The organism is Micromonospora sp. WMMD754, assembly GCF_049315235.1.
GTDB classification, from domain to species: domain Bacteria; phylum Actinomycetota; class Actinomycetes; order Mycobacteriales; family Micromonosporaceae; genus Micromonospora; species Micromonospora sediminicola.
Map to the genome: position 1 here is coordinate 5,439,142 of NZ_CP186058.1, position 110,963 is coordinate 5,550,104.

Here is a 110,963-nt window from a genome sequence, read left to right on the forward strand (position 1 = left end):
GCTGCGGTTCTGGCTCACCGACCGGCACGTGGTGTGCGAGGTCCACGACGACGGCCGGCTGTCCGACCCGCTGGCCGGTCGGCTCGCTCCCGGGCACGACGGCATCGGCGGGCGCGGCCTGGTCATCGTGCACGCCCTGTGCGACCTGGTGCGGGTGCACACCGGGGTCGCCGGCACCACCGTCCGGCTGCACCTGCGGAGAGGGGACACCGCGTGACGACGCCCGCACACCTGCTCCGCCCGGTCGGCCGGGTGGAGTCGTCGTTGACCGATCCGGCCACCGCGCCCTGTCAGGGCGACGAGGGCGCGCCGCAGGCGTGGCTGGTGTTCGACGAGGCGTACCTCCCGGCGCTGGCGGGCCTGCGCCCGGGGGCGGAGGTGCTGGTGCTGACCTGGCTGGACCGGGCCCGGCGGGACGTCCTCACGGTGCACCCGCGCGGTGACGTCACCCGCGCGGAGGCCGGGGTGTTCGCCACCCGCTCGCCGCACCGCCCCAACCCGGTCGGCGTGCACCGGGTACGCCTGCTCGAGGTGACCGGCGCCCGGGTGCGGGTGGACGCGTTGGAGGCGCTGGACGGCACGCCCGTCGTCGACCTCAAGCCGGTGCTCGACGGGGAACGCTGAGCCGCCCGGCTCAGTGGCCCCGGGCGATCCACTCCTGAAGGTGCGGCGCCTCGGCGCCGACGGTGGTGTCGTCGCCGTGCCCGGTGTGCACCACCGTCTCCGGCGGCAGGGTGAGCAGCCGGGTGCGGATGGACTCGACGATGGCGCCGAAATCGCTGTAGGAACGGCCGGTGGCGCCGGGACCGCCGGCGAACAGGGTGTCGCCGGTGAAGACCGCGCCCAGCTCCGGGGCGTACAGGCTGCACGCTCCCGGGCTGTGGCCGGGCGTGTGCAGGACCCGCAGCGTGGCCCCGCCGACGGTGACGGTCTGCCCGTCGGTGAGGTCGCCGTCCGGTGGCGTGTCCGGGTGTACCTGGTCCCACAGCACCCGGTCGGCCGGGTGCAGCAGGACCGGCGCGCCGGTGGCCCGGGCCAGCTCGGGAGCGACCCGGACGTGGTCGTCGTGGGCGTGGGTGGCCAGGATCGCCAGCACGCGGCGGTCGCCGACCAGCGCGCGGATCGCGGCCACGTCGTGCGGCGCGTCGACGACGACGCACTCGGTGTCGTCGCCGATCACCCAGACGTTGTTGTCCACGTCGAAGGTCTGCCCGTCCAGGGAGAACGTGCCGGACGTGACGGCGTGGTCGACGTGGGCGGTCACGGGAAGACCACCACCGAGCGCAGCACGTCGCCGTGGTGCATCCGGGTGAACGCCTCCTCGACCTGGTCCAGCGCGATCTCCTCGGTGACGAACGCGTCCAGGTCCAGCCGGCCCTGCCGGTACAGCTCGGTGAGCATCGGGAAGTCGCGGCTGGGCAGGCAGTCGCCGTACCAGCTGGACTTGAGCGCGCCGCCGCGCCCGAACACGTCGAGCAGCGGCAGGTCGACGGTCATCTCCGGGGTGGGCACACCGACCAGCACGACCGTGCCGGCGAGGTCGCGCGCGTAGAAGGCCTGCTTCCAGGTCTCCGGGCGGCCGACCGCGTCGATCACCACGTCGGCGCCGAATCCGCCGGTGGCGGCACGGATCGCCTCGACCGGGTCGTCCTCGGAGGCGTTGACGGTGTGGGTGGCGCCGAACCGGCGCGCCCAGTCGAGCTTGCGGGAGTCGGTGTCCACCGCGACGATCGTGGTCGCGCCGGCCAGGGCCGCGCCGGCCACCGCGGCGTCGCCGACGCCGCCGCAGCCGATCACCGCGACGGAGTCGCCCCGGGTCACCCCGCCGGTGTTCATGGCCGCGCCGAGGCCGGCCATCACGCCGCAGCCGAGCAGGCCGACGGCGGCGGGCCGGGCCGACGGGTCGACCTTGGTGCACTGGCCGGCGTGCACGAGCGTCTTCTCGGCGAACGCGCCGATGCCGAGCGCGGGCGACAGCTCGGTGCCGTCGGTCAGGGTCATCTTCTGCGCCGCGTTGTGGGTGGCGAAGCAGTACCAGGGCCGGCCGCGCCGGCAGGCCCGGCACTGCCCGCAGACCGCCCGCCAGTTGAGCACCACGAAGTCGCCGGGGGCCACGTCGGTGACGCCGTCGCCCACCTGCTCGACGATGCCGGCGGCCTCGTGGCCGAGCAGGAACGGGTAGTCGTCGTTGATGCCGCCCTCGCGGTAGTGCAGGTCGGTGTGGCACACGCCGCAGGACTGGACGCGGACCACCGCCTCGCCCGGCCCCGGGTCGGGCACCACGATCGTGGTGACCTCCACGGGCGCGCCCTTGCGCCGCGACACGACTCCCCGGACTTCCTGGCTCACGGTCGTCTCCTTCGTTCAGGTCCTGTGCCGAACCTACCGCCGATCATCGCCGGCGGCCCGGCGCCGACCGGCGGAATGCCCCGCCCGTCACCGGGTACCCGCAGGGCCCGGCACCTCGACAAGGAGTGATCATGAGGTTGACGCACGCCCCGCTGCGCATCGCCATCGGCGCGTACATCCTGAACTCCGGGCTCTCCAAGCGGACCCTGGAGGGCGAGGCCGCGGCGGGGATGCACGGCATGGCGGTCGGCGCGCTGCCGCAGCTGCGCCAGATTCCTCCGGACCGGTTCGCCATGTTGCTGTCCCGCGCCGAGACGGCGCTGGGCGTGGCCTTGCTCGCGCCGTTCGTGCCGTCGCTGCTGGCCGGCGCCGGGCTGACCGCGTTCGGCGCGGGGCTGGTGCAGCTCTACCTCAAGACGCCCGGGATGCGGGAGGGCACCAGCCTGCGGCCCAGCCAGGCGGGCATCGGGCTGGCCAAGGACGTGTGGCTGGTCGGTGCGGGCCTGACGCTGGTGCTGGACTCGCTCACCCGCCGTCGGCGCTGACCCCTCAGGCCGGCACGGGCACCGCGGCACGTTCGGCGGCCAGCCGGCGGCGGGCGGCGTTGCGGTAGCGCAGCACCTGCACCGCGCCGAGCGCCCAGAGCAGGTACTGCACGGCGAACGCCCAGCGGAAGGCGGACAGCGGCGGGGTGCCGGCGCCGGCCGGGGTGGCCAGGTCGAGCACCACGCCGACGGCGAGGATCAGCACGATCGACGCGACGAACCCGCCGACGTTGACGATCCCGGTGGCGCTGCCGATGCGGTGCACCGGGTTGAACGTGCGGGCGTAGTCGAACCCGATCACCGAGCCGGGGCCGTTGACCGCGAGGACCACCACCAGCGCCACCAGCAGCCCGTGCGGGGCGCGGCCGGGCCAGGCCAGCACCACCGCCCAGACGGCGGCGGTGGCGGCGGTGATGGTGAAGACGACCACCGAGCGGTGGAACGGGTGCCGGGCGCACAGGTGCGCCACCACCGGGCCGCACGCCAGGGTCACCAGCGTCATCAGGGTGAGCAGCCCGGCCGCCGCGGTGGGCGAGAAGCCCTGCCCCTGCACGAGGAACGGGTACCCCCACAGCAGCGCGAACACGGCGCCGGAGAACTGGGTGACGAAGTGCGTCCACAGGCCCAGGCGGGTGCCGGGCTGCGCCCAGGCGTCCGCGAGTTGCCGGCGTACGGTGGCCAGGTCGGGCGCGAGCGCGGTGGTGTGCTCGGCGTGCGGGGTGTCGCGGACCGCGACGAGGACGAGCAGCAGCACGGTGGCGCCGAGCGCCGCCGCGGTGAGGAACGCCGGGGTCCAGCCGGCGTGGTGCAGCAGCGCCACCAGGGGTACGGCCCCGAGCACCGCGCCGAGCTGCCCGATGGTGCCGGTGAGCTGCACCAGCAGCGGGTTGCGCCGGCCGGGGAACCAGAACGCCACGATCCGCAGCACGCTGATGAACGTCATCGCGTCGCCGAGGCCGACCAGCACCCGGGCCGCGACCGCGAGGCGCACGTCGGTGGCGACGGCGAACACGAGCTGCCCGGCCACCATCAGCGCGGCGCCGGCCAGCAGCAGCCGGCGCGAGCCGTAACGGTCCAGCAGCACCCCGACCGGGACCTGCATGGCCGCGTAGACGGCGAGCTGGGCGACGGAGAAGGTGGCCAGCGCGGCGGCGTTGATGTGGAAACGGTCCGCCGCGTCGACCCCGGTGACGCCGAGCGAGCTGCGGTGGAACACGGCGGCCACGTACGCGGTCACGGCCACCGCGTAGATCAGGGCGGCCGGCCGGCGGGCGACGCTCACCGCAACGCCCCGAGCATGGTCGCGGCGGTGTCGATGTGGCCGGCGACGGCGTCGCGCCACGCCTGCGGGTCGTCGCCGTCGAGCGCGGCGAGCTGGCCGGCGTGCTCGGCCAGGGCGACCTCGGCCCAGCCGGGCGAGAGCCGGAAGCTGGCCTCGCCCATCCGCAACTGCCGGTCGCGCAGCCGGTGGTAGAGCTCGGCCAGGATCTCGTTGCCGGCCGCCTCCACGACGGCCGCGTGGAAGGCCCGGTCGGCGGCCATCAGCGCGGTGAGGTCGCCGGCGGCGTGCGCCCGGCGCATCTCGTCGAGCCGGCGGGCCAGGTCGGCGCGGAGCGCGGCGCGACGCGGCCAGACCCGCTCGGCGGCGTGCAGCTCGACGAGGCGGCGGGCCTCGACGACGTCGGCGATCTCCCGGGCGGAGACCGGTCGGATCAACGCGCCCCGCTTCGGGTAGAGCCGGACCAGGCCCTCGGACTCCAGCCGCAGCAGCGCCTCCCGCACCGGGGTGCGGGAGACCCCGGTGGCCTCGGCGATCTCGCCCTCGCTGACCAGCTGGCCACCCGGGTAGACCTGTTCCAGGATCGCCTGCTTGAGGTGCCGGTAGGCCCGCTCGGCGGCGGACGGGACGGCGGGGCGCGCGCCGGCGACCGGGCTGGGATGCGTCATGTATCTATGATGCGCCGCCGCGAGCCGGCGGGTGCCGCCGGCACCGGGGAGCGTGGCGCGGGCCACGCGACGGGTCAGCCGGCCGGGTCGCCCGTCCAGAGATCCCGCAGCAGGCTCTCCACCTCGGCGGTGCGCTCGATCTGCGGCATGTGCCCGGTGTCGCGAAACAGGTGGCTGCGCGCCCGGGGCAGCCGGCTCCGCGCGTACCCGAGGTGCGCGGCGGGCAGGATCAGGTCACGGTCGCCCCAGACGAGCAGGGTGGGCAGGTCCAGCGCGGCGACCGCGTCGAGCAGTTCGGCGCGCCACTGCGGGCGCACCCCGCGCCAGGTGCCCAGGTCACGCACCAGCTCGCGCATCACCCGGGCGGCGTGCGGCTGCCGGGCCACCGCGAGCGCGGCGGCGATCCGCTCCTCGGTGACGTACGCCGGGTCGACGAAGATGGCCCGCTCGGTGCGGCGGGCGATCGCCGGGTGCGGGCGCAGCAGCAGCCGGGCCAGCGGGGGTACCGCGAGCAGTCGCAGCGCGACGGTCACCTCCTGGCCGAAGCCGGCGCTGTTGAGCAACGCCAGGCTGGCCGCCCGGTGCGGCGCGTCGACGGCCAGGCGCATGGCCACCGCCCCGCCGAGGGAGTTGCCGACCAGATGGGCCGGGCCGGTGACGCCGGCCGCGTCCAGGAACCCGGCCACCGCCGCCGCGAGCGCCGGCAGCGTGTGCGTCCCGTCCAGCGGGGCGGAGCCGCCGTGCCCGGGCAGGTCGACGGCGAGCACGCGGTGGTCCCGGGCCAGCGCCGTGTGCAGCGCGGTGAAGTCGTCGAGCGTGCGGCCGATGCCGTGCAGCAGCAGCACCGGCGGGCCGTCGCCGGTGATCCGGCAGCGCATCCGCCGCCCGTCGACGGCGCGTTCGTCGGCCGGCGGCAGCGCGACGGTCACGCCGGCCGTCCGGGCTCCGCAGCGGCCGTCCCGGCCGGGGTCGGGTCGGTGGCGGCCGTCCCGGCCGGGGTCGGGTCGCTGGCGGCCGTCCCGGCCGGGGTCGGGTCGCTGGCGGCCGTCCCGGCCGGGGTCGGGTCGCTGGCGGGCGGGCGCGGTGCCGGCACGCGGGCCGGACGCGGGCGCATGCCCAGGGCCAGCACCCTGCCGTACCCGGCGGGCGCGATCCGGGCGAGCAGGTCGGGCAGCTTCGCCGACCAGCCGATCAGCACCCGGCCGCGGCGCCGCCGCGCACCGCGCAGGATCAACTCGGCGGCGGTCGCCGGGTCGATGGTGAGCAGCTTCTCGAACTGCCGGCGGCCGACCTCGTACTCCTCGACGGAGACGCCGCTGCCGACCCGGGCGCTGGCGGCGATCCGGGTCCGGATGCCGCCCGGGTGCACCGAGGTGACGCCGATGCCGTCGTCGACCAGCTCGTGCCGCAGCGCCTCGGTGAAGCCGCGCACGGCGAACTTGCTCGCCGCGTACGCGGCCTGTCCGGCCGGGGCGATGAGGCCGAACAGGCTGGAGACGTTGACCAGGTGGGAACCCGGTTCGGCCTTGAGCGCGGGCAGCAGCGCGTGGGTCAACCGCACCACCGCCCGAAAGTTGATCTCGATGACCCAGAGGAACTCCTCCAGCGTCACCTGGTCGAACCGGCCGCCCAGCGCGACGCCGGCGTTGTTGACCAACAGCCGGATCCGGGGATGCGCGCGGTGGATCTCCGCGGCCACCCGGTCGGTGGCGTCGGCGTCGGCGAGGTCGACCATGTGGGTCTGGACCCGCCGGTCGGGGTGGGCGGCCCGGATCGCCGCGACGACCGTCGCCAGGCCGTCGGCGTCCCGGTCGAGCAGGACCAGGTCCGCGCCGCGCCGGGCCAGCCCGTGGGCCAGCGCCGCGCCGATGCCGCTCGCGGCGCCGGTGAGCACCGCCGTGCCGCCGGCGAACTCCAGGTCACGCATCGGTTCCTCCCGAGGTCGCCACCGCCGCGGCGGCCGGCGTGCCGGCCCGGGCGAACCGTACGCCGTCGGTCAGCGGACCGTGCCGCATCAGCCGTACGTCCCGGGGGTAGTTCTGGTGCAGCCGCCACGGCGCCTGCGGGCCCTGCTTGGGCAGCTGGTCGACGGCGCGCAGCACGTACCCGGACTTCAGGTCGATGATCGGCTCCAGGTCGTCGGTGTCCGGGGCGAGCGGGGTGACGATCTGCTGGCCGGTGTCGTCGAGGTGCCGCAGCAGCCGGCAGACGTAGGTGGCGACCAGGTCGGCCTTCAACGTCCAGGAGGCGTTGGTGTAGCCGATCGTCATGGCGAAGTTGGGCACCCCGGAGAGCATCATGCCCTTGTAGGCGATCGTCCGGGCCAGGTCGACCTCGGCGCCGTCGACCACCAGCGTCATGCCGCCGAGCGCGAGCAGGTTGAGGCCGGTGGCGGTGACCACGACGTCGGCCGGCAGCTCCGTGCCGGAGGCGAGCCGGATGCCGTGTTCGGTGAACGTGTCGATGGTGTCGGTCACCACGGACGCGCGGCCGGCGCTCAGCGCGGCGAACAGGTCCCCGTCGGGCACCACGCAGAGCCGCTGGTCCCAGGGGTCGTAGCGGGGTGAGAAGTGCCGGTCGACGTCGTAGCCGACCGGGAGGCGACCCTTGGCGGCCCGCCGCAGGAACCGCTTCACCACGGTGGGGGCGCGGCGGCTGAGCTGGAAGTTGGCCACCCCGAGCGTGACGTTCTTCCAGCGCGCCACCGCGTACGCGGCCTTCGGGGGGAGCCAGCGCCGGGCGGCGTCGGCGAACGGGTCGCGCGAGGGCAGCGCGATGACGTACGTGGGTGAGCGCTGGAGCATGGTGACGTGCGCGGCCCGCTCGGCCATCGCCGGGACCAGGGTGACCGCGGTGGCGCCGCTGCCGATCACGACCACCCGCCTGCCGGCGTAGTCCAGGTCGTCGGGCCAGTGCTGCGGGTGCACGAGTGTGCCGGCGTAGCGCTCGACGCCGGGGAACCGGGGCGTGTAGCCCTCGTCGTAGCGGTAGTAGCCGGAGTTGGTGAACAGGAACCCGCAGGTGAGCGTCACATCCTCGCCGGTGTCGTCGCGGTGCGCGTGCACGGTCCAGCGGGCGGTGGCGCTGTCCCACTCGGCGCGTACCACCCGGTGCCGGAAGCGGATGTGCCGCTCCACGTCGTACTCGCGGGCGGTCTGCCGGACGTACGCCCGGATCGAGTCGCCGTCGGCGATGGCCTTCGGGTCGGTCCACGGCTTGAACGAGTAGCCGAGGGTGTACATGTCGGAGTCGGAGCGGATGCCCGGGTAGCGGAACAGGTCCCACGTGCCGCCGATGGCGTCCCGGGCCTCCAGCACCGCGTAGGTCTTGCCGGGACACTCGCGTCCCAGGTGGACGGCGGCCCCGATGCCGGACAGGCCGGCACCGACGATGAGGACGTCGACGTGGTCGGAGGCCATGGCTTCTCCCGTTCTCCCCGCGGTTCTCCCGGCGGTGGACCGGACACTATCCACCGCCGTCGAGGCCAGTCAACACCATGTCGAGTCGATTCGACAGGGTGTCGAGCGGGTGTAGCATCGGCCGACATGACCAGTGCGCGCACGCCGACCGGGGCCGTACCGCGCGGGCGGCGGGCCGGCCGGTCCACCGGTGACGACCGGGAGACGGCGATCCTGGCCACCGCCGAGCGGCTGCTGCGCGAGCGCCCGTTCGGCGACATCTCCATCGACGACCTGGCCCGGGGCGCCGGCATCTCCCGCCCCACGTTCTACTTCTACTTCCCGTCCAAGGACGCGGTGCTGCTCACCCTGCTCGACCGGGTGACCGAGGAGGCGAACGCCGCCGCCGGCGACGTGCTCGACCGGCTCGCCGAGGACCCGCGGGCCCGCTGGCGGGAGCTGATCGCCCGGTTCCACGCCGCCTTCGGCGGCCACCGGGACGTGGTGCTTGCCTGCGCCCAGGTGCGCGGCACGAACGCGGAGGTGCGGCGGCTCTGGGCCGAGGTGCTGGAACGCTGGGTGCGCGCGGTGCAGGCCGCGATCGAGGTGGAACGCGCGCGCGGCGCGGCCCCGGACGGGTTGCCCGCCCGGGACCTCGCCATCGCGCTCAACTCGATGAACGAACGGGTCTGGTACGCGACCTTCGCCGGCGACGGCCCGGCCGTGGCCGAGCGGGACGTGGTCGACGTGCTGCTCGACGTCTGGCTGACCGCGATCTACCGGACCACCACGCCACCGGTCAGGCCGCCCGCCGAAACTCCATGATCCAGTTGGTCTCCCAGCTGCGCTCGCCGTCGGTGGAGAACGCCTGTTCCCAACGGCAGGACGTCGGCGTGATCGCCGACCAGAGGAACCGGCAGCGCACCGGCCGCCCCTCGTCGCTGTCGTCGGCGTAGAACGCGCCGACGCCGTCGGTGAACCGGCCGACCACCGGCGGCTGCTCCAGCACCCCGCGCCGGCTGTTCATCCACCAGATCGACCAGAGCCCGGTCGCCGGGTCGAGCAGCCGCACGGTGGAGCCCGAGAAGCCCCGGGTCGGGAAGCGGATCTCGTCGAAGCTGCCGGCGCCGTCGAAGAACGAGCGCGCCTCGCTGGTGCCGGGGAACTCGTCCCAGTCGTCGCCGCCGACGTGGCGCTCCCGCAACCGCCGGTTGGTCACGTCCCAGGTCCCGACGAAGAAGTCGAAGTCGCCCATCAGCGCCCCACCGGCCCCTCGGCGCGCGCGTCGGCCAGGTAGCCGGCCAGATCGGGTGTGTCCGGCGCGAGCACGTGCCGGATCCAGGCGGTCCGCTCGTGCTCCAGCACGCCCAGCTCCCAGACGCAGCCCACGCCGGGCCGGTCCAGGTCGACGAAGTGCGCCGGGTCGTCGTCCGGGCACTCCAGCGCGGGCTGCCCGGCGATCGCGATGCGGCACTGGACGACGTTGTCGAAGAACCAGCTGTACGCCAGCAGGTACGCCCCGGTGTCCGCGCCCCGGTGCAGCACCACCCAGCTCGCCGGCGGGGTGGTGGGGTCCGGCGCGGGCAACAGGGACGGCAGGTACGCGTGGGCGGCGTCGACCACCCGCGCCTCGAGCCGACGGTCCGGCTGGTCGATGTGGTAGCGCTTGACGTGCCGACCGGCGACCTCGACGGTTCCCGGCACGGTCAGTTCCTTGTCGTGGAAAGCCATGGCCGCACGCTAGGACCACTCCCCTGACAGCTACTGTCAGCGGATGCGGGCCAGTCGACTCCTGTCCATCCTGCTGCTCCTGCAGGCGCACGGCCGACTCACCGCCGCCGACCTGGCCGCCCGTCTGGAGGTGTCGGTCCGCACGATCTACCGGGACGTGGAGGCGCTGCACGCCGCCGGCATCCCGCTCTACGGCGAGGCGGGGCACGACGGCGGTTACCGGCTGGTGGAGGGCTGGCGGACCCGGCTGACCGGCCTGACCGCCGAGGAGGCCGACCGGCTGCTCTTCGCCGGGCTCCCCGGTCCGGCCGCCGAGTTGGGCTACCAGTCGGTTGTGGCCGCCGTGCAGCTCAAGGTGCGTGCCGCGCTCCCGACCCCGCTGGCCGACCGGGCCGCGCGCCTGGAGCAGCGGTTCCACCTGGACACGCCGGGCTGGTACTCCGACGGCGACCCCTCGCCGCACCTGGCCGAGGCCGCCGAGGCGGTGTGGCGGGAGCACCGGATCCGGGTGCGTTACCGCGGCTGGCGGGGCGAGGTGACGCGGGTGCTCGAACCGTACGGCCTGGTGCTCAAGGGCGGCCGCTGGTACGTGGTCGCCGCCCGGCCGGACCGTGCCGAGCCGGCCACCTACCGGGTCAACCAGATCCTCGACCTCACCCCGCTCGACGAACCGTTCGACCGGCCCGAGTTCGACCTGCCGGCCTGGTGGCGGGCGCACGTGGTCGCGTTCCGGGCCGGCCTGCACCGGGACGAGGCCGCCGTACGGCTCTCGCCACGCGGGTTCGCGCGGCTGCGTGAGGTCGGCAGCGACGTGGTGATCGCCGCCGCCGAGGCGAGCGCCGGCCCGCCCGACGAGGCGGGCTGGGTGCGGGCGGTGATTCCCATCGAGTCGCTGACCCACGCGCACGGCGACCTGCTCCGCCTCGGCGCCGAGGTGGAGGTCCTCTCCCCCGAGCCGCTGCGCCGCCGCCTGACCGAAACCGCAGCCGCCCTGACCGCCCTCTACCCCTCCCCCTGACCCACCCCAGCTCGTTGATCAAGGAGTTTGCGTCCTCTCGGGCGCCGGAACTCGACGCAAACTCCTTGATCGACGGGCGAGGGACGGGGGTGGGTGGGGTGGGTGCTCAGGGGAGGCAGTGGGCCAGGGTGGCCACGGCGCGGTCGATCTCCGAGGGGGCGGTGGCGGCGTAGCCGAGGACCAGGCCGGGCGGCTGCGGACGCTGGCCGTGCCAGGACAGCGGCTGCACCTTGACCCCCCGGCGCAACGCCTTGGCCGCCAGCGCGACGTCGTCCACCGGGCCGGGCAGCGTGACCAGCAGATGCAGGCCGGCGGCGGCGCCGTGCACCACCGCGCCGGGCAGGTGGGCCCGGACCGCCCGGATCATCGCGTCGCGGCGGCGTACGTGCCGGTGCCGCAGCATCCGCAGGTGCCGCTCCATCGCGCCCGACTCCATCAGCTCGGCCAGCACGAGCTGCGGCAGCGCGGCGTTGCCGAGATCCGCCATCCGCTTGGCCGCCACCACGTCGGCGTGCAGCCGGGGCGGCACCAGCATCCAACCGATCCGCAGCGCCGGCGCCAGCAGCTTGGAGACACTGCCGGTATAGCAGACCCGGTCCGGCAGCATGCCGCGCAACGCCGGCACCGGCGGTCGGTCGTAGCGGTGCTCGGCGTCGTAGTCGTCCTCCACCACCAGGCCGCCGTCGCGGGCCCAGGCCAGCAGCCGGCGACGCCGCTCGCCGTCGAGCACCACCCCGGTCGGGAACTGGTGCGCCGGGGTCAGCAGCACGGCCGGGGCCCCGGTGGCCGCCAGCAGGTCGACCCGCAGGCCCTGGTCGTCCACCGGCACCGGGGGGATCGCCAGCCCCCAGTTGGCCAGGTGCTGCCGGACGCCGAGCGACCCGGGATCCTCCACCGCGACCGTGTGCACGCCGTGGGCGTGCAGCACCTGGGCGAGCAGCCCGAGCGCCTGCGACACCCCGGCGACGACCACCACCTCGGCCGGGTCGACCCGGATGCCCCGGTTGCGGGCCAGCCAGTTGGCGACCGCGAGCCGCAGCGCCGGCGTGCCGGTCGGGTCACCGTAGCCGAGGGCGGCGGGCGTCAGCCGGTCCAGCACGGTCCGCTCGGCGCGCAGCCAGGCCGCGCGGGGAAAGGCCGCCAGATCCGGTACGCCGGGCGTCAGGTCCACCTCCGCCGGCGCCGCCCGCAGCGCGTCGAACACTTCGACGCCCGGCCGGCCGGTGAACACCTGCGGCGGGCGGCGCGGCGTGGGCGGCCGGCTCACCACGGCGGCCGGGGTGGCCACCACGACCGTCCCGGCCCGGCCCCGGCCGGCCACGTGGCCGTCCTCGCCCAACCGCTGGTAGGCCTCGGTGACCACGCCCCGGGAGACGCCCAGCTCACCGGCGAGCACCCGGGTGGCCGGCAGCCGTGTGCCCACCGGCACCCGGCCGTCGGCGATGGCGGCCCGCAGCCGGGCGGCCAGCCAGTCCGCTCGGCCGCCCGGCGGCGCCTGGCCGATGTCCAGCTGAAGGAAGTCGGCACCGGCCGTTATGGACCCCTCCGACGTGGTGTCTTTGGCCCTGCCCATGGGGCCATTATGGCCGCAGGCTGGACGGCATGAGTATCGCCTTTCTGCTGACCACGCTGGTCGTGGTGATCACCCCCGGAACCGGGGTGGTGCACATGATCGCCTCCGCGGTCGCCGCCGGACGCCGGGCCGGTCTCGTCGCCGCCGCCGGCTGCACGCTCAGCCTCGTCCCGCACCTGATCGCCGCGGTGACCGGTCTGGCCGCCCTGCTGCGCGCCGGCACCCCGGCGTTCCGGGTGGTGACCTGGCTGGGCGTGGCATACCTGCTCTGGATGGCCTGGTCGGCGCTGCGCGAACGCGGACCGCTGGTGGTGGACGGTGAACGGGCGCCCCGCAAGGCGGCGACCGTGTTCCGTGACGGGGTGCTGCTGAACCTGCTGAACCCGAAGGTCACGGTCTTCTTCGTGGCGTTCCTGCCCCAGTTCGTGCCCCCGGACGCCCCCGCCGCCCCCGCCCGCATGCTGCTCTGCGGCCTGGTGTTCATGCTGGTCACGCTGGTGGTCTTCGCCGGGTACGCGCTCCTGGCCGGCGCGCTGCGCCGGCGTGTGCTGTCCCGACCTCGGCTCACCGCGCTGCTGCGACACGGCTTCGCGGGCAGCTTCCTCGCGCTGGGTCTCGGCCTGGCCCTCACCGCACGGTAGGCGCCCGCGGGCGAGGCGGAATGACGGCGCGTGGCGGGGGTGCGCTGCCGGCGGGTCAGGCCGTAGGCCGGTCCGGGTCGTCGGCGCCCATGATCTCGTCGAACTCGGTCGGGCTGATCTCGCCGGTGCGCAGCCGGCGGGCGTTGGCGGCGAAGCGGGCCAGCGCGGCGCCGCGCGGATCGGGCGGGGTGAGCGGGCCGGCGACGGCCGACGCGGGCGGGTCGGTGTCGTCGACCGGCTCGGCGTGCAGCTCGCGCAGCGCGTCGGCCAGTCGCGCGTCGGCGGTGCCCCACCACCGTCGCGCCAGCTCGACGGTGCGACCGAGGGAGTCCTCCCCCACCCGCTCGGCCCGCAGCTCGGCGCGCATCATGCGCAGGAAGACCACGGTCACGGCATCGGAGTCGTCGGCGATCACGGGCGCAGCCTAACCGCCCGGTACGACGAAACCCCGGCCGCCTCCGCCCGGCGGCGCGATGATCGGGACATGGCGCACCGACCGGCCCGGGGACATCGCTGCGTGCCGCACACCGCCGACGTCCGGATCGAGGCGTGGGCGCCGGATCGGGAGGGCTGCGTGGCCGAGGCGGTGGCGGCGCTCGTCGACACGTTCGTGGACACCGCCTCGGCGACGGCGACCGGGTCCTCGGAGTTCCGGGTGCCGCCGGCCCACGACGGTGACCTGCTGGTCGGCGTCCTCGACGAGGTGATCTTCCGGATGGAGACCGAGGGCGAGCTGCCGCTCGGCACGGAGGTCCATCCGGCCGCCGACGGCGGCCTCGTGGTGCGGTGGCGCACCACCGGCACGGACGCGGTCGAGCTGGTCGGCGCCGTGCCGAAGGCGGTGTCGCTGCACGAGCTGCGGTTCGGCCCGGCGCCGGGCGGCTGGGAGTGCGCGGTGACGCTGGACGTGTGAGCCCGCTCAGCCCTTGACCACGCCGAGCGGGACCAGCCGGGCCACCTTCGCGCACAGGCCGGCTCCCTCGGCCACGGCCACCACGGCGGCCACGTCCTTGTACGCCTCCGGCATCTCCTCGGCCAGGCCGCGCCGGGACGCCCCACGCACCTCGACGTCCCGCGCCGCCAGCTCGCGCCGCGGGTCGTGCCCGCGTACCGCCCGACTCGCCTGGGTGCGGCTGCGGACGCGACCCGCGCCGTGGCAGGTCGAGGCCCAGGCCGGCGCGTCCGGCACGCCGGTGAGGACGTACGAGGCGGTGCCCATCGAGCCCGGGATGAGCACCGGCTGGCCCACCGGACGCAGATCCTCGGGCAGGTCGGGATGGCCGGGCGGCAGGGCCCGGGTGGCCCCCTTGCGGTGTACGCAGAGCCGGCGCGACGTCCCGTCCACCTTGTGCTCCTCGATCTTGGCGAGGTTGTGCGAGACGTCGTACACCAGGTCGAGGTCGCAGCCGACGACCCGGGCGAAGACCTGGCGCGCGGCGTGGGCCAGCAGCTGCCGGTTGGCCCGCGCGTAGTTGGCCGCCGCCGCCATCGCCCCCAGGTACGCCCGCCCCTCGGGTGAGGTGACCGGCGCGCAGGCCAGCTGCCGGTCCGGCACGTCGATGCCGTACCCGGGCATCACGCCCTCCATGGCCCGCACGTGGTCGGTGCAGATCTGGTGGCCCAGTCCGCGTGAACCACAGTGGATCATCACGCACACCTGCCCGGCGCGTAGCCCGAACGCGGCGGCGACCGGCTCGTCGTAGACCTCCTCGACGGCCTGCACCTCCAGGAAGTGGTTGCCCGAGCCGAGGCTGCCGACCTGGCCGGCGCCGCGCTCGACCGCCCGCGCGCTGACCTGGGCGGGATCGGCGTCGGCGACCGCGCCCCGGTCCTCGCAGCGGTCCAGGTCCCGGGGCACGCCGAAGCCGCGCGCGACCGCGTACCGGGAGCCGCCGCGCAGCACCGCGTCCAACTCGGCCCGGTCGCCCAGGTGCCACACCGCGCCGCGGCCCATGCCGCGCGGGGTGGACTCCCCGAGTCCGTCCATGAGCGCGGCCAGCCGGGGGCGCAGGGCCGCCCGGTCCAGGTCCGCGGTGAGCAGCCGCACCCCGCAGGAGATGTCGAAGCCGACGCCGCCGGGCGAGACCACACCACCGGCCGCCACGTCGGTGGCCGCCACCCCGCCGATCGGGAAACCGTAGCCCCAGTGCACGTCCGGCATGGCGTACGAGGCGCCGACGATGCCGGGCAGCGTGGCCACGTTCGCGACCTGCTCCAGGGACCGGTCCGACCCGGCGTCGGGCAGCAGCGCGGGCGAGGCGTACACCACGCCCGGGACCCGCATCTCCTCGCGCCGGTCGATCCGGAACCGGTACGGCGACTCCTCGACCAGGTCCATGGTCGGCCGGCTACCCGCCCCCCGGACCGCTACACGCAGGTTCGCGTCACCTCTTCCGGGTGACCGGCCCGAGCGGAATGCCGGTGGGTGGCCACCCGGGCTGCCTAAGGTGACGCCCATGGGGCATCACGCCGAGGCGAGCGGGAGCCGCTACCGGCGGTTGCGTGTCGTCAACGTGCTCGTCGGTTCGCTGCTGGCCGCCGAAGCGGTCTGGATGTGGGCGGCCAGCAACGACCTGTCCCTGCCGGTGACCGCGTCGTACCTGACGGCGGACCCGGTGACCCTGCGGGACGCCACCGTCCCGGACGTGGCCTTCCGGATCGCCGTCGGACCGGCGGTGGCGGTGTTCCTGCTGCTCGCCGCGGTCGACCACGTCGTGACCGCCGCCCCACGGGTGCACCGCTGGTACGAACGCAACCTGGATCGGCGGGCCAACTACGCGCGATGGATCGAGTACTCGGTCAGCGCGTCGATCATGATCGTGCTGATCGGTCTGTTCGTCGGGATCCGTGATCTCGCGGCGGTGATCGGGATCTTCGCCGCGAACACCGCGATGATCCTGTTCGGTCTCCTGATGGAGCGGCAGCAGACACCGGGCCGTGCCGACTGGAGCGCGTTCTGGTTCGGTTCGCTGGTCGGCGCGGCGCCCTGGCTCGCGATCGCCGTCTACGTCGCCCAGCCGCCGGAGATTCCCGGTTTCGTGTGGGCGATCATCATCGTGCAGTTCCTGCTCTTCGCGAGCTTCGCGGTCAACATGGTGCTGCAGTACACCCGGCGCGGCCGGTGGCGGGACTACCGCTACGGCGAGGTCTCGTACATCGTGCTCAGCCTGGCGGCCAAGTCCGCGCTGGCCTGGCTCATCTACGCCAACGTGCTCCGCAGCTGAGGTCGTCAGCGGTTGAGGTAGCCGGCGAGGCCGCCGAGTTCCTCGCTGGCGATGAACACCGACCGGACGTGGAGAATCGCCTCCTCGACGTGGATCGGGCAGCCCCACGCCGAGTCGCCCCACGAATCGGCGACCTTGATCTCGGCCGCGGCGGTGCATCCCGGGTCCCCGCCGAGCTGGCAACGCTCGGGGCGTGGCCGGGCGGCCTGCGCGGCGGCGGCGGCACGCATTCGGGCCGCGAGTTCCGCGGCAGTGGCGGCGCGCCGCTCGGCCTCGCCGCGCAGTTCCCGCTCCGCACGCACCGCCTCGGCCAGCTGGTCGTGGGCGGCTCTGGCGCGGGCCTCGGCGGCCACCTTCGCCTGTTCGATGTGGTGGCGTTCGATGGCCAGGGCCGCGGTGCCGGTGAAGACCTGGATCAGGGCGAGATCCGTGTCCTTCGGGATCCGCGGCGTGCGGTGGTAGATGGCGAAGGTGCCCAGCAGGCTGCCGTCGCGCGCCAGGATCGGTGTCGACCAGCAGGCGGCCAGCCCCGCCCGCTCGGCGAGCCCACGGAAGTCGTCCCAGAACGGATCGGCGGCGATGTCGGTGACGATGACCGGTTCGCGCCGGTGGGCGGCCGTGCCACAGGAGCCCACGCCCTCGCCGGCGGCGATCCCGTCGATGGCCTGGTTGTAGAAGTCGGGCAGGCTCGGCGCGGCGCCGTGGCGCAGGTGCCGGCCGTCGGGGTCGGCGAGCAGAACGGAGACGAGCACCTCCTGCGGCGCCAGGTTCTCGATGCAGCGGGCCATGCCGTCGAGCACCTCGGGCAGGGGCGCCTGGCGGGCGATCTGCTCCAGCAGGGCACGGTGCTCGGCCATCAGCCGCTGGGCGTGCTTGACCTGGGTGGTCTCCACGCCGATCACCCGGATCCCGGTCACGGCGCCGTCGGCGTCGTGACGCGGCTCGTAGGTGAAGTCGAAGAATGCCTCCCGCGCCTGTGCGCCGTCGCCGAGCACGACCCGGGCGTCCCGACCGGTGTAGGGCTCTCCCGTGCGGTAGACCTCGTCCAACAGCGCGAGGAAGCCCTGTTCCGCCAACTCGGGCATCAACTCGACGATGGCCACCCCGGTGCGCGCCCGCTCCTCACCGATGGTGGCGAAGAACGCCGGATTCGCTGCCTCCACCACGTGCGTGGGTCCGGCGAGCGCGGCGAAGACGGCGATGGACTGCCCGAACAGCTGCCGCAGATCGTCCTGCGCGGCATGGCCCGCGTTCGGTCGAGTCGCCGGAGCGGGTCGCTGGCCTGGTACCGCCGTCATGCTGTGGTTCCCTCTCAGTACGGCCGGGTCCAACCGGGGACGGCTCACTGCGGTGACGGTCGCCAGCGTACGGGGAAGGCGGGGAGGCCACCCGACCGCCGGTCCGCGCCCCGCCGTGAGCCCTCGCCCGACCGCGGTCGCCTCCCGACCCGGGTCAGGTGCGTCCGGCCTCCACCGCGTCGAGCGGTGGTCCGCTCTCCGGGTGGTGGCAGGCGGTGAGTTGGGTGCCGCCGTCGCGGGTGGTCAGGGCGGGTGTTTCGGTGGCGCAGCGGTCGGTGGCTTTCCAGCAGCGGGTGCGGAAGCGGCAGCCGCTGGGTGGGTCCAGGGGGGTGGGGACGTCGCCGGTGAGGCGGATGCGGCCGGCGGGGCCGAGGGTGGTGACGTCGGGGATGGCCGAGAGCAGGGCGCGGGTGTAGGGGTGTTGGGGGCGGGTGTAGATGGTGTCGCGGTCGCCGATCTCGACGATGGTGCCGAGGTACATGACGGCGACGCGGTGGCAGAAGTGGCGGACCACGGCGAGGTCGTGGGCGATGAACACGAACGCCAGGTCGAGGTCGCGTTGCAGGTCGCGCAGGAGGTTGATGACCTGGGCCTGGATGGACACGTCGAGGGCGCTCACGGGTTCGTCGGCGACGATGAGCTTGGGTTGCAGGGCCAGGGCGCGGGCGATGCCGATGCGTTGGCGTTGCCCGCCGGAGAACTCGTGCGGGTAGCGGTTGTAGTGCTCGGGGTTGAGGCCGACCAGTTCCAGCAGTTCCTGCACGCGTTTCTTGACGCCGCCGGGTGGGGTGATGTTGTTGACCTGCAGCGGCATGGCCACGATCCGCCCGACGGTGTGGCGGGGGTTCAACGACGCGTACGGGTCCTGGAAGATGATCTGCAGGTCCTGGCGCAGCGGCCGCAACGCGCCCCGGCGGGCGTGGGTGATGTCCCGCCCGGCGAACTCAATGCTGCCGGCGGTGGGTTCCAGCAGCCGCACCAGCATCCGCCCGGTCGTGGTCTTCCCACACCCCGACTCGCCCACCAGACCGAGGGTCTCGCCGGGGCGGACGTCGAAGTCCAGCCCGTCGACCGCCCGCACGGCGCCCCGGCTGCGGAAGCCCTCGCGCACCGGGAAGTGCTTGGTCAACCCCCGCACCGACAGCAACGGCTCAGCCGCGATCCGGGCGGCGCCGCCCGGATCGCGGCCCGCCTCCGACGTGCCGGCCACCGGCGTGTGTCCGTTCGGCACAACGTTCATCGGGCCACCCCCACCTGGGCTACCTCGTCGCGGTAGATCCGCTCCCGCGCGGCGACCGGCAGATGACACGCCACCAGATGCCCTGTCACCCCCGCCGAAACCAGCTCCGGTACCTCAGTGCGGGACCGGTCGCCGTTGACGTCGGCATAGCGGCAGCGGGGATGGAACGCGCAGCCCGACGGCAGGTTGATCAGACTCGGCGGGTTGCCCGGGATCGGCACCAGGTCCGCGTCCGCGTCACCGTGCAACGACGGCACGCTCGACAACAACCCCCACGTGTACGGATGCTGCGGCCGCCGCAACACCTGCTCCACACTGCCGTGCTCCACCGCCCGACCGCCGTACATGACGAGGACGTCATCGGCCACCTGACCGACCACACCCAAATCGTGGGTGATCAGGATGATCGCCGAACGGAACTCCTCCTGAAGATCATTGAGCAGGTCCAGGATCTGCGCCTGCACCGTCACGTCCAACGCCGTCGTCGGCTCGTCGGCGATCACCAGATCCGGATCGTTGACCAACGCCATCGCGATCATCGCCCGCTGCCGCATCCCACCGGAGAACTCGTGCGGATACTGCTCGAACCGCCGCGCCGGCTGCGGAATCCCCACCCGACCCAACATGTCCACCGCCCGGCTACGCGCCTCCCGCCTACCGGCCTTCGGGTGGTGCACCCGGAACGCCTCAGCGATCTGCTTCCCGACCGTGTAGTACGGATGCAACGCCGACAACGGATCCTGGAAGATCATCGCCATGTCCCGACCCCGCAGCCGCCGCACCTCCTCCTCCGGCAGACCCACCAACTGACGCCCACCCACCGAGATCTCCCCGGTGACGGACGCCCGCTTGGAGTTGTGCAGACCCAGGATCGCCAACGACGTCACGCTCTTCCCCGACCCGGACTCCCCCACGATCCCGAGCGTGCGACCCCGCTCGACGGCGAACGACACCCCGTCCACAGCCCGGACCACACCGTCCTCGGTGTCGAACCGCACCCGTAGATCCCGAACCCGCAGGTAGGGATCCTCGCCGCGTCGCGGCGCCGGAAGCTCCACCATGTCGAACCCTCCCGTCAGTTCAGCCGGACGCGCGGGTCGATGACCGCGTACAGCACGTCGACGACGATGTTGGCGACCACGATGAACACCGCCGCCAGCAGCACGGTCGCCATCACCACCGGCAGGTTGAGGAACTGCACCGCCTCCACGGTGGCCTTGCCGAGACCCTGGAGGCCGAAGATGGTCTCGGTGATGAACGTGCCGCCCAGACTGGTGCCGATGTCCAGCCCGGCGATGGTGACGATCGGGGTGATCGCCGCGCGCAACGCGTGCCGGGTGTGCACCTGCCGCGCGGAGAGCCCCTTGGCCCGGGCGGTCCGCACGAAGTCCTCGGACAGCGTCTCCAGCATCTGCGCCCGGGACAGCCGGGCATAGAGCGCCGAGTTGAGGAAGCCCAGCGTCATCCAGGGCAGCAGCAGGCCGGCCGCCCACCGCAGCGGGCTCTCGGTCAGCGGCGTGTAGCTGGGGAACGGCAACAGCCCGGTGGAGTAGACCAACAGGTAGAGCAGGATCAGCCCGAAGAAGTAGACCTGCATGGACGCCCCGGCGAGCGTGACGCCGATCGCGGCGCGGTCGAACGCCGTACCCCGGCGCAGCGCCGACACCATGCCCAGGGAGACGCCCAGGGCCAGCCAGAGCACGGCGCCGCCGAGGACGATGCTGAACGTCACCGGGGCGCGTTGGGCGACGATCTCGGTGACCGGTTGGTTGTTGCGGAACGAGAAACCGAGGCAGGGCGCCGGACAGTCCTGGCGGAAGTCGCCCTCGCCGTAGGTGCGACCGACGAACACGCCCCGGACGAAGTCCGTGTACTGCCGGGGCAGCGGACGGTCGATGCCGAGCCGCTGCTCGACCTGGGCGATGTCCGCGGCCGTGCAGTTCTTGCCGCACATCACCTTCGCCGGGCTGCTCGGCACCGCGAAGAAGAGACCGAAGGTGACCAGGCTGATGACGACCAGGGTCAGGACGGCGACGAGCAGCCGTCGGACGACGAAACGGAGCACGGGAAACACCTCCCCCGGATGGGGCGGGGACGGCCGGCGTGGCCGCCCCCGCCGACGACGGTCACTGCTTCACGTAGATGCCGTTGAGCGAGATGATGCCGAACGCGTCACTGAGGAAGGCGTTGCCGACCTTCGAGCCGTGCAACTCGTAGGTGGCGTCGTAGTAGCAGGGCACGACCGGGGCGTACTCCTCCATGATCTTGCGGTCGAGCGCCATCCAACCGGCGTCCTGCTCCGCGGCGGGCAGGTTGCGGACCCGGTCGATCTCCGCGCTGACCGACGGCTGGTTCAGGTACGACAGGTTCTGGTTGCCCTCGGCCACGATCTCGCGGCCGTCGTAGACCGGCGGGATGACGGTCGAGCCGGTCGGCCAGTCGGAACCCCAGCCGCTGAGGTAGATGTCGTACGGGTTGTCCTTGCGGCCGATCTCGTCGTAGTAGCTGCTGTTGTCGATCGGCTTCATCACGACGTCGAAGCCCATGTCGGTGAGGTTCTTGCGCAACGCCTCGGCCTGCTGGGTCCGCAGCTCCAGGTTGGAGTGCGCCAGCACCAGCTTGGGCCGCTTGCCGGCGAGCAGCTCGGTGACCTTGGCCTTGTCCCCGGTGACCGGGGCGTTGAACAGGTCGTACTTGGCGAAGCCGGCGGTGGTCGGTGACATCAGCGTGGTGGCCGGCGTGCCGGCGGCCTGACCGCCGAGCACCTTGAGCAGGGCGTCCTTGTCGACGGCGTAGTTCAACGCCCGGCGTACGCCCAGGTCGGTGACCCGCTGCGTGTTGATGCTCAGCACCCAGTTGTACTGCGTCGGGCCCTTCACCACCCGGTCGACGACGCCGGCCCCGGTGGTCCGGGGCAGCACGGACGGCGGCACGTCGGACCAGCTCAGCGCCGCCTGGTCGGCCGCGCCGTCGGCGACCAGGCGCTCGGCGATCTGGGCCTGCTCGAGCCCGAACGTCATCCGGATCGCGTCCGGGTAGGCGTTGCGGATCGGGTCGGTCGCCGGGTCCCAGTTCGGGTTGCGCTCCAACTCCAGGGCGACGTCACGCTGGTAGGACTTCACCTGGTACGGACCGGACGAGAAGGGCCGCAGGTCGTAGCCGGCCCGGGTGTCCTTCGCGGCGGGCACCGGCGCGCTGGTGGGCAGCGCGGCCGCGTACGGCAGGTCGCAGTGCGCCTGCGGGAAGGTGAACCGGACGGTCCGGTCGTCGGGCGTCTCCACGCCGTCGGGCACCGGCTTGCCCCCGTCGTACGGCCCCTTGTAGGTGGCGTTGTACACCCCGCCCGGGTAGAGCCACTGCTGGATGTAGTGCGGGCCCTCGTTGAGGTTCGACGCGAACGACCGGGCGATGCCGTGGGCGACGTCCTTGCTGGTCACCGCCGAACCGTCCTCGTACTTCACGCCGTCGCGGAGGGTGAACTCCCAGACCTTGCAGTCGCCGTTGACGTCCTTGCCGGGGTTGGTCGCCAGGTCGCCGACGAGCAGCAGCCTGCCGCTGCCGTCCTCCTTGTAGCCGTTGAGGGCGCGGTAGAGCAGGCCGCCGGCGACCTGCTGCACGTTGACGTAGTTGCGGGCCGGGTCGAGGTGTTCGAAGTCGGCCGGTTGCATGACGGTCAGCGTGCCGCCCCGGGTCGCCCCGTCCACAGCCTTCGCCGGGCCCTTGTTGTCGGCGGCCTCGTAGGAGATCGAGCCACTCTGGGTCTTCGTCTCCTGGTCGTCGCCGCCGCCGTCGTCGGTGGTGGGGCTGCAGCCGGCGGCGACCAGTGCCGCCGCGGCGAGGACACCGGTCAGTGTCCGGGTTCGTGTGCGCACGGTGTGCTCCCTTCCTCGCCCGGTCGGCCCCCGCCGGCCGGGCACGTGAATGGCCGTGGGGACTACCGGGTGGAGCGGGGGTCCAGCGAGTCGCGCAGGGCGTCACCGAGCAGGTTGAACGCCAGGACCAGCAGGAAGATCGTCAACCCGGGGAACAGGGTGTACCAGGGGTCGCTCGCGACGTAGCCGATGCTGTTGAAGATCATGCGGCCCAGGTCGGGCGTGGGTTCGGTGACGCCGATGTTGACGAACGCCAGGGCCGCCTCGATCGCGATGAACTGGGGCACCATCAGCGAGACGGTGACCAGGATCGGCGCCCAGATGTTCGGCAGCAGCTGACGCAGCAGGATGTGCCCGGTGCCGGCGCCGGCGGCCCGGGCGGCCTCGACGAACTCCCGCTCCCGCAGGGAGATCACCTGCCCGCGCACCAGGCGCGCCGTGTACGTCCAGCTGAACAACCCGAACGTGGCGACGATCAGGGCCACCCGGAACGCCGGCGACGGCGCCTCCCGGTCGGTGTAGAAGCGGTCCTGCAGGATCGGGATCACGGCGAGCGCGAAGATGAGGAACGGGAACGCCAGGGTGAGGTCGATCAGCCAGTTGACGACGCTGTCCAGCCACCCTCGGGCCCACCCGGCCAGGACGCCGACCGCGACCCCGATGCACGACGCCACGGCAGCCGACGCGAATGCGATGAACAGGGACGTGCGCAGGCCGTAGACCAATTGGAGCAGGATGTCGCGACCACTGCCCGGCTCCAGCCCGAGCCAATGGTCGGCGCTGATTCCACCGGCGTAACCGATCGGCATTCCGAAATCGTTGAGCCGGTCGACGAACTTGTCGGTCGGGTCGATTCCGGTGAGGCGGCTCAGCAGCGGCGCCCCGAGTGCGACCAGGGCGGCGACGGTCAGCGTGACGGCGCTGGCCCGGGCCGTGCGGTCCCGCTTGAGACGCAGCCAGGCGAGCTGGTTCGGCGACCGACCGACGAATTCGCGGCGGCCGGTGGGCGGTGTGTTCCCGGCCTCGACCGCCGGTTCCCCCGCGCCCGGACGGCCGGGTTCGGTCAAGGACGGCGGGTGGGAAAGGTCGCTCATGGGGAGTCCTCCCGACGGGGTCGAAAACGCCCTGCCACCCGACGGTAATGCGCACTCCGACACCGAAAGGAATCGTTACGGTAACGGCCGTTCCGGTTGTCGTGCATTGACAACGATCCGGCCTACGGAAAGCATCGGCGCAATAACGGCGCGATTCGGTTGTCAGCCGTTCAGGTATCCGTTCCCCGTTTTCGGAATGCGGTGCGCCGGAGCGCGGACACGGTTGTCAGCCGATCGGGCATTCCCGAGCGCCGATGTCACAGACACCGTCCGCTCGGGCCGGACGGTGTAACACTTCGTGACGCTTCGCGTTCACACCGTCCACCTAGGGTTCTCGGCGGCCCGGTTCACCCGACGTCCGGGCCGCCATCGGCCCACACCCGGGCCCCGACGGAAGGACCACCCATGCCCTTCGCCCGACGTACCGCCGCCCTGGCCCTGGCCGCCGCGCTCGGCGGCCTCGCCGCGGTGACCGCCGCCGGACCGGCAGGCGCGGCGCCGCGCCCCGGCCCCGAGACGCCCTCGGTGCTGCTGCTCACCGTCGACGCCGGTGACGCCGACGTCCGCGCCACCGTGCTCGTCTGCGGGCCCGCCGGCGGCCTGCACCCCGACCCGGTCGCCGCCTGCCGGCTGGTCGCCCGCGTCGACGGCCACCTCGACGCGCTCGACGTCGACGCCGACCCCTGCACCTCCCAGTACGCCCCGGTGGTCGCCCGGGCGGTGGGCTTCTGGCAGGACCGCCCGGTCACCTACACCCGCACCTTCGCCAACGCCTGCCTGCTGCGCCGCGCCACCGCCACCCTCTTCACCTTCTGACCCACCCGACTCCGTCGATCATGAAGTTGGCGGCATCCGGGGACCGATATGTCGCCGCCAACTTCATGATCGACGCCCGGGGCGGGGGTGGGTGGGGGTGTGGGATCGGCGGGCGGACAATGGGCGGGGGCTGGGCGGGCGTTGGTTCGGGAGGAGATGCGGTGGTGGCGAGCGGCGGGGTCGCGGGAACGCGCGAGCTGCGGGCGGACTGCGCGCGATGCGCGGGCGTCTGCTGCGTCGCGCCGGCGTTCGCCGCTTCGGCCGACTTCGCCGTCGACAAGCCGGCCGGGCAGCCGTGCCCGAACCTGCGCGCCGACTCGCGCTGCGGCATCCACGCCGAGCTGCGGCAACGGGGCTTCCCGGGGTGCACCGTCTTCGACTGCTTCGGCGCCGGCCAGCACCTCACCCAGGGCACCTTCGCCGGCCGCGACTGGCGGACCGACCCGGCCACCGCGCGGCGGATGTTCGACACGTTCGCGGTGCTGCGACCGCTGCACGAGCTGCTCTGGTACCTGACCGAGGCGGTCCGCCTCACCCCGCCCGGCCCGCTGCGCGACGACCTGACCGCCGCGCTGGACGAGACCGGCCGACTCACCGACGGGACCCCGGAGGAACTGCTCGCCCTCGACGTCGACGCCCACCGGAACACGGTCAACCGGCTGTTGTCGCGCGCCGGCGAGCAGGCCCGCGCCGGCCGGGCCGGGACCGACCGGCGGGGCGCGATGCTGATCGGCGTCGACCTGCGGGGCGCCGCGTTGACCGGGGCGAACCTGCGGGGCGCCTGTCTGATCGGGGCGGACCTGCGCGGCGTGCGGCTCGGCGCCGCCGACCTGACCGGCGCGGACCTGCGCGGGGCCGACCTGCGCGGCGCCGACCTGGGCGAGTGCCTGTTCACGCACCAGTCCCAGCTCGACGCCGCACGCGGCGACCACCGCACGGTCCTTCCGCCCGGCCTGCGCCGCCCCGCGCACTGGTCCCTGACCGTCACCCCGACGCGCCCGCCCCGCGCCCGTCGACGGTCCCGCTGACCCCACCCCTCCCCCACCCGCCCGTCGGCCCCGCCACCCCACCCACCGACACGGACACACGGCCTCGCGACAGCCTCGCACTCGCGTTGATCAAGGAGTTCGCGTCGGTTCGACGGCGATCCACCGCGCAAACGCCTTGATCAACGCGGACGCGACGGTCGTGCGCCCCGACGGCCTGGTCCGGGATCTTGGTACGGGGCGGCGCTCATGGGGGCGCCTGCGTACCAAGATCTCCAGCGCGTTCCGGAATTCGGGACGCTGGTCCCGTGCTGCGGGAAGGGGAGGCGGGGCGGGGGCGGCGGGTGGGGTGGGGTGGGGTTTTTCTGGGGTGGGGGCGGGTAGGCGGCGGGGACGGCGCTCGACCGACGGGAGGCGGACCGGTGGGATATCGGGCACGCGACGGTGAGGAACCGGTCGACCCGGCGCACGCCGAGGACGAGGCGGGGCAGGTCCCCCTGGTCCAGGTGGCGGCGGACACGGACGTGCCGGCCCCCGCACCGGACGCGCCGCCACCGGACGAGGTGACCGAGGACGACGGGTCCGGGATGGCCGGCGGAGCCTCCGGCAGCAGTTCCGGCGGCTCCTCGATGCCGACCCACCCCGACGCGGCCCGCTGAACGTTTGCCGCCACCCGCTTCGGGCAGGAGTGCGACATGACCAGTGAAGAGTCCTTCGGCCGCGCCACCACCGACGAACCGGACGGCGCCACCGCGTACGAGGCGTCCCTGCGGCCGCCGGGTGAATCCCTGCACAGCACCGACGACACCGGCGACGACTTCGCCGACCTGCCGGCCGAGGACCGGCGCTCGGCGCGGGACACCAGCCGGGCCGGCTACGACGTGGACGCGGTCTCCGGCACCGCCGACCCGGCCGACGGGCCGGAGGAGATCGAGGAGGGCCGCCCGCTGCGCTGAGCGGACGCCGCGCGCGGGGTGGCCGGTGCGCCGCCCCGCGCCTCGGTCATGCCCCGGTTGGCCAGCGCGTCGGCGCGTTCGTTCTCCGGGTGCCCGTTGTGCCCCTTGACCCACAGCCAGGTGACGTCGTGCCGGGCGCACGCGGCCTCCAGCTGCTGCCACAGGTCGGCGTTCTTCACCGGCTGCTTGGCCGCGGTCAGCCAGCCGTTGCGCTTCCACGCGTTCAGCCAGCCGGTGATGCCGTTTCGCACGTAGGTGCTGTCGGTGTGCAGGCGGACGGTGACCGGGCGGGTCAGGCTCTCCAGCGCCCGGATGGCGGCGGTCAGCTCCATCCGGTTGTTGGTGGTGGGGGTCGCCTCGCCGCCGCACAGCTCCCGCTCGTGCCCGCCCCAGCGCAGCACCGCGCCCCAGCCGCCGGGCCCGGGATTGCCGCTGCACGCGCCGTCGGTCCAGATCTCCACGACCCGGCCGGAATCCGCCTCCGCCATGCCCGGCAACCTACCGGGTACGCCGTCCGGCGGGACCACCCGACCCGCCGCCGGCGGCTAGCGTGCCGACATGCCCGTACCCCCGCCGTTCGACACCCTGTGCAACTTCCGTGACCTCGGTGGCCGGCGCACCGTCGACGGCCGTGCCGTCGCCCGGGGCCGGCTCTACCGCTCCGACTCCCTGGCCAAGCTCGCCGGTGAGGACCTGACCCGGTTCGCGGCGCTCGGTGTCCGCACCGTGATCGACCTGCGCTACCCGTGGGAGATCGCCGAGCGCGGCCGGGCCCCGGAGAGCCTCGGCGTGACCTGGCACAACCTCAGCATCGAGCACCGCCCCTACGTCCAGGCCGACATCGACCCCGACGTCGACCCGTGGCGCCACCTGGCCGACCGGTACGCCGAGGTGGCCGAGGACGGCGTGGTCGAGCTGCGCGCGGCGCTGGAGGTGATCGCCCACGGTGAGCACCCGCTGGTGTTCCACTGTGCCTCCGGCAAGGACCGCACCGGGCTGCTCGCCGCGCTGGTGCTCGCCCTGCTCGGGGTGGACGACGACCAGATCGCGGCCGACTTCGCGGCGACCGAGCAGGCGACCGGGCGGCTGGTCGCCGAGTGGCGGGACCGCAACGGGGGCGCGTCGCCGCGCTGGCCCGCGTACGGGCGGGCGCCGGCCGAGATCATCCGGTTGGTGCTGGCCGACCTGGTGGCGGCGCACGGCTCGGTGCGCGGCTACGTCACCGGGCGGCTGGGCGTCGGCGAGGAGACGATCGCGGCGCTGCGCGCCCGGCTGCTCACCGACGACGGAAAACCGGACGACGACGACACCGCGCTCTGGCAGGCTCCCTGATCATGGACAACCGGTGGGACGGCCTGCGGGCCGAGGTACGCGCCGCGCTCGACGACCTGGTCACCTCCGGACGGGAGGCCGGCGTCCAGGTGGCCGCCTACCTCGACGGCACGTCGATCGTCGAGGAGCAGGCCGGGCTCGCCGACACCGGCACCGGGCGGCCGATGACCGCCGACACCCCGGTGCACGCGGTCTCCACCGGCAAGGGCCTGACCGCCACCGTGGTGCACGTGCTGGCCGAGCAGGGCCGGCTCGACGAGGACCTGCCGCTGGCCCGGGTGTGGCCGGAGTTCGCCCGACACGGCAAGGACGGCATCACGCTGCGGCACGTGCTCACCCACACCGCCGGCCTGCCCGCCCTGCCCGCCGACGTCACCCCGGACGACTTCACCGACTGGTCCCGGATGTGCGCGCTGCTCGCCGACGCGGAGCCGCTGTGGGCGCCCGGCGAGCGACTGGCGTACCACGCCTGGACCTGGGGGTGGCTGGTCGGCGAGGTGGTCCGCCGGGTCACCGGCAGATCGGTGTCGCAGGTGCTCGCCGAGGAGGTCGCCGGGCCGCTCGGCGTGACCCGGGAGCTGTTCCTCGCCGTGCCGCAGGCGGAGCTGCCCCGGCTGGCGCGGCTGGAGGACGCCGGCCTGTCCGCGCTGATGACCTGGGCCGGGGCGAACCTGCCCCACTTCGACGCGGTGGCCCCGCCGGGGGTCCGCCCGGACACGGTCATCGGCAGCCGTCCCGACGTGCTGCGTGCCGAGGTGCCGTCGGTGGGCACGATGAGCGCCCGCGCGGCGGCCCGGATGTACGCGGCGCTGCTCGGCCCGGTCGACGGCGTCCGACTCGTCTCCCCCGACCGGCTGCGCGCGATGTCCGCCCCGGCGGTCCGCGCGCCGGAGTGGGTGTTCGGGCAGGAGAGCACGTTCGGGCTGGGCTACGCCGTCGACGACGACGGGTCGTTCGGCACCGCCGGCAGCGGCGGCAGCCTCGCGTTCGCGTACCCGGAACTGGGGTTGACCGTGGCGGCGGTGCGCAACCGGCTCGGCGCGGGCGACGGCGACCCGATGGAACGGCTGCGGGTGCTGGTACGCGACCGGGTGGCCGCCGAACCGGGTCGGGGCCCTGCCGGTCGTTGCGGACCACGTGCGGGATCTTGAGACCACGAGTAGCCCATGGCAGGCTCATGCCGCATGATCGATGATTTCGCGAAAGCCAACCTGCACGGGAGGCTGCGGCGGGACCGCAAGGCGCTGCTCTGGAAACTCGACGGCTTGTCTGAATACGACGCCCGCCGACCTTTGACAGCAACCGGGACCAACCTCCTCGGCCTGGTCAAGCACGTGGCCACCGTCGAGGCCAGGTACTTCGGCGAGGTCTTCGACCGCCCTTCCCCGGAACCGCTGCCCCGGTGGCAGGACTCCGACGGCAGCGATCTGTGGGCGACCGAGGACGAGACACGCGATCAGATCATCGCGTTCTACCGGCGCACGTGGGAAGACTCGGACGCGACGATCAACGCGCTTCCCCTCGACGCCCCCGGTCACGTGCCGTGGTGGCCGGAGCCTCATGCCGACACGAACCTGTTCGCCATCATGGTCCATGTCCTCGGCGAGTCCATCCGGCATGCCGGGCACGCCGACATCCTGCGCGAGGGCCTCGACGGCCGGACCGGGTTGCGCGCCGAACACGAGAACCCGATCGACGAGGAAACCCGTGCGGCCTACTGCGCGAAGATCGAGCAGGCCGCCAGGTCGGCTGACGAGGCGGCCTGACCATCACGATCATCACCGAGTGGATCTGACCGGCTCATGAGACACGCCTCGGTCGCGGCGCAGCCGGGCGCGCAGCCGCCCGGCGGCGTCGCCGAACACCGCGCCGGTCATCGGCAGCAGCGGGCTGGACCGCATCACCGCCAGGTCCTCCGCCGGGGTGGTGGCGCCGTCGAGGAAGCGCAACACCCGCTCCGGCGGGTTCCGGTCGAACAGCCGGTCGAAGAACCCCACCCCGTCCACGTACCCCCGGTCCAGCGCGCGCAGCGCCACCGCGTCCATCCAGCGGTGCCGTCCCGGGTACGCCGGCGCGGGCACCGGCGGCCGGCCGGCGGCCAACGCGCGGGCCACCTGGTCGGCCTGGCGGAGCATGGCGGAGAACGTGAAACCGGTGGACGGGCGGGTGGCCCCGCCGGCGGTGCCCAGCCGCACCACACGCGGACTCGGGCGGGCGACGAACGGGCCGTCGGTCATCGGGATGACCCCGTTCTCCACCTCCCGCACCCGCAGCGCGGTCAGGTCCAACCCGGTCAGCGCGGCGTAGCCGCGCAGCGCCGCGTCGTAGCCGGCGTCGTCGAGCAGCGCCGGCCCGAACTCGGTGTACTCGACGAGGGCGAACCGGTCGTCGACCGGCAGCACGTAGCCGAAGGAGACCCCGCGCCGCGGCTGCGGGGTCCGGAAGTCCATCAGCACCGCCCGGCCCGGGTCGAACGTCGGCCGGTCGGCCGCCAGCCACCAGCCCCGGAAGTGCTGCAACCAGCTCGTGCGTCCCGGCCGGGACGGTGGACGCGGGCGGGAGTCGAGCACCCAGCCTGCCCGCACCAGCGGGCGTCCCTCCGGATCGCACACGGTGACCCGGTGCCCGTCGTCGCGCAGCTCCCCCGCCGGCGCGCCGATGCGGACCGCGTCCAGCCGCCGCTCCGCCTCGGCAGCCCGGTCGTAGACCGGGGCGGAGCGGAGCATGGCGTACCGCAGCGGGTCCAGCGACAGGACGCGGCGGCCGGCCGGCGTGACCACGTCGACCTGCGACCAGCTCGCGCTCAGCAGCGGGTCGAGGTCGTCGCCGGGCAGGCCCCAGAACGCCCAGGTGCGGTCCTGACCACGCTTGCGCACCGGGTCGACCACGGCGACCCGCAGGCCGCTCACCCCGTGCCGGTCCAGGGCGGCCAGGACCAGGGAGGCGGCGCCACCGCCGCCGACCAGCGCGAGGTCGACGTCGGCCGGGGAGGATGCGTGCACCCGCCCACGCTGTCACACCGCCGGTGAGCACCGCCGGGGACCCCGCCGCCCGCCGCCGGCGCGCCGCGTAGATTCGGCCGCATGACACGGGCGCCGCTGCGGGTGGGGTTGCTGGGGTACGGCATCGCCGGACGGGTGTTCCACGCCCCGCTGATCGCCACCACCGACGGGCTGCGGCTGGACGCGGTGGTGACCCGCGACCCGCAGCGTCGCGCGCAGGCCCGCGCCGAGCACCCCGACGCCCGCGTGGTCGACGACGCCGAAACGCTGTGGCGGTCCGCCGCCACCCTCGACCTGGTGGTGGTGGCCACGCCGAACCGGCAGCACGTGCCGCTGGCCCGCGCCGCGGTCGCGGCCGGGCTGCCGGTGGTGGTGGACAAGCCGATCGCGCCCACCGCCGCGCAGGGCCGCTCGCTGGTGACCGAGGCCGCGGCCGCCGGGGTGCCGCTGACGGTGTTCCAGAACCGGCGCTGGGACGGCGACTTCCGCACCGTACGCCGCCTCGTCGAGGCCGGGGAGCTGGGCCGGGTCACCCGCTTCGAGTCGCGGTTCGAACGCTGGCGGCCGGAGATCAAGCCGGGCTGGCGGGAGAGCGCCGCGCCCGACGAGGCCGGTGGCGCGCTGTTCGACCTCGGCGCCCACCTGGTCGACCAGGCGGTGCAGCTGTTCGGCCCGGTGGACCGCGTCTACGCCGAGGTGGACCGGCGACGGCCGGGCGCCGAGGTCGACGACGACGCGTTCGTCGCGCTCACCCACCGCACCGGCGTGCGCTCGCACCTGTGGATGGGCGCGGTGACCGCGCAGCTCGGCCCGCGCTTCCGGGTGCTCGGCGACCGGGCCGCCTGGACCAGCTGGGGACTGGACCCGCAGGAGGCCGCGCTGCGCGACGGCCGGCGGCCCGGCGAGCCCGGGTGGGGCGAGGTCGACCCGGAGCGCTACGGCCGGCTCGGCGCCGACGGCGACCTGCGGGCCGTGCCCACCGAGGCCGGCCGCTACCAGGACTTCTACGCCGCCGTCGCGGCGGCGCTGCGCGACGGCGGGCCGCTGCCGGTGGACCCGGCGGACTCCGTCGCCGTGGTCGAGCTGATCGAGCTGGCCCACCGGGCCGCCGCGCAGGGCGTCACACTGCCGGTGCCACCGCTGCCCTGAGTGTCACCGGGCCGCCGGCAGCGACGGCTCCGGCGCCGGATCGGCGTACGCGGCAGCCACCACCGCCCGGTCGAACACCCGCCACGTCGCGGCCGTCACCGCGACCGCCACCACGAACCCCACCCAGTACGGCGCGGTGATGCCGTAGCGGGCGGCCACCACCCCGCCGAGCAGCGCGCCGACGCAGTTGCCGCCGGCCGCGATGAACAGGTTCGTGCTGCCCACCCGACCCATCAGAGCCGTCGGGGTGAGGCGCTGGCGCAACGAGTTCGCCACGATGTTCCACAGCGCACTGTGCACCCCGAACGCGAACAACGCCAGCCCGACCACCACCGCGCTGCGGGAGGCGGCCAGCGCCAGGTGCAGGACGGCCTCGATCAGCAGACCCACCCGGACCGTCCAGGTGGCGGTGATCGCGGCGACCAACCGGTCGCCGACCACCGAGCCGAGCAGACCGCCCACCGCCATGCACGTGAACAACGCGCCGTAGCCGACCGAGCCGAGACCCAGCCGTTCGGTGGCCAGCAGCACCAGCACCGCGAGCGCCGCGGTCAGCGTGACGTTGAGCAGCCCGATCAGCATCGTCATGGTGCGCAGCAGCCGCTGCGACAGCAACCACCGGAACCCCTCCGCGATCTCCGCCCGCGCCGAGCGCGGCCCGGTCGGCTTCCCCGCCCCCCGGTACGTGCCGGCGAGCAGACCGACGAGCACGGCGCTGAGCGCGTACGTGCCGGCGTTGAGCGCGAACGGCGCCGCCGCCGCGAGCACGAACAGGAAGCCGCCCAGCGGGCCGGCGACCATGTTCTGCGTGACCTGGGTGCCGCCGTTGAGCCAACCGTTGGCCCGCTCCAGCCGGGACCGCGGCACCACCGCCGGCAGGACCGCCTGGGCGGCGGTGCGGAACACCACCTCGCCGGTGTTGACCACGAACAGCACCACGTAGAGCAGCGCCACCCCGGCCCGGTCGGTGAGCATCGCGGCGGCCAGCACGACCAGCGCGACGACCCGCACCCAGTCGATGAGCACCATCAGCCGACGCCGGTCCACCCGGTCGGCCAGCACGCCACCGGGCAGCGCGAACAGCAGCCACGGCAGCCACGACACCGCCGCGCCGGCGGAGACCACCAGCGGGTCGTCGGTGCGCGACGCCACGTACAGCGGGGCGGCCACGGTGGCCGTGCCGCTGCCCAGCGCGGACAGCGTGCTCGCGGTCCACAGGCGGGCGAAGCGCCCGCCGAGCCGTTCCCCCGTCACGACGAGGCAAGCTACCAGCGGCGACGCGCCGAGCCGAGCGGATTACCGCCGCCAGGCCAGCACCGCCGGGGCCAGCGGATCGGTCAGGTCCAGCACCATGTCGGCCCGCTCCCCGGGGCGCTGCTCACGGACGGCTCCCGGTGTCCCAGCCGGGCGCGAGACGGACGGCGAGCCGCTCCCACTCCCGCGATCCCCCGCGCACCGGCCACGCGGTGGTCCGGCCCTCGGCGCGGACCGCCTCGGCCGCCCCCTCGGCGAGCCCTCGGGACTCGACGGCGAGTCGGGCCGCCGGGACGTCGGCCGCCTCCAGGTGGCGCATCCGCCGCACGTAGCCGTCGATCTCGTGACGCATCCGGTCGGCACCCTGGTCTGTCGGCGCGAGCACCAGGACGTCGGGCGGGCCGCCCTCGGCCAGTGCGGCGACCGTCCGGTCGTGGCCGTCGAGCAGCACCAGGGTCTGCAACCCGCTCACCCACCACAGCAGCACGGGCGGAAGCACACCGGCGCGGGCCTGCCGCCGCCAGGCGCGTACCCGACCGTGGCCGGCCGGCGCCAGCCGGCGCATCGGGAGCACGTCCCGCACGTCGTCGTCGGGGTCGCCGTAACCGAACCACGTGACGTGTCCGCGATCCGGGTCGACCCGGGTGAGCCGGTCCCAGTGGGTGGCGACGCTCCAGCCGGGCATGCCGGCGGCGAGCGTCCATCGGCCCCGGTGCAACGGCCCGTCCTGGTCGGCCGCGCCCAGCCAGTCGGCGAACCGATGCGTCCAGCGCATCGCCCGCGCGGCGGCGTCCGGGCTGGCCTCCTGGGCCCGTCTCGCGGCAGCGGCGGTGATCGGCGGCAGCGGCGAGCGGTAGTCACCGGTTCGGGCGTAGCGCACGCCGTGGTGGCGCGCGCCCTGGCGGGCGAGCAGGACGATCCGCTCCGCCTGCCGGATGAGGAGCCGACCGCCCCCGGCCGCCTCCACCCGCAGCCCCGGACTGGCCGGTGCGGCCGCCGTCAGCGACACGCCGAGCCCGATCGGCAGCGTCTCCCGCACGAGCCCGCCGCTCCCCCGCGACCCCGGTCCCATCCGCCCAGGGTGCCCGACCCACCCCGCTGCCCGCACCCCGGTTACCCCGGCCCGTCGGTCACGAGGGCGGGGTCGGGGGCGGGGTCGTGTTGAGGCGGGCGGCCTGGCGGGTCAGGTGGTCGCGTTCGGCCAGGTTGAGGGCCTTGCGGGCCGCCTCGGCGTAGAGCCGCGCGGCCGTGGACCGGTCGCCGTCGCGTTCGTGCAGGTACGCGGCGACCGCGGTGTGCCGGGGCACCGTGTCGTCGAGCGCGGCGAGCGCGGCCAGCCCGGCCCGCGGGCCGTCCGCCTCGCCGACCGCCACCGCCCGGTTCAGCCGGACGACCGGACTGTCGGTGAGGCGGACCAGTTCGTCGTACCACTCGACGATCTGCACCCAGTCGGTCTCCGCCGCGGTGGGCGCGTCGGCGTGCAGGGCCGCGACGGCGGCCTGGGCCTGGAACTCGCCCAGCCGGTCGCGGGACAGGGCGGTCTGCAGGATCGCCACCCCCTCGGTGATCAGGCCGGTGTCCCAGCGGCGGCGGTCCTGCTCGGCCAGCGGCACCAGGCTGCCGTCGGGCGCGGTCCGGCTGGCCCGGCGTGCGTGGTGCAGCAGCATCAGCGCGAGCAGCCCGGCCACCTCCGGGTGGTCGACGGCGGCGGCGAGCTGCCGGGTCAGCCGGATCGCCTCGGCGGCCAGGTCGACGTCGCCGGAGTAGCCCTCGTTGAAGACCAGGTAGAGCACGCGCAGCACGGTGGCGACGTCACCGGGCTGGTCGAACCGTACGCCGGCGACGGTGCGCTTGGCCCGGCTGATCCGCTGCGCCATGGTCGCCTCCGGCACCAGGTACGCCCGGGCGATCTGGCGGGTGGTGAGACCGCCGACGGCGCGCAACGTGAGCGCGACCGCCGCCGACGGCGTCAGCGACGGGTGGGCGCAGAGGAAGTAGAGCTGCAGTGTGTCGTCCACGCCGGACACCGGGCCCGGCGGCGGTTCCTCGTCCACCACGTCCTCCCGTCGACGCCGGGCGGCGTCGGCGCGGGCGGTGTCGAGGAACCGGCGCCAGGCCACGGTGACCAGCCACGCCCTCGGGTCGCGCGGCGGGTCGGCCGGCCAGACGCGCCACGCCTCGACCAGCGCGTCCTGCACGGCGTCCTCGGCCGCCGCGAAGTCGACCCCGCGGCGGACGAGGACCCCGAGGACGACCGGGGTGAGGTTCCGGAGCAGAACCTCGTCCATCGGAGCGGTCACTCCGTGATGGTGGGCGGCGCGGTCATGAACGGCCGGATCTCCAGCCACTCGTGGATGGGCCGGCCGCCCTGTCCCGGCGCGGCCGACAGCTCGGCGGCGAGTTCGAGGGCCCGCTCGTAGCTGTCCACGTCGATCACCATCCAGCCGGCGATCAGGTCCTTCGTCTCGGCGAACGGGCCGTCGGTGACCGGCGGGCGCCCCTCGCCGTCGTAGCGCACGAACGTGCCCTCCGGGGCGAGCGCCTCGGAGTCGACGAACTCGCCGGACTCCTCCAGCCGGGCCGCGAAGTCCTTCATGTACTGCACGTGCGCCGAGAACTCCTCCGGCGTCCACCGGTCGAACTGCGGCATGTCGACGACCGGGGTCGGACCGCCGCGGTAGTGCTTCAGCAGCAGGTACTTCGCCATGGTGACTCTCCTCGGATCGGGTGCGGCCATTCTGACCGCGTTCACCCGGGGGACGGAGCCGGCCACCCGTTCTCGACATCCGCGGCGTGGAAATCGTCGTCGGCCTCACTCCCCCTCAGGCATCCTAGGAGGCTAGCTTCGGGTGGACAGGCAGCCGCCGGGATGCATATGCTTCGGATGAGCAGCCCTGGGGTTGCCTTTTCCCGGTGAGTGGAGTGACGGGTGGACGACGTTTTCCGGGCGCTGGCCGACCCCAGCCGGCGACGCCTGCTCGACCGCCTGAACGCCCGCAACGGCCAGAGCCTGCGCGAGCTGTGCGCCGGGCTGGACATGAGCCGGCAGTCGGTGAGCAAGCACCTCGCGGTGCTGGAGGCCGCCGGCCTGGTCACCACCATCAGGCGGGGGCGGGAGAAGCTGCACCACCTCGACGCCGCCCCCATCAACGCGGTGGCCGACCGCTGGATCGGCCGCTACCACCGGGAGCGCGCCCGCGCCCTCGCCGACCTGCGGACAGCATTGGAGCGGCAGCCCATGGAGAGCCCCACGTTCGTCTACACCACCTACGTCCGGACCACGCCCGAGCGGCTCTGGCAGGCCCTGACCGAGCCCGCGTTCACCCGCCGCTACTGGGGCGGCGTCACGCTCGTCTCCGACTGGCGGGCCGGCTCGCCGCTGCTCTGGCAGGACACGCCGGACGCCGAGCCGCGCGACCTCGGTCAGCGGGTGCTCGTCGCCGAACCGTACCGACGGCTCGCGTACACCTGGCACGGCTTCCAGCCCGAGCACGCCGCGCACTTCGGGTGGTCCGACGAGGAACTGGCCGCCCGGCTCGGCGAGCGCCGGTCCACGGTCACGTTCGACCTCGTGCCGCAGGGCGGGACCGTCCGGCTGACCGTGATCCACGACGACTTCTCGCCGGACAGCGAGATGTACCGGGCGATCAGCGGACAACTCGACGGCAGCGGAGGCTGGCCGGAACTGCTGGCCAGCCTCAAGAGCCTGCTGGAGACCGGCGAGCCGCTGCCGGAGCCGGTCGCGGCCGGCTGACCCGCGCGGCCCGGGCCCGGAGCCGCCCGCCCCCGTCGCGGCGGTCCCGGGCCCGGCCGGTCAACGGCCGGCGGTACGCCGCAGCCCGGGCACCAGCACGGCGGCGGCCACCAGGTGCAGGGACACCAGCGTGACCGTCGCCGCCGACCCGACGCCCGCGCCCACCGGCCCGAGCAGCGACAGCGCCAGCACCAGCACGGCGACCACCGTCCAGACCGGCCGGGCCCGGGCGGTGAGCCGCTCCAGCAGGGCCAGCAACGCCCAACCGGCCAGCCCGGCGAGCAGCGTGCTGACGGCGACGGCCACCGGCGTGACCCGCTGCGCGGCGCCGCCACCACCACGCGCGGTCAGCTCCACCCCGGCGAGCGGCACCGCGACCGCCCAGCCGAGCAGCGTGGCGGCGGTGGCGGCGAGCACGGTGAGCAGCCGGTCGCGGCGGCGGGCCGGGCGGACGGCGGTGCTCGGAATCGTGGTCTCCATCGGCGCGTACCTCCGGTTCGGTGGGATCGACTGCGACGACGCTAGGGCCGGCGACGGGTCGGGCGGATCGCGCCGGCGACCGGTTCCGGTCTCCGTCCCGGGGACCACTGACGGCCGGGATCTCCGTCTCGCGGCCGATGAGGGCCGGCCGGCCGGCGGCCTAGCATCCGGGTCATGAGGTGTGCGTCTTCCCGGCCACGGTTCCTGCTGCTGCTCGACGGCGGCATCGCCGCCGCCTGCTTCGTCGTGTCCCTGCTCGTGCTGCTGACGTCCGACGCCGGCCCGACCACGGCGGGCGGGACCGCCGTCGCGGTCGGCCTCGCCGCGCTGCAGGCCAGCTGTCTGCTGTGGATCCGGCGCCGACCCGGGTACGCCCTTGCGGTCGCCGCGCTGGCCGGCGTCGGCCTGGAGGCGCTCTGCCCGCAGCTCGGCTGGCTCGGGTTGGTGGCGGCGCCGCTGTCCTACGTCGCCCGGCTGCGCCCGCCCCGGTTCTCCCTCGTGGCCCTCGCGCTGCTGGTGGCGCCCACGCCCTGGAAGCTGGTCACCGGTGGCTGGCGGGACATGCTGCTCGCCGTCACCGCGCTGGGGCTCAGCTGGGCGGTCGGCGAGCTGATGCGCGCCCGGGAGCAGCGCCGCTGCGCGTGGGAGCGGCAGGTACGCGCGGTCGAGCGGGAACGGATCTCCCGGGAGCTGCACGACGTGGTGGCCCACCACGTGGCGGTGATCGCGGTGCAGGCCGTCGCCGCCGAGGACGTCTTCGACCAGCAGCCGGAGCAGGCCCGCGCGGCGCTCGGGTCGATCCACGTGGCGGCCCGGTCGGCGCTGACCGAGCTGCGGGCCATGCTGCACGCGCTGACCGCCGACGAGGGGTCCGATCCGGACGCGCCGCAGCCGGGGCTGGCCCAGCTCGACGCGCTCGTCGACGCCGTGCGGGCGGTGGGCCTGCCGGTGACGTTGCGCCGCGAGGGAAACGGCGAGGCGCTGCCCGGCGGGGTGCAGCTGTCGGCGTACCGGATCGTGCAGGAGTCGCTGACCAACGCGCTGCGGCACGGGCACGCCACCCGCGCCAACGTCGACGTCCGGTACGACGGCGGCGTGCTCCGCCTGGAGGTGGTCAACGACGGCGCGGCGCCGGCCCGCCGGTCCGGGACGAGCGAGGGGCGCGGCATCGTCGGCATGCGGGAGCGGGCCCGGCTGCTCGGTGGCACGCTCGACGCCGGCCCGCTGCCCGCCGGCGGCTTCCGGGTACGGGCGCAGCTGCCGGTGGGGGCGGCCCGGTGAGCGCGAGGAGTGAGCCGGTGTTGCGAGCCCCGCAGTCGCGAACGGAAGGTGGCCGGTGAGCGCGAGGAGTGAGCCGGTGTTGCGAGCCCCGCAGTCGCGAACGGAAGGTGGCCGATGAGCGAGCCGGACGGAGGGCAGGCGCGCATCCGCGTGGTGGTGGCCGACGACCAGGAGCTGATCCGCGCCGGGTTACGGATGGTCCTCGACGCCCGGCCGGACCTGACCGTGGTCGGTGAGGCCGCGGACGGCGTCGAGGCGGTCACGGTGGCGACCCGTACCCGCCCGGACGTGGTGCTGATGGACGTGCGGATGCCCCGCCAGGACGGCATCGCCGCCACCCGGGAGCTGGTGGCCGCCGGCAGTCCCGCCCGGGTCGTCATGCTCACCACGTTCGACGTCGACGAACACGTCTACGCCGCGCTGCGCGCCGGGGCCAGCGCCTTCCTGCTCAAGGACACCCGACCGGCCGACCTGGCCGAGGCGGTACGGGTGGTGGCCCGGGGCGACGCCCTGCTGGCGCCGACCGTGACGCGGCGGCTGCTGGACCGGTTCGCCGGCCGGCTGCCCGGCCCGGCGCCCACCGCCGACCGCGCGCTCGCGGCGTTGACCGCCCGTGAGGTGGAGGTGCTCACGCTGACCGCCCGGGCGCTGTCCAACGCGGAGATCGCCGCCCGGCTGCACCTGAGCACCGCCACGGTGAAGACCCACGTCTCCGCGATCCTCACCAAGCTCGGCCTGCGGGACCGGATCCAGGCGGTGGTCCTCGCCTACGACACCGGACTGGTCCGGCCGGAACCGCCGGCCGGGTGAGCCGCACGCACACGACCACGGGGGACGACATGAGCGACATGACACTGCACCGCACCGGACGTCGACTCTGGACGCTGACCACGGCGGGCACACCGCGCGGCACGCTGCGCGCCGGCCGGGGCCTGGTCTGCGCCGACGCGACCACCGCCGAGGGCACCTGGTCGTTGCGGGCGCTGGGCCGGCGGCAGCTCCGGATCACCGCCGGGCCACCGGACGCGCCGGTACTCGTCCTGGAGCCGCCACTGGCCCGGTGGGCCGGCACGGACGCACCGGCCGGGTGGAGCACGCCGCGCGGCTTCCGGCGGTACGAGGGCGTCCTGACCCGTCCCGGCGGCCGGGTCGCCGCCCGCACCTCGACCCGTGCGGGCGCGCCGGTCGACGTCGACCTGATCGGGCGGCACCCCGATCTCGTCGTGCTCACGGTGTGCTTCGCGCTGCTGGCGAGGCGCCGGCGGGACCGGGCGAGGGCACTGCTGGTCGCCGCGATGACCTCGCACGGCCCGACCTGACCCCGCCCACGAACTCCGCCGAAGCCGGCGGGAACGGACGGACGGTGACGAACGGGCACGCCGTACGCAGGTGCGGGCCGTCCTCGTCGGAGAGGCGGGAGGGTGGACACCGGACGGCAACGAAGATTTCTCAATTACCCCCAGTGACCGCCGCAACCCTCCTAGTGTTGGCCACACCGGTGCTAGTCACGGAGTTGGCCACCCGAACGACGTCCCACGCAGACAGCGGACGAAAAGTGAGGGAAGACGCGGATGAAGGCACAGTCATTTCTCGGACCGGCGGCGGTCGGCGTGGGCCTCGGCGCACTGCTGCTCCCGGCCGCCGCGCTGGCGGACACCAGAGTCTCACCCGCCACCACCCCGGTCGGTGGCACCGTCGTGCTCACCACGACGTGCAACCCGAACGCCGGTGACGCGATCTTCCGGGTCACCGGGCCCGACCGGGACCAGAACGTCCGGTCCACCACGGCGGCCGCGGGTGGCGGGCTGAGCGCCGAGCTGTTCACCGCCGGCTTCACGCTCGGCACGTACACGGTCGCCTCGACCTGCGGCGACGGCAGCGACGGCGGCAGCGCCACGTTCACCGTCACCCCGATCGGTGGCGCGCAGGCCGGCGCCGGCGGCCGGGACGGCGACACCGGCGTCCTGGTCGCGGGCGGCGCGCTGGCCGCCGGCGCGCTCGCCGGCGGGGCGTACGTGGTGTTCCGTCGCCGGCGCCGGGCGGGCGCCACCGCCTGACGGCTCGCCGCGGCATCGTCGAACGGGGGCGCCCGCGCCGGCACGGCCGGCGCGGGCGCCCCGTCCACGTCGCACGGAGGTGGGATCTGTCCTCGTCAGAGCGCCGGACGGGCGGCCCGTCGCGGGTCCGCACCGTCGCCGTCGTCACCGCCGTCACCCTCGCCGGCGCCACCGGCGCCGGGCTGGTCTCGGCCGGTCTCGGCAGCACCTCGGCGTCACCGCCCCAACCCGGAGCCTCCGCCGCGCCGACCACCGAACGTCCGGGCGCGGCCGGCCCGGCGCTCCCCCGGTCGACACCGGTGCGGGTGGTCATCCCCCGCATCGGGGTGGACGCCGACATCGTCCCGGTCGCCACCGACGACGACGGCGCGCTGGAGGTGCCGCCGCTGGAGCGCCCGGAGGTCGCCGGCTGGTACCACCCCGGCCCCGCGCCCGGCGAGTCCGGCAACGCCGTGCTGGTCGGGCACGTCGACTCGCAGCACGGCCCGGCGGTCTTCTTCGACCTCGGCCGGCTGCGCCCCGGCGACACCGTCCGGGTGGTCCGCGCCGACGGTCGCACCGCCGTGTTCACGGTGGACGGTGTCGGGGCGTACCCGAAGCAGCGGTTCCCCACCGAGCGGGTGTACGGCGGCGGCGCGGCGTCCCGGCTGCGCCTGATCACCTGCGGCGGGCGCTTCGACCCGCGTACCGGCAACTATCCCGACAACATCGTCGTCTTCGCCACCGCCGTCCGCTGACGCGGGCCGGACACCGCCGCCGCGCCGCGGGCCGTACGGTAGGCCGTCGGTTTCCCGGGCGGCGGAGGTGTGGGGTGGACCGGATCCGGTGGCGGCCACGGCTGCCCGGCGTGGTCGGACGGCTGCTCGGGCGCGTCGACCCGACCAGCGCGCGCCGGCCTCGGCGGGCCAACCCGGACGCGGTGGTCGACTGCGCGGTCTACGTCGGCGGGCGGCGGGAACCGGGCCGGCCGCACTACGCCGACGCGTACGCCCGGGCCAGCCACGGCCGGCGTACCTTCGTCTGGCTCGGGCTGCACGAGCCGGGCGCGGCGGTGATGGCAGCGGTCGGGCGGACGTTCGGGCTGGACGAGCCGGCGGTGGAGCAGGCGCTCGCCGACGGGCACCGGCCGACCCTGCGGCGCTACGGCGACGTGACGCTGCTGGTGCTGCGCAGCGCCGGCTACGTCGAGCACACCGAGCTGACCGCCACCTCCGAGGTGGTGGACACCGGGGACGTGCTGGTGTTCGTCGGTGACCGGTTCGCGGTGACCGTCCGGCACGGCGCCACCGGCGCGCTCGCGCCCGTACGCGAGGAGGTGCAACGCCGCCCGGAGGTGCTGGCCGAGGGGCCGTGGGCGGTGGCGTACGCGGTCTGCGCCCGGATGGTCGACCTCTACCTGGAGGTCGCCGAGCACCTGGAACGGGACCTGGAGCGGGTGGAGGAGAGCGTGTTCGCCCGCGAGCGCGGCGCCGACATCCAGCACCTCTACCAGCTCAAGCGCGAGGTGGTGGAGTTCAAGCGGGCGGTGCTGCCGCTGCCGGCGGCGCTGCGCGCGCTGCAGGACTCCCCCGACGGCGGCCCGCCGCCCGCGCTGCGCCACCGGTTCACCGCCGTGTCCGACGGGCTGGGCCGGGCGGTCGAGCGGATCGGCGCGTACGACGAGCTGCTCACGTCGCTGGTCCAGTCGCGGCTGGCGCAGCTCGCGGTGGAGCAGAACCACGACATGCGCAAGATCGCGTCGTGGGCGGCGATCGCCGCCTCGCAGACCGCGGTGGCCGGCGTCTACGGGATGAACTTCGCGCACATGCCCGAGCTGCACTGGCGGTACGGCTACGCCGGCGCTCTGCTGCTCATGGCGACGGCGGCGGTGACGCTGCACCGGTTGTTCCGCCGCTCCGGCTGGCTCTGACCGGCCCGGCCAGGTCGGCCAGCTCCGCGTCGAGCAGCTCGGCCAGCAGCGCCACCCGGCCCGGGTCGGACTCCGCGGTGATGCCCCGGCTGGGCATCTCCACCGTCATCAGCAGGTAGAGGTGCAGCCGGTAGAGCCCGAGGCGTCGCCGCGCGCCCTCGTCCAGCGCGAACGGCGCGGCCGCCCGGTAGGCCCGGACCAGCGGGTCGTCAGGCTCGTCCTCGGCCCGGCGGAACAGCAACGGCGACACCAGGTCCAGCAGCGGGTCGCCGCACAGGTGCCGCTCGCCGTCGACCAGGCCGCTGAGCCGGGGCGTGCCGTCCGGCCCGTCCACCGCCAGCACGTTGCCGGCCCAACCGTCGAAGTGCAGCAACGCCGGGCGGCGCACCACGTCGAGGACGGCCGTGTGCCGGGCGACCAGCGCGCGGATCCGGGACGCGGGCACCGGCAGCGGCACCGCCCAGTCGGCCGCGTCGGCGAGCAGGTCGTCCACCATCGCGGTGTAGGCGCCCCGCCAGGTGGGGGCGGTGGCGCGGCCGCCGTCGTAGCCGTACCGGTCGCCGGTGACGGCGTGCAGCGCGGCCAGCGCCCGGCCGAACTCGGCGCGCAGCGGCCCGACGTCCGCGCCGGCCCGGGTCAGGTCCCACAGGGTACGGCCGGGCAGCCGCGCGGTGAGCAGCCAGTCGCCCAGCTCGGGGTGGCGGCCGTGGTGCAGCAGCGCCGGCACCGGCACCGCGGGCGCGCGAGCGGCCACCAGGCGCAGGTAGCGCGCCTCCGCGCCGATCATGTCCGCCTCGTAGCGCAGCAGCGGCACGTGCGGCGGTGGCCCGACCTTGAGCACCACGTCACGGCCGTCGGCCAGGCGCACCCACCACACCGCGGCGAAGCCGCCACCGCTCAACGGACCGCAGTCGACCACCTCGCCGGCCGGCCCGAGCGAGGCGGTCAGGTAACGGCGGACCCGTGCCGGGTCGAGGTCGCGCCGCGTCGGGCTCGCGCTCATGGTCCTCGGAGAGTAGTGCGGCTTCCCCGCCGGCGCTGCCCCGTGCACGGATGGCGGCGCCTGGCGGGACCCGTCGCGGGCGCGGCCGGGCGGCGGGCGAGAATCGTCGGATGGGGAAGCAGAACACGGCCTGCCCGTGCGGGTCGGGCCGGCCGTACGAGGACTGCTGCGCGCCGGTCCACCGGGGCGTCGCGACGGCGGCCACCGCGGAGGCGCTGATGCGCTCGCGGTTCAGCGCGTTCGCCCGCGGCGACGCCGACTACCTGCGGCACAGCTGGCACTCGCGCACCCGGCCGGCCCGGCTGGAGCTGGAGCCGGGCACCCGGTGGACCCGCCTGGAGGTGCTGCAGACCGCACAGGGCGGTCTGTTCGACAGCACCGGGACGGTCCGTTTCCGGGCCCACTACACCGAGGGCGGCCGGGCCGGGACGCTCGCCGAGCACAGCCGCTTCGCCCGGGAGGACGGCCGCTGGGTCTACCTCGACGCGCTGCCGGAATGAGGCGGGCCGGCGCGCCGGCCTCCCCCGGCAGCAGGATCCGGCTTAGACTGGGGCACGGCGCGGTCCCGCGCCCCACCTCCGATCCGGTGCCCACGCCACCGGCACGCGGAGGCAAAGGGGGCTTCGAGCCCTCGGGACGCGACACCTGACCACCGCGCGGCAGCGCACGGCACGGTCGCCGGAAGCGTGGGTTCCCGACCGGGTCGTGACAGGGAGCGCGCGATGACCCGTCAGAAGTCCTTCAAGTCCCGGGTACGCACCCGGATGGACAAGACCGGCGAGAGCTACACCACCGCCCGCCGGCAGATGCTCGCCAAGGCCGAACCCGCCCCCACCCCGTCGGTGGCCCCGGCCGGGGGACGGACCCAACAGGACCGGATCTCCGACGCGCTGCTGCGCGAGCGGACCGGGCGGGACTGGGCCGGCTGGTTCGACCGGCTCGACGCGTGGGGCGCGGTCGAGCGGCCCCACACCGAGACCGCCCGGTGGCTGGTCGACACGCACGGGGTGCCGGGCTGGTGGGCGCAGACCGTCACCGTCGGCTACGAGCAGGCGCGCGGCCTGCGCGCACCGGGTCAGCGGCGGGGCGGCGGATTCGAGGCCGGCGGCAGCCGGACCGTCGCCGTGCCGGTGCAGACGCTGTTCCACGCGTTCGCCGACGAGGCGACCCGCCGGCGCTGGCTGCCCGACGTCGAGGTGCGGGTGCGCACCGCGACGGCGCCGAAGACGTTCCGGGCGGACTGGGCGGATGGCCCGAGCCGGATCGTGGTCGGCCTGACCGCGGTCGGCGCGTCGAAGGCGCGGGTGGCGGTGCTGCACGAGAAGCTGGCCGACGCCGGCGAGGCGGAACGGCTCAAGGCGTACTGGCGGGACCGGTTGGGCGCGCTGAAGGCGCTGCTGGAGCGGGAGGCGGCCCGATGACCGGCGCGACGTTCGTCAACCTTCCGGTGCGCGACCTCGACGCCGCGGTGGCCTTCTTCACCGCCCTCGGCTTCGTCGCGGCGCCCCGGCCACCGGGCGCGCCGAGCGCGCAGCTCAGCTTCGGCGCGACCACGCACCTGGTCCTGCACCTCCCCGACGCCTTCGCCGCGTTCGCCGGCGCCGACGTCTGCGACACCGCGGCCGCCCGGGAGGTGATCGTGGGCCTCGGCGTGGACCGGCCCGAGCAGGTCGACGCGCTGGTCGAACGCGCGGTCGCCGCGGGTGGCACCGCGCTCGGGCCGGTCCAGGACCTCGGGCACCTCTCCATGCGCGGCTTCCGGGATCCCGACGGCCACCAGTGGTCGTTCCTGCACCTGGCCGGCTGATGCCCGGGCAGGTGCGTTAAGAGGGGGCCCCGCCTCTACCGGAGACGTTGAGCGGGGCCCCTTCCTTACATCCGTGGGGCGGGCTGGGCCAGTTCGCCGATCTCCCGGGGCAGCTGGGCCATCGCCCGGTTGAACTCCGCGGGTCCGACCACCCGGTGCAGCGCCTGCAGCACCGCACGCGCGCCGCGCTCGGCGTCGGCCGGGGTCGCGCCGGCCCGCTCGGCGATCCGGCGCAGGAACTCGTCGTACCCGAAGGCCTGCGGGTCCTCGACCCGCGCCCGGGCCAGCAGCGGGCGCAGCTCGTGTGCCACGTGCTCGCTCAGGTCGGCGGCCTCGCCGCCGCTGATCCGCTCGGCGAGTGTGCGCAGCGTCGCCTCGGTCAGCGCCCGCGCGGACTCCTCCGACACACCCGCGCGGGCGGACACCCGCGCGTAGAACTCCGGTTCGGCCATGGTCGGTCCTCCCGTCGGCGGCAGCGTGGCTACCCGCCGGGGGCCCGGCCAAACCCGGTCAGGCCAGGGCGCGGGCGGCCGAGACGACCGCGTGCACGCCGATCCCGGCGCGGTCGAGCTGCTGGGTGGGTGTGCCGGAGCCGGGCAGCCCGCGCACCGCGAGGTGGCGGACCCGCGCCGGCGCGTCCAGGTCGGCCAGTTCCTCCAGCACCGCGGAGCCCAGGCCGCCCTCCGGGTAGTGGTCCTCCACCACCACCAGCCGCCCCCCGGTGTCGCGGACGGCCTCCAGCAGGCGGTCCCGGTCCACCGGCTTGATCGAGTAGAGGTCCACCACCCGGGCGTCGATCCCCTCCCGGGTCAGCTCGTCGGCGGCGGCGAGGCAGACGTGCACGGTGACGCCGGTGCCGAGCAGCGCGACGTCACCGCCGTCGCGGACCACCCGGCTGCCGCCGACCGGGAACTCCTCGCCGTCGTCGTAGAGCACCGGGTAGGCGCCGCGGGTGGTGCGCAGGTAGCTGACGCCGGGGCGGTCGGGCAGCTGGGCGACCAGGGCCGCGCAGGAGACCGCGTCGGCGGGGCAGAGCACCGTCGAGCCGGGCACCGCGCGCAGCGCGGCGATGTCCTCCAGCCCCATCTGGGACGGGCCGTCCGGGCCGATCTCCACCCCGGCGTGCGAGCCGACCAGCGTGATGTCGGCACGGGAGACGCCGGCCATCCGGATGAAGTCGTAGGCGCGGGACCAGAACGCGGCGAACGTCGCCGCGAACGGCCGCCGGCCGCGTACCGCCAGGCCCACGGCCGCGGCGGCGAGCTGCTGCTCGGCGATGAACATCTGGAAGAACCGGTCCGGGTACGCCTCGGCGAAGCGGTCGGCCCGGGTGGAGTCGCTGACCTCGCCGTCGAGGGCCACCACGTCCGGCCGGACCGCGCCGAGCGCGCGCAACGCGTCCCCGTACGCGTCCCGGGTCGCGACCTTCGCGCCGCGCGACCAGCGGGGCAGCTCGGGTCGCCGGTGCTCGACCGGGGTGGCGCGCGGCGCGGCGGGCGGCTTCGGCCCGGCGACCCGGATCCGCCGGGGTCCGCCGAGCGCCCGCACCGCCCGGTCGGCCAGCTCGGGGTCGAGCGCCTTGCCGTGCCAGGACGGGTCGTTCTCGATCTCGGGCACCCCGCGGCCCTTGACCGTGCGGGCCAGCACCACGGTCGGTCCGGTGGCCTCCCGCGCCTGCCCGTACGCGTCGTCGATCGCACCGAGGTCGTGCCCGTCGACGACGATCGCCCGGCAGCCGAACGCCTCGACCCGCCGCCGGTAGCTGTCCAGGTCCCACTCCAGCTCGGTCGGGCCGCGCTGCCCCAGCCGGTTGACGTCGACGATCGCGGTCAGGGCGCGCAGCCCGTAGTGGCCGGCCTTGTCCAGGGCCTCCCAGATCGAGCCCTCAGCCATCTCGCTGTCGCCGCACAGCACCCAGACGTGGGCCGGCGAGCGGTCGAGGTACTGGGCGCCCAGGGCCACGCCGACGCCCACCGGCAGGCCCTGGCCGAGCGAGCCGGTGGCCACGTCCACCCAGGGCAGAACCGGGGTGGGGTGGCCCTGCAGGCGCGAGCCGGACCGGCGGTACGTCTCCAGCAGCTCCTGCTCGCTGATCGCGCCGGTGGCCCGGAACACCGCGTACAGCAGCGGCGAGGCGTGCCCCTTGGAGAAGATCAGGTGGTCGTTGCCGGGGTTGCCCGGGTAGGACCAGTCGTAGCGCAGGTGCCGGGCGACCAGCACCGCGAGCAGGTCGGCGGCGGAGAGGCTGGAGGTGGGGTGCCCGGAGCCGGCCATCGTCGTGCACCGGATCGCGTCCACCCGCAGTTGGGCGGCCAGCTCCGCCAGCCCGGTCAGGTCCTCGTCGCGCAGCGTGCGCTCTGCTTCCAACGTCACCGCTATCGTCTCCCCGCGGTCGGTCGTGTCCGGACCCACCGTAATCCTGAATGCGATGATTCATCCCTTTTCTGGCAACTCACCCCCGTCCGGCGAACAGCCAGAGCGCCACCAGCAGATAGGGCAGCACGGCCACCGCGAAGGCGACCGGATTGCCCACCGCGCCGGCGAGCAGCCCGTACGCGCCGTAGAAGGCGACGGTGGTCAGGTCGGTGGCCATCCCGGCCAGCGAGGTGACAGTGGCCCGCGCGGAACCGCTGATCCGGGCCTGGAGCCGGACGTCGGCCAGCACGGTGGCGAGCTGGAACGCGGCGAACGCCACCGCCAGCAGCAGGAAGCCCCCCGGGTGCCGCGCCAGCGCCCCGGCCGCCAGCGCCACCGCCGCGACGAGCAGGAGGCCGGCGTACCCGCGACGGGACAGCCGCTCGCCCCACGGGGCGAGCAGTCCGCCCACGGACATCCCGGCCCACACCAGCAGGAGCAGCAGCGGCACGGTCACCTCGGCCACCCCGGTGTCCCGGGCCAGCAGCCCGGTGTACTCGTCCAGGCCACCCCAGATCGCGGCCACCGCGGCGACCAGCAGCACGGCCGCGCGGACGGCGCGGTCGGCCCGCACCTCGGCGAGGCCCCCGCGCAGGCTGTCCAGCCAACCGGGCTCGTCGTCGTCCGGCGCCTCCCCCGGGCCCGACGGCGGGGCGACGGCCGACGGGGTGGCGAGCGGCGCGACGGCGGCCGGCGCGGTGCGGTGCTCCGGGAAGCGGGCCGCGACCGCGGCGGCGAGCAGGCAGGTCGCCACGCTGGCCGCGCCGACGGCGAGGTAGCCGCCGACCGCGAACACCGGCCCGGCGAGCACCCCCGAGCCGACCGCGCCGAGCACCTCGGCGGTGCGGGTGCGGCCGATCAGCCGGGCGTAGCGGTCGGCCGCGCCGAGACGGTCCAGCTCGGTGAAGACCAGCGCCTCCAGCGCGCCGGAGCGCAACGCGCCGCCGGCGCCCCAGAGCAGGAACCCGACGGCGAACGCCGGATAGGACGGCAGCAGCACCCAGAGCGCGAAACCGGCGGCCGTGAGCAGCGGCGCCAGGCAGAGCAGCAGCCGGCGGGAGAGCGCGTCGGCCAGGGCCCCCGACGGCACCTCCAACAGGATGCCGGCGACCGCCCAGAGGACGAACAGCGTCGAGATCTGCCCGACCGACAGCCCGGTGTCGGCGAACAGCAGCACGTAGAGCGGGTAGAGCAGGACGAGGTCGGTGAGGAACGCGTAGCCGTAGAGCGTCGCCGCCAGGCGGCGGGTCGCGGGCACGCGGGCAGGTGCGACGAGCATGAGGCCTTCCCACGGGACGTGACGGACACCGGGCGCAGTGCACGGCGTCCGCGGTGGCCCGCGGCCTCGTCGCTCAGGAAGGCATCAACATCGCCAGGTCATGCCGACGATCGTAGCCGGACCCGCGCCGGCGGGTGGTCCCGTGCGACACGCGACCGGGGCGGGACCCGACGTCGGATCCCGCCCCGGTGTCGCGCGACGAGGGGTCAGCGGCGGAACTTGTCCACGTCCGCCGGCGGGATGACCATCGTGGCCTCGCTGTCCGCGGCCTGCTCGGCCGTGGGCTGGCGGGGTGCGGTCGGCTGGGTGCGCTCGGAGTCGGAGAACGACGGGATCGCCTGGGTGACGTCCGTGGACGCCGTCGGGCTGGTCTCCGCGCCGGTCCGGGCCGGCACCGGCTGGGTCGGCTCGGAACCCGCGTACGCCGACACCGGCTGGGTGCGGTCGGCCTCGGCGTCGCGGGCCACCGGCTGGGTCAGCTCCGCCTCGCCGTACGGGTCCGACGTGGCCAGGCGGGCCGCCACGTCACGTCGACCGGCCTGGTAGGCGCGGGCGTGGGTGGCGATGGTCCGGGACTCTTCCTCGGCCCGGGTCAGCCAGGTCTCCCAGCGGCTCTGCATCGGCCGGACCAGCCCGCCGCCGACGCCGACGACCAGGATGCCGCCGACGGTGGCGAGCACCGCGATCAGCACCGGGGTGGTCACCGCGGTGGCGACGCCGATCTGGTTGAGCGCGGCGATCACGCCCAGGCCCAGGATGAACACCGAGGCGAGGTTGGCCAGCACCCGACCGTAGGAGAGACCGCCGAGCGCGCTGGAGATGATGTCCTTCACCGCGCGGGCGATGGCCGCGGCCACCACGACGATGACGATGGCGACGAACGCCCGGGGCAGCCAGGCGACGACGCCGGCGATCAGGTCGGAGATCGGGTTGGGACCCCAGATGCCGAACGCGAGCTGCAGCGTGACCAGCAGCACGCCGTAGTAGGCGAGCTTGGCGACGATGTCGCTGGCGTCGTACTTCGAGCGGGCCAGCGCGGTCTTGATGCCGCCGCGTTCGACCGCCCGGTCGAAGTGCACCCGCTCGAGGACCTTGTCCACCAGCTTGAGCACGGCCTTGGCGATCAGCCAGCCGACGACCAGGATGGCGACGAACGCGACCGCCTTGGGCAGGAACAGCATCACCGAACGGAACGCGTCGCCCACCGCGTCGCCGAAGTTGTCTCTCATCGAAGGGCCTCCACGCATGTGGTCAGGATCGTTCCGGAAGGCCTACCCGGGCCCACGCGCGCGGAAACGCGGTCAGCCCCCGGGGCAGCGGTAGCTGACCCGGGTGCCGGCCTGCACCGGCGCGGGCTCGATGATGTTCACGGTGGCCGTCCCGGTGGTCGCGCCGACCCCGCTGAACGTCCACCTGAGGGTGAGCGTGGCGGTCCGCTGCCCGCTGCCGACCCGCTCGCTGAGCAGCGCGCCGGGCGGCGCGTCGGAGCGGAACCACTGGTAGCGGATCGTGCCGGCGCGCCCGTTGGTGCGGACCGTGGCCACCACGTCGACGGTCACGTCGCACGCGATGCCGGGCGGCCGGGGCACCGCCACCGCGACCTGCTCGACCTCCAACGGCCGCAGCCGCTGCCACAGGTAGAGACCGACCGTCACCAGCAGCGCGGCGGTGAGCAGGGTGGACAGCACCGAGACGACCCGACGCCAGAGCGGCCGCGGCGGCCGGATCGGCGGCGCGACCGGCCAGGCCGGCGGCGGTGGCGGGGTCGCCGGCACGCCCGGGCCGAACCGCAGCTCGCCGCCGGACGCCGGCGCGGGCACGCCGCCCACCGCCCGCGCGGTCGGATCCCGGTACGCGCCGGCGGTCGCTCCCGCCGTCGGGGCGGCCGGCCCGGTGGACGTCGGCCGGTACGCGGCGGTCGACGCCCCGGTGACCTGCTGCGGCGGGGCGAGGTGCACGGTCGGCTCGGCCCGAACCGCCCCGGCCACGCCCGTACCACCGAGGTCCACCGTCCCGTCGGCGTCGGGCCGGCCGGGCTGACGCGGGCCGGCGAGACGCGCCGTCGGATCGGCGTCGCCGGGCCGGGCCACCCCCGGGCCGGCGAGGTGCACCGTCGCATCGCTCTCGGCGGGCGGCGTCGCTCCCCGACCGGCGAGGCGCACCGTCGGATCGGCGTCGCCGGGCCGGGCCGCCCCCGGACCGGCGAGGTACACCGTCGCATCGCTCTCGGCGGGCGGCGTCGCTCCCCGACCGGCGAGGCGCACCGTCGCACCGGCGTCGGCGGGCGGGCTCGCTCCCTGGCCGGCGAGGTGCACGGTCGGTTCCGCCGCGCCCGCGGGGTCGACGGTCAGGGGCGCGGTGGCATCCGCGTCGGCCGGTGGTCGGGGCGGGACGAGGTGGACGGTGGGCGCGGCGGCCTGCGCGTCGCGGGCCGGGTCGGCGGGCAGGGCGCGGGTGGGCAGCGCCTCGGTGGGCTCCTCCGGCCGCGTCACGCCGGCCGTCCCCGGTCCGGACTGCGGTGCTGGGCAACGGGCACGTCGTACTCCTAGCCGGGGGTGCAGTAGGTGTAGAGCGTCACGTACACCGGTTTCGCCGAGGTGGTCGCGTTGCCGGCGGCGTCGACGGCGGTGACCTGGACCGGGATGCGGCTGCTCTGTTTCGGCGCCGCGAACGGACCGAGCGTGCCGGTGAACACGCCGCGCCCGGCGGCGGCCATCCGGACCGTTCCGGTGGCGCCCTCCAGGGTGTAGCGGAACGTGACCTTCAGGGCGGCCGGACCGCTGCGGTCGTCGGTGACGGAGACGGAGACGGTGCTGCTCTGGATCCCGAACGGGCAGCCCCTCGGTTCGAGCTGACCCGGATCGGCGCTGACGCCGCCGACGACCGGCGCGGTGACGTCCGGCGGGGGCGGCGGCGTGGTGCTGCGCGACGGGGTGGGGGTCGGTGCGCTGGTGCGGACCGGCGGGCGGGTCGGCGCCCGGGTTCCGTCCGGCGTGGCGGACGGCGTACCGGCCGGCGGGGTGGGCAGGACGGACGGCGTGGCCGGCGGCGACGCGGTGGGGGTGACGTCCGGGGGCGTGACGGCCGTCGGGTCCGGTGTGGTCGGGTCGGTCGGGGTGGGACCGGCGGGTGACGGGCCGGCGGGAACCTCGGCGGCGGCCGGGCTCTCGCGGGCGGCGTAGCTGTAGCCGGCGCCGCCGGCCAGCACGGCGGCGACCACGGCGCCGGCCGCCAGCATGGTGCGCTTGCGTCCCCGCCGGAACAGGCCGCCCCGGCCGGCCGAGGCGCCGAGCGCGGTGCTGGCCACCGCGGTGGCGCCCTCCGCCCGGTCGGGGAACGGCCACAGCGCGGCGAGCAGCGCGGCCCGGCGGGCCAGCTCGCGCAACCCGCGTTCCTCCCACTCGGGCCCGTACCCGGCACCGGCCACCCGGTCGAGCAGCTCCAGGAAGACCTGGGCCGGTTGCGGCCGGTCGTCGGGGCTCTTGGCCATCCCGTGCCGCAGCAGCTCGTGCACCGGGGCGGGCGCCGGGTCGGTGGGGATCGGCGCGGTGGCGTGCTGCTCGCGCAGGGAGAGCAGGTCCGGACCCTGGTACGGGGGCCGCCCGGTGAGGCACTCGAAGAACGTGGCGGTGGCGGCGTAGATGTCGCAGGCGGGGCTGGCCGGGGCGCCGGTCCACTGCTCGGGGGCCATGTAGCGGGGCGTGCCGGAGACGGTGGTGTCCGAGCCCCGGCCGATCGGCATGGCGATGCCGAAGTCGGCGAGCTTGCTCGACCCGGCACCGGTGACCAGCACGTTCTCCGGCTTGTAGTCCCGGTGCACGACCCCGTGCGCGTGCGCGGCGGCGAGCCCGGCGAGCGAGCCCTTCAACACGCAGAGCGCCGCCTCGGGGGTGGTCGGGCCGTGCGCGCGCAGCATCTGCCGCAGCGAGACACCGTCGACCAGTTCCATCACGATGGCGGCGCCGTGCGGAGACTCGACGTACTCGTAGAGCCGGCTGACGTGCCGGTCGTCGATCTCGCCGAGCAACCGGGCCTCGTCGCGGAAGGCGGTGCGGAACGAGGAGTCGGCCCCGAGGTCGCGGACCAGATACTTGATCGCGACCGGGGTGCCGGTGTCGTCGTGGGTGGCGAGCACGACACTGCCCGACGCCCCGGAGCCGAGCTCACGAACCGGCGTGTAGCCGGACAGCTGCCAGCCGCTCATGCGACGAACCCCACCGCGATCCAGGGACGGCTGCCGGTTGCCGCCTCGCTGGTCATTCTGGTCGCGCCGGCGCCGCCGGCCATCGGCGCAACGGACGCTTCCGTACGCCGGACGGCGGCCCCGGACCGGAGGTGTCCCGCCGGTCCGGGGCCGGGCGGCGGATGGTCGGTAACGGACACACCGCCACTGCAGCAGACCCGCGCAACCCTCAGCCGGTGGGTCGCTCCCGGTCGACGGCCCGCCCTTCACCGGCATATTCGCGGCGCGGTCGTCCCGGACCGGATCGTCCTTGATCGACTCCACCTCGGCGAAGTGGCGCCATCAGAGGCCCTCGGACGGCACCACTTCGGCGACATGGAGTCGATCAAGGACGGCCGACCGGTCAGATCCGGCGGGCGGGCGGGACGCCTCCGGGCGGAGGCTCGCGGAGCAGCCAGACCGGGTTGCTCGCCCCGACGATCGCGCCGTCGCGGTCCCGGACCTGGGTGCGCACGTACGCCCCGGCGCCCACCCGCACCGGCAGGTCGTGCCAGCCCTGTCGCAGCTCCCGCCACAGCACCTGACCGGTCCGGATCGCGGGGGTCGGGTCCGCCGCGCCGGCCCGGTCGACGTCGCCGGTGACCACTTCCAGGATGGACCCGGCCGGCAGGTCGGTGGCCCGCAGCCGCACCGTCACGGTGTCCTCGGCGACCGTCGGCAGCGCGCCCATGGCGCTGCGCCCGCCGAGTTCCAGGTCCAGGGCGCCCCGGTAGACGGCGAGGTCGGCGAACCACGCCTGCCCGGCGCGCAGCGCGGCGACGAGGTCCTCCCGGTCGGTCGAGGCCGCCCAGACGGAGGTGACGTACCGGTCCCGACCGGTCCGCCAGTCGGTGCCGTTGTGGTCGTCGGTGACGCCGACGGCGGTCAGCGGGATCGCGTTGCGGGCCGCCACGTCGTACGCCCAGAGGTGGTCGGCGACCGGGGCCCGTCCGATCTCGATCAGGTCGACGCCGAGCGCGTCCCGGGTCACCAGCAGCCGGGCCAGGGAGTCGCGGCGTTCCACGTCCAGCGGGTGGTTCCAGCAGACCACGCCGCCGTGGCCGTGCAGGAACTCCACCATCCGCTCGGTCGCCTCGACGTCGTCGTCGCGGTAGGGCGGGGACGGGAAGCGGGGCAGCGTGCCGTCGCCGCCGAACCAGTTGAGGTGCCGGACCATCGACACCTCGTAGGCCCGGTGGTGGGTCACGCCCGGGTAGGCGTCGGCGTAGCCGGCCAGCACCTCGGCGCGCAGCTCCTCGCCGGCCTGCCCGGCGCGGCGGGCCCGGTCGAAGACCAGCCGGTCGACCAGGTACGCGCCGCGCGCGCCGCCGGCCACCGTCACGCCGAGGCGCAGCCCGCGCAGCGAGTTGTCGCCGGCCACCAGGTCGGGCCAGAGCCGCCGCGCGTCGGCGAGCAGGTCCAGCGTGTGCCGCCGCCAGGCGCCGATCGGCGCGGGCAGGTCGACGGTGCCGTGCCGGCCGTCGGCGGTGTGCCGGACCGCGTCCGTCGCGCCCAGCCGGTAGCGCAGTACCAGTTGGCCGGCGGGTCGTCCCGGACCGGCCGGGTGGTGGGACAACGCGATCTCGACGGTCAGCGTGGCGTCCGGCCCGGCCGCCTCGGGCCGCACGTCGAGGTGCAGCGTGGTGTCGGAGATGTTCCCGGTGTGGGTCCAGTTCCAGGCCTTGCCGGCGTACCAGTGGGTGCCGGTGCCGGCGGCGCTGAGGCGCAGCGCGCGGCCGGGACCGTCGGCGGCGTCCGGCGCGGCCACGAACTCGGCGGCCGACCCGGTGAGCCGCCCCTCGGTGGCGGCCGTCCAGGTCCAGGCCAGACCGCCCTCCAGCTCCTGCGGGCCGTCGAAGTGGACGACCCGGCGGTGGTCGTGGGCGGCGACGCGGAAGTCGTGGTCGGTCCACCAGAGCACGTCGACGGCGTTGCGGCGGGCCTGGTCGAGGTGGGCGGCGTAGCTGGCGATGCCCTCGCTGAACGAGGCGTGCAGGTGCATCGCCATGCTGATCGGCCGCCGTCCGCGCGGCGCCGGCGGCCGGTCGGCGGTGGCGGCCAGCCCGACCGGAACGCCGATCCCGGCGAGCGCCAGCCCGCCGGCGGCGGCGAGCACGCTGCGCCGGTCCAGTCGCGCCCGACCACCCATGCCATTCCCCCGTCCCCGTGCCGGCCGGGCCAGCGTACGGGCGGCACGGGCCGGGGCGGCATCCGGCGATCGTGCCGGTGTTCGGGCGGGGCGGTCAGCGGGGCGGGACGGCGACCCGGGCGGCGAGCGGGCGGCCGGTCAGCCGACGGACCGCCAGGTAGGCCTCGCAGCCGAGGCAGAGCCCGAACGCCGCGTTGAGGAACGCGGCGGCCAGCGCCGCGGCGGTGGCGATCAGGCCGACCACGGGCGCGCCGGCGAGGAAGCCGGCGGCGCCGACGGTGGCGAAGACCAGCCCGACGATCTGGGCGAACCGCACCGGGGCGGCCGGTTCCCGCTCGGCCGGGGGGCCCAGCCGGGGCGCGACCAGGGCCCGGAAGAGCAGGCCGTACGGGCCGAGACGCGGGGCGGCGGCGGTGAGCGCGAAGACCACGGCCTGGGCGAGGACGAGCAGCCCCGAGCCGGTGACCAGGGCGACGGCGAGGACGACGGTGGTGAGGGCGGCGGCGAAGCGCGGCCCCCGGGGGTCGAGCAGCATGGGGGTTCCGTTTCGGACGGCGGGGCGGGCGGTCAGGCGGGACGGGCCGACGCACAGAGGCTCGCCGCGAGCCGGCCGTGGTCCACCACCCGCCGCCGGGTCAGCCGCACGCCCGCCGAGCGCCGACCGGTCACCGGGCGGCGCCGGCGGTGAGCGGGGCGAGCGCCGCGAGCAGCTCGGCCCGGTCGGGCACGCCGGCGGCCCGGCGCACGACGCGTCCGGCCGCGTCCACCACCAGCACCGTCGGGGTACGCCAGACGTCCAGGTCGCGGGCCGCGTCGAGGTGCTCGTCCACGCCGACCTCCCGCAGCGCCACCCCGTCGAGGCGACCGGTGACGTCGTCGAGGACGCGGCGGGTGGCCCGGCACGGCGCGCAGACCGGGGCGGAGAACTGCACCAGCGTGACCACGCCGGGGCGTACCCCGAGGGCGGCGAGGGTGGCCCGGTGCGGGGCGTCGCCGGCGGCGGCCGACGCGTCGCGGTCCGCCGCGCCCGGCGGGCGTTCGCGGACAGCCCGCAGCCGACCGTCGTGGCGGCGGCGCCACCAGCCGAACGCGCCGGCGACCGCGAGCACGGCGACGAGCACGAGGACTCCGGTCAGGCTGGGCGGGCGCACCGCACCAGGCTGCCACGCCGGGCGGCGGCGCGACATGGTCCGTCCCGGTCAGCGGACGTGACATCGCCTACGTCGGTGGTAGGAGTCGCCGGCCGTCGGTGGCATTTGTCCTCTGGCGCGCCGCCCGTCCGTGGCAATATTCTCCAACTCGCGCGCAGCAGTTGGAGTTCCTTTACATCGCCCGGTCCGACCGGGCCATCGAGGAGATGCCATGCACTTCGACCACCCCGAGCTGGACCGCCGTACGCTGCTGCGGGCCGGCCTCGGCGCCGCCGCGGTCGCGGTCGTCGGGAGCGAGCTCGCCCTGCCCTCCGCCGCGCAGGCCGCGCCGGGCGCGGACCTCGACTGGATCATCAGCTGCGACGAGTGGGCGGCCCGGCCGCCGGCGGACCCGCTGTCGGTCAGCGCCATCCCGACCAACAAGATCATCGTGCACCACATGGCGTTCCCGAACGTCACCGACTACTCCGAGGAACACGCCAAGCAGCTCGCCCGCGACTGCCAGGACCTGCACATGGACGGCAACGGCTGGTCCGACACCGGGCAGCACTTCACGGTGAGCCGGGGCGGCCACGTCCTGGAGGGACGGCACGGCAGCCTGGAGCGGCTCCAGGCCGGCGACCGGCAGATGATCGCCGCGCACTGCCCGGGTGAGAACGGCCGGGCCATCGGCATCGAGAACGAGGGCACCTACGTCACCGAGACGCCGCCCGAGGAGCTGATCGCCGGGCTGGTGCGGCTGTGCACCGCGATCTGCCGGCAGTACGGCCTGCACGCGCACGACATCTTCGGCCACTGGGACTTCCGCGCCACCCAGTGCCCGGGCGCGATGTTCTACCGCGAGTTCCCCGCGCTGCGCCGCCAGGTCTTCCGCAGGCTCGGCACCCGCCTGGGCGACGTGCCGGCGCGACGGTGGCCGGACATCTGGCGCTTCGTCGGCGGTCCGGTGGTCCAGGTCGCGCAGCACCTGCTCACGTTCCGGGGCTACGCCGTGCCGGTCACCGGCGTGTTCGACGCCGCCACCGTGGCGGCGGTGCAGGACTGGCAGGCGCGCAACGGCATCCCGGTCGACGTCGACGCCACGCTCACCGCGCCGACCTGGGAGACGCTCGCGCCGGAGCTGGACCAGCGCGACAGCGGCGTCCCGGTGACCGCGGCGCAGTTCATGCTGAACTCCAAGGGCTACGCGGAGGTCCTCCCGACGGGCGAGTACGACCACGCCACCCGCACCGCGGTCAAGGACCTGCAGCGCCTGCACGGGCTGCCGCCCACCGGCAAGCTCAGCACCACCACCTGGTGCGCCCTGGTGGGGGGTGTGGTGCGCCAGTCGTTCCACAAGCACTGACGGCGCACCGGCGGGGAGAGCGGTGGGGGGTGGCAACGGCGCCACCCCCCACCGCCGTGTCCGGCGTGGACAGCCGGCGGGCGAAACGTCGGCATTCGCGGGTGGTGAACGACGGGTATCCCGGGCGGCGGTCCTCCGCCGATCATTGCCCGGAGATAGATATGAGTCATTCTCACCTCCGGGTGGAACGCCCGGGCGCGGAGGGCGAGACGTCGGCACCGGAAGAAGCCGGGCGTACCGTTCGGCCCGACTCCGCGTCCCCGGAGGATCGCCATGCCCCGTCCCGCTCTCCGTGCCCGCCTCGCGGCGTTCACCGCCGCCGCCCTGACCGCGAGCGTCCTGACCGTCACCCCGCCGTCACCGGCGCTGGCCGCCAGCACGTTCGCCCCCAACGACTACTGCCTCGGCCAGTGCGCCGACATCCTGCCCCCCGGGCAGAACGGCAACGCCACACTGGTCGCCATCCTGGCGCACCAGGCGCTCGGCACCCGCCCGGCGCACTCCAGCGACCAGCTCGACGAGTACGCGAACCTGGTCTACAACTACGCCGGGCTGACCGACGAGCAGATCGCCCATTTCTACAACGACGCCTCGTTCGGCGTACCGGCCGCGCAGGTCGAGAGCACCGTCTCACCGCGCGCGGACGTCACCATCGTGCGGGACAGGGCCACCGGCGTCCCGCACATCACCGGCACCACCCGCGCCGGCACCATGTTCGGCGCCGGCTACGCCGGAGCCCAGGACCGGCTGTGGGTGATGGACCTGCTGCGGCACGTCGGCCGCGGCAACGTCACCTCGTTCGCCGGCGGCGCCCCCGGCAACCGGGAGCTGGAGCAGAGCGTCTGGGCCAACTCGCCCTACACCGAGGCGGACCTGCAGGCCCAGGTGGACGCGCTGCGCACCAGGGGCACCCGGGGCCAGCAGCTCTACACCGACGTGGTCGACTACATCGCCGGCATCAACGCCTACATCGACAAGTCGATCGCCGACGACAACTACCCGGGTGAGTACGTGCTCGCCGGCGCCGGCAAGCCGAAGCACTTCACCATGACCGACCTGATCGCCACCGCCGGCGTGATCGGCGGGCTGTTCGGCGGCGGCGGTGGCAGCGAGATCCAGTCCGCGCTGGTCCGGGTGGCCGCCCGGGCCAAGTACGGCGCCACCGAGGGCGACAAGGTGTGGGCGGCGTTCCGGTCGCAGAACGACCCGGAGACCGTGCTCACCCTGCACGACGGGCAGAGCTTCCCGTACGGGGCGACGCCGCCGGGCGCGACCAGCGCGGTGCTCCCCGACGCCGGCACGGTGGTCGCCGAGCCGCTCGCCTACGACGCCACCGGCGGGGCCGCCGCGCGCACCGGCGCCAGCACCGCCACCAAGGACCTGCTCGGCGGCCTGGCCAACCTGCGCGCGCACGGCATGTCCAACGCGGTGGTGGTCTCCGGTCGGCACACCACCACCGGCAACCCGGTCGCCGTGTTCGGCCCGCAGACCGGCTACTTCGCGCCGCAGCTGCTCATGCTCCAGGAGTTGCAGGGCCCGGGCATCAGCGCGCGCGGCGCCGCGTTCGCCGGGCTGAACCTCTACGTGCTGCTCGGCCGCGGCCAGGACTACGCGTGGAGCGCCACCTCCGCCTCCCAGGACCTCACCGACACGTACGCGGTGCCGCTGTGCACCACCGACGGCACGGCCCCGACGCTGCGGTCCAACCGCTACCTCTACCACGGGCAGTGCCTCGCCATGGAGGCGCTGGAGCAGCGCAACTCCTGGTCGCCCACGTTGGCCGACTCCACCCCGGCCGGTTCGTACACGCTGCGCGCGCTGCGTACGAAGTACGGACTGGTCGCGTACCGGGGGCTGGTGAACGGGCAGCCGACCGCGTTCACCAAGCTGCGCTCGACCTACCGGCACGAGGCCGACTCGGCGATCGGTTTCCAGGCGTTCAACGACCCGGCGGCGATGGGCAGCGCGGCGGCGTTCCAGGCGTCCGCGGCAAGCGTCGGCTACGCGTTCAACTGGTTCTACGTCAACTCCACCGAGGCGGCGTACTACAACTCCGGCGCGAACCCGGTCCGGTCGTCGGTCACCGACCCGAACCTGCCGGCGAAGGCCGAGCCGGCGTACGAGTGGGTCGGCTGGAACCCGGACACCAACGACGCCACCTACACCCCGGCGTCGGCCCACCCCCGGTCGGTCAACCAGGACTACTACGTCAGCTGGAACAACAAGCAGGCGCGGGACTTCGGCGCGGCCGACGGCAACTTCAGCTTCGGCTCGGTGCACCGGGGTCAGCTGCTCGACGGCCCGGTGCGCGCCGCGATCGCCCAGCGCAAGGTCGGCCGCGCCGACGTCGTCAAGATCATGGCGGACGCGGCGGTGACCGACCTGCGCGGCCAGCAGGTCCTCGGCGACCTGCTGCGGGTGCTCGACAGCACGCCGGTCACCGACCCGGCGCTGGCCGACGCGGTGGGCAAGCTGCGGGCCTGGCAGCAGGCCGGCGCCCGCCGGGTGGAGACCTCCCCCGGCTCGAAGGTCTACCAGCACGCCGAGGCGATCCGGATCTTCGACGCCTGGTGGCCGCTGCTCGCCTCGGCCGAGTTCCGTCCCGGCCTCGGGCCCGACCTGTACGCGGCGCTGGTCGACGCCATCGAGGTGAACGAGGCGCCGTCGGGCGGCCAGAACGGCGGGCGCGACGGCGCGGCGAGCTGGGCCCTGCAGGGTCAGGCACACAAGGGCTCGTCGTTCCAGTACGGCTGGTGGGGCTACGTCGACAAGGACGTCCGCACCGTGCTCGGCGACCCGGTGGCCGGCGGGCCGGGCCGCGCGTACTGCGGCAACGGCAACCTCGGCGCGTGCCGGCAGGCCCTGCTCGACACGCTGGGCCAGGCCGCCTCGGTGCCGGCCACCACGGTCTACCCCGGCGACAAGTCCTGCGGCGCCGGCGACCAGTGGTGCGCCGACTCGATCGCCCAGTCCGGCCTCGGCGGCATCACCCATCCGCTGATCGCCTGGCAGAACCGTCCCACCTACCAGCAGGTCGTCTCGTTCCCGGCGCGCCGGGGCGACGACGTCGCCAACCTGGCCCAGGGCCGCCCGGCCAGCGCGTCGAGCACCCAGTTCCTGACCAGCTACACCCCGGCCAAGGCGGTCGACGGCAGCCTGAGCAGCCGGTGGGCCAGCAGCTACAACGACAACCAGTGGCTGCGGGTGGACCTCGGGTCGGCCCGCACCGTCAGCCGGGCGGTGCTGCGCTGGGAGTCCGCCTACGCCACCTCGTACCGGATCGAGGTCTCCGGCGACGGCAGCTCCTGGACGCCGGTGTTCGCCACCACCACCGGCAACGGCGGCGTCGACAACGCCACCTTCGCCCCGGTCAGCGCCCGCTACGTGCGGGTGTACGGGGTCAAGCGGGCCACCTCGTACGGCTTCTCGCTCTACGAGTTCGAGGTCTACGGGCGGTGACGCCGACGGCCGGCCGGCGGGGTTTCCTCCGCCGGCCGGCCGCTGTCCGGGCAGGTCAGCCGCCACGAGTCGAACAGGTGTGCGAAGATGGGCCGGTGTCGAGCGAGGCCACCATCCTGCACGCCGACCTGGACGCGTTCTACGCCTCGGTCGAGCAGCGCGACGACCCCGCGCTGCGCGGCCGTCCGGTGATCGTCGGCGGCGGGGTGGTGCTCGCCTGCAGCTACGAGGCGAAGGCCCGGGGCGTGCGCAGCGCGATGGGTGGCCGGCAGGCGCGGCGGCTCTGCCCGGATGCGGTCGTGGTTCCGCCCCGGATGGCCGCGTACACGACGGCCAGCCGGGCGGTGTTCGAGATCTTCCGCGACACCACCCCCCTGGTCGAGGGCCTCAGCATCGACGAGGCGTTCCTCGACGTGGGCGGCCTGCGGCGTCTGGTCGGCCCGCCGGCCGACATCGCCGCCGCGCTGCGCCGCCGGGTCCGCCGGGAGGTCGGCCTGCCGATCACGGTCGGGGTGGCCCGCACGAAGTTCCTGGCCAAGGTGGCCAGCGGCGTGGCCAAGCCCGACGGTCTGCTGGTCGTCGAGCCGGGGCGGGAGCTGGCCTTCCTGCACCCGCTGCCGGTCGAGCGGCTGTGGGGCGTCGGCCCGGTCACCGCCGCCCGGCTGCGCGAGCGCGGCCTGCGCACCGTGGGCCAGGTGGCCCGCCTCGACGAACCGGCGCTGGTGTCGCTGCTCGGCGGCGGCGCCGGGCGGCACCTGCACGCTCTCGCGCACAACCGCGACCCGCGTGCCGTGCAGGTGGGGCGCCGCCGCTCCTCGATGGGCGCGCAGCACGCACTGGGCCGGGAGCCGCACTCCCCCGCCGAGCTCGACGCCGTGCTGGCCGGGCTGGTCGACCGGGTTACCGGGCGGATGCGCGCCGCCCGACGCACCGGCCGCACGGTGACGCTGCGGCTGCGCTTCGGCGACTACACCCGGGCCACCCGGTCGCACACCCTGGACGAGCCGACCGCGCAGACCGCGCCGCTGCGGGCCGCCGCCCGCACGCTGCTGCGCGCCGCGCTGCCGCAGATCGCGCTGCGCGGCATCACCCTGCTCGGCGTCTCGGTGGGCAACCTGGACGGCGGGCACACGCAGCTCACGCTGCCGTTCACCGCCGAACCGGGGCCCGCCCTGGACGCCGCGGTCGACGCCGTCCGGGACCGCTTCGGCTCCCGGGCGCTGACCCGCGGGGTGCTGCTCGGCCGCGACCCCGGCGTCGAGATGCCCCGGTTGCCCGACTGAGCGTCTCCTACCCCGGTAGGAGGCGCGGGTCGGACCCGCGGCCGCGACCTCGGCCGCCGGTCGGGCGCGACGGGCGTCGCCGGCCACCAGCATCTACAGGCATGACTACCGTGGTGAACCGGGCGGTCCGCTGGCACCGCCCCCTGATGCTCCTCGTGTCCGCGATGGCGGTGCTCACCGTCGTCGCCGCGATCGGTCTGGTGGCCGACCCCCGGGTGCTCACCGGCGCGCCCGCCTGGCTCAAGCCGCTGAAGTTCGCGATCTCGTTCGTGCTCTACGGCGTCACCCTCGCCTGGATGCTCTCGCTGCTGCCGCGACGCAGCCGCCTGGCCGAGCGGGCGGCCACGGTGATCGTGGCCATGTCGGTGGTGGAGATGGTCGTCATCGTCGGCCAGGTGCTGCGCGGCACGACCAGCCACTTCAACGGCACGACGCCGCTGAACGAGGCGCTGTTCGACGTCATGGGCGCGGCCATCATGGTGCTGTTCCTCGCTCAGGCGGTGCTCGCGGTGGTGCTGCTGCGCCGCGCCACGCCGGACCGGGCCGGCGGGTACGCCGTCCGCCTCGGCCTCGGTGTGTCCCTGCTCGGCATGCTCGTGGCGTTCCCGATGGTGGCGCAGCGCCCGGCCGGGGCGCCGGCCGGGATCACCGGCGCGCACAGCGTCGGCGTGCCCGACGGTGGCCCCGGGCTGCCTCTGGTCGGCTGGAGCACCACCGGCGGCGACCTGCGCGTCGGCCACTTCGTCGGGCTGCACGCGTTGCAGGCGCTGCCCCTGCTGGCGATCCTGCTGGACCGGTTCCTCGGCGCGCGGCTGGACGAGCTGACCCGGGCCCGGCTGGTGCTCGTCGGCGGCGTCGCGTACGCCGGGGTCACGCTGCTGCTCACCGGGCAGGCGTTGCGCGGGCAGCCGCTGCTGCGCCCGGACGCGCTGACCCTGACCGTGGCGGCGGTGCTGGCGCTCGCCACCGCGACGGCGGTCGGCCTGGTCCTGGGCCGCCGGTCCCGCCGCGCCGGGGTGGTGCTGGTCGGATGAGCGCCACGCTGTTCGGCCTGACCTTCGCCCTCGCCGCACCGTTCTGGGCGCTGATGATCCTGGCGCCCCGCTGGTCGTGGACCGCGCGGATCGTCGGCTCGCCGCTGATCGTGGCGCCGGTCCTGCTGGTCTACGCGGTCCTGGTGCTGCCGGCGCTCGGCGCGGTGCTGCCGGTGGTCACCGCGCCCACGCTGGACGGCCTGCGGGAGCTGCTCGGCACCGCCGACGGAGCGGCGGCCGCCTGGGCCCACATGATCGGCTTCGACCTGTTCGTGGGACGGTGGATCTGGCAGGACGCCCGGGACCGTGGCGTACCGGCGGCGGTGCTCGCGCCGGTGCTGGTGCTGACGGTCCTGCTGGGCCCGCTCGGCCTGGCCGTCCACCTCGGACTGCGCGCCCGGTGGCGGGCGTCGGTGGGCGTGGTGGCCCCGGCCGCGCCGGTTGCCTAGGCTGACGTCGTGGGCTGGGTCGGTCGGTTGTTCGACGCGCGCGACACGCTCGCGCGGATGCTGCTGCTGGATCTCAGCGGCGTCGGCTACCTGGTCGTCGGCGCGCACGGCCGGCCCGCCCCGACGGCGACGCAGTGGCTGCTCGCGCTCGCGGCGTTCACGGTGGCGCTGCTGTGCCACCGCCGGCCGCTGCTGAACCTGCTGCTCCAGTCCGCGCTGCTGGTCGCGGCGCTGCCGTTGGTCGACGACGTGACGATCAACCAGGTCGGCGCGAGCTGGGCGCTGCTGGAGCTGACCATGCGGGCCGCCCGACCCCGGACGTTCTGGCTCGCGGCCGGCCTGGTGGCCGCGATCGACCTGAGCCACGTGATCGGCGACCCGATCCGGCAGGCCCTCACCGGGGTGTTCGGGCTGGCCGTCACCGTCGGCCTGCCGCTGCTGCTCGGCCTGGTCGTGCGGACCACCCGGGAGCTGGCCCGGCAGGCCGAGGAGCGGGCGGCGGCGGAGCAGCGCCGGCACGAGTCGGAGAGCCGCGCCGCGCGCGCCGACGAACGCGCCGCCATCGCCCGGGAGCTGCACGACGTGCTCGCCCACCACGTCGCGTCGATGGTGCTGCGGGTCGGGGTGGCCCGGCACGTGCTGACCGACCTCGACCCGCGGGTCGGTGAGGTCTTCGACGACGTGCACCGCACCGGCACGGCGGCCCTGACCGACCTGCGGCGGCTGGTGGCGGTGCTGCGAGACCCCGACGGCGTCCGCGGCGACGCGGCGCTGACCGCGATCGAGCCGGCCGCGCTGCCGGCCGCGCTCGGCGCGGCGGTGGACCGGGCCCGTCAGGCCGGGGTCACCGTGGAGGCCGACGTGGACCCGGCCGTCGGCACGCTGGACGCGGTCCGGAGCCAGGCGGTGCTGCGACTGACCCAGGAGGCGTTGACCAACGTGGCCAAACACGCGGGCGCGGCGGCCCGGGCGCGGTTCACCGTCACCGTGGTCGACGGGGCGGTGCACTGGGCGGTCTCCGACGACGGGCGGGGCGCGGCGTCGGCCGTGGTGCCGGCCGGCGGCGGTCACGGCATCGTCGGCATGCGGGAGCGGGTCGAGGTGCTGGGCGGGCGGCTGGAGGCCGGTCCGACCGGCGAGGGCTGGCGGGTCCGCACGGTTCTGCCGCCGGCCGCGCCGGACCGGACGCCCGGCGCGGCGCCCCGGCCGCGTCCGGTCACGCCGGAGCCGGCGTGATCCGGGTGCTGCTGGTCGACGACCAGCACCTCATCCGGGCCGGGCTGCGGATGCTCTGCGACGCCCAGCCCGACCTCGAGGTGGTCGGCGAGGCCGACAACGGCCGGGAGGCGGTCGCCCTCGCCGCCCGGCTGCGACCGGACGTGGTGGTGATGGACCTGCGGATGCCCGGGGTCGACGGGATCACCGCGACCAGCCGGATCCTGGCCGACCGGCCGGCCACCCGGATCATGGTGCTCACCACGTTCGGCGACGACGACCACCTCTATCCGGCGTTGACCGCCGGCGCCTGCGGCTTCCTGCTCAAGGACGCGCCCCCGGCCGACCTGCTCGACGGGGTCCGCCGCGCCGCCGCCGGGGACAGCCCGTTCAGCCCCGAGGTGCTGCGGCGGCTGGTCCGGCGGGCGGTGCACGCCCGGGCCGGCGCGCCCCGGCACGCGGCCGACCTGACCGGCCGGGAGCGGGACGTGCTGGACCTGGTCGCCGAGGGGCTGTCCAACACCGAGATCGCCGACCGGCTGCACATCGGCGTGACCACGGTGAAGACCCACATCACCAGCCTGATGACGAAGACCGGCAGTCCCAACCGGGTACGCCTCGCGCTGTGGGCGCGCGGCGGCTGAGCCGGGTCACTCCTCGATCGCGCCGCCCACCGTTCGCAGGTGGGCCCGGAACGTCAGCGTCGGGTCGGCCGCCCGGGCGGTCAGGTAGTCGTCGAACCCGAGCTGCGTGCGCAGTGTCTCGCCGGCCCGGATCCGGTCGGCCTGCCGCCGCTCGGTGTCCCGGATGGACCGGGCCAGGTCGGCCAGCTCGTCGGCGCGGTCGGCGGGCACGAAGAGCACCCCGTCGTCGTCGGCCAGCACCAGGTCGCCCGGATCCACCGTCCACGGACCGACCTGGGCCGCGTCCAGCGCCCCGGTCGGTCGCGGGTCCAGCTCCAGCGGCCCGGTCGGGACGGCGCCCAGGCTGAACACGGGCAGCCCGACGGCCGCCAGGTCGCCGGCGTCCCGGTGCAGCCCCCACACCACCAGGCCGGCGAGGCCGGCGGCGTGTGCCTCCCGCACCACCAGGTCCCCGACGCAGGCCCGGTCGGTGCGCCCGCCGTCGTCCACCACCAGCACCTCCCCCGGCGACGCCCGGTCGATCGCCTCCAGGAACACGTCGACGCTGCCGGAGTGCCGGGCCGGGCGTACCGGGCCGGCCAGCCGCCGCCCGGGCAGCGCCGGCCGGAGCGCGGCCGGGGCGCAGCGGACGGCCACCCCGGCCCGCAGGCACGCGTCGGCGACGTGGGCGGTGGTCAACCCGGTGAGACGGTCGACCGGGGGGCGGTGATCGGTGTCCATGGCCCGACGCTAGCCAGCCGGACCGGCGCGGGCAGGCGCCAGTTCCCGTCCGGTGGCCTGCCCGACCGACGGGCCGGGAGCGTCAGGCGGCGCCCGAGGCCCGGCTCGGCGGACGGCGGGGCACGCCGGCGCGGCCGGGGACGCCCCGCCCGTCGGCCCGCACTCGCCGGCGCATCCGGGCCCGCGCCGGTGGGCGCACCTCGGCCTCTCCGGCGCCGGCCGCCCGGCGCACGGCCCGGTTCGCCTCCTCCGCGCCGCAACCGGTGGCGCGCAACAGCTCGCTGTCGGCCGTACGCAGGTCGCTGATCATCGCCTCGCCGAACGTGCGTACGCCCTGCCCCCACGCGCGCCCGGCCAGCGCGGCGCCCTCCTCCACCAGCTGCCGGGTGCGGGTGAAGTCGGCGCCGACCCGGCACGCCCGGTGCAGCTCGCGGACCGCGTCGCCGAGACGCCCCACGGCGTCCGGCAGCGCCGGCGGAACCGGCTCGTCGTACTGCAGGGCGGTGGCCGAGCGGCGGGCCACCGACCGCGCGTACAGGATCAGCCGTTCGAGATGCGCGACGGCGTCGGCATAGCGGTGGTACTGGGCCCGGCGGTGCCACCGGACCGGCGCGATGGTGACCACCTCCTCGGCCCCGCTGAGCGCCTCGTTGAGCCGCCCGACGTCGGGTTCCAACCCGCGCAGGTCCTCCAGGGCGCGCTGCGCGGCGTCGGCGTCCCGCCGGGTCAGGGCCCGGGCCACGGCGTCGAGCTGGGCGGTCAGCCGGGCGATCACCGGTTCGGTGGCCCGGTCCAGCACCCGGATCGGGTTGACCGGCAGCAGCAGCGCCACCACGAACAGGCCGACCAGACCGCCGACCAGGGCGTCGAAGATCCGGGGTAGTTCCAGACCGGGCTGGACCGGGGCGAGCGTGGCGATCAACACCGCCGTACCGCCGGCCTGGCCGACCAACGCGCCACCGCGCCCGGCCACCAGCAACGCCGTCGCGATGGCCAGGGCGACGACCAGGCCGGTCTGCCAGGAACCGGAACCGAGCAGGTAGCGCAGCAGGTCGCCGACCACGATGCCGAGGCCGACGCCGACCAGCAGCTCGAAGGTGCGGCGGGCGCGCTGGCCGATGGCGGTGGCGATGGTGCCGACCGCGGCGGCGGGCGCGAAGACGTGCGCGCCGGGACCGAGCAGCCACTGGGCGAGCAGCGCGGCGAGCGCGGCGGCCAGCCCGGCCTGCACGGCGATCACCGCGGTGACCTCCAGCTGGCGCAGCCGGACCCGGCCGGCGCTGCCGCCCTCGGCGCGGGCCCGGGCCAGGGCGTGAGCGCTCCGCTCGACGGCCCGGTCCAGGGGCGAGCGCACGGTGTCCGCACGGCGGTCGGTCATGGCGGCGGTTACCCGCCGCCGGCCCTGCGAATCGTCGCGCGGGTGGGCCGGCGTGGATCAGCGGGCGCCGAGCGTGGCCGCCCCGTCGCCGGTGAGGTCGGCCAGCGCCGCCCGGCGGCCGGTCAGCGCCAGCAGGAGCGCCGCGCCGGTGCCGCGGACCACCGGTCCCTGCCCCGCCGACCAGCCGAGGTCGGTCGCCTCGAAGCGCAGCCCGGCGACCCGGCGACGGTCGACGAAACCGACCGCCCGGCCGCCGGTGAGGAAGTCCAGCGAGACCCGCAGGCGGTCCGGGTCCAGGTCGGCGGGGAGGCCGAGCGGGTGGCGGATGTCCTGCCCGTGCACCTGGAGGTCGGTGAGCTGGCCGAGCCAGCCGACCACGGGCGGACGGAACCGGTGCCCGGCGTGTTCGCGCAACGCGGCGGCCAGTTCGGCGGGCGGCCGACGCGCCACCCGCCGGGCCAGTCGGGCGTTGGCCACGTGCGGCCGGAAGCCGGCCCCGACCAGCACCGGCACCAGCCGCCACGGCTTCTCGACCAGCGGCGACACCAGGTGCCCGACGACCTCGCGTACGGTCCACGCGCCGCAGAGACTGGGCGTGTCCAGCTGGGCCGGGGTGAGCGCGTCGACCAGATCGGCCGTGCGGCGTCGCTCGGCGGCGATCATCGGCAGCAGGCGCGGGTCGGCACCACCGTGGCCGGTCACCGCGGTCAGCCGCGGAACGTGCGGTCGAGCAGGTCGAACAGCGCGGCCCAGTGCCGGTCGGTGGCCCGCGCGTCGTACATCGGGGTGTCCGCCTGGGTGTAGCCGTGCCGGGCGCCCGGGTAGACCTCGGAACGGTAGGTGACACCGGCCGCGTCCAGGGCCTTCTCCAGCGTCTCGATCTGCTCGGCGGTCATCGAGGCGTCCTGGTCGGCGTGGCCGAAGTACAGCTCGCCGGTCACCGCGCCGACGCCCAGGTGCGGACTGTCCGGGGCGTCGGTGACCACCCGGCCGGCGTGGAAGGCGGCCACCGCGGCGATCCGGTCCGGGTGGGCCTCGATCGCGCGCAGCGCGTTCGTGCCGCCCATGCAGTAACCGGTGATCGCCGCCGGGCCGGGCGCGACGTCCGGCTGCGCGGCGAGGAAGTCGAGGTAGGCGGCGGTGTCCCGGGCCACGGCGTCCGGCGTCAGCGCGGCCATCATCGGGCCGAGCCGCTCGAACAGCTCGCCGCGGCGGCTGTCGTCGGCGAGGGCGGAGAGGTCGACCAGCGGGGATCGGCCGGAGCGGTGGAACAGGTTGGGCGCCAGCACCACGTAGCCGCGGGCGGCGATCGTGGCGGCCATCTCGGCCAGCCGGGGCCGCAACCCGAACGCGTCCATGAAGAGCAGGACGCCCGGGAAGGGGCCGCCGGAGTCCGGTCGGGCCAGGTAGGCGTCCGCCGTCCCGTCGGCGGTGGGCACGTCCACGTTCGTCGGCTGCACGGGCCGGACCTCCTCGCTGCGGGTTCCGCGACGCACGCTACTCCCGGCCGGGGAGCGCGGCACCTCGGGCCTTCCGGTCGCGGCGGCGCTCGGGCATGCTGGATCGATGGGAGAGGTGCGACCGATGCCCGGCTTCGGTGACCTGTTCACCGATCTGCGCGGCGAGGACCGGACGCTGCGGGTCAGCTACCACCCCGACCGCGGGGCGGTGGTGCTGTCGCTGTGGAGCGGTCCGCGGTGCCGCGGCTCGTTCCGGCTGGCCGAGGCCGACGTGGAGCGGTTCCTCGCGCTGCTCACCGCGATGCGGGACGACGCCGACGGGCGTCCCGGCGGCACCGCGCCGGCGGTGGACGCGCCCACCGACCCGGCCGTGGCGCGCACCGGTGAGATCACCGGCACCGTCCGGCGGGAGGCCCTGCCGACCCTGCCCGTGCCCCGGGTCGCCTGAGCGCGCCCGCCGTTTGCGGCGCCCGAGCGCGGGAATCCCGCTGTCCCGGCAGAGGGAGGCGGCGAGATGGACCAGGACCAGTTCATCGGCGCGGTGGCGGAGCGTTGCGGGACGTCCGCGGAGCAGGCCACCGCGGTCACCCGGGCCACGTTGACCACGCTGGCCGAGCGGATCGACGGCGGGGAGGCCCGCGACCTGGCCGACCGGCTCCCGGAGGCGCTGCGGGCGTACGCGTTCGGACCGGCCGAGGCGGCGGAGCCGTTCGGGCTGGACGTGTTCGTGGAGCGGGTGAGCGAACGCGCGGACGTCGACGTGGACGCGGCCCGCGACGGCGTGACCGCCGTCTTCGACGTCCTGCGCGACGCCGTCGACCCGGCCGCCTACGCCCAGGCCGTGGCCCAGCTCCCCGCCGAGTACGGCGAGGTGGCCGACCAGAGCGCCCCGTACGTGCGGCGCACGGCGTGACGGGGGCGCGATGAGCGAGGACGCGCTGCGTCGCCCGCCCGAGGCCGACGCGCAGGAACAGCGGCAGGACGAGACGCTGGTCGGCCCGCCCGACCGGGTCGGGGACGCGGTGCCCGAGGCGACCGAGGCGGACCTGGCCGAGCAGGGCGTCCTGCGCCCGCCGAGCGACCGCGCCGGCCTGGGCGAGTCGGTGCGCGACGACCTCACCGCGGCCGACGCCGTGGAGCAGAACCAGGAGATCCCGCTGCCCGACGAGGAGCGCTGGGCCTGACCGGTCAGTGGTCCGGGCTGTCCGCCGCGGCCATCAGCCGCAGCGCGTTCGGGTCCAGCCCGATGCGGACCGGCGTCTGCCCGTACGGCTCGCCGTCCACCTCGATCCGGGCCGGCCGGTCGGTCTCCAGCCAGAGCTGGCGGACGGCCAGGAACGGCTCGTCGCCGAGCGTGCGGCGGTGGCCGGCGGCCGCGTTGCGCGCCGTCTCGCGCAGCAGCCCGCGCCGGCTCGGCCCACCGACCGGGTACGCGACCAGGAGCCGGTCGTCGGCGGTGGCGTCGGCGGTGATCGGCCGGCCGGCGTGGAACCCGCCGTTGGCCACGTACACCTGGTGGGTGCGGAACGTGTGGTCGCGCCCCTCGGCGCGGACGGTCACGCGCAGCGGCCGGTGCCGGGCCAGCAGCCCGAGCGCGGTCAGCGGGTAGGCGAGCCGGCCCACGGCGCGCTTGAGCCGGGGCGGCGCGGTCAGCATGATGTCGGCCGACAGTCCGATCCCGACATGGTTGGTGAACCGGGTGTCGCCGATCAGGCCCAGGTCGACGTCGATCACCTTGCCGCCGGTGAGCACGCCGATCGCCGCGTCCAGGTCGAGTGGGACGCCGACGGTGCGGGCGAAGTTGTTGGTGGTGCCCAGTGGCAGCAGGCCCAGCGCGATGTCGCGGTGGGCGAGCAGCCGGGCCGCCGCACCGACCGTGCCGTCGCCGCCGCCGGTGACGAGCAGGTCCGGGCCGAGGTCGGCCGCCTCGGCGAGCACCCGGTCCAGGTCACCCGGCCGGTCCACGGGGTACGCGCCGAGCAACTCGAAACCGGCCGCGCGCAGCCGCGCGTGGACGCCGTCGTAGAGCCGGCGACCCCGGCGGGAGTGGGCGTTGACGACCAGCGCCGCCCGCCGTCGTTCCCGGATCGCCGTGGACAGCTCCTGCTTGGTCCGCACGGTTGCGACCCTATCCGGCCCTCGGTGCCGGTGACCGGCGCCGGGCCCGACACGGATCGGCGACTCAGGACGGTGCGCCCGCGGCGGCGAGCTGGTCGAGGTGCGCGGCGAGCAGGTCGCGGATCCGGTGCGGCGGCATCCGGTCGGGGTGCAGCAGCGCGTGCAGCGTCAGGCCGTCGAGCAGGGCGTGCAGCCGGGCGGTCGCCGCGTCGTCGGCCGGCTGCCCGCCGCCGAGCAGCGTGACGGCCAGTTCGGCGGCGCGTCGTACGCCCTCGTCGGCCTCGGTCATCCGCTCCCGGGCGGCGGGGTCGACCTGGGCCCGCGCGGCGAGCAGGAGCCACACCTCGGCCTCCCGCACCCGCTGCCGGTCCAGCGGCAGCAACTCCTCCAGCATCCGCTGGGCGACCTCCCGGGGCGGGCCGGTGCGGGCCTCGGCGGTGAACCGTCCGGCCGCCTCGGCCATCACGTGTTCCATGGCGAAGACCAGCAGCTCGGTCTGGGTGGCGAAGTAGTGCCGCAGGGCGCTGGGTGACCAGCCGGCCTCGGCGGCGATGCTGCGGACGGTGGCCGCGCCGACGCCGTCGCGGTAGACGACCCGCCACATCGCCGCGGCCAGTTCGGCCCGGCGGGCGTGGTGGTCGACGATCTTGGGCACGGGCCCCTCCGGCGAATCGGTGGACGGCGGTTGCTACGGTTGTCGCACAGCGTACTAAAACAGGGAGGGCCCATGCTGGTCGGAGTGATCGTCGCCTGCGAGGTGGCGTTCTGGGTGGTCCTGGCCGCCGGGCTGGTCGCCCGTTACCCGCTGCGCCGGCCCCGCCTGGGCGCCGCCCTGCTCCTCGCGGTGCCCGCGGTCGACCTCGTGCTGCTCGCCGCCACGATGATCGACCTGCGCCGCGGGGGCACCGCCACCTTCGCGCACGGCCTCGCCGCCGCGTACCTCGGCTTCTCGGTCGCGTTCGGGCACAGCATGGTGCGCTGGGCCGACGAGCGCTTCGCCCACCGGTTCGCCGGCGGCCCGCCACCGCGCCGGGCCCCGCGCTACGGGATGGCCCGGGCCCGGCACGAGTGGCGGGAGTGGGGCAAGGGCATGCTCGGCTGGGCGGTCGCCTGCGCCGTGCTGCTGGGCGGCATCGCGCTGGTCGGCGACGCCGAGCGGACCGAGGAGCTGTGGGCCTGGGCCGGGCGGCTCACCCTGGCCATGGCCGCCTGGCTGGTGTTCTGGCCGGTGGCGTACACGGTGTTCCCCAAGCGGGCGCCGCGCGGCGCCTGAGCCTCACCCCGCGCGGCCGGCGGGCGCGCCGTCGAGCCGGTCCAGGCCGACGGCGGTCACCAGCAGCGCGGCCAGCACCAGCAGCGCCGCGGCCGGCGGCAGCACCACCCCGAGCGGTGACAGGAGCGCGGTCGCCACGGTGACGGCGACGCGCGCCGGCCCGACGGCCTGCCCGGTGAGGCGGCGGAAGAGCAGCCGCCCGGCCAGGTAGAGCGCCGCGCCGCCGTACAGGGCCACGGCCGCGGACCGGTTCAGCCGCGACCCGGGCTCGGCCTCGGCGACGTGCGCCAGGACCTGTTCGACGCCGAGCGCCAGGTAGATGACGCCGGCCACCAGCAGCAGGTGGGTCTGGCTGTAGGCGTCGGCGGCGATCCGGTCCCGGCGCTGCGCCGGCGCCTCGGCGAGCACGCGGGTCGCCGCCGGGGCGGTCCGGTGGAAGTAGAGCCACCACAGGGTCACGGTGACCACGAAGCCGACCAGTGCCACGCCCAGCACCGGCAGTTCGGTCGCCGTGGCGCCGGCCCCCATGCCGGCGGCGACCACCGACTCCCCCAGCGCGATGATCAGCACGAGGCTGTGCCGCTCGGCGAAGTGTGTCGGGCTGCGCAGCGGCCAACTGCCCCGGCGGGCGTAGGACAGGCGCTGCCCGGCCACCTCGACGACGAACCCCAGCACCCACAGGGCCGCGTGCGCGGCGCCCTCCAGCAGGGCGCCGAGCAGCAGCGGCACCCACCCGGCGACGCTGGCCAGGGCGAAGAACCGGATCCGCGCCCGCAGCGCCGGGTCGTCGGCCGCCGCCCAGTGGAACAGCGCCAGGTGCACCGCCCGCAGCAGCACGTAGGCGAGCGCGACGAGCAGCGGCCCGTCCAGACCCGGGCCGGACGTCCACGCCTGCGGCATGACCAGCGCGGCCAGGAACAGCGCGGCCATCGCGACCAGGAAGCCGCCGCGCACCACCCCGACGTCGGCCCGGGTGTGGTTGCCCAACCAGGTGTACGACGACCAGGCCAACCAGAGCAGCACGAGCAGGAGCAGCCCCTGCGCCATGCCGGCCGGTTCCGGGTGCGGCCCGACCAGCGCCATGATCCGGGTGAGCGCGAAGACGAAGACCAGGTCGAAGAAGATCTCGAACGGGGTGACCCGCCGGTCGCTCGCCGCCGGCCGGGGCGGACGCGGTCGGCCGGGGCGCCGTCGCGTCCCGTCCGGTCCCACCGTCCGCCCCCCTCGCCGCCGCGCCGTCCCCGCCGACGGTAGGCGGCCCGGCGCGGGCGACGACGGGATTCCGCCGATCGCACCGAGCCCCGACCCGCAACGGCACCGGGCCGCCGGGCCCGGGCGGGACCGATCCGGTCGACCCGGGACCGGCGGACCGTTCAGCGCCCGACGTCCCCCGGCCAGGCGGCGCGCACCAGCGCCGGCAGCACCTCGCCGGCCGGGCCGCGCAGGTTGACCGCGCAGACCGCGTCCAGTGGCGTCTCGACCGGGTTCACCTGCACCACCGGGGCGCCGAGGCGGGCCGCCACCAGCGGGACCTCGGCGGCGGGGTGCACCAGCGCGGAGGTGCCCACGGTGAGCAGCAGGTCGCACCGGGCGGCCGCCTCGACCGCCGCGGCCAGCGCCGCCTCGGGCAACGCCTCGCCGAACCACACCACCCCCGGACGGACCGGGGCGGCGCAGCGGGCACAGGCGGGCGGGTCCAGCCGCCCGGCCGGCGGCTCCGGGGCGTCGTCGGGCAGCGGCGCGGGGTGGTCGCAGGCCGCGCAGCGGGGCGCGAACAGGCTGCCGTGCAGGCGGACCGGGGCGGCGGCGCCACCGCGCTCGTGCAGGTCGTCGACGTTCTGCGTGATCACCACGGTCTCCGGCAGCCGCGCCTGGATCGCGGCCACCGCCCGGTGGCCGGCGTTCGGCTCGGCCCGGCGCACGCCGTGCCGGCGGCCCTCGTACCAGCCCCAGACCAGGGCCGGGTCGGCGCGGAACGCGGCGGGTGTGGCCAGCTCCGCCGGGTCGTACCGCTGCCAGAGGCCGGTCTGGGCGTCGCGGAACGTCGGGACGCCGCTCTCCGCGGACATGCCGGCACCGGTGAAGACCACCGGACGGGTCGCGGCGGCGAGCAGCCGGCCCGCCTCCGCCAGCTCCGGGCCGGTCACACGTCCACCGTCAACCGCACGTCCACCCGGTCGCCCACCTCGATGCCCTCGGCCCGGCGCGCCGCGACCCGCAGCGGCACCACGTACCGCCCGTCCTTCGGCCACAGCGAGGTCCGCCAGTCGGTGTCCCCGATCCGGACGGCCACCGGGATCATCCCCCAGCCGTAGGTGACCGACGCCGAGGCGGCCTCGATGGCCGCGCTCTGCTCGTCGGGCACGGTGACGAAGTGGTACGGCGCCGGGCCGCGCCAGAACCAGACCTCTCCGCTGAACGCCAGCTCCATCCGGTCAGGATAGGGGCCGACCCCGACCGTTCCGGTCATCCGTCGAGTCCAGCGCCGGCGCCGGTGCCCGCGCACGGGGTGTGCCGGGCCGGTCCGGGGTGGGTCTGGGCATACCCCGGACCGGGGGCCTGGACGGCTGGGCCGGGGCGACGCCGCCTGGCTAGCGTCACGGCATGACCGTGGACCGACCGTCGCACCTGGCCGGGGCCCTGCGCCGCCGGCGTTACCCGCTCTCCGCCTGGCCGTGGCGTGCCCTGTCGTACGCCCTGACGACCGTGCCGGTCGCCGGTGTCCTGGCGGTGGCGGCCGGCGTGCTCGCCGGACCGCTGCTCCTGGTGGTCGGCGCGCTGCGACGGGACCGGCCGGTCGACGTCGCGGCGCTGACCGTGCTCGCCGCCGTGACGGTGGCCGGCCTGGGCGTGGCCCCGCTGGTCAGCGCGCCGGTGGCGGCGTTCGAGCGGTGGCGGCTCGGCCTGGTCGACGACCGGCCGGTGGTCGGGCCGCGGTGGCGTGGCCCGGCCGCCCGCTTCACCGGCGGCGCCGGGTGGCGGGAGGTCGCGTACGTCGCCTGGCTGGGCACCGTCGTGCCGCTGGCGTACGGGACGTACGCGCTGCTCGTGCTGCTCGACCTCGCGCTGGTCGCCGGACCCTGGCTGGCCGGCGACCAGGAGCGGATCGTGCTGGTCCGGGTGACCATCGACTCGCCGACCGAGGCCGTCCCGTGGGCGGTCGCCGGTGTGCTCGCGGCCCCGGCGTTGCTCTACCTGGCCGGCCTGCTGGTCGCGGGCCAGGCGGCGGTGGCCCGGTGGTTGCTGGACGCCGCGCCCGACGGGGCGGCGCTGCGCGAGGTGACCCGGTCGCGGGCGCGCCTGGTGGGCGCCTACGAGGCCGAGCGCCGGCGGATCGGGCGGGACGTGCACGACGGGGCGCAGCCGCGGCTGACCGCCCTCACCCTGCAACTCGGGCTGGCCCGTCTCGACGTGCCGGAGGACTCCCCCGCCGCCGGACCGCTCGCCGTGGCGCACGAGCAGGCCAAGGAGCTGATGGTGACGCTACGCGGGATCGTGCAGGGCATCCGGCCGCCGCAGCTCACCGAACTCGGTCTGGCCGGCGCGGTGGGCGAGCTGGCGGCCCGGTCGGTCGTGCCGGTCGCCGTCCGGGCGGACCTGGCCCGCCCGGTGCCGGAGCCGGTCGAGACCACCGCCTGGTACGTGGTCTCCGAGGCGCTGGGCAACGTGGCACGGCACGCCGGGGCGACGCGCGCCGAGGTGCGGCTGACCCGCGGCGACCGGGGGCTGGTGGTGGAGGTCGAGGACGACGGGCGCGGCGGCGCCGACCCGGACCGCGGCACCGGGTTGACCGGGCTGGCGGACCGGGTGGCCGCCGCGGACGGCAGGCTGCTGCTGGCCAGCCCGACCGGCGGACCTACCCTCGTGCGGGTGGAGCTGCCGTGCCGTCCGTGACCCGGGTCGTCCTGGCCGAGGACGAGGTCCTGCTCCGCGAGGGGCTGGTCGGGCTGCTGACCCGGTTCGACTTCGCGGTGGTGGCGGCCGTCGGTTCGGCCCCGGCACTGCTCGACGCGGCCCGCACCCACCGCCCGGACCTGCTGGTGACCGACATCCGGATGCCGCCGGAGCGCCGCGACGACGGCCTGCGCGCGGCCGTCACGCTCCGCGCCGAACGCCCCGACCTCGCCGTCGTGGTGCTCAGCCAGCACGTGCAGAGCGGGTACGCGGCCGCGCTGCTGGACAGCGGCGACGGCCGGCGCGTCGGCTACCTGCTCAAGGACCGGGTCGCCGACGTCGCCGAGTTCGCCGACACGCTGCGCCGGGTGGTGGCCGGCGGCACCGCCGTCGACCCGGACGTGGTGCGGCACCTGCTGCGCCGCCCGCGCGACCCGCTGGACGCGCTGTCCCGGCGGGAGCGCGAGGTGCTGGGGCTGGTCGCGGAGGGCCACTCCAACGCGGCGATCGCGGCCCGCCTGCACGTCACCGAGGCGGCGGTCGGCAAGCACGTCGGCAACATCCTGGCCAAGCTCGACCTGCCGCCGGACGAGGACACCAACCGCCGGGTGCTGGCCGTGCTCGCCTACCTGCGCGCCGGGAGCTGAGCGGCTCACAGGCCCATCGGGGTCGGGTCGGTGGCCAGCGCCCGGAACCGCTCGCGCGGGTCGGGCACCAGCCGCCGGGCGGTCAGGTCGAGCAGCCCGCCGACCCCGGTCACCGAGGCGACCGGGGTCCCGTCGGGGCGGGTGAAGTCCTGCACGATCTGGAACGTCTTGCCCTCGCCCCAGCGGAACTCGCAGGTCACGTCGACCTCGTCGCCGCCGCGCAGCTCCCGCAGGTAGCGCACGGTCACCTCCAGGGCGACCGGCCCGACGCCGCCGGCGATCAGCCGGTCCTGGGCGACGCCGGCGGCGCGCAGGCACTCCCACCGGGCGTGCTCGGCGTACTGCAGGTAGACGGCCTGGTTGAGGTGCCCCTGGGTGTCCAGCTCGTAGCCGCGCACGGTGACGCGGACCCGGAACGGATCTGCCATGGTCGGCAGCCTAGTCAGCGACCTCCGGCGCGGCGGTCTCGACCAGCGTGCCGTCGGCCAGCCGCAGCCAGCGGTCCACGCCGATGGCGGCGAGGAAGCGGGGGTCGTGGCTGACCACGAGCAGGGCCCCCCGGTACGCGCCGAGCGCGCTCTCCAGTTGCGCGACGCTGTCCAGGTCGAGGTTGTTGGTGGGCTCGTCGAGCAGCAGCAGTTGGGGCGCGGGCGAGGCGTTCAGCACGCAGGCCAGCGTGGCCCGCAGCAGCTCCCCGCCGGAGAGCACCCGCACCGGCAGGTGCGCCCGGTCACCGCGGAACAGGAACCGGGCCAACAGGTTCATCCGCTCGGCGTCGGCGAGCCCGGGCGCGAACACGGCCAGGTTCTCGGCGACCGTCCGCTCCGGGTCGAGCAGGTCCAGCCGCTGCGACAGGTAGGCCACCCGGCCCTCGACCCGGGTCGCGGTGCCGGAGACCGGCGGCTGGTCGCCGTGGACCAGGCGCAGCAGGGTGGACTTGCCGGCGCCGTTGGGTCCGGTGAGCGCGATCCGCTCCGGCCCCCGGATGCTCAGGTCGATCCCGTCGCCGCCGAACACCTGACGTCCGTCGTATCCGGCGCGCAGCCGCTCGCCGTGGAAGACGGTCCGGCCGGCGGGGACGGTGGTGTCAGGCAGGTCGATGACGATCCGGTCGTCCTGGCGGGCGGCCCGGCTGGCCTGGTCCAGCCGGCTCTGGGCGTCACCGACGCGCGCCGCGTGCGTCTCGGCGGCGCGGCCGGCCGACACCTGGGCGTCCCGCTTCAGGCCGCCGGCGACGATCCGGGCCAGCCCGGCGTCGGGCAGGTTCCGCGCGGCGGTGGAGGCGCGGCGGGCGGCCCGTTCCCGGGCCTGTTGCAGCTCCCGCTTCTGCCGCCTCAGGTCCTGCTCGGCGCTGCGGACCTGCCGCTCGGCGACCTCCCGCTCGGCGCGTACGGCCTGCTCGTAGGCGGTGTAGTTGCCGCCGTACCAGCGGATCTCGTCGGGTTCGAGCGCGGCGATCCGGTCCATCTCGTCGAGCAGCGCCCGGTCGTGGCTGACCACCAGCAGGCAACCGGACCAGCCGCGCAGCACCGAGGTCAGCCGGTCCCGGGCGTCCTCGTCGAGGTTGTTCGTCGGTTCGTCGAGCAGCAGCACGTCCGGGCGGCGCAGCAGCTGCGCGGCCAGGCCGAGCGAGATGACCTGACCGCCGCTGAGCGTGCCCAGGCGGCGGTCCAGCGCGATCTCGCCCAGGCCCAGCCGGTCCAGCTCGGCGTGGGTGCGTTCCTCCACGTCCCAGTCGTCGCCGACGGCGGTGAAGTGCTCCTCCCGGGCGTCGCCGCCCTCGATGGCGTGCAGCGCGGCGATGGCCCGGTCGACGCCGAGGACCTGGGCGACGGTCTGTTCGACGGCGAAGGGCAGGTGCTGGGGCAGGTAGCCGAGCACGCCCCGCACGGTGACCGTGCCGGCGCTCGGGCGCAGCTCGCCGGCGATCAGCCGCAGCAGCGTGGTCTTGCCGGTGCCGTTGGGCGCCACCAGGCCGGTGCGGCCGGCGGGCACGGAGAAGGACAGGTCGGTGAAGACCGGAGTCTGGTCCGGCCAGGAGAAGGAGAGCGCGGAGCTGACGACGTAGGCGTCGGACATGATCGACCTCGGAGGGAAGGAACGCCGGAGCGCGACACGGCGCTCGGCGGGAGACAGGGGGACGACGAAGGGGGCCGCGGCGACGGCGCGGGTTGCGCGTCGGCGGCCCTCCGGGGCTCTCACCCGGAGATGTCGTCGTCACCTGCCATGATCACTCCACTCCTCGACGGGACCCGACCACCATAGCCCACCAGCGGGAAACCGGCGTGCGAGTTCCGCCGCGACCGCCTACCGTGCCCGCCGTGACTCTGACGATCATGACCCTGGCCGAGCGTCCCGACCTCGCGCCGCTGCTCGACGACGGCTTCGACGGCGCCTGGCCGCCGTTCATGCTCTGGGACCCGATGGGCTCGGTCTACTACGCCGTCGCCGACGAGCTCTATCCCGAGTTCGTCTTCGCCGCCGTGGACCCGGCCGAGCCGGACCGCGTCGTCGCCCGGGCGTACGCGGTGCCGCTGCGCTGGACCGAGGACGAGCTGCCCGACGGCGGCTGGGACCGGATGATCCAGCGGGCCACGCTCGGCCGGCTCACCGGGTCCACCCCCAACCTGGTCTCGGCGTTGGAGATCTGCGTCCGCCCGGACCGACGTGGCGAAGGCGTGTCCGCGCTGATGCTCGCCGCGATGCGGGCCGCCGTCGCGCGGCACGGCTTCGACACGCTGGTGGCGCCGGTGCGACCCAGCGGCAAGGCAGCCGTCCCGGACGTGCCGATGGCCGAGTACGCGGCGCGCCGGCGCCCGGACGGGCTGCCGGAGGACCCGTGGCTGCGGGTGCACGTGCGGGCCGGCGGCGTCGTCGAGCGGGTCGCGCCGAGGTCGATGGCGGTCACCGGCACGCTGGCCGACTGGCGGCGCTGGACCGGCCTGCCGTTCGACACCAGCGGCCCGGTGCACGTGCCCGGCGCGCTGGCGCCGGTGCTGGTGGACGTCGCGCACGACCACGCGGCGTACGTGGAGGCCAACGTGTGGGTGCGGCACCGGCTCTGAGACCGGCCGCACCGCGCGGGCTCAGGCCGGCCAGGCGTGGCCGATGCCGTCGAGCAGGAGCACCACCCCCTCGGTGGCGGCCTCCCGGTCGCGGGAGATCGCGCGGTACTCCGGCGAGGTGGACCAGCGCTCGAAATCCTCACGGTTGTCGAAGGACATGAGGACCACCTTGTCGTGCGGCCACTCGCCCTCCACCACCCGGGGGGCGGTGTCGGCGGCGAGCAGCCGGCCGCCGTGGCGGGCCAGCACCGGCAGGAAGGCGGCGACGTACCGGTCGTAGCGCGCCCGGTCGTGAACGGTGAGCTGCGCGAGGGCGTAGACGGTCACCGGGTCAGGCTACCGATCGGTAGACGTCGACGGTGTCCTCCGTGGGGACCGGGTCGACCGTCCGCGCACCGGCGTCAGATGTCCGAAGTGCTCTGGCCATCGTGGCCCTGACCTGCGGATACTGGTCGCAGGGGCCGCGCGGGCAGCCCGCGGCGTGGGGGAAGGTGGACGCGATGATCGACCAGGAGACCCAGCCCGAGGCCGTACCGGAGCAACCCGGGAAGGCGCCGGAGAGCCACCCGATCGTCCCGCCGGGCGGCGGGGTGCCCACCGCGGTGTGGCAGGTCCGGGTCCGCACCAAGCTCGACGACCTGTACCAGCAGCTCACCGCGTTGGCGGCGCGCGATCCCGACCGGGCCGCCGCGCTGCGTGCCCAACTGTCCGGGGTGGAGGCGGTGCTCGGCCGCAGCGGCGTGGTCGAGTGGCTGCGCGGCGGCAACCTGGAGTACGCCTGGCAGACCGTCCACTCGGTCGAGCGGGCCATGGTGGAGCTGCGGACCCCGGAGGAGCTGGTCGGCCTGTTGGGCGCGTACCGGGGCGCGGCGGCGCAGTTCCTCGCCGCCGACGACAAGGTGCTCACCGACCTCGACCCGGTGGCCGACGCGGCGACGCCCGGCCTGATCCGGGCGAAGGCCCAGGCGTTGCTGCTGCGCTACCACTCGGTGTCGGACGAGTTCCACGAGTCGGTGCGCCGGCTGCGCAACCGGATGCTCGGGCTGTCCGTGTTCGCGCTGGTCGCGGAGGTCCTGGTGGTGCTGGTGCAGTGGCGCAGTCACGACGTGCGGCTGCTCAAGGCGCCGGTCGACGCCGCCGGCGTGCCGGCCTGGCGGTTGCTGTTCTTCGTGCTGATCGCCGGGGCGCTCGGCGCGTTCCTCAGCGCCCTGCCCTCGATGATCACGTCCCGGTCCGGCGGGCTGCCCTACAAACTGCCGTTCCAGCAGGGCCTGTTGAAGCTCGCCATCGGCCCGCTGGTGGCGGTCGTCGGCATCATGCTGGTGATCGGCGGTCTGGTCGAGACGACCGTGAACAGCACCGCCGCGCTGCTCGGAGTGGCCATCGTGTTCGGCGCCGGGCAGCAGGCGGTCACCGCCTTCGCGGACCGCCGGGCGGCCGAGCTGCTGGGGTCGGCGACGAAGGGCTGACCCGCGCGACGGCCCCCCGACCTGGGTAGCCTGAGGCCATGATCTTCATCACCGCCAAGTTCCGGGTCCGCCCGGAGGACGCCGACACCTGGCCGCGGATCGCCGCCGACTTCACCGAGGCGACCCGGGCCGAGCCCGGCTGCCTGTGGTTCGACTGGTCCCGCAGCCTCGACGACCCGACCGAGTACGTGCTGGTCGAGGCGTTCCGCGACGACGCGGCCGGTGCGGCGCACGTGCAGTCGGCGCACTTCCGCGAGGCGCAGCGCACGTTGCCGCCGCACCTGGCCGAGACGCCGCGGATCGTCAACGCGACCGTGCCGCAGCAGGACTGGTCCCACCTGGGCGAGATGGCCGTGCCCGGCGACGAGTGAGCCGCGCCGGTCAGGGGATGGTCAGGCCGTACGCGGCGAGGATCTCCAGAATGGGCTGGTAGTAGCTGGTCCCGCCGCTGGTGCAGTTGCCGCTGCCGCCGGAGAGGATCCCGAGGACCGTGCCGGTGGCGGCGACGTAGAGCGGGCCGCCGCTGTCGCCGGGCTCGGCGCAGATGTTCGTGCGGATCAGCCCGCTGACGCTGCCCTCGGCGTAGTTGACGGTCTGGTTCAGCCCGGTCACCGTGCCGCAGCGCACGCCGGTGGTGGCGCCGCTGCGGCAGACCGCCTGCCCGACGTACGCGGAGCCGGCGCCGTAGACGGTGACCTGGCCCGGGTGGGTGTACACGGCGCTCGGGTGCGCGACCGTGCCGGTGTAGCGCACCACGCCGTAGTCGTTGCCGGGGAAGCTGCTGCCGGCACGGCTGCCCAGCACCGTGGTGCGGGCGCTGTCGGCGTACCAGGTGCCGGCGAGGTTCGTGCAGTGCCCGGCGGTGACGAGGTACCACGTGCTGCCGCTGCGCACGTTCGCGCCGAGCGAGCAGCGTCCGCCGCCGCCGTAGATCGCCTGACCGCCGGCGATGAGCGTGCGCAGCCGGCCGGGCTCGTGGCGCAGCACCGCCCCGGCCCGCGCGGCGTCGCGGCGCACGGCGGCCAGCGCGGGCCCGCGTACCGTGTCGTCGACGGTGACGGCCGGGCGGCCGGTGGCGGGGTCGTGCCCCCAGGCGGTGCCGGCGGTCCGGATCGCGGCGAGCGCCCCCGGGTCGGGGTGCGGGGCCACGGCGGCCCGGGTGGCGCCCGGGGTGGCGGCCAGCAGGGCGGTCAGGACGAGGGCGACGAGCGCGGGTCGGCGCATCCGGGACACCTCTTTCATCGTTGCCAGTCGATGTCATTCAGCATCGACCCTCAGCCGCATCCGTTCAAGCGCCGGTCGGCGAACGTACAGTGGGGCGGGTTCCGGCCCCACCGTCGACCCGGAAGGTGCACAGTGAACCGACGCATCCGCGCCGCCCTCGGCGTCGCCCTGACCGCCGCGCTCGTCAGCACCGTCGCCCCCACCCCCGCCGCCGCCCACGACCGCCGGCCGACCGTTCTCGCGCTGCCGGACGGCTTCCAGCCGGAGGGCATCGCGGCCGCCGGCCGGTACGCCTACCTCGGCTCGCGGGCCACCGGCGAGATCTACCGCGCCGACCTGGTCAGCGGCGCCGGCGCCCGACTCAGCCCGCCCACCGGCACCCCGTCGCTGGGCCTGAAGATCGACCCCCGGGGCCGGCTCTTCGTGGCCGGCGGCACCGCCGGGGACGCCCGGGTGGTCGACGCCCGGACCGGCGCCGTCCTCGCCCGCTACCAGTTCGCGAGCGCCCCCACGTTCGTCAACGACGTGGTGCTCACCCGGGACGCCGCCTGGTTCACCGACTCGAACCGACCGGTGCTCCACCGGCTGCCGCTGGGGCGCGGCGGCGCGCTGCCGCCGGCCGACGGGTTCACCACGCTCGAGCTCACCGGCGACTTCCAGCAGAGCGGCACCGGCGTCAACCTGAACGGCATCGCGCCCACCCCGGACGGGCGGGCGCTGATCGTGGTGCAGTCGAACACCGGCACCCTGTTCCGGGTCGACCCGGCCACCGGCGTCACCACCGCCGTCGACGTGCCGGGGCAGAGCTTCGCCAACGGCGACGGCCTGCTGCTGCTCGGCCGCACGCTGGTCGTGGTGCAGAACCGGCTCAACCAGGTCGCGCTGGTCGAGCTGAACCGCGCCGGCACCGCCGGCACGCTGCGCCGGATCCTGACCGACCCGGACTTCGACGTGCCGACCACGGTCGCCGCCGCCCTGGGCCGGCTCTACCTGCCCAACGCCCGCTTCACCACGCCGCCGACGCCGACCACGCCGTACTCGGTGGTCGCGATCGACGGGCGCTGAGCCACCGGCGGCCGCGCCGGTCCGGCGCGGCCGTCCGGCTCAGTCCTCCACCTCGGGGCCGAGCAGCCGGATCTCCTCGATGTCGACGCCGGCCTGGAGTTGCCGTAGCACCGCGTCGTCGATCTGGTTGCTGTTGCGCAGCCGGGTGACCTCCCGCCGCTTGCGGTCCAGCAACTCCAGCTTCAACCTGCGGGTTGCCTCCCGCTCCTCCCCCGTCGCCTCGTCGGGCGGCCGCCGGACGTCGGCGAGGTGGTCCTCGTAGTCCGACCGGAGCCGGTCCACGGTGTCCGACGAGGCGCCCAGCTCGGCCGCGACCTGGGGCAGCGCCTCCAGGGCCGCCTCGGTGGCCCGGATCCGGGCCCACCGCACCTCGTGGTCGCGTTCCCGGTCGCCGATCAGCCCGGCCCAGGTGACGACCGCCGGCAGCGTGGTGCCCTGCACCACCATGATCAGCACGATCACCACCACGGTGACGAAGATGATCAGGTCACGTTCGCGCACCGAGGTCCCGTCGTGCATGGCGACCGGCACGGCCAGCGCCGCGGCGAGGGAGACCGCGCCGCGGAAGCCGGCCCAGCCGGCGGCGGTCCGCATCCGGGCGTCGAAGTGACGGGACCGCCGCGACTCCCGCCGGTCGAGGCGCTGCAGCGCGGTCACCGACAGGTGCACCCAGGCCAGCCGGGTGACCACCACGACCAGGGCGACCAGCACCGCGATGCCCAGCGAGGCCGTCGGCGAGTGGCTGGTGATGCTGCGCAACGAGCGGGGCACCTGCATGCCGAGCAGCACGAACAGACTGCCGTTGATCATGAAGGTGGAGAGGTCCCAGAACGCGTACGCGGTGACCCGGGAGCGGGCCCGGATCACCCGGGGACCGGCGTAGGACAGCAGCAGCCCGGAGACGACCACCGCGAGCACCCCGCTGGCGCGTACCGCGTCGGCGAGCAGGAACGCGACGAACGGGGTGAGGATGCTCAAGCCGCCCTCACGCATCGGGTCGTCGACGTGCTTGCGGATCAGCACCACCACCCCGCCGACGAGCAGCCCGGCGGCCACCCCGCCGAGCGACTTGCCGACGAACTCTCCGGTGAGCACCAGCGGGCCGGGCACCGTCCCGCCCGCGATCACCCCGACCGTCACCGCGAACAGGACCAGCGCCGTTCCGTCGTTGACCAGGCTCTCCGCGCGCAGCGTGGTGAGGATGCCGCGCGGCATCCGCTTGGCCAGGCCGGCGACGGCGGCGGCGTCGGTGGGCGCCAGCACCGCGCCGAGCACCCAGGCGGCGGCCGGCTCGACACCCAGGGCCTGCGCCACGTACGCGACCGCGACCATCGTGATGATCACCAGCGCGACGGCCAGCCCCACGATCACCGCGAGGTTGGCCCGGATCTCCCGGAGGCTGGTCACCAGGCTCTCCCGGTAGAGGATCGCCGGGAGGAACAGCACCAGCACGACCTCGGGCTCGAGGACCACGTTGTCGAACGGCGGCAGCAGCCCGAGCAGCGCGCCCATGGAGATGAGCAGCACGGGCGGCGCGACGCTGTAGCGGCCGCCGATGGTCGTGCCGACGAGCACGGTGACGCCGAGCACCGTGATCAGCACGAGTGCGTCCACGCCGTACCCCCGTCACCGTCCGCCGGGTCCAACCTGCCGCACGAGGCGGGTCCGGCGGGGCGGAACCGGCCGATCGCTACTCGAAGCGGGCGGGGTCGCCGGCGCCGCGGCGCAGGATCTCCGGCTCCGGGCCGGACAGGTCGACGACGGTGGTGGGTTCGAGCCCGCAGTCGCCGGCGTCGACCACGGCGTCGACCAGGTGGTCGAGCCGCTCCTTGATCTCCCAGCCCTGGGTCATCGGCTCCTCCTCACCGGGCAGCAGCAGGGTGCTGGAGAGCAGCGGCTCACCCAGTTCGGCGAGCAGCGCCTGGGTCACCGTGTGCCTCGGCACCCGGGCCCCGACCACCCGTCGGCGCGGGTCCTGCAACCGGCGGGGCACCTCCGCGGTCGCCGGGAGGATGAACGTGTAGCTGCCCGGGATGACGGACTTCACCTGCCGGAAGACGGCGTTGCTGAGCTTGACGAACTGGCCGAGCTGGGCGAAGTCGGCGCAGACCAGCGTGAACGGGTGCCGGTCGTCGAGCCGCCGGATCTCCCGGATCCGCTCCACGCCGGCCCGGTTGTCGAGCCGGCAGCCGAACGCGTAGCAGGAGTCGGTCGGGTAGACGATCACCCCGTCGTCGCGCAGCAGACTCACCACCTGCCGGATCACCCGGGGTTGGGGATTGTCCGGATGCAGGTCGTAGTACCTCGCCACGCCGGCCAGCCTATGCCCGCGGCGGACCGGGCGCAGGTTTGCCGGGGGCCGGTTCCGGAAACAGGTGGGGGCCGTTCACGACAGGGGGACCGATCATGTCCGAAGCCAGCACAGACCGCGTCACCGACCGTCCCGACGAGGTGACCGATCCGTTGCTGTGGGATCTGGCCGCCGCGGTGGCCGACGCGCACCAGCCCGACGCGGAGCGGGTGTGCGCCAGCCCGAGCTGCGCCGGCGCCGCGTGGCCCTGCGCCGCCTGGGAGGCCGCGCAGCTCGGCCTGACCGCCGCCCGCACGCCGCGGTCGGCCGTCGCGCCCGGGCCGCGCCGCACCGGCGGCGGGGAGCAGCCGGGCGTCGTCCCGGCGCCGGTGTCCGGTATGGACCGGCTCGCCGCGACCGCCGCCTGAGCGCCGCAACTCGCAAAAGCCGCGCACCGCCCTCCGCCGCCGCATCGGGTACGGCGGAGGGCGGTGCCGTGCTGTTCCCGTCGTCCCTGGTCAGAGGCGTTTCGGAGGTCCACCGGGGGGCGTCGGGGAAGGTCGAGAGAGCGCTCTCTTCGGTAACGAGACATTGACGGACGCGTAACCGGAACCTAATCTCGCTTCTCAAGAGAGCGCTCTCTCGACCATCGGACCACCACCCGTACCCCGCCTTCTCCTCTGAAGGGGACCTCCATGACACTCCCCCTGCGGGACTTCTCCCCCGGCGCCGCACCGCTGCCGGAACCGGTTCCGTCCCCCGCCCGCCGACGCCCCCGTCGGGTGGTCGCCCTCGCCGCCGTGTCCGTGCTCGCGGCCGGACTGCTCGGCGTCGTGGTCGGCGGCGGCGGCACCGCCGCCGCCGGCACCGTCGGCGCGGGCAGCTACACCGAGACGCTGCCGCCCGGCGCCGTGCTGCCCAAGGGCTGCGGCACCGTCAGCACCAACCCGCGGATCTTCGCCACCGCGGACGCCCCGGCCGGCGCGATCCCCACCAACGACTGGTGGTCGTCGCTGATCTGGAAGCGCAACAACTGCGGGACCAGCGAGAACCTCCAGGCCCACCCGCTGGCGTTCAAGGCCGAGAACAACGGGCTCGGGCTGTCGTACACCACCACGCCGGCGATCAGCGGCACCGCCACCGGGGTCGGCGAATTCCACTACCCGTACACCGAGGACGTCCGGGTCGGGGTGGCCGGCCTCGCCGCGCCCGTGGTCAAGGCCGCCGACTGGACCGACTGGACGGTCACCGCCGACTGGAGCGACGGCAACCGGAGCATGCGGGCCACCATCGGCCACGGGCTGCCGTTCAGCTACTACACCGTCACCGGCGGCGGCGCCGCGCAACTCACCGCCACCGCGACGCCGACGGTCTGGCGCAACTCCGGCGCCACCATCGGCTTCACCGTCAACGGCCACGACTACGTCGCGTACGCGCCGACCGGCGCGACCTGGACCGTCAACGGCGCCGGCATCAGCTCGACGCTCGCCGGCAAGGGCTACTTCTCCGTGGCCGTGCTGCCCGGCGGCGCGGACAAGGCCGCCCTCGCCGACGAGTACGGCAGGTACGCCCACGCGCACGTCACCGGCACCCGGATGAGCTACGCGTACGACCAGGCCGCCGGCACGGTGCGCACCACGTACGCGTTCACCACCACGCCCCGCGAGGGCACCGAGACGAAGACGGTGGTGGCGCTCTACCCGCACCAGTGGCGCAGCCTCACCGGCGCCACCCCGATCACCGGCACGTACGTCTCCGCGCGCGGCGCCATGCGGGTGCTGGTCGGGGTGCCGTCCTTCACCACCTCGATGCGCTACACCGGCGTGCTGCCGGAGGTGCCGGCGGTGGGTGACGCGACGGGCGCGGACCTGACCACCGTCACCAACTACCTCAACGCCGAACTGGCCAACCCGGAGGGGATCAGCGGGCGGGACACCTACTGGGCCGGCAAGGGCCTCGGCCGGGCCGCCCGGATCGCCGAGATCGCCGACCAGCTCGGCCTCACCGCCGTGCGCGACGCGGCGGTGACCGCCATGAAGGCGCGCCTGACCAACTGGCTCACCGCGAGCTCCGGCGAGACCGGCCAGCTGTTCTACTACGACCGCAACTGGGGCACGCTGATCGGCTACCCCGCCTCGTACGGCTCCGACGAGGACCTCAACGACCACCACTTCCACTACGGCTACTTCGTCGCCGCCGCGGCCACGGTCGCCAAGTTCGACCCGGGCTGGGCCGACGACACCCGCTACGGCGGCATGGTGGACCTGCTCATCCGCGACGCCAACAACTACGACCGCGCCGACAACCGGTTCCCCTACCTGCGGGACTTCGACATCTACGCCGGCCACGACTGGGCCTCCGGCCTGGCGCCGTTCTTCGCCGGCAACAACCAGGAGTCCTCCTCGGAGGGCATGAACTTCGCCAACGCGCTCATCCAGTGGGGTCAGGCGACCGGGAACACCGCCGTCCGCGACGCCGGCGTCTACCTGTGGACCACCCAGTCGGCGGCCATCTCCGAGTACTGGTTCGACGTGCACGACGAGAACTTCCCGGCCGCCTTCGGCCACAAGACCGTCGGCATGGTGTGGGGCGACGGCGGCGCGTACGCCACCTGGTTCTCCTCGGCCCCGGAGATGATCCAGGGCATCAACATGCTGCCGATCACCGGTGGTCACCTCTACCTCGGCGACCACCCGGAGTACGTCAAGGCCAACTACGCGGAGCTGCTCGCCAACAAGAACGGCCCACCGACGGTGTGGCAGGACATCATCTGGGAGTTCCTGGCCCTCGGCGACGGCGAGCAGGCGTTGCGCAACTTCCGGGCCAACAGCACCTTCGCCAGCGAGGAGGGCGAGAGCAAGGCGCACACGTTCCACTGGATCCGCAACCTCGCCGCGCTCGGCACGGTGGACACCTCGGTCACCGCGAACCACCCGCTGGCGAAGGTGTTCCGCACGGGCACCGAGCGCACGTACGTGGCGTCGAACATCACCGCGGCGCCGCTGACCGTCACGTTCTCCGACGGCACCACGCTGGCGGTGCCGGCCGGGAAGACGGTCACCTCCGGGGCGTACACCTGGAGCGGGGGCAGCGCCACCGGCGGCGTGACGGTGCCGACCGGTCCCCCGCCGACGTCGACGCCGACCCCGACGCCGAGCACCCCCACGCCGACGCCGACCACGCCCACCCCGACGCCGACCACGCCGAGCCCGACGCCGACCAGCCCGAGCCCGAGCCCGACCACCCCGCCGCCGGCGCTGGAGCCGACCCGCTACCTGGGCTCCGGCGGGGCGCTGGGCGCCGCCGCCGGCCCGGCCGGCACGGTCACGGTGGCCGCGGCAAACGGCAACCACGACGGCGCGCCGGCCAACGCGCAGGTCTTCACCGCCACCGGGCTGACCGGCACGTACACCGGCGGGAACACGGCGTTCGACCTGGCCGTCGACGCGGGCACCGCGGTCGGTAACGGGGTCCAGGCCCGGGTCTCGTACGACCTCACCGGCGACGGCAGCTTCGACCGGGTGGAGACCTACCGGTACTACGCCACCGACCCGGTCACCGGTGTGGAGCACTACCGCCAGACGCAGGGCCTCACCTCGGCCACCGGCACGCTGGGCGACCTGTCCGGCGGCACGGTCCGGATCGAGGTGTGGAACGCCATCGGCGCCGGGCCCACCACGCTCGGCATCGGTGACGCGTCCCGCCTGGTGCTGCCGTACGCCGGGAGCACCGCCACCACGACGCCGCCGGCGTCGGGCGGGTTCACCGCGGAACGTCACCTGGTCGGCCCGACCGGCCTGGCCGGCGCGGCCGGCGCCTCGGCCACGGTGACCGTCCCGGCGACCGGCGGGGAACCGCTGCGGTTCACCGCCTCCGGTCTGACGGCCCGCTACACCGGCGGGGCGACCCGGTTCGACCTGCTGCTGGACGCGGGCACGACGGTCGGCAACGGCACCCACGTCCGGGTCTCCTACGACCTGACCGGCGACGGCACCGCCGACCGGGTGGAGACGTACCAGTACTTCGCCACCGACCCGGTGCCCGGGTGGGAGCACTACACCCAGGCCCGGGGGTTGCTCTCCGGCGTCGGGACGCTCGGTGACCTGGCCGGCGGCACGGTGACCGTGGAGGTGTGGAACGCCATCGGCGCCGGCGCCACCACACTGGGCACCGGGGACCGCTCGACGGTCACCCTGCCCTACACCGCCTGACCGGCTCCGGCGCCCCGGCCCTCACCGGCCGGGGCGCCGGCCTCACGGCCAGCGGGTGGCGGTCGACGCGAACAGCTCCGGGTCGCTGGCCACCGGGATCACGCAGACCAGGTGACCCCCCGGCGCCCGCAACACGTGGCAGTCCTGCCACCGGGAGACCGGCGTGGCGCCCAACCCCCGCAACCGCTCGACCTCGGCCGGCACGTCGTCGGTCTCGATGTCGAGGTGGTGGCGGGGCGCGTCGTCCACCGCCTGCACGGCGGTGACCAGACCCGGCACCACGTCGGCCAGGCCGGTGAACTCGGGCTCGCTCGGGTCGGTGCGCACCTCGGCGCCGAGCGCGGCGGACCAGAACGCGGTGACCTCTCCCGCGGACTCCTGGGGCGCGTCGATGATCAGGGCGTACAGCCGGGATCGATGCATCGCCCGAGCCTAACCACGACCGCTCCCGCCGGCAGCCCCGGTTCCGGGCGGCGGAGGCGGCAGACTGGGGCGGTGACGGGAATTCGGGATCTGCTCGGGGTGGACCTGCCGGTGGTGGCGGCGCCGATGGCCGGCGGGCCGTCCACCACCCGGCTCGCGACGGCGGTGGGTACGGCCGGTGGCTTCGCCTTCCTCGCCGCCGGCTACCGCACCCCCGAGGCGGTGGCGGCGGAGATCGCCGAGCTGCGGGCCGGCGGCCACCCGTTCGGGGTGAACGTCTTCGTGCCCACCCCGGTGCCGGTCACGGAGGCGGAGTTCCGCCGCTACGCGGGCCGGATCGCGCCCGAGGGCGCGCCCTACGGCCTGGACCTGGCGACGGTCGACCGGGTCGCCGACGACGACCACTGGGACGCCAAGCTCGACCTGCTGCGCCGCGAACCGGTGCCGGTGGTCAGCTTCACGTTCGGCCCACCCCCGGCGGCCGTGGTCCGGGACCTGCGCCGGGCCGGCAGCCGGGTGCTGGTCACCGTGACCGGGCCGGAGGAGGCGGCGGTCGCGGCCGACCTCGGGGTGGACGGGCTGGTGGCGCAGAGCGGGGCGGCCGGCGGACACCTCGGCACGTTCACCCCGGCGGCCCCACCCGCGCCGCGTCCGCTGCCGGACCTGGTCCGGCAGGTGGCCGGGCGCACCGGGCTGCCGGTCCTCGCCGCGGGCGGGGTGGGCGGCGGGCGGGACGTCGCCGACGCGCTCGCCGCCGGCGCGGTCGGGGTGCTGGTCGGCACGCTGTTGCTGCTGGCGGACGAGAGCGGCACCGGGCGGACCCACCGGGACGCGCTCGTCGACCCGGCCCGGGACCGGACCGTGGTCACCCGCGCGTTCACCGGCCGTCCCGCGCGGGCGCTGCGCAACCGCTTCGTCGAGCGGCACGACGCGGCGGCCCCGCTCGGCTATCCGGCGCTGCACCACCTGACCCGGCCGTTGCGGGTCGCCGCCGCCGGGGCCGGTGACGCCGACCGGCTGCACCTGTGGGCCGGCACCGGCTGGCGCGGCGCCCGGGCGGCGCCGGCCGCCGACCTGGTCGCGGAGCTGACCCGCCCGCTCTGACCCGGCCGTCGGGCACCGGCCGGCCCCGCCGTCAGGCCCGGAGCCGCGCGCGCAGCCAGGCCGGGTCGGGGTTCACCACGGCCTGGTCCGGCAGCACCACCGTCGGGACGGTCTCGTCGCCGCCGGTGACCGCCCGGACCGCCGCCGCTGCCTCCGGGTCACGCCAGATGTCCACCCAGTGCGCCCGCCCCGCGTGCCGGCCCAGTCGCAGGCGCAACCGGAGGCAGTAGGTGCAGCCGGGACGCCAGTAGACCACCGGGCGGCCGTCGCGCGCGCTGCGCCGGCGTGCCTCCGCGGCGCTCAGCGACCGGGGGAAGGCCAGCGGCGAGAAGAGCACCGCCAGGACGGCGAAGCCCGCGAAGCCCAGCACCGACGGCACCACACCCTCCTGGGCGACGCCCACCAGCACGCCGACGACGAGCATCAGGCCGGCGAGCCACCAGCTGCGCCCCATCAGGCGGTCACCTCGGCCAGCAGCTCCAGCAGGTGCCGGTACGGCTGCCCGGTGGCCCGGGCCAGCCCGATCTCGCAGGTGCGGTTCACCGAAGCGTACCCGTCGAAGGGGCGCGCGGTGACGGCGGCGGCCTCGGCGCGGGTGGCCGACGCGGTCAGCTCCGGGTGCAGCAGGCCCCGGTCGCCGGCGAAGCCGCAACACTGCCAGCCGTCCGGGACCACCACCTCGTCGGCGACCGCGCGGGCCACCGTGAGCAGCGCGTCGTCCAGGCCGAGCCGGGTGGACGAGCAGGTCGGGTGCAGCGCGAGCGAGCCCAGCCGGCGGCGCACGGTCAGCCGGGGCAGCAGCACCGTGGCGGTGTAGGCGACGGCGTCGACCACCCGCAGGTCACCGGCGTCGGCGAGCAGCCGGTCGAAGCCCTCGGTGCAGGAGGCGGCGTCGCTGACCACCGGCAGCGTCCCGTCGCGGCTGGCCGCGCGCAGCACCGGCGGGACCCGGTCGCGCACCGCGCGGTAGCCGTCGGTAAGGCCCTTGGACGACCAGGGGGTGCCGCAGCAGAGGTCGCCGATACCGTCCGGCACGAGCAGGCGGACGCCGGCCCGCTCGGCGAGCGTGAGCAGCGCGGCGGCCACGCCGACGCCGCCCTCGGCGGGGGCGAAGAGCGTGCCGAGGCAGGACGGCACGAAGACGGCGTCCGGGTCGTCCGCCGGCCGGGGGCGGCGGGGCTCGCCGCCGCGCGGCAGGTCCCGCCGCCACTGCGGCACCCGGTCGGCGCCGAGCACGGCGCGGGCGGCCCGGGTGGCCGCCTCGGGCAGCGCGGGCGGCAGCGCGCCGGCCAGGTCCAGCCCCCGGGCCATGCCCCGGGTGGTGGCGTCCCAGCGTCGGGCCGCGCCCCGCCAGCCGGCGCGCGTGGCCCGCCCGTGCTCCTCGGCGCGCAGCCGCTTGACCAGGTCACCCGTGTTGATCAGGACCGGGCAGGCGGTGGCGCACATGCCGTCCACGGCGCAGGTCTGCACCGCGTCGTAGTCGTACGCGTCGGCCAGCTCCCGGGCCAGCGCCCGGTCGCCGGCGGCCTCGGCGGCGGCGATCTCGCGGCGCAGCACGATCCGCTGTCGGGGCGTGGTGGTGAGGTCGCGGCTGGGGCAGACCGGCTCGCAGTAGCCGCACTCGACGCACCGGTCCACCTCCTCCTCCACCGTCGGCACGGTCTTCAGGTGCCGCAGGTGGATCTCCGGGTCGTCGCTGAGCAGCACGCCGGGGTTGAGTACGCCGTCCGGGTCGCAGAGCGTCTTGACCTGCCGCATCACGTCGTACAGCTCGTCGCCGAACTGGCGGCGCACGTAGGGGGCCATCACCCGGCCGGTGCCGTGCTCGGCCTTCAGCGTGCCGCCGTGGCCGAGGACCAGGTCGACCATCTCCTCGGTGAAGTCGGCGTAGCGGGTGGGGGCCTCGCCGTCGGCGAACCGCTCGTTGAGCATGAAGTGCAGGTTGCCGTCCTTGGCGTGGCCGAAGATCACGCTGTCGGCGTAGCGGTGCCGGTCGAACAGCTCGGCCAACGCGGCGCAGGTGCCCGCGAGGGCCTCGACCGGCACGGCGACGTCCTCCAGCAGCGCGGTGGTCCCGGACGGGCGGGCGCCGGCCACCGCGGCGTAGAGACCCTTGCGGATGTGCCAGAGCGCGGCGCGGGCGGCGGGCTCACCGCTGAGCCGGGCCGGGGCGGTCAGCGGTAGGCCGGCCAGCACCGGCTCGGCGGCGGCGACCCGCCCGGCCAGCGCCTCCGGGTCGGACTCCTGCCACTCGACCAGCAACGCGGCGTGCCCGCGCACGGCCAGGCCGCGCAGCGCGGCGTCCGCCTGCGGGTCCCGCTGGGCGACCCGCAGCGCGGCGGCGTCGAGCAGCTCGACCGCCGCCGGCCCGGCGGCCACCAGCTCCGGCATGGTGGCCATCGCCGCGCCGAGCGAGTCGAAGACCAGCAGACCGGTCGCGGCGTGCCGCTGCACCGGTACGGTGCGGAACGTGGCCGACGCGACGAACGCGAGCGTGCCCTCGCTGCCCACCACCAGCCGGGTGAGCAGGTCGACCGGGTCGTCGTGGTCGAGGAACGCGTTCACGCCGTACCCCATGGTGTTCTTCATGGCGTACTGGGCGCGGACCCGGCGGACCGAGTCGGGGTTGCCGCGCACCCGCTCGCGCAGCCGCAGCAGCCCGGCGTGCAGGTCCGGCTCGGCGGCGCGCAGCCGGGCGTCGGCGTCCGGGGCGCCGGTGTCCAGCACGGTGCCGCTGGGCAGCACCAGCACCAGCGACTCCAGCGTCCGGTAGGTGTTGAACTCGGTGCCGCAGGTCATGCCGCTGGAGTTGTTGGCGACCACGCCGCCGACGGTGCACGCGGACTCGCTGGCCGGGTCCGGGCCGAGCTTGCGGCCGTACGGCGCGAGCCGCGCGTTGACCTGGCGCAGCACCACGCCGGGCTGCACCCGGACCCGCCGCCCGTCGTCGAGCACGGTCAGGTCGCGGAAGTGCCGGCGGACGTCGACCAGCAGCCGGTCGGTGACCGCCTGGCCGCTGAGGCTGGTGCCGCCGGAGCGGAAGGTCAGCGGGAGGCCGCCGCGCCGGCTCTGCGCGAGCAGCGCGGCGACCTGGCCGGCGTCGGTCGGGGTGACCACCGCGCCGGGGTGCAGCAGGTAGTGCGACGCGTCGTGGGCCAGCCGCAGCCGGTCCGCCGCCCGGGTCGCCACCCCGCCGGGCACCACCGACTCCAGCCCGGCCCGGATCTCCGCGCTCAGCTCCATGATCACCGCACCTCCCCCGCCCACCCTAGTCACCGGCGGGGGCGGCCCGGCGGCGCGCCGGTCAGCCGCCCGCCCCGGCGTACGACCGCAGCGCCCGCCGCCACGCCCCGGTGGCCACCACCACCGCGCCGGCGGCCACCGCCACCGCGACCGGCAGCATCCGGGCGTCGAGCCGGCCCAGCAGGGCCGCACCCGGGTACGTGGTGAGGAACGCGACCGGGACGACGGTGAGCAGCGTGCGGGCCGGGTCGCGGTAGAGGTCGACCGGGAAGCGGGACAGTTCGACGAAGGCGAACGAGACCCGGTCCAGGTCCTCCGCCGCCACCAGCACCACGGTCGCCGCCATCAGCAGCACGGTCAGCGCGTACAGCAGCACCGCGGCGCAGCCCAACAGCAGCAGGAAGGCGGCCAGCCGGCCCGGCGAGACCCCGCGCCCGGACAGCACCACGCCCACCGTGACGAGCACCAGGCCCAGCGCCGGGTCGAGCAGGTTGGTCACCCGCACCCGTCCGAGGCTCACCAGCAGTTGGGCGTCGAACGGCTTGGTGAGCAGGAAGTCGAGGGTGCCGCGGCGGACGTGGTCGCTCATCAGTTCCAGGTTGGGTTGCAGCAGCGTCTGGCGCAGGCCGTTGAGCGTGAAGAACAGGCCGATGACGACCAGCACCTCGCCGTGCGTCCAACCGGCCACGGACCCGGCGAAGCGGAAGTAGACCGAGGCCCCGGCCACGGCCCACACCATCCAGAACGCGCTCAACGCGGCGGCGGAGAGGAACTGCAACCGGTACTCCAGGTCGGCGGCGACCGCCGCGCGCCAGCAGATCCGCAGCACCCGCAGCTGCCGGCGGATCACCCGGCCACCGCCTGGTGCCGGCGTACGGCCCGACGCCAGCCGATCCGGTAGAGCAGCGCGAACACCCCGAGCCAGCCGAGACCGACGGCGAAACCGAGCGCGGTCTCACCACCGTCCAGCCGGCCGGTCACCAGCTCCACCGGAAAGCCCATCATGCTGCGGAAGGGCAGCACCACCGCGGCGGTGCGCAGCCACGGCGGCAGCAGCTCCAGCGGGGCGACCCAGCCGGAGGCGAACGAGCCGAGCCCCCACCAGAGCAGCCACACGTTCGCGGTCTGGGTGCTCCAGAAGCCGAGCAACGCGAACGTGGACGCGGTCAGCAGACCCAACGCGTACGCCAGCGCCGTCGCGGCCGCGACGGCGGCCAGTCGGGCCGGGGTGACCGGGTAGTCCAGGTCGGGGCTGAGCACCGCGGCCAGCGCCAGGGCCGGCGCGAGCGCCACCAGGGTGACCAGGCGCTGCCCGAGGTCGGCGGCGGCGTACTGGTGGAACGGGTGCAGCGGGCGCAGCAGCCGCAGCGACAGGTCGCCGCTGCGCAGGTCGGCGTCCCACTGCCAGATCACGTGGTCGCCGGAGAGGTTCGCCATCAGCGTCGCGGCCGCGTAGTAGGCGAGGAAGTCGGCGCTGGTCCAGCCGGCCGGCGGGCCCGCCTCGGCGACCACGGTCAGCCAGACCGCCATCATGAGCAGCGGGAAGAAGCCGGTGAGCACGCGCAGCACCAGCCGCCCCCGGTAGGTGACGGCCACCAGCGTGCCGCCGCGCGCCAGCGCCCGGTAGGCGGTGAGGGTGTCACGCACCGGCGAAGACCGCCCGGATGATCTCCTCGACCGGCGGGTCCCCGATCGCCACGTCGTCGACCGGCAGGGTGGCCAGCAGTCGGGCGGCGACCGCCGCCGTCTCGGCCCGGGGCACCGCCAGCGTGACGACCGCGCCGTCGACGTCGACCGGCTCGCCGAGCCCGGCCCAGGCGCCGGCGGGGGCGGGCTCGCGCAGCGTGACCCGGACCAGCCGGTGCGGCGAGTGCGCCTCGACCAGCGCGGCGAGGTCGCCGTCGAACCGCAGGGCGCCCCGGTCGATGACCAGCACCCGGCGGGCCAGCGCGGTCACGTCGCCCATGTAGTGGCTGGTCAGCAGCACGGTCGCGCCGTGGCGGGCGTTGTAGTCGCGCAGGAAGGCGCGGACCGCGGCCTGCCCGTTGACGTCGAGGCCGAGGGTCGGCTCGTCGAGGAAGAGCACGTCCGGGCGGTGCAGCAACGCCCCGGCCAGCTCGCAGCGCATCCGCTCGCCGAGGCTCAGCACGCGCACCTGCCGACCGAGCAGCGGGGCGAGGCCGAGCAGGTCGACCAGCTCGTCGAGCGCGGCCCGGTACGGCCCCTCGGCGAGGCCGTAGACGGCCCGGTTGACCTCGAACGCGTCGGCCGCCGGCAGGTCCCAGAACAGGCCGTTGCGCTGGCCCATCACCAGCGAGACGCGGCGCAGGAACGCCGCCTCCCGGCGGTGCGGGGTGTGCCCCAGCACCCGGACCGTGCCGGCGCTGGGGTGCAGCAGGCCGGTGAGGCACTTCAGCGTGGTGGTCTTGCCGGCGCCGTTGGGGCCGAGGAAGCCGACCACCTCACCGGCGGGGATGGTGAAGCCGACCCCGTCGACCGCGCGGACGGTGACGTGCTCGCGGTGGACCAGGGAGCGCAGCGACGCCGCCAGGCCGGGCTGCCGCCGGTGCACCCGGAAGTGCTTGGCGAGGTCGCGCACCTCGATCATCGTCCGACCCTAGCCACCCGGCGGGCCCGGGCGACATCGAATTTCGTCAGCCACTCTCCAGCTGCGCCAGCACCCGTCGCTGGAACGCGCGGGCCGCCGGGCCGGACGGGGGCGGGCCGCCCCGGCGGGCGGCGACGCAGGCCCGGATCAGCGCGGCGTCCGGGTCGTCGCCCGCCACCCGCAGGCCGGCGTCGACCTTGCCCAGCCAGACGCCGTCGCGGCAGCGCACCAGCGCGCGACAGGCCCCGAGCACCGCGTCCTCGGCCCCCGGCGCGGGCGCGTCCCCGGGCGGCGTGGGCAGCGCCAGCCACCAGCGCAGCGCGTCGACGAGCAGCGCCCGCAGCGCGGCCGGCGGCGGGTCGGCGAAGACCTCGGCGGCGGGCGGGCCCAGCAGGGTCAGGCCGGACTGACGCAGGATGCTGCGGTCGAGCGCGTACCAGAACCGACCGTCGGCGGCGGGCCGGTCGGCCGGGTCGTAGGTGGTCCGGAACGGCATGGTGGCGCCGGTGTTCAGCTCCACCTCGAAGCCGGGCTCCGGCGTGCCGGAGGCGGCCACGTCGCGGCGGTAGACGACCAGCTCCAGGCCACGCGCCGGGCAGGGCAGCGCCTCGTGCCGCAGCCGGTCCACCAGCGCCCGCCGGGCGGCCCCGGCCGGCGACGCGGCGACCAGCAGCGCCACGTCCACGTCGCTGCGGCCCGGCTGGTAGGCGCCCAACCCGACCGAACCGGCCGCGTACGCCCCGACCAGGTCGTCGCCGAGCACGTCCCGGGAGCGCCGCACCAGGTCGGCGAGGTAGTCGCGTACGTCGTCGCGCATGCCCGCATCCTGCCGGGCGTGTCCGGCCCGGCGCCGGCCGGGTCAGTCCACCGGGTCGGGGCAGCAGACCGTCAATCCGCCCGGGACCACCGTGACCTTCAGCCGTTTCGCCGTGCCCCGCGCGCCGCCGTCCAGCTCGTACGTCTTCGGCGCGGCGAACCGGACCCGGATCTTGCGGCCCCGGGTGATCCGCACGAACGGTGAGTCGTCGGAGCGGCCGGCGGCCATCCGGCCCAACGTGCGCGCCCAGTCCACGGCGCCGCTGGCGGTGGCGACGCCGACCTCGAGCACCCCGTCGTCGGGCCGGGCGTCGTCGAAGGCCGGAATGCCGCCGGTGATGGTGCCGACGTTGCCGAACAGCACGCAGCTCGCCTCGCCGTCGAACCAGTCCGAGCCGTCGACCCGGATCCGGGTGCGGACGCACTCGCCGCGCACGTGCCGCAGCGCGGTCCAGACGTACGCCACCCGGCCGAACCGGCCCTTGAGCTTGCGGTCGGCGTCGCGGATCAGGTCGCCGTCGAAGCCGGCGCCGGCCATCACCGCGAAGTGCTCCCCGTTGAGCCGGCCCAGGTCCAGCCGGCGCCGCCGGCCGTGCAGCGCGATGCGCACCGCCTCCGGCAGGTCGGCGGGGATGCCGAGGTTGGCGGCGAAGAGGTTGGCGGTGCCGGCGGGCAGGATGCCCATCGGCACGCCGGTGCCGGCCAGCGTGTCGGCGCACCGCTGCACCATGCCGTCCCCGCCCCAGACCAGCACCAGGTCGGCGCCCTCGTCGAGCGCCGCGCGGACCCGCTTCGGGGCCTTACGGCTCTTCGGCACCTCGTGCCAGATCAGCCGCCCGACGCCGGCGGTGGCCAGCCGGGCGCGCAGCTCGTCGAGGCCGCCGCCGAACGTCTTCTTCCGGTGGGCGACGACCGCCACCACGCCGGCGGGGGCGGCCACGGTGTCGGTGTCGGCGCGGTCCGCCGTGCTCGTACTCATGCCGACGGTGGTACCCGGACCGGCCGCGCGCCACGCCTGTCGGTGGTGGACGCGCCCGAAACCGATCAGCGGCATGCTGTGCCCGGACCGCCACGTTCGGTAGAGTTCGGGCAGTGACCGGCGTCGCTGCACGCGGGTCCCGGGGGGTGCGGGGATGACGCGACGGGTCGGGCCGCCGGCACGCTGGGCGCTGCGCCTCGGCCTGCTGCTCGGCGGCGTCGTCGCGGTCTGGGCGGCGCACGAGGTCGCCGCCGCCGGCGCCGCCCACGCCGCCGAGCGCCCACCCCCCGCGTCGCCGCCCGGCGTCGTCCGGTTGCTCACCGGCGCGCTGGGTCCGGTGCTGGGCGTGTCACCGTCCGGATCCGACGAGGTCCGGGCGACCGATCCGGCGGCACCGCCACCGGCGCCCGGGCCGCCACCGCCGCCGACGGCTCGGACCACGTCGCCCGCGGTCCGGCCGGCGGCCGACCGACCGGCGCGCGCCCGTCCGGTGCGCGGGGCGCCGCGCCCGCGGGTGGACCCGGCGCGCGACCGGGCGCGCCCCCCGACCGCCGGCGCTCCGGGTCCGGGCCTCGAACCCGCGCCGGACCGGGTGCTCGACCCCGTCGCGGACGCCCTGCGTCCGGTCACCGAGCCGGTGCGGGCCCGCGTGCTCACCCCGGTCGCGGACGCGTTGCGCCCGGTCACCGACCCGGTGGCGGCGGACGTGCTCCCGCCGGTCGCCGACGCGCTCGCCCCCGTGGTCCGCCCGCTGCGCCCGGTCCTCGGTCCGGTCCGGCGTGTGCTGGAGCCGGTGCTGCGACCGCTGGACCCGGTGCTCGCCCCGCTCGACCCGATCACCGACCTGCTCGATCCCCCCGCGCCGTCGGCGCCCGCGTCCCCGCCCGCCGCTCCCGGGGCGCCCGGGGCACCGGGGGCACGACCACCGGACGCCGGCGCGCCGGCCGGCACGGCGACGGCTCCGCCCGGCCGGGCCCCCGGAGCCGGGCGGGGCGGGCCGATGGCCGTCCGGGTCGCGGCACCGGCCGCTGCTCCCGGCGGCGCGACCGTCGTCATGGTTCCGGCCCGCTCCGCGGCGGCGACCGTCGCCCGGCCCGGTCCGGTCGAGCTCGCGCCGACACCGGTCGTGCCGCTGCCGCCGGACGGCGCGGTGCACCCCGGCGGCGCCGGGCACGGCGACCCGGCGGACGCCGACGCCGCCGTCTGGGCCTGCCCGCCCCTGGCCGACCCGTCCGGACATCCGGCCGCCGACCGCCTGCCGGCGTCCCGTTCGTCGCGTCCGGGCACCCGCCCGGCCTGACCGGCACGCACCGGCAACACCCTCGATCCGGTGACCGGGCGTGCGCGCCCGGGGCCGCGCGACCGCGCGCGGCGGCGCCGTCGACCACACTCCGGCGCCCGGCATCCTTCCTCGATCACACTGGTGACCAGGAGTTCCACCATGACCGGAGCAATGCCCGTCATCCGGGCCAGATGGTGCGACGTCGGCCGGATCGCCGACCTCGTCGCCGAGGCCCTCTCCCCCACCGCCCTGGCGGCGTGGCTCGTCCCCGACGCGCCGCGCCGCTCCGCCGTCCTCGCCGCCGTGGCGCGGATCTGGACCGAACACGCGTTGCTCTTCGGCGACGCGTTCCTGCTGCCCGACGGCACCGCCGCCACGGTGTGGTTCCACCGCTACCGCCCGATCCCCCCGCCCCGCCGGTACGTCGACCGCCTCGGCGCGGCCGCCGGCCCGGACGTGGACCGGTTCCGCCGGCTCGACGACGAGCTGGCCGCGCGGCGGCCGGTCGAGCCGCACAACCACCTGGCGCTGCTCGCCGCGCCCGGTGGTGGGGCGGCGGAGGCGCTCGCCGGCGCGCAACGCCGGATGGACACGCTGAGCCTGCCCACGTACGCGCAGGTGGACGACGAGCCGTACGGGTCGTTGCTGCGCCGGCTCGGCTATCTCGACCGGGGGATCTTCCCGGCGCCGGACGGCACCGAACTGCGGTCGATGTGGCGGCCGACACCGGCGCATCCGGGCGGCAACGACCGCTGGCCGGTACGCCGGATCGGCCGGCGGGGGCGCAACGGCCGCGCGGCGGGACGGGCGACGCACTGACCGGCGGAGCGGGTCGGGGCGGCGGCGTGCCGCCCCGACCCGCGCGTCGCCGTGCCGCCCGGCGCGCGGTCCCGCGACGGGCCGCCGCCACACCGGTCGACGCCCGCAGGCCGGTGCCGTCGGCGCAGCTCGGTTAGCCTGCGAGCCGGGCAGGGACACGATTCGGCCGATCAGTTCGGAGGCGTCGCGTGCGGCACAACGGAGAGGTCCGGGGACCTGGCGGCGCCACACCGGCCCGGCCGAGACGCCGACGACGGCGGGTGGCGGTCTTCCTGGCGATCTGCACCCTGCTGGCCGGATGCGGCCTGGTCGCCGGCGGCTACTACTTCGACAGCGTCCCCACGCCCACCGACCTGAAGCTGCCGGAGTCGACCACCGTCTTCTACGCCGACGGGCGCACGCCGATGGCGAAGCTCGGCGCGCAGAACCGCACCATCGTCCCGTACGACGAGATGAACGACTCGGCCAAGCAGGCCATCGTGGCGGCCGAGGACCGCACGTTCTGGACCAACCAGGGCATCGACGTCAAGGGCGTGCTCCGGGCGGCCTGGGCCAACGTCACCGGCGGGCAGCGGCAGGGCGCCTCCACCCTCACCCAGCAGTACGCGCGGGTCGCCGCGGACCTGCGGGGGGTGACCTACTCGCGGAAGCTGCGCGAGGCCGTGATCGCCTGGAAGCTCGACGACACGTACAGCAAGGAGGAGATCCTCGGTTTCTACCTGAACACGGTGCCGTTCGGCCGGGGCGCGTACGGGATCGAGGCGGCCGCGCAGACGTTCTTCGGCAAGACCGTGCGCCGGGACGCGCCGGCGGCGCAGCAGCTCACCCAGGCCGAGGCGATGGTGTTGTGCGCGATGGTGAAGCAGCCGGAGGCGGACCCGACCGATCCGCAGGGCACGCCGGGCTACGACCCGGCCCGCAACGCGACCGCGAAGCAGAACTCGATCGACCGGTGGAACTACATCCGGGACGGCATGGTGAAGCTCGGCTATCTCACGCCGCGGCAGGCGGCGGATCTCGCGTACCCGGACACGGTGCGCCCGGTCGACCCGGACGCCGGCCGGTCCGACCTGGACCGACCGACCGGGCTGGTGGTCAACCACGTGCTGGCCGAGCTGCGGCGGACGGAGCCGTTCCGGGGCAAGCCGGACGAGGTGATCCGTGACGGTGGCTACCGGATCGTCACCACCGTCGACAAGCGGGTGCAGGACGCGGCGGAGGCGTCGGCGGACATCCGCCGGGACAGCGCGCCGGAGGCGGTGCGGGGGCAGCCGAAGAACTGGCAGGCGGCGCTGGTGGCGGTGGAGCCGGGCACCGGACGGGTGCTCGGCTACTACGGCGGTGACCGGGGCTCCGGCGCCGACTACGCGGGCTGGTACTACGACGAGAAGGGCCAGGCGCGCGGGTTCGGGCAGCACCCGCCGGGCTCCTCGTTCAAGGTCTACGACCTGGCCGCCGCCGTGCGGGACGGCATCTCGGTGAAGCAGCGGTTCGACTCGCCGGACACCAAGGAGTTCCCCGCCTCGGGTCGCACCCGGGGCAGCGCGGCCGGGCCGATCCGCAACGCCGAGCACGCGCCCTGCCAACCGGACTGCGCGCTCTGGGAGGCCACCGTCGCCTCGCTGAACGTCACCTACTTCGAGCTGACCGAGAAGCTGGGCACCGCCCGGGTGATCGACATGGCCCGGCGGGCCGGCGTCGAGTCGATGTGGGAGACCGTGCGCGGCAACCCGCAGCCGCAGCGCGTCGACCTGCGCGGCGACCCGGCCGACCAGGTGGCGAAGCGGTTCTCCACCGAGGTCGGCATCGGCCAGTACGGCATCACGGTGCAGGACCACGCCAACGGGATGGCCACCTTCGCCGCCGGCGGCAAGCGGGCCGACGCACACTTCGTCCGCTCGGTGACCAAGGGCGACGAGGAGGTGTGGACGGAGCAGGTGCGCCAGACCGACCTCGGCCTGGACCGGGAGGCGATCGACCAGCTCGACTGGACGTTGCGTCGGGTCCGGGCGGCCCGACTGGACAACGGGTGGGACTCCGCCGGCAAGACCGGCACCTGGCAGGCGGGGCAGAGCACCACGCAGAACGTGCACACCTGGATGGTCGGCTGGACCGGCGCGTTGGCCTCGGCCGTCTGGCTGGGCACCACCGACGGCAAGCCGTTGCGGACCCGGGGCGGCAGCTACGAGGTGTACGGCTCGACCGGGGCCGCGCCGATCTGGCGGCAGTTCATGTCCCGGGCCACCGAGGCGATGAAGCTCGACCCGGACCGGTACCGGTTCCGGGAGCCGAGCTTCCCGGGGGATGCTCCGGAGCCCTCCCCGTCGACGCCGGCCCCGACCACCTCCGCGCCGAGCCCGTCGGCGTCGGCGTCGGCGACGCCCCGCCCGACGCCGTCGAGTCCGAGCCCGCGCCCGACCGGCCGGCCGACCGCGCGTCCGACGTCGTCGCCGTCGCCGTCGCCGACCGGATCGCCGACGCGCAGCCGGGGACCGCGCTGACCCCGGGGACGATCGAACCTATGTGCGCCATCCGCATACCACGGCAAAAGACGCATGACGCCTCCGCATCCATCCACTGCGGACGATATTCGGCCTGATCAGGGGCTATTGAAGATCATGGCTTCCTGAATTCCGGCCTACCGCCGGGTGTCCGGCGGAAGTCGGTTGCCCCGGTCACCCATTGATCCCGGCTCCGGCGGCGTGTGATCGTGCACCCACGAGTCGTCGACCCCCGGCGACCCGGACGGTCGATCTGTCGACCCGGAGCCACGCCGGCAGCTCCGGTGACCGACCGTCACCCCGCCTCGCATCACCGCGCCGCCCGTCCCCACCGGGCTCCGTGCTGCGCGCCTCAGAACAGGAGCGAACCCTCGTGAAGCTCTCACCTCGCCTCGCCGCGCTCTCCGGCGCGGTCGCGGCCGGCGTGATCGCCGCCGGCACCGCCGCAGCCGTGCAGGCCGCCCCACCGGGCCCCGCCGCCCCCAACCCGGCGCAGGCCCGCGCGGCCGCCGCCGACTCGGCCCGCGCGCTGGTCGCGAACCGCCCCGCCTACCTCCAGGCCGGTTCCGACGACGCGTTCGTCCAGAAGCCGGTCATCTCCTCCGAGGGCACCCAGTACGTGCCCTACGAGCGCACCTACAAGGGCCTGCCGGTGGTCGGCGGCGACTTCGTGCTGGCCACCGACGCCGCCGGCAACCTGAAGTACGCCTCCGTCGCCCAGCAGCGGCCCATCGGCGCCCTCGCCACCACCCCCACGCTGACCCCGGCCGCGGGCGCGAAGAAGGCGCGCGCCCAGCTCCGGACCGTCAGCTCGGTCGAGGGCACCACACTCGTCGTCTACACGCTCGGCGCCAGCCCGACGCTGGCCTGGGAGACCACCGTGCGCGGCACGGACGCCGAGGGCCCGAGCCGCCTGACCGTCGACGTCGACGCCCGCACCGGGGCGGTGCTGCGCACGCAGGAGCACATCGTGCACGGCACCGGCACCGGCGCCTGGAACGGCCCGAGTCCGCTCTCGCTCAACACCACCAAGTCGGGCACCACGTACTCCATGAAGGACCCGACCGTCACGAACCTGAGCTGCCAGGACGCGGCGAACAACACCACGTTCAGCGGCTCCGACGACGCCTGGGGCAACGGCACCGCCACCAACAAGGAGACCGGCTGCGTCGACGCGCTGTTCGCCGCGCAGACCGAGCACAAGATGCTCAGCCAGTGGCTGGGCCGCAACGGCGCCGACGGCAACGGCGGCTACTGGCCGATCCGGGTGGGCCTGAACGACCAGAACGCCTACTACGACGGCACCCAGGTGCAGATCGGCAAGAACACCGCCGGGCAGTGGATCGGCTCGCTCGACGTGGTGGCGCACGAGATCGGCCACGGCATCGACGACCACACCCCGGGCGGCATCTCCGGCGGCGGCACCCAGGAGTTCGTGGCGGACACGTTCGGCGCGGCCACCGAGTGGTTCGCCAACGAGCCGTCCAGCTACGACGCGCCGGACTTCCTGGTCGGCGAGAAGATCAACCTGGTCGGCTCCGGCCCGATCCGCAACATGTACAACCCGTCCGCGCTCGGCGACCCGAACTGCTACTCCAGCAGCGTCCCGGGCGGCGAGGTGCACGCCTCCGCCGGCCCCGGCAACCACTGGTTCTACCTGCTGGCCAACGGCAGCAGCCCGACCAACGGGCAGCCGTCCAGCTCGACCTGCAACGGCAGCAGCGTGACCGGCCTGGGGATCCAGAAGGCCATCAAGATCATGTACAACGCGATGCTGCTGAAGACCTCGTCCTCGTCGTACCTGAAGTACCGCACCTGGACGCTGCAGGCCGCGAAGAACCTCTACCCGGGCAGCTGCGCCGAGTTCGACGCGGTCAAGGCGGCCTGGAACGCGGTCAGCGTGCCGGCCCAGTCCGGTGACCCGACGTGCGCCGGCGGCACCCCGACGCCGACGCCGACCACCACGACCACCCCGCCGTCGGGCGGCTGCTCCGGCAACAAGCTGGCCAACCCCGGCTTCGAGTCGGGCACCGTGAACTGGACCGCCTCGTCCGGCGTCATCACCACGGACAGCGGCCAGGCCGCGCACGGCGGCTCGTACAAGGCGTGGCTCGACGGCTACGGCTCGTCGCACACCGACACCCTGAGCCAGTCGGTGACCGTTCCGGCCGGCTGCCGCGCGACGCTGAGCTTCTGGCTGCACATCGACAGCGCGGAGTCGACCACGACCACCGCGTACGACAAGCTCACCGTCAAGGCCGGCAGCACCACGCTGGCGACCTACTCCAACCTGAACAAGGCCACCGGCTACGTGCAGCGGTCCTTCGACGTCTCGTCGCTGGCCGGCACCACGGCGACCATCTCGTTCAGCGGCGTGGAGGACAGCTCCCTGCAGACGTCCTTCGTCGTCGACGACACCGCGGTCACCCTGAGCTGACCGTAGGGCGAGCGGCCGGTCGTCGTCCTCCGGGCGGCCGGCCGCTTCGTCGCGTCGGCAGGCCGGTCAGGCCGGGCGGCCGGCCCGGGACGCGGCGCCCCGGTCACGTGGGATCCGCGCGGCCACCTCGTGCATCGCGCGGCTGAACAGCTCCGCCTGGTCGGGCAGGCCGCCGAGGCGGGCCGCCAGGGCGTCGGCGTCGGCCCGGGCCGAGTCGCTGACCCGGGCGTCCAGCTCGGCCAGCGCGGCGTTGACGGCGGCGACGACGTGTCCGCAGAGGACCTCCAGCGGCTCGCCGGCCAGGTCCGGGTCGACGGCGACCGAGTCCAGTCGGCCACCCTGGACGGCGACCGCCCGGACGCGGCCGTCGGCCGCGGCGCCCTCGGCCCGGAGCAACTCGCCCGGCTCGCCGTCGGGGTGCACGCCGGCCCGGGACCGCATCGCCGCGAGCGCCTGCTGCGTCCGGCTCAGGAGCTCGTCGAGGCTCGCGGCGGCCGAGAACGGGTCGATGGTCATATCCGCGCTTTCTTCACGTCTTAGCCGAGCATCGTGACCATAGCAACCGGCACCGACGGAGCACGGTCACCGGCCGGCCCCGCCCGCAAGCGAGCAGGTCGGGCGCCGCGCGTCCGGCGTGTCGCGCGACCGCGAACGCCCGGCCGGAGCCCCGGCCGGGCGTTCGGCGGCTCAGCGCAGGCGCAGTCGCTGACCCGGGAAGATCAGGCCCGGATCGTCGCCGACGACAGCGCGGTTGCGCTCGTGCAGCGCCCGCCAACCCCCGGCGACGTGCGCCGCGACGGCGATGCCGGAGAGCGTGTCGCCGGAGCGCACCCGGTAGGTGCCGGCGCCGCCCCGCCCGGCCGGTCGGCCCACAGTGGACCTCGTCGTGGTGGGCCGGTCGGTGGCCTTCCTCGGCGCGGCACGGTCGGCCGCCTTCTTCGGGGACGAGCCCGATCCGCCCTTGCGGCCACAGACCGGCCAGGCGCCGATGCCCTGCCCGTCCAGGACCCGCTCGGCGACGGCGATCTGCTCCGACCGGCTGGCCAGGTCCGCCCGGGCGGCGTACTTCTTCCCGCCGTGGCCGTTCCAGGTGCCGCGCGAGAACTGGAGCCCGCCGTAGTAGCCGTTGCCGGTGTTGATGTGCCAGTTGCCGCCGGACTCGCACCGCGCGACGGCGTCCCAGTTGACACCGGAGGCGCTCGCCGGGACGGCCGGAGCGAACAGGACCGCGGCGCCGGCCAGGACCACACCGACGGCGGTACGACGGGCTGCGTATGCAGTTGCCATGGGGATTCCTCCACGCCGACGAGGTGAGCTGTCGGGTTCGGGCCGAGGAGCCCGGCCGCCGCTGGCGGCTTCACCCCGAGGTGACGTGCACCGAGGAACGTTGGGTCCCCCGCTCCCGCCGAGGTTCGGTTACCGCCGGGCCGGCGGCGGGATTAGGCGTTACCGGCCCGTGGTGTCCACGACTGCGGACGCCACCGACGCTAAGGACGAATCCGGACGATCGCCCACTTCTTGGGATGTTCGTCACCCAGGCGGGCGACCGGGCACGCGGCACGCGGCGACGTGGTAGCGGGACGTCCGGGCCGGATCCGGACGCCCCGCCCGGACGCCCCGGCCCCGGGCTACCGTGGGCGGGACCGGCAAGATCGCACGAGGAGCGGCACGGATGACCGAGCACGGACACGAGCTGGCCTTCGGCGGCTTCCTCACCCCCACCGCCGGACGGCCGGACCAGGTGGTGGCCCTCGCCTCGCTCTGCGAGCAGGTCGGGCTGGACCTGGTCACCTTCCAGGACCACCCCTACCAGCCGGGTTTCCTGGACACGTGGACGCTGATGTCGTACGTGGCCGCCGCCACCGACCGGATCGGACTGGCCGGCAACGTGCTCAACCTGCCGCTGCGCCAACCGGTGGTGCTCGCCCGCAGCGTGGCCAGCCTGGACCTGCTCACCGGCGGCCGGGTCGAGCTGGGGCTGGGCGCGGGCGCGTTCTGGGACGCGATCGAGGCGGCCGGCGGCCGGCGGCTCTCCCCCGGCGCGGCGGTCGACGCGCTCGACGAGGCGATCCAGGTCATCCGGGAGGTCTGGGGCACCGACCGACGCGGGATGATCCGCGTCGCCGGGGAGCACTACCGGGTGGTCGGCGCGAAGCGCGGACCGGCGCCGGCCCATCCGGTGGGCATCTGGGTGGGCGCGTACAAGCCGCGCATGCTGCGCCTGGTCGGTCGCGCCGCGGACGGCTGGCTGCCGTCGCTGGCCTACCTGCCGAAGGGGCCCGACGAGCTGCCCGCGCTCAACGCGCTGGTCGACGAGGGCGCGCGGGCCGCCGGGCGGGACCCCGGCGAGATCCGCCGGATGCTCAACGTGACCGGCAGTTTCACCCGCGCGTCCACGGGGTTCCTGGCCGGGCCGCCGCGGCGGTGGGTGGAGGACCTGGCCGGGCTCACCCTGGAGCACGGCATCACCACCTTCGTCCTGGGCAGTGACGAGCCGCGCGCCATCCAGCTCTTCGCCCAGGAGGTGGCGCCGGCGGTCCGGGAGCTGGTCGCGGCCGAGCGCACCACGCCGGGCAGCGGCGCCCGCGCCGTGGCGCGGGAGCAGGCCGCCGGCGGCGTCCCGACCACCCTCGCGGTCACCCCCACGCCCGACCCGGGGGTACGCCTGAGCGCCCGCCGCCTCTGGGACGAGTCGACCCGTCCGACCGCCCCGCCGGCGCCGGCCGGGCACGTCTACCCGGCCCACGCGCAGGCCGCGGGGCAACATCTGGTGGACGTGCACGACCACCTGCGCCGGGAGCTGGCCCAGGTGCGGGACCTGCTGGAACAGGTCACCCGGGGCGCGGTCTCGCCGGGCGGGGCGCGGGCCGCGCTGAACGAGATGACCCTGCGGCAGAACAACTGGACGCTGGGCGCGTACTGCGCGGCGTACTGCACCGTGGTGACCCAGCACCACGGCCTGGAGGACGCCTCGGTCTTCCCGCACCTGCGCCGCGCCGACGCCGGGCTGGCGGCGGTGCTGGACCGGCTGGAGGAGGAGCACGTGGTGATCCACGGCGTGGTGGAGGGTGTCGACCGGGCGCTGGTGGAGCTGATCGGCCGGCCGGGTGACTTCACCGGGCTCCAGGAGGCGGTGGACCTGCTCACCGACACGCTGCTGTCCCATCTGTCGTACGAGGAGCACCAGATCGTCGAGCCGCTGGCCCGGCACGGCTTCTACCCCGGTCAGCTGTGACCGGCGGATATTCCCGGGCCGCGACGTGAGATAGCTGGCTTTTGTTTTCCTAAGTCAGCTCGGTAGCGTCGGTCCCATGACGGACTTCCTCGCGCAGCGCGACTCCTGGTCCACCGCCAACTGCTCGATCGCCCGGGCGCTCGAGGTGGTCGGCAACCGCACCACGCTGCTCCTGCTGCGCGAGGCGTCGTTCGGCACCCGACGCTTCGACGACTTCGCCCGCCGGGTCGGCGTGAGCGAGCCGGTCGCCGCCGCCCGCCTCAAGCAGCTCGTCGCCGACGGCCTGCTCGACCGGCGGCCCTACCGGGAGCCCGGGCAGCGCACCCGCGGCGAGTACGTGC

111 protein-coding genes, 1 pseudogene and 1 riboswitch (2 of these 113 only partly in view) are annotated in these 110,963 nt (G+C 75.2%); of the genes and pseudogenes, 52 read left to right on the plus strand and 60 right to left on the minus strand.

Features of this window, described 5'->3' with window-relative positions:
• Nucleotides 1–217, plus strand: the final stretch of a protein-coding gene (locus ACN27B_RS25525) for a sensor histidine kinase (RefSeq protein ID WP_099160905.1). It extends 725 nt beyond the left edge of the window; 217 of the gene's 942 nt are visible here — the last part of the coding sequence; the start codon falls outside the window, past its left edge; its stop codon occupies nt 215–217.
• Nucleotides 214–624, plus strand: coding sequence for a tRNA (N6-threonylcarbamoyladenosine(37)-N6)-methyltransferase TrmO (gene tsaA, locus ACN27B_RS25530; RefSeq protein ID WP_422741727.1), 411 nt, complete (start codon nt 214–216; stop codon nt 622–624). Before ACN27B_RS25525 ends, tsaA begins: the two co-directional genes overlap by 4 nt.
• 10 nt (nt 625–634) lie before the next feature.
• Here tsaA and ACN27B_RS25535 read toward each other — a convergent pair whose 3' ends face one another.
• Together ACN27B_RS25535 and ACN27B_RS25540 are read right to left on the minus strand one after the other, a co-directional pair.
• Nucleotides 635–1,264, minus strand: a complete 630-nt coding sequence (locus tag ACN27B_RS25535; RefSeq protein ID WP_099160904.1) for an MBL fold metallo-hydrolase — start codon at nt 1,262–1,264, stop codon at nt 635–637.
• Complete coding sequence (locus ACN27B_RS25540; RefSeq protein WP_098744780.1) at nt 1,261–2,349, minus strand: S-(hydroxymethyl)mycothiol dehydrogenase; 1,089 nt, start codon at nt 2,347–2,349, stop codon at nt 1,261–1,263. The genes ACN27B_RS25535 and ACN27B_RS25540 overlap by 4 nt, the downstream gene beginning before the upstream one ends.
• 131 nt (nt 2,350–2,480) lie before the next feature.
• Here ACN27B_RS25540 and ACN27B_RS25545 point away from each other — a divergent pair, with 131 nt between their 5' ends.
• Entirely contained in the window at nt 2,481–2,894 is a 414-nt protein-coding gene (locus ACN27B_RS25545) for a hypothetical protein (RefSeq protein WP_422741728.1), read from the plus strand.
• Nucleotides 2,895–2,898: 4 nt separating this feature from the next.
• On the opposite strand, the gene ACN27B_RS25550 is transcribed toward ACN27B_RS25545, so the two are convergent.
• From ACN27B_RS25550 to ACN27B_RS25570, 5 genes are all read right to left on the minus strand, one after another.
• The gene (locus tag ACN27B_RS25550) at nt 2,899–4,176 is read right to left on the minus strand and encodes an MFS transporter (protein WP_422741729.1); all 1,278 of its coding nucleotides are present in this window, start codon (nt 4,174–4,176) and stop codon (nt 2,899–2,901) included.
• Nucleotides 4,173–4,841, minus strand: coding sequence for a GntR family transcriptional regulator (locus ACN27B_RS25555; protein WP_099160901.1), 669 nt, complete (start codon nt 4,839–4,841; stop codon nt 4,173–4,175). Before ACN27B_RS25555 ends, ACN27B_RS25550 begins: the two co-directional genes overlap by 4 nt.
• A gap of 74 nt (nt 4,842–4,915) precedes the next feature.
• Nucleotides 4,916–5,770: an alpha/beta fold hydrolase gene (locus ACN27B_RS25560; protein ID WP_099160900.1), complete on the minus strand. Its 855-nt coding sequence runs from the start codon at nt 5,768–5,770 to the stop codon at nt 4,916–4,918.
• Nucleotides 5,767–6,768: an SDR family NAD(P)-dependent oxidoreductase gene (locus ACN27B_RS25565; protein WP_422741730.1), complete on the minus strand. Its 1,002-nt coding sequence runs from the start codon at nt 6,766–6,768 to the stop codon at nt 5,767–5,769. The genes ACN27B_RS25560 and ACN27B_RS25565 overlap by 4 nt, the downstream gene beginning before the upstream one ends.
• Entirely contained in the window at nt 6,761–8,260 is a 1,500-nt protein-coding gene (locus ACN27B_RS25570) for a flavin-containing monooxygenase (protein WP_099160899.1), read from the minus strand. Before ACN27B_RS25570 ends, ACN27B_RS25565 begins: the two co-directional genes overlap by 8 nt.
• Nucleotides 8,261–8,386: 126 nt before the next feature.
• Here ACN27B_RS25570 and ACN27B_RS25575 point away from each other — a divergent pair, with 126 nt between their 5' ends.
• On the plus strand, nt 8,387–9,064 hold the full coding sequence (locus ACN27B_RS25575; RefSeq protein WP_091574356.1) for a TetR/AcrR family transcriptional regulator: 678 nt from the start codon (nt 8,387–8,389) through the stop codon (nt 9,062–9,064).
• Here ACN27B_RS25575 and ACN27B_RS25580 read toward each other — a convergent pair.
• Both ACN27B_RS25580 and ACN27B_RS25585 read right to left on the minus strand, forming a co-directional pair.
• Complete coding sequence (locus tag ACN27B_RS25580; RefSeq protein ID WP_422741731.1) at nt 9,039–9,494, minus strand: hypothetical protein; 456 nt, start codon at nt 9,492–9,494, stop codon at nt 9,039–9,041. The two genes, ACN27B_RS25575 and ACN27B_RS25580, sit on opposite strands and share 26 nt — an antisense overlap.
• Nucleotides 9,494–9,970, minus strand: coding sequence for a hypothetical protein (locus ACN27B_RS25585; protein WP_422741732.1), 477 nt, complete (start codon nt 9,968–9,970; stop codon nt 9,494–9,496). Before ACN27B_RS25585 ends, ACN27B_RS25580 begins: the two co-directional genes overlap by 1 nt.
• A gap of 43 nt (nt 9,971–10,013) precedes the next feature.
• On the opposite strand from ACN27B_RS25585, the gene ACN27B_RS25590 reads away from it, so the two are divergent.
• On the plus strand, nt 10,014–10,988 hold the full coding sequence (locus ACN27B_RS25590) for a helix-turn-helix transcriptional regulator (protein ID WP_099160896.1): 975 nt from the start codon (nt 10,014–10,016) through the stop codon (nt 10,986–10,988).
• Between the two features lie 106 nt (nt 10,989–11,094).
• Here ACN27B_RS25590 and ACN27B_RS25595 read toward each other — a convergent pair whose 3' ends face one another.
• Nucleotides 11,095–12,561: a PLP-dependent aminotransferase family protein gene (locus ACN27B_RS25595; protein WP_099160895.1), complete on the minus strand. Its 1,467-nt coding sequence runs from the start codon at nt 12,559–12,561 to the stop codon at nt 11,095–11,097.
• A gap of 29 nt (nt 12,562–12,590) precedes the next feature.
• Here ACN27B_RS25595 and ACN27B_RS25600 point away from each other — a divergent pair, with 29 nt between their 5' ends.
• Complete coding sequence (locus ACN27B_RS25600) at nt 12,591–13,202, plus strand: LysE family translocator (protein ID WP_422741733.1); 612 nt, start codon at nt 12,591–12,593, stop codon at nt 13,200–13,202.
• Nucleotides 13,203–13,257: 55 nt separating this feature from the next.
• Here the strand turns inward: ACN27B_RS25600 and ACN27B_RS25605 are convergent, their stop codons facing one another.
• Nucleotides 13,258–13,617, minus strand: coding sequence for a hypothetical protein (locus tag ACN27B_RS25605; protein WP_099160893.1), 360 nt, complete (start codon nt 13,615–13,617; stop codon nt 13,258–13,260).
• Between the two features lie 69 nt (nt 13,618–13,686).
• Here ACN27B_RS25605 and ACN27B_RS25610 point away from each other — a divergent pair, with 69 nt between their 5' ends.
• The gene (locus ACN27B_RS25610) at nt 13,687–14,115 is read left to right on the plus strand and encodes an archease (protein WP_099160892.1); all 429 of its coding nucleotides are present in this window, start codon (nt 13,687–13,689) and stop codon (nt 14,113–14,115) included.
• A gap of 6 nt (nt 14,116–14,121) precedes the next feature.
• Here the strand turns inward: ACN27B_RS25610 and ACN27B_RS25615 are convergent, their stop codons facing one another.
• Complete coding sequence (locus ACN27B_RS25615) at nt 14,122–15,540, minus strand: RtcB family protein (RefSeq protein ID WP_099160891.1); 1,419 nt, start codon at nt 15,538–15,540, stop codon at nt 14,122–14,124.
• Nucleotides 15,541–15,658: 118 nt separating this feature from the next.
• On the opposite strand from ACN27B_RS25615, the gene heR reads away from it, so the two are divergent.
• On the plus strand, nt 15,659–16,426 hold the full coding sequence (heR, locus tag ACN27B_RS25620) for a heliorhodopsin HeR (protein WP_099160890.1): 768 nt from the start codon (nt 15,659–15,661) through the stop codon (nt 16,424–16,426).
• A 5-nt stretch (nt 16,427–16,431) separates the two neighbouring features.
• On the opposite strand, the gene ACN27B_RS25625 is transcribed toward heR, so the two are convergent.
• The 6 genes from ACN27B_RS25625 to ACN27B_RS25650 form a co-directional block, all read right to left on the minus strand.
• Nucleotides 16,432–17,724 (minus strand): GAF domain-containing protein, encoded by a 1,293-nt coding sequence (locus ACN27B_RS25625; protein WP_099160889.1) that lies wholly within the window; start codon nt 17,722–17,724, stop codon nt 16,432–16,434.
• Between the two features lie 154 nt (nt 17,725–17,878).
• Complete coding sequence (locus ACN27B_RS25630; protein ID WP_422746072.1) at nt 17,879–18,886, minus strand: ABC transporter ATP-binding protein; 1,008 nt, start codon at nt 18,884–18,886, stop codon at nt 17,879–17,881.
• Nucleotides 18,887–18,960: 74 nt separating this feature from the next.
• A complete protein-coding gene (locus tag ACN27B_RS25635) occupies nt 18,961–20,025 on the minus strand; it encodes an ABC transporter ATP-binding protein (protein WP_422741734.1) in 1,065 nt (354 codons plus the stop codon).
• 14 nt (nt 20,026–20,039) lie between these two features.
• Nucleotides 20,040–21,029, minus strand: coding sequence for an ABC transporter permease (locus tag ACN27B_RS25640; protein ID WP_091574343.1), 990 nt, complete (start codon nt 21,027–21,029; stop codon nt 20,040–20,042).
• 61 nt (nt 21,030–21,090) lie between these two features.
• Nucleotides 21,091–22,836 carry an ABC transporter substrate-binding protein gene (locus ACN27B_RS25645; RefSeq protein ID WP_099160887.1) on the minus strand — a complete coding sequence of 582 codons (1,746 nt, stop codon included), beginning with the start codon at nt 22,834–22,836 and terminating at the stop codon, nt 21,091–21,093.
• 62 nt (nt 22,837–22,898) lie between these two features.
• Nucleotides 22,899–23,930 carry an ABC transporter permease gene (locus ACN27B_RS25650; RefSeq protein WP_422741735.1) on the minus strand — a complete coding sequence of 344 codons (1,032 nt, stop codon included), beginning with the start codon at nt 23,928–23,930 and terminating at the stop codon, nt 22,899–22,901.
• Nucleotides 23,931–24,335: 405 nt separating this feature from the next.
• Here ACN27B_RS25650 and ACN27B_RS25655 point away from each other — a divergent pair, with 405 nt between their 5' ends.
• From ACN27B_RS25655 to ACN27B_RS25670, 4 genes are all read left to right on the plus strand, one after another.
• On the plus strand, nt 24,336–24,746 hold the full coding sequence (locus ACN27B_RS25655; RefSeq protein ID WP_355527192.1) for an SSI family serine proteinase inhibitor: 411 nt from the start codon (nt 24,336–24,338) through the stop codon (nt 24,744–24,746).
• Nucleotides 24,747–24,766: 20 nt separating this feature from the next.
• On the plus strand, nt 24,767–25,774 hold the full coding sequence (locus ACN27B_RS25660; RefSeq protein WP_422741736.1) for a pentapeptide repeat-containing protein: 1,008 nt from the start codon (nt 24,767–24,769) through the stop codon (nt 25,772–25,774).
• A 380-nt stretch (nt 25,775–26,154) separates the two neighbouring features.
• On the plus strand, nt 26,155–26,391 hold the full coding sequence (locus ACN27B_RS25665; RefSeq protein ID WP_091574339.1) for a preprotein translocase YidC: 237 nt from the start codon (nt 26,155–26,157) through the stop codon (nt 26,389–26,391).
• A gap of 36 nt (nt 26,392–26,427) precedes the next feature.
• Nucleotides 26,428–26,688 carry a hypothetical protein gene (locus tag ACN27B_RS25670; protein WP_091574338.1) on the plus strand — a complete coding sequence of 87 codons (261 nt, stop codon included), beginning with the start codon at nt 26,428–26,430 and terminating at the stop codon, nt 26,686–26,688.
• Here ACN27B_RS25670 and rnhA read toward each other — a convergent pair.
• Nucleotides 26,607–27,176, minus strand: coding sequence for a ribonuclease HI (gene rnhA / locus ACN27B_RS25675; RefSeq protein WP_091574337.1), 570 nt, complete (start codon nt 27,174–27,176; stop codon nt 26,607–26,609). The genes ACN27B_RS25670 and rnhA overlap by 82 nt on opposite strands.
• Nucleotides 27,177–27,246: 70 nt before the next feature.
• On the opposite strand from rnhA, the gene ACN27B_RS25680 reads away from it, so the two are divergent.
• From ACN27B_RS25680 to ACN27B_RS25690, 3 genes are read left to right on the plus strand one after another with little or no spacing between them, the layout of a single operon-like run.
• A complete protein-coding gene (locus ACN27B_RS25680; protein WP_099160883.1) occupies nt 27,247–28,020 on the plus strand; it encodes a tyrosine-protein phosphatase in 774 nt (257 codons plus the stop codon).
• Between the two features lie 2 nt (nt 28,021–28,022).
• Entirely contained in the window at nt 28,023–29,171 is a 1,149-nt protein-coding gene (locus ACN27B_RS25685; protein ID WP_253866419.1) for a serine hydrolase domain-containing protein, read from the plus strand.
• Nucleotides 29,172–29,204: 33 nt separating this feature from the next.
• Entirely contained in the window at nt 29,205–29,786 is a 582-nt protein-coding gene (locus tag ACN27B_RS25690) for a DinB family protein (RefSeq protein ID WP_099160882.1), read from the plus strand.
• A gap of 12 nt (nt 29,787–29,798) precedes the next feature.
• Here the strand turns inward: ACN27B_RS25690 and ACN27B_RS25695 are convergent, their stop codons facing one another.
• On the minus strand, nt 29,799–31,022 hold the full coding sequence (locus tag ACN27B_RS25695; RefSeq protein WP_422741737.1) for a lycopene cyclase family protein: 1,224 nt from the start codon (nt 31,020–31,022) through the stop codon (nt 29,799–29,801).
• 81 nt (nt 31,023–31,103) lie between these two features.
• Between ACN27B_RS25695 and ACN27B_RS25700 the strand changes: the two genes are divergently transcribed.
• On the plus strand, nt 31,104–32,171 hold the full coding sequence (locus ACN27B_RS25700; RefSeq protein WP_422741738.1) for a Gfo/Idh/MocA family protein: 1,068 nt from the start codon (nt 31,104–31,106) through the stop codon (nt 32,169–32,171).
• Nucleotides 32,172–32,174: 3 nt separating this feature from the next.
• On the opposite strand, the gene ACN27B_RS25705 is transcribed toward ACN27B_RS25700, so the two are convergent.
• From ACN27B_RS25705 to ACN27B_RS25720, 4 genes are all read right to left on the minus strand, one after another.
• Entirely contained in the window at nt 32,175–33,425 is a 1,251-nt protein-coding gene (locus ACN27B_RS25705) for an MFS transporter (protein WP_355522962.1), read from the minus strand.
• 124 nt (nt 33,426–33,549) lie between these two features.
• Nucleotides 33,550–34,497 (minus strand): hypothetical protein, encoded by a 948-nt coding sequence (locus ACN27B_RS25710; RefSeq protein ID WP_422741739.1) that lies wholly within the window; start codon nt 34,495–34,497, stop codon nt 33,550–33,552.
• 58 nt (nt 34,498–34,555) lie between these two features.
• Nucleotides 34,556–35,713, minus strand: a complete 1,158-nt coding sequence (locus ACN27B_RS25715) for an RNA polymerase sigma factor (protein WP_099160877.1) — start codon at nt 35,711–35,713, stop codon at nt 34,556–34,558.
• A gap of 8 nt (nt 35,714–35,721) precedes the next feature.
• Entirely contained in the window at nt 35,722–36,132 is a 411-nt protein-coding gene (locus ACN27B_RS25720) for a YciI family protein (protein WP_099160876.1), read from the minus strand.
• Nucleotides 36,133–36,354: 222 nt separating this feature from the next.
• Between ACN27B_RS25720 and ACN27B_RS25725 the strand changes: the two genes are divergently transcribed.
• Nucleotides 36,355–37,179, plus strand: coding sequence for an ArsR/SmtB family transcription factor (locus ACN27B_RS25725; RefSeq protein WP_099160875.1), 825 nt, complete (start codon nt 36,355–36,357; stop codon nt 37,177–37,179).
• Between the two features lie 60 nt (nt 37,180–37,239).
• On the opposite strand, the gene ACN27B_RS25730 is transcribed toward ACN27B_RS25725, so the two are convergent.
• A complete protein-coding gene (locus tag ACN27B_RS25730; RefSeq protein WP_099160874.1) occupies nt 37,240–37,659 on the minus strand; it encodes a DUF6069 family protein in 420 nt (139 codons plus the stop codon).
• Between the two features lie 174 nt (nt 37,660–37,833).
• Here ACN27B_RS25730 and ACN27B_RS25735 point away from each other — a divergent pair, with 174 nt between their 5' ends.
• From ACN27B_RS25735 to ACN27B_RS25760, 6 genes are all read left to right on the plus strand, one after another.
• Nucleotides 37,834–38,940 (plus strand): sensor histidine kinase, encoded by a 1,107-nt coding sequence (locus ACN27B_RS25735; RefSeq protein WP_422741740.1) that lies wholly within the window; start codon nt 37,834–37,836, stop codon nt 38,938–38,940.
• 114 nt (nt 38,941–39,054) lie between these two features.
• Nucleotides 39,055–39,750, plus strand: coding sequence for a response regulator (locus tag ACN27B_RS25740; protein ID WP_099160872.1), 696 nt, complete (start codon nt 39,055–39,057; stop codon nt 39,748–39,750).
• Nucleotides 39,751–39,779: 29 nt separating this feature from the next.
• Nucleotides 39,780–40,259 (plus strand): hypothetical protein, encoded by a 480-nt coding sequence (locus ACN27B_RS25745; protein ID WP_422741741.1) that lies wholly within the window; start codon nt 39,780–39,782, stop codon nt 40,257–40,259.
• Between the two features lie 252 nt (nt 40,260–40,511).
• Nucleotides 40,512–40,997: a hypothetical protein gene (locus ACN27B_RS25750; RefSeq protein ID WP_091574324.1), complete on the plus strand. Its 486-nt coding sequence runs from the start codon at nt 40,512–40,514 to the stop codon at nt 40,995–40,997.
• Nucleotides 40,998–41,083: 86 nt separating this feature from the next.
• Complete coding sequence (locus tag ACN27B_RS25755; RefSeq protein WP_396822745.1) at nt 41,084–41,734, plus strand: class F sortase; 651 nt, start codon at nt 41,084–41,086, stop codon at nt 41,732–41,734.
• Nucleotides 41,735–41,808: 74 nt separating this feature from the next.
• The gene (locus ACN27B_RS25760) at nt 41,809–42,906 is read left to right on the plus strand and encodes a magnesium and cobalt transport protein CorA (RefSeq protein ID WP_099160870.1); all 1,098 of its coding nucleotides are present in this window, start codon (nt 41,809–41,811) and stop codon (nt 42,904–42,906) included.
• On the opposite strand, the gene ACN27B_RS25765 is transcribed toward ACN27B_RS25760, so the two are convergent.
• Nucleotides 42,848–43,909: a phosphotransferase gene (locus ACN27B_RS25765; protein WP_422741742.1), complete on the minus strand. Its 1,062-nt coding sequence runs from the start codon at nt 43,907–43,909 to the stop codon at nt 42,848–42,850. The two genes, ACN27B_RS25760 and ACN27B_RS25765, sit on opposite strands and share 59 nt — an antisense overlap.
• Before the next feature lie 110 nt (nt 43,910–44,019).
• Here ACN27B_RS25765 and ACN27B_RS25770 point away from each other — a divergent pair, with 110 nt between their 5' ends.
• From ACN27B_RS25770 to ACN27B_RS25780, 3 genes are all read left to right on the plus strand, one after another.
• Nucleotides 44,020–44,409, plus strand: a complete 390-nt coding sequence (locus ACN27B_RS25770; RefSeq protein WP_099160868.1) for a YchJ family protein — start codon at nt 44,020–44,022, stop codon at nt 44,407–44,409.
• A 222-nt stretch (nt 44,410–44,631) separates the two neighbouring features.
• Nucleotides 44,632–45,330, plus strand: a complete 699-nt coding sequence (locus tag ACN27B_RS25775; RefSeq protein WP_422741743.1) for a hypothetical protein — start codon at nt 44,632–44,634, stop codon at nt 45,328–45,330.
• A complete protein-coding gene (locus ACN27B_RS25780; protein ID WP_099160867.1) occupies nt 45,327–45,716 on the plus strand; it encodes a VOC family protein in 390 nt (129 codons plus the stop codon). The genes ACN27B_RS25775 and ACN27B_RS25780 overlap by 4 nt, the downstream gene beginning before the upstream one ends.
• A gap of 65 nt (nt 45,717–45,781) precedes the next feature.
• Here ACN27B_RS25780 and ACN27B_RS25785 read toward each other — a convergent pair whose 3' ends face one another.
• The 9 genes and pseudogenes from ACN27B_RS25785 to ACN27B_RS25825 all read right to left on the minus strand — a co-directional run bounded on the left by ACN27B_RS25785 (nt 45,782) and on the right by ACN27B_RS25825 (nt 56,932).
• On the minus strand, nt 45,782–46,168 hold the full coding sequence (locus tag ACN27B_RS25785; RefSeq protein WP_099160866.1) for a DUF2267 domain-containing protein: 387 nt from the start codon (nt 46,166–46,168) through the stop codon (nt 45,782–45,784).
• 58 nt (nt 46,169–46,226) lie between these two features.
• On the minus strand, nt 46,227–48,089 hold the full coding sequence (locus tag ACN27B_RS25790) for a transketolase (RefSeq protein WP_422741744.1): 1,863 nt from the start codon (nt 48,087–48,089) through the stop codon (nt 46,227–46,229).
• Between the two features lie 79 nt (nt 48,090–48,168).
• Nucleotides 48,169–49,410 (minus strand): MFS transporter, encoded by a 1,242-nt coding sequence (locus tag ACN27B_RS25795; RefSeq protein ID WP_422741745.1) that lies wholly within the window; start codon nt 49,408–49,410, stop codon nt 48,169–48,171.
• Nucleotides 49,411–49,916: 506 nt separating this feature from the next.
• Nucleotides 49,917–50,657: pseudogene (locus ACN27B_RS25800) on the minus strand (mechanosensitive ion channel family protein); the annotation flags it as partial.
• A 54-nt stretch (nt 50,658–50,711) separates the two neighbouring features.
• Nucleotides 50,712–51,902 carry a hypothetical protein gene (locus tag ACN27B_RS25805; protein WP_422741746.1) on the minus strand — a complete coding sequence of 397 codons (1,191 nt, stop codon included), beginning with the start codon at nt 51,900–51,902 and terminating at the stop codon, nt 50,712–50,714.
• Nucleotides 51,903–51,955: 53 nt separating this feature from the next.
• Nucleotides 51,956–53,614 (minus strand): protein kinase domain-containing protein, encoded by a 1,659-nt coding sequence (locus ACN27B_RS25810; protein ID WP_422741747.1) that lies wholly within the window; start codon nt 53,612–53,614, stop codon nt 51,956–51,958.
• A gap of 382 nt (nt 53,615–53,996) precedes the next feature.
• Nucleotides 53,997–55,781, minus strand: a complete 1,785-nt coding sequence (locus ACN27B_RS25815; RefSeq protein ID WP_422741748.1) for a hypothetical protein — start codon at nt 55,779–55,781, stop codon at nt 53,997–53,999.
• 94 nt (nt 55,782–55,875) lie between these two features.
• Nucleotides 55,876–56,316: a DUF4395 domain-containing protein gene (locus ACN27B_RS25820; protein ID WP_422741749.1), complete on the minus strand. Its 441-nt coding sequence runs from the start codon at nt 56,314–56,316 to the stop codon at nt 55,876–55,878.
• A gap of 130 nt (nt 56,317–56,446) precedes the next feature.
• Complete coding sequence (locus ACN27B_RS25825) at nt 56,447–56,932, minus strand: TlpA family protein disulfide reductase (protein WP_253866414.1); 486 nt, start codon at nt 56,930–56,932, stop codon at nt 56,447–56,449.
• 211 nt (nt 56,933–57,143) lie between these two features.
• Here ACN27B_RS25825 and ACN27B_RS25830 point away from each other — a divergent pair, with 211 nt between their 5' ends.
• The 7 genes from ACN27B_RS25830 (at nt 57,144) to ACN27B_RS25860 (ending at nt 66,361) form a co-directional block, all read left to right on the plus strand.
• Nucleotides 57,144–58,277 carry a peptidoglycan recognition protein family protein gene (locus ACN27B_RS25830; RefSeq protein WP_091574305.1) on the plus strand — a complete coding sequence of 378 codons (1,134 nt, stop codon included), beginning with the start codon at nt 57,144–57,146 and terminating at the stop codon, nt 58,275–58,277.
• A gap of 273 nt (nt 58,278–58,550) precedes the next feature.
• Nucleotides 58,551–61,736: a penicillin acylase family protein gene (locus tag ACN27B_RS25835; protein ID WP_422741750.1), complete on the plus strand. Its 3,186-nt coding sequence runs from the start codon at nt 58,551–58,553 to the stop codon at nt 61,734–61,736.
• A gap of 95 nt (nt 61,737–61,831) precedes the next feature.
• The gene (dinB, locus tag ACN27B_RS25840; RefSeq protein WP_422741751.1) at nt 61,832–63,019 is read left to right on the plus strand and encodes a DNA polymerase IV; all 1,188 of its coding nucleotides are present in this window, start codon (nt 61,832–61,834) and stop codon (nt 63,017–63,019) included.
• A 101-nt stretch (nt 63,020–63,120) separates the two neighbouring features.
• Nucleotides 63,121–64,053, plus strand: a complete 933-nt coding sequence (locus ACN27B_RS25845; protein ID WP_422741752.1) for a hypothetical protein — start codon at nt 63,121–63,123, stop codon at nt 64,051–64,053.
• Nucleotides 64,050–64,502: an ABA4-like family protein gene (locus ACN27B_RS25850; RefSeq protein WP_091574301.1), complete on the plus strand. Its 453-nt coding sequence runs from the start codon at nt 64,050–64,052 to the stop codon at nt 64,500–64,502. The genes ACN27B_RS25845 and ACN27B_RS25850 overlap by 4 nt, the downstream gene beginning before the upstream one ends.
• A gap of 9 nt (nt 64,503–64,511) precedes the next feature.
• Complete coding sequence (locus tag ACN27B_RS25855; protein WP_099160854.1) at nt 64,512–65,738, plus strand: sensor histidine kinase; 1,227 nt, start codon at nt 64,512–64,514, stop codon at nt 65,736–65,738.
• Nucleotides 65,735–66,361: a response regulator gene (locus tag ACN27B_RS25860; RefSeq protein WP_091574299.1), complete on the plus strand. Its 627-nt coding sequence runs from the start codon at nt 65,735–65,737 to the stop codon at nt 66,359–66,361. Before ACN27B_RS25855 ends, ACN27B_RS25860 begins: the two co-directional genes overlap by 4 nt.
• Nucleotides 66,362–66,367: 6 nt before the next feature.
• On the opposite strand, the gene ACN27B_RS25865 is transcribed toward ACN27B_RS25860, so the two are convergent.
• The 4 genes from ACN27B_RS25865 to ACN27B_RS25880 form a co-directional block, all read right to left on the minus strand.
• On the minus strand, nt 66,368–67,081 hold the full coding sequence (locus tag ACN27B_RS25865) for an RraA family protein (RefSeq protein ID WP_422741753.1): 714 nt from the start codon (nt 67,079–67,081) through the stop codon (nt 66,368–66,370).
• 82 nt (nt 67,082–67,163) lie between these two features.
• A complete protein-coding gene (locus ACN27B_RS25870; protein ID WP_253866412.1) occupies nt 67,164–68,459 on the minus strand; it encodes an FUSC family protein in 1,296 nt (431 codons plus the stop codon).
• A 57-nt stretch (nt 68,460–68,516) separates the two neighbouring features.
• On the minus strand, nt 68,517–69,161 hold the full coding sequence (locus ACN27B_RS25875; RefSeq protein ID WP_281592443.1) for a maleylpyruvate isomerase family mycothiol-dependent enzyme: 645 nt from the start codon (nt 69,159–69,161) through the stop codon (nt 68,517–68,519).
• Between the two features lie 5 nt (nt 69,162–69,166).
• Nucleotides 69,167–69,919: a dienelactone hydrolase family protein gene (locus ACN27B_RS25880; protein WP_098744723.1), complete on the minus strand. Its 753-nt coding sequence runs from the start codon at nt 69,917–69,919 to the stop codon at nt 69,167–69,169.
• Nucleotides 69,920–70,025: 106 nt separating this feature from the next.
• Between ACN27B_RS25880 and ACN27B_RS25885 the strand changes: the two genes are divergently transcribed.
• The 3 genes from ACN27B_RS25885 to ACN27B_RS25895 all read left to right on the plus strand — a co-directional run bounded on the left by ACN27B_RS25885 (nt 70,026) and on the right by ACN27B_RS25895 (nt 71,103).
• A complete protein-coding gene (locus ACN27B_RS25885; protein ID WP_422741754.1) occupies nt 70,026–70,367 on the plus strand; it encodes a hypothetical protein in 342 nt (113 codons plus the stop codon).
• A gap of 66 nt (nt 70,368–70,433) precedes the next feature.
• Complete coding sequence (locus ACN27B_RS25890) at nt 70,434–70,832, plus strand: DUF2267 domain-containing protein (protein ID WP_099160851.1); 399 nt, start codon at nt 70,434–70,436, stop codon at nt 70,830–70,832.
• 10 nt (nt 70,833–70,842) lie between these two features.
• Complete coding sequence (locus ACN27B_RS25895) at nt 70,843–71,103, plus strand: hypothetical protein (RefSeq protein WP_091574294.1); 261 nt, start codon at nt 70,843–70,845, stop codon at nt 71,101–71,103.
• 4 nt (nt 71,104–71,107) lie between these two features.
• Here the strand turns inward: ACN27B_RS25895 and ACN27B_RS25900 are convergent, their stop codons facing one another.
• The gene (locus ACN27B_RS25900; protein ID WP_099160850.1) at nt 71,108–72,037 is read right to left on the minus strand and encodes a diacylglycerol/lipid kinase family protein; all 930 of its coding nucleotides are present in this window, start codon (nt 72,035–72,037) and stop codon (nt 71,108–71,110) included.
• Between the two features lie 64 nt (nt 72,038–72,101).
• On the minus strand, nt 72,102–72,692 hold the full coding sequence (locus tag ACN27B_RS25905; RefSeq protein WP_099160849.1) for a TetR/AcrR family transcriptional regulator: 591 nt from the start codon (nt 72,690–72,692) through the stop codon (nt 72,102–72,104).
• A gap of 72 nt (nt 72,693–72,764) precedes the next feature.
• Between ACN27B_RS25905 and ACN27B_RS25910 the strand changes: the two genes are divergently transcribed.
• Nucleotides 72,765–73,310: a hypothetical protein gene (locus ACN27B_RS25910; protein WP_091574291.1), complete on the plus strand. Its 546-nt coding sequence runs from the start codon at nt 72,765–72,767 to the stop codon at nt 73,308–73,310.
• Between the two features lie 3 nt (nt 73,311–73,313).
• Here ACN27B_RS25910 and ACN27B_RS25915 read toward each other — a convergent pair whose 3' ends face one another.
• The 3 genes from ACN27B_RS25915 to ACN27B_RS25925 all read right to left on the minus strand — a co-directional run bounded on the left by ACN27B_RS25915 (nt 73,314) and on the right by ACN27B_RS25925 (nt 75,741).
• Nucleotides 73,314–74,522, minus strand: coding sequence for a low temperature requirement protein A (locus ACN27B_RS25915; RefSeq protein ID WP_099160848.1), 1,209 nt, complete (start codon nt 74,520–74,522; stop codon nt 73,314–73,316).
• A 161-nt stretch (nt 74,523–74,683) separates the two neighbouring features.
• Nucleotides 74,684–75,457, minus strand: coding sequence for an SIR2 family NAD-dependent protein deacylase (locus ACN27B_RS25920; RefSeq protein ID WP_099160847.1), 774 nt, complete (start codon nt 75,455–75,457; stop codon nt 74,684–74,686).
• Nucleotides 75,454–75,741, minus strand: a complete 288-nt coding sequence (locus tag ACN27B_RS25925; protein ID WP_099160846.1) for a DUF1905 domain-containing protein — start codon at nt 75,739–75,741, stop codon at nt 75,454–75,456. Before ACN27B_RS25925 ends, ACN27B_RS25920 begins: the two co-directional genes overlap by 4 nt.
• A 173-nt stretch (nt 75,742–75,914) precedes the next feature.
• Between ACN27B_RS25925 and ACN27B_RS25930 the strand changes: the two genes are divergently transcribed.
• Nucleotides 75,915–77,204 (plus strand): histidine kinase, encoded by a 1,290-nt coding sequence (locus tag ACN27B_RS25930; RefSeq protein WP_422741755.1) that lies wholly within the window; start codon nt 75,915–75,917, stop codon nt 77,202–77,204.
• The gene (locus ACN27B_RS25935; protein ID WP_422741756.1) at nt 77,192–77,851 is read left to right on the plus strand and encodes a response regulator transcription factor; all 660 of its coding nucleotides are present in this window, start codon (nt 77,192–77,194) and stop codon (nt 77,849–77,851) included. The genes ACN27B_RS25930 and ACN27B_RS25935 overlap by 13 nt, the downstream gene beginning before the upstream one ends.
• 5 nt (nt 77,852–77,856) lie before the next feature.
• Here the strand turns inward: ACN27B_RS25935 and ACN27B_RS25940 are convergent, their stop codons facing one another.
• Nucleotides 77,857–78,279: an acyl-CoA thioesterase gene (locus ACN27B_RS25940; protein ID WP_422741757.1), complete on the minus strand. Its 423-nt coding sequence runs from the start codon at nt 78,277–78,279 to the stop codon at nt 77,857–77,859.
• Nucleotides 78,280–78,289: 10 nt separating this feature from the next.
• On the minus strand, nt 78,290–79,930 hold the full coding sequence (locus ACN27B_RS25945) for an ABC-F family ATP-binding cassette domain-containing protein (protein ID WP_099160842.1): 1,641 nt from the start codon (nt 79,928–79,930) through the stop codon (nt 78,290–78,292).
• Nucleotides 79,931–80,172: 242 nt separating this feature from the next.
• Between ACN27B_RS25945 and ACN27B_RS25950 the strand changes: the two genes are divergently transcribed.
• Nucleotides 80,173–80,916, plus strand: a complete 744-nt coding sequence (locus tag ACN27B_RS25950) for an N-acetyltransferase (protein WP_422741758.1) — start codon at nt 80,173–80,175, stop codon at nt 80,914–80,916.
• Nucleotides 80,917–80,937: 21 nt separating this feature from the next.
• On the opposite strand, the gene ACN27B_RS25955 is transcribed toward ACN27B_RS25950, so the two are convergent.
• Complete coding sequence (locus tag ACN27B_RS25955; RefSeq protein WP_098744709.1) at nt 80,938–81,243, minus strand: DUF1330 domain-containing protein; 306 nt, start codon at nt 81,241–81,243, stop codon at nt 80,938–80,940.
• A gap of 173 nt (nt 81,244–81,416) precedes the next feature.
• Between ACN27B_RS25955 and ACN27B_RS25960 the strand changes: the two genes are divergently transcribed.
• Nucleotides 81,417–82,385, plus strand: coding sequence for a hypothetical protein (locus ACN27B_RS25960; protein WP_422741759.1), 969 nt, complete (start codon nt 81,417–81,419; stop codon nt 82,383–82,385).
• A gap of 38 nt (nt 82,386–82,423) precedes the next feature.
• Nucleotides 82,424–82,756: a putative quinol monooxygenase gene (locus ACN27B_RS25965; protein WP_422741760.1), complete on the plus strand. Its 333-nt coding sequence runs from the start codon at nt 82,424–82,426 to the stop codon at nt 82,754–82,756.
• A 10-nt stretch (nt 82,757–82,766) separates the two neighbouring features.
• On the opposite strand, the gene ACN27B_RS25970 is transcribed toward ACN27B_RS25965, so the two are convergent.
• A complete protein-coding gene (locus ACN27B_RS25970) occupies nt 82,767–83,609 on the minus strand; it encodes a S1 family peptidase (RefSeq protein ID WP_422741761.1) in 843 nt (280 codons plus the stop codon).
• 132 nt (nt 83,610–83,741) lie between these two features.
• Here ACN27B_RS25970 and ACN27B_RS25975 point away from each other — a divergent pair, with 132 nt between their 5' ends.
• Nucleotides 83,742–84,674, plus strand: a complete 933-nt coding sequence (locus ACN27B_RS25975; RefSeq protein ID WP_422741762.1) for a superoxide dismutase — start codon at nt 83,742–83,744, stop codon at nt 84,672–84,674.
• A gap of 39 nt (nt 84,675–84,713) precedes the next feature.
• Here the strand turns inward: ACN27B_RS25975 and ACN27B_RS25980 are convergent, their stop codons facing one another.
• Both ACN27B_RS25980 and ACN27B_RS25985 read right to left on the minus strand, forming a co-directional pair.
• Nucleotides 84,714–86,288, minus strand: a complete 1,575-nt coding sequence (locus tag ACN27B_RS25980) for a Na+/H+ antiporter (RefSeq protein WP_422741763.1) — start codon at nt 86,286–86,288, stop codon at nt 84,714–84,716.
• A gap of 76 nt (nt 86,289–86,364) precedes the next feature.
• Entirely contained in the window at nt 86,365–86,985 is a 621-nt protein-coding gene (locus ACN27B_RS25985; RefSeq protein WP_098744704.1) for an L-threonylcarbamoyladenylate synthase, read from the minus strand.
• A 95-nt stretch (nt 86,986–87,080) separates the two neighbouring features.
• Between ACN27B_RS25985 and ACN27B_RS25990 the strand changes: the two genes are divergently transcribed.
• Nucleotides 87,081–87,392, plus strand: a complete 312-nt coding sequence (locus ACN27B_RS25990) for a hypothetical protein (protein WP_253866408.1) — start codon at nt 87,081–87,083, stop codon at nt 87,390–87,392.
• Between the two features lie 267 nt (nt 87,393–87,659).
• Nucleotides 87,660–91,175 carry a glycosyl hydrolase gene (locus ACN27B_RS25995; protein WP_422741764.1) on the plus strand — a complete coding sequence of 1,172 codons (3,516 nt, stop codon included), beginning with the start codon at nt 87,660–87,662 and terminating at the stop codon, nt 91,173–91,175.
• A gap of 42 nt (nt 91,176–91,217) precedes the next feature.
• On the opposite strand, the gene ACN27B_RS26000 is transcribed toward ACN27B_RS25995, so the two are convergent.
• The gene (locus tag ACN27B_RS26000; RefSeq protein ID WP_098744701.1) at nt 91,218–91,598 is read right to left on the minus strand and encodes a VOC family protein; all 381 of its coding nucleotides are present in this window, start codon (nt 91,596–91,598) and stop codon (nt 91,218–91,220) included.
• 72 nt (nt 91,599–91,670) lie between these two features.
• Between ACN27B_RS26000 and ACN27B_RS26005 the strand changes: the two genes are divergently transcribed.
• Nucleotides 91,671–92,702, plus strand: coding sequence for a nitronate monooxygenase (locus tag ACN27B_RS26005; RefSeq protein WP_422741765.1), 1,032 nt, complete (start codon nt 91,671–91,673; stop codon nt 92,700–92,702).
• 31 nt (nt 92,703–92,733) lie between these two features.
• Here ACN27B_RS26005 and ACN27B_RS26010 read toward each other — a convergent pair whose 3' ends face one another.
• From ACN27B_RS26010 to ACN27B_RS26040, 7 genes are all read right to left on the minus strand, one after another.
• The gene (locus tag ACN27B_RS26010; protein ID WP_422741766.1) at nt 92,734–93,156 is read right to left on the minus strand and encodes a glutaredoxin family protein; all 423 of its coding nucleotides are present in this window, start codon (nt 93,154–93,156) and stop codon (nt 92,734–92,736) included.
• Nucleotides 93,156–95,945, minus strand: a complete 2,790-nt coding sequence (locus tag ACN27B_RS26015) for an FAD-binding and (Fe-S)-binding domain-containing protein (RefSeq protein ID WP_422741767.1) — start codon at nt 95,943–95,945, stop codon at nt 93,156–93,158. Before ACN27B_RS26015 ends, ACN27B_RS26010 begins: the two co-directional genes overlap by 1 nt.
• Nucleotides 95,946–96,006: 61 nt before the next feature.
• Complete coding sequence (locus tag ACN27B_RS26020) at nt 96,007–96,795, minus strand: ABC transporter permease (protein ID WP_091574271.1); 789 nt, start codon at nt 96,793–96,795, stop codon at nt 96,007–96,009.
• A complete protein-coding gene (locus tag ACN27B_RS26025; protein WP_099160834.1) occupies nt 96,792–97,592 on the minus strand; it encodes an ABC transporter permease in 801 nt (266 codons plus the stop codon). The genes ACN27B_RS26020 and ACN27B_RS26025 overlap by 4 nt, the downstream gene beginning before the upstream one ends.
• Entirely contained in the window at nt 97,585–98,553 is a 969-nt protein-coding gene (locus ACN27B_RS26030; protein WP_099160833.1) for an ABC transporter ATP-binding protein, read from the minus strand. The genes ACN27B_RS26025 and ACN27B_RS26030 overlap by 8 nt, the downstream gene beginning before the upstream one ends.
• A 46-nt stretch (nt 98,554–98,599) precedes the next feature.
• Nucleotides 98,600–99,370: a nucleotidyltransferase domain-containing protein gene (locus ACN27B_RS26035; RefSeq protein WP_422741768.1), complete on the minus strand. Its 771-nt coding sequence runs from the start codon at nt 99,368–99,370 to the stop codon at nt 98,600–98,602.
• 42 nt (nt 99,371–99,412) lie between these two features.
• Complete coding sequence (locus ACN27B_RS26040) at nt 99,413–100,348, minus strand: diacylglycerol/lipid kinase family protein (protein ID WP_422741769.1); 936 nt, start codon at nt 100,346–100,348, stop codon at nt 99,413–99,415.
• 154 nt (nt 100,349–100,502) lie between these two features.
• On the opposite strand from ACN27B_RS26040, the gene ACN27B_RS26045 reads away from it, so the two are divergent.
• The 4 genes from ACN27B_RS26045 (at nt 100,503) to ACN27B_RS26060 (ending at nt 107,387) form a co-directional block, all read left to right on the plus strand.
• Nucleotides 100,503–101,648 carry a hypothetical protein gene (locus ACN27B_RS26045; RefSeq protein WP_422741770.1) on the plus strand — a complete coding sequence of 382 codons (1,146 nt, stop codon included), beginning with the start codon at nt 100,503–100,505 and terminating at the stop codon, nt 101,646–101,648.
• A gap of 141 nt (nt 101,649–101,789) precedes the next feature.
• On the plus strand, nt 101,790–102,449 hold the full coding sequence (locus ACN27B_RS26050) for a hypothetical protein (RefSeq protein ID WP_099160830.1): 660 nt from the start codon (nt 101,790–101,792) through the stop codon (nt 102,447–102,449).
• A gap of 260 nt (nt 102,450–102,709) precedes the next feature.
• On the plus strand, nt 102,710–104,950 hold the full coding sequence (locus ACN27B_RS26055; protein ID WP_253866400.1) for a transglycosylase domain-containing protein: 2,241 nt from the start codon (nt 102,710–102,712) through the stop codon (nt 104,948–104,950).
• A 373-nt stretch (nt 104,951–105,323) separates the two neighbouring features.
• Nucleotides 105,324–107,387 (plus strand): M4 family metallopeptidase, encoded by a 2,064-nt coding sequence (locus ACN27B_RS26060; protein ID WP_099160828.1) that lies wholly within the window; start codon nt 105,324–105,326, stop codon nt 107,385–107,387.
• Between the two features lie 66 nt (nt 107,388–107,453).
• On the opposite strand, the gene ACN27B_RS26065 is transcribed toward ACN27B_RS26060, so the two are convergent.
• Both ACN27B_RS26065 and ACN27B_RS26070 read right to left on the minus strand, forming a co-directional pair.
• Nucleotides 107,454–107,903, minus strand: coding sequence for a YbaB/EbfC family nucleoid-associated protein (locus ACN27B_RS26065; protein WP_091574263.1), 450 nt, complete (start codon nt 107,901–107,903; stop codon nt 107,454–107,456).
• A gap of 171 nt (nt 107,904–108,074) precedes the next feature.
• The gene (locus tag ACN27B_RS26070; protein WP_422741771.1) at nt 108,075–108,674 is read right to left on the minus strand and encodes a transglycosylase family protein; all 600 of its coding nucleotides are present in this window, start codon (nt 108,672–108,674) and stop codon (nt 108,075–108,077) included.
• Nucleotides 108,675–108,678: 4 nt separating this feature from the next.
• Nucleotides 108,679–108,805: riboswitch (cyclic di-AMP (ydaO/yuaA leader) on the minus strand.
• Between the two features lie 254 nt (nt 108,806–109,059).
• On the opposite strand from ACN27B_RS26070, the gene ACN27B_RS26075 reads away from it, so the two are divergent.
• Both ACN27B_RS26075 and ACN27B_RS26080 read left to right on the plus strand, forming a co-directional pair.
• Nucleotides 109,060–110,622 (plus strand): LLM class flavin-dependent oxidoreductase, encoded by a 1,563-nt coding sequence (locus ACN27B_RS26075; RefSeq protein ID WP_099160826.1) that lies wholly within the window; start codon nt 109,060–109,062, stop codon nt 110,620–110,622.
• Nucleotides 110,623–110,698: 76 nt separating this feature from the next.
• Nucleotides 110,699–110,963: the 5' portion of a winged helix-turn-helix transcriptional regulator gene (locus ACN27B_RS26080; protein ID WP_422741772.1), read on the plus strand. 212 nt of this gene lie beyond the right edge of the window; only the first 265 of its 477 coding nucleotides appear in the window; the start codon lies at nt 110,699–110,701; its stop codon lies off the right edge, out of view.

Excerpts from the sequence above, each read along its gene's own strand:
- ACN27B_RS25735 (WP_422741740.1), top strand. The coding sequence starts at position 37,834 with ATGAGGTGTGCGTCTTCCCGGCCACGGTTCCTGCTGCTGCTCGACGGC.
- ACN27B_RS25885 (WP_422741754.1), top strand. The coding sequence starts at position 70,026 with ATGGGAGAGGTGCGACCGATGCCCGGCTTCGGTGACCTGTTCACCGAT.
- ACN27B_RS25850 (WP_091574301.1), top strand. The coding sequence starts at position 64,050 with ATGAGCGCCACGCTGTTCGGCCTGACCTTCGCCCTCGCCGCACCGTTC.
- ACN27B_RS26065 (WP_091574263.1), bottom strand. The coding sequence starts at position 107,903 with ATGACCATCGACCCGTTCTCGGCCGCCGCGAGCCTCGACGAGCTCCTG.
- ACN27B_RS25835 (WP_422741750.1), top strand. The coding sequence starts at position 58,551 with ATGCCCCGTCCCGCTCTCCGTGCCCGCCTCGCGGCGTTCACCGCCGCC.
- ACN27B_RS26000 (WP_098744701.1), bottom strand. The coding sequence starts at position 91,598 with ATGCATCGATCCCGGCTGTACGCCCTGATCATCGACGCGCCCCAGGAG.
- ACN27B_RS25680 (WP_099160883.1), top strand. The coding sequence starts at position 27,247 with ATGCCCGTACCCCCGCCGTTCGACACCCTGTGCAACTTCCGTGACCTC.
- ACN27B_RS25820 (WP_422741749.1), bottom strand. The coding sequence starts at position 56,316 with ATGCTGCTCGACCCCCGGGGGCCGCGCTTCGCCGCCGCCCTCACCACC.
- ACN27B_RS25815 (WP_422741748.1), bottom strand. The coding sequence starts at position 55,781 with ATGGGTGGTCGGGCGCGACTGGACCGGCGCAGCGTGCTCGCCGCCGCC.
- ACN27B_RS26010 (WP_422741766.1), bottom strand. The coding sequence starts at position 93,156 with ATGGGGCGCAGCTGGTGGCTCGCCGGCCTGATGCTCGTCGTCGGCGTG.
- ACN27B_RS25830 (WP_091574305.1), top strand. The coding sequence starts at position 57,144 with ATGCACTTCGACCACCCCGAGCTGGACCGCCGTACGCTGCTGCGGGCC.
- ACN27B_RS25795 (WP_422741745.1), bottom strand. The coding sequence starts at position 49,410 with ATGCTCGTCGCACCTGCCCGCGTGCCCGCGACCCGCCGCCTGGCGGCG.
- ACN27B_RS25925 (WP_099160846.1), bottom strand. The coding sequence starts at position 75,741 with ATGGAGCTGGCGTTCAGCGGAGAGGTCTGGTTCTGGCGCGGCCCGGCG.
- ACN27B_RS25720 (WP_099160876.1), bottom strand. The coding sequence starts at position 36,132 with ATGGCGAAGTACCTGCTGCTGAAGCACTACCGCGGCGGTCCGACCCCG.
- ACN27B_RS26070 (WP_422741771.1), bottom strand. The coding sequence starts at position 108,674 with ATGGCAACTGCATACGCAGCCCGTCGTACCGCCGTCGGTGTGGTCCTG.
- ACN27B_RS26035 (WP_422741768.1), bottom strand. The coding sequence starts at position 99,370 with ATGCGCGACGACGTACGCGACTACCTCGCCGACCTGGTGCGGCGCTCC.
- ACN27B_RS25685 (WP_253866419.1), top strand. The coding sequence starts at position 28,023 with ATGGACAACCGGTGGGACGGCCTGCGGGCCGAGGTACGCGCCGCGCTC.
- ACN27B_RS25845 (WP_422741752.1), top strand. The coding sequence starts at position 63,121 with ATGACTACCGTGGTGAACCGGGCGGTCCGCTGGCACCGCCCCCTGATG.
- ACN27B_RS25600 (WP_422741733.1), top strand. The coding sequence starts at position 12,591 with ATGAGTATCGCCTTTCTGCTGACCACGCTGGTCGTGGTGATCACCCCC.
- ACN27B_RS25670 (WP_091574338.1), top strand. The coding sequence starts at position 26,428 with ATGACCAGTGAAGAGTCCTTCGGCCGCGCCACCACCGACGAACCGGAC.
- ACN27B_RS25990 (WP_253866408.1), top strand. The coding sequence starts at position 87,081 with ATGTCCGAAGCCAGCACAGACCGCGTCACCGACCGTCCCGACGAGGTG.
- ACN27B_RS25575 (WP_091574356.1), top strand. The coding sequence starts at position 8,387 with ATGACCAGTGCGCGCACGCCGACCGGGGCCGTACCGCGCGGGCGGCGG.
- ACN27B_RS25750 (WP_091574324.1), top strand. The coding sequence starts at position 40,512 with ATGAAGGCACAGTCATTTCTCGGACCGGCGGCGGTCGGCGTGGGCCTC.
- ACN27B_RS25650 (WP_422741735.1), bottom strand. The coding sequence starts at position 23,930 with ATGAGCGACCTTTCCCACCCGCCGTCCTTGACCGAACCCGGCCGTCCG.
- ACN27B_RS26030 (WP_099160833.1), bottom strand. The coding sequence starts at position 98,553 with ATGATCGAGGTGCGCGACCTCGCCAAGCACTTCCGGGTGCACCGGCGG.
- ACN27B_RS26075 (WP_099160826.1), top strand. The coding sequence starts at position 109,060 with ATGACCGAGCACGGACACGAGCTGGCCTTCGGCGGCTTCCTCACCCCC.
- ACN27B_RS25940 (WP_422741757.1), bottom strand. The coding sequence starts at position 78,279 with ATGGCAGATCCGTTCCGGGTCCGCGTCACCGTGCGCGGCTACGAGCTG.
- ACN27B_RS25690 (WP_099160882.1), top strand. The coding sequence starts at position 29,205 with ATGATCGATGATTTCGCGAAAGCCAACCTGCACGGGAGGCTGCGGCGG.
- heR (WP_099160890.1), top strand. The coding sequence starts at position 15,659 with ATGGGGCATCACGCCGAGGCGAGCGGGAGCCGCTACCGGCGGTTGCGT.
- ACN27B_RS25625 (WP_099160889.1), bottom strand. The coding sequence starts at position 17,724 with ATGACGGCGGTACCAGGCCAGCGACCCGCTCCGGCGACTCGACCGAAC.
- ACN27B_RS25595 (WP_099160895.1), bottom strand. The coding sequence starts at position 12,561 with ATGGGCAGGGCCAAAGACACCACGTCGGAGGGGTCCATAACGGCCGGT.
- ACN27B_RS25745 (WP_422741741.1), top strand. The coding sequence starts at position 39,780 with ATGAGCGACATGACACTGCACCGCACCGGACGTCGACTCTGGACGCTG.
- ACN27B_RS25715 (WP_099160877.1), bottom strand. The coding sequence starts at position 35,713 with ATGGACGAGGTTCTGCTCCGGAACCTCACCCCGGTCGTCCTCGGGGTC.
- ACN27B_RS25635 (WP_422741734.1), bottom strand. The coding sequence starts at position 20,025 with ATGGTGGAGCTTCCGGCGCCGCGACGCGGCGAGGATCCCTACCTGCGG.
- ACN27B_RS25615 (WP_099160891.1), bottom strand. The coding sequence starts at position 15,540 with ATGGACCTGGTCGAGGAGTCGCCGTACCGGTTCCGGATCGACCGGCGC.
- ACN27B_RS25580 (WP_422741731.1), bottom strand. The coding sequence starts at position 9,494 with ATGGGCGACTTCGACTTCTTCGTCGGGACCTGGGACGTGACCAACCGG.
- ACN27B_RS25865 (WP_422741753.1), bottom strand. The coding sequence starts at position 67,081 with ATGGACACCGATCACCGCCCCCCGGTCGACCGTCTCACCGGGTTGACC.
- ACN27B_RS25945 (WP_099160842.1), bottom strand. The coding sequence starts at position 79,930 with ATGTCCGACGCCTACGTCGTCAGCTCCGCGCTCTCCTTCTCCTGGCCG.
- ACN27B_RS26015 (WP_422741767.1), bottom strand. The coding sequence starts at position 95,945 with ATGGAGCTGAGCGCGGAGATCCGGGCCGGGCTGGAGTCGGTGGTGCCC.
- ACN27B_RS25960 (WP_422741759.1), top strand. The coding sequence starts at position 81,417 with ATGATCGACCAGGAGACCCAGCCCGAGGCCGTACCGGAGCAACCCGGG.
- ACN27B_RS25700 (WP_422741738.1), top strand. The coding sequence starts at position 31,104 with ATGACACGGGCGCCGCTGCGGGTGGGGTTGCTGGGGTACGGCATCGCC.
- ACN27B_RS25740 (WP_099160872.1), top strand. The coding sequence starts at position 39,055 with ATGAGCGAGCCGGACGGAGGGCAGGCGCGCATCCGCGTGGTGGTGGCC.
- ACN27B_RS25730 (WP_099160874.1), bottom strand. The coding sequence starts at position 37,659 with ATGGAGACCACGATTCCGAGCACCGCCGTCCGCCCGGCCCGCCGCCGC.
- ACN27B_RS25565 (WP_422741730.1), bottom strand. The coding sequence starts at position 6,768 with ATGCGTGACCTGGAGTTCGCCGGCGGCACGGCGGTGCTCACCGGCGCC.
- ACN27B_RS25655 (WP_355527192.1), top strand. The coding sequence starts at position 24,336 with ATGCCCTTCGCCCGACGTACCGCCGCCCTGGCCCTGGCCGCCGCGCTC.
- ACN27B_RS25590 (WP_099160896.1), top strand. The coding sequence starts at position 10,014 with ATGCGGGCCAGTCGACTCCTGTCCATCCTGCTGCTCCTGCAGGCGCAC.
- ACN27B_RS26040 (WP_422741769.1), bottom strand. The coding sequence starts at position 100,348 with ATGAGTACGAGCACGGCGGACCGCGCCGACACCGACACCGTGGCCGCC.
- rnhA (WP_091574337.1), bottom strand. The coding sequence starts at position 27,176 with ATGGCGGAGGCGGATTCCGGCCGGGTCGTGGAGATCTGGACCGACGGC.
- ACN27B_RS25710 (WP_422741739.1), bottom strand. The coding sequence starts at position 34,497 with ATGGGACCGGGGTCGCGGGGGAGCGGCGGGCTCGTGCGGGAGACGCTG.
- ACN27B_RS25965 (WP_422741760.1), top strand. The coding sequence starts at position 82,424 with ATGATCTTCATCACCGCCAAGTTCCGGGTCCGCCCGGAGGACGCCGAC.
- ACN27B_RS25775 (WP_422741743.1), top strand. The coding sequence starts at position 44,632 with ATGACCCGTCAGAAGTCCTTCAAGTCCCGGGTACGCACCCGGATGGAC.
- ACN27B_RS25545 (WP_422741728.1), top strand. The coding sequence starts at position 2,481 with ATGAGGTTGACGCACGCCCCGCTGCGCATCGCCATCGGCGCGTACATC.
- ACN27B_RS25785 (WP_099160866.1), bottom strand. The coding sequence starts at position 46,168 with ATGGCCGAACCGGAGTTCTACGCGCGGGTGTCCGCCCGCGCGGGTGTG.
- ACN27B_RS25895 (WP_091574294.1), top strand. The coding sequence starts at position 70,843 with ATGAGCGAGGACGCGCTGCGTCGCCCGCCCGAGGCCGACGCGCAGGAA.
- ACN27B_RS25765 (WP_422741742.1), bottom strand. The coding sequence starts at position 43,909 with ATGAGCGCGAGCCCGACGCGGCGCGACCTCGACCCGGCACGGGTCCGC.
- ACN27B_RS25770 (WP_099160868.1), top strand. The coding sequence starts at position 44,020 with ATGGGGAAGCAGAACACGGCCTGCCCGTGCGGGTCGGGCCGGCCGTAC.
- ACN27B_RS25660 (WP_422741736.1), top strand. The coding sequence starts at position 24,767 with ATGAAGTTGGCGGCATCCGGGGACCGATATGTCGCCGCCAACTTCATG.
- ACN27B_RS25910 (WP_091574291.1), top strand. The coding sequence starts at position 72,765 with ATGCTGGTCGGAGTGATCGTCGCCTGCGAGGTGGCGTTCTGGGTGGTC.
- ACN27B_RS25570 (WP_099160899.1), bottom strand. The coding sequence starts at position 8,260 with ATGGCCTCCGACCACGTCGACGTCCTCATCGTCGGTGCCGGCCTGTCC.
- ACN27B_RS25780 (WP_099160867.1), top strand. The coding sequence starts at position 45,327 with ATGACCGGCGCGACGTTCGTCAACCTTCCGGTGCGCGACCTCGACGCC.
- ACN27B_RS25585 (WP_422741732.1), bottom strand. The coding sequence starts at position 9,970 with ATGGCTTTCCACGACAAGGAACTGACCGTGCCGGGAACCGTCGAGGTC.
- ACN27B_RS25555 (WP_099160901.1), bottom strand. The coding sequence starts at position 4,841 with ATGACGCATCCCAGCCCGGTCGCCGGCGCGCGCCCCGCCGTCCCGTCC.
- ACN27B_RS25970 (WP_422741761.1), bottom strand. The coding sequence starts at position 83,609 with ATGCGCCGACCCGCGCTCGTCGCCCTCGTCCTGACCGCCCTGCTGGCC.
- ACN27B_RS25870 (WP_253866412.1), bottom strand. The coding sequence starts at position 68,459 with ATGACCGACCGCCGTGCGGACACCGTGCGCTCGCCCCTGGACCGGGCC.
- ACN27B_RS25930 (WP_422741755.1), top strand. The coding sequence starts at position 75,915 with ATGACCGTGGACCGACCGTCGCACCTGGCCGGGGCCCTGCGCCGCCGG.
- ACN27B_RS25810 (WP_422741747.1), bottom strand. The coding sequence starts at position 53,614 with ATGAGCGGCTGGCAGCTGTCCGGCTACACGCCGGTTCGTGAGCTCGGC.
- ACN27B_RS26045 (WP_422741770.1), top strand. The coding sequence starts at position 100,503 with ATGACGCGACGGGTCGGGCCGCCGGCACGCTGGGCGCTGCGCCTCGGC.
- ACN27B_RS26050 (WP_099160830.1), top strand. The coding sequence starts at position 101,790 with ATGACCGGAGCAATGCCCGTCATCCGGGCCAGATGGTGCGACGTCGGC.
- ACN27B_RS25995 (WP_422741764.1), top strand. The coding sequence starts at position 87,660 with ATGACACTCCCCCTGCGGGACTTCTCCCCCGGCGCCGCACCGCTGCCG.
- ACN27B_RS25610 (WP_099160892.1), top strand. The coding sequence starts at position 13,687 with ATGGCGCACCGACCGGCCCGGGGACATCGCTGCGTGCCGCACACCGCC.
- ACN27B_RS25890 (WP_099160851.1), top strand. The coding sequence starts at position 70,434 with ATGGACCAGGACCAGTTCATCGGCGCGGTGGCGGAGCGTTGCGGGACG.